The organism is Paenibacillus sp. OK003, assembly GCF_900109515.1.
GTDB lineage: Bacteria > Bacillota > Bacilli > Paenibacillales > Paenibacillaceae > Paenibacillus > Paenibacillus marchantiae.
Map to the genome: position 1 here is coordinate 173,015 of NZ_FOBD01000010.1, position 101,939 is coordinate 274,953.

Annotated in this window: 74 protein-coding genes and 1 pseudogene (2 of these 75 running past the window's edge); 53 read left to right on the top strand and 22 right to left on the bottom strand. The window is 43.7% G+C overall.

The window, feature by feature from the left end; genetic code table 11:
- Positions 1–7, bottom strand: partial view of a HAMP domain-containing sensor histidine kinase gene (locus BMW94_RS17610; protein WP_091000318.1) — the 5' end (the start) only. The gene continues 1,457 nt to the left of window position 1, outside the view; the window shows 7 of its 1,464 coding nt (coding positions 1–7); it begins with the start codon at positions 5–7; its stop codon lies beyond the left edge, outside the window.
- Positions 1–678: the 5' portion of a response regulator transcription factor gene (locus BMW94_RS17615; RefSeq protein ID WP_091000319.1), read on the bottom strand. It extends 9 nt beyond the left edge of the window; the window shows 678 of its 687 coding nt (coding positions 1–678); its start codon is at positions 676–678; its stop codon lies beyond the left edge, outside the window. Before BMW94_RS17615 ends, BMW94_RS17610 begins: the two co-directional genes overlap by 16 nt.
- A 191-nt stretch (positions 679–869) precedes the next feature.
- Between BMW94_RS17615 and BMW94_RS17620 the strand changes: the two genes are divergently transcribed.
- From BMW94_RS17620 to BMW94_RS17660, 9 genes are all read left to right on the top strand, one after another.
- Positions 870–1,589 (top strand): YceI family protein, encoded by a 720-nt coding sequence (locus tag BMW94_RS17620; RefSeq protein ID WP_091000320.1) that lies wholly within the window; start codon positions 870–872, stop codon positions 1,587–1,589.
- Positions 1,590–1,834: 245 nt separating this feature from the next.
- Positions 1,835–6,193 carry a glycosyl hydrolase 53 family protein gene (locus BMW94_RS17625; RefSeq protein WP_091000321.1) on the top strand — a complete coding sequence of 1,453 codons (4,359 nt, stop codon included), beginning with the start codon at positions 1,835–1,837 and terminating at the stop codon, positions 6,191–6,193.
- A 155-nt stretch (positions 6,194–6,348) separates the two neighbouring features.
- Positions 6,349–7,365: an iron-hydroxamate ABC transporter substrate-binding protein gene (locus BMW94_RS17630; protein WP_091000322.1), complete on the top strand. Its 1,017-nt coding sequence runs from the start codon at positions 6,349–6,351 to the stop codon at positions 7,363–7,365.
- 252 nt (positions 7,366–7,617) lie between these two features.
- Positions 7,618–8,661 (top strand): SPFH domain-containing protein, encoded by a 1,044-nt coding sequence (locus tag BMW94_RS17635; RefSeq protein WP_091000323.1) that lies wholly within the window; start codon positions 7,618–7,620, stop codon positions 8,659–8,661.
- Positions 8,658–9,761, top strand: a complete 1,104-nt coding sequence (locus BMW94_RS17640) for a diacylglycerol kinase catalytic domain-containing protein (protein WP_254790273.1) — start codon at positions 8,658–8,660, stop codon at positions 9,759–9,761. Before BMW94_RS17635 ends, BMW94_RS17640 begins: the two co-directional genes overlap by 4 nt.
- Positions 9,762–9,841: 80 nt before the next feature.
- Positions 9,842–10,555, top strand: coding sequence for a response regulator transcription factor (locus tag BMW94_RS17645; RefSeq protein ID WP_091000324.1), 714 nt, complete (start codon positions 9,842–9,844; stop codon positions 10,553–10,555).
- Entirely contained in the window at positions 10,552–11,544 is a 993-nt protein-coding gene (locus BMW94_RS17650) for a sensor histidine kinase (protein WP_091000325.1), read from the top strand. Before BMW94_RS17645 ends, BMW94_RS17650 begins: the two co-directional genes overlap by 4 nt.
- Positions 11,545–11,715: 171 nt before the next feature.
- Positions 11,716–12,486, top strand: a complete 771-nt coding sequence (locus BMW94_RS17655) for an ABC transporter ATP-binding protein (protein WP_091000326.1) — start codon at positions 11,716–11,718, stop codon at positions 12,484–12,486.
- Entirely contained in the window at positions 12,461–14,410 is a 1,950-nt protein-coding gene (locus BMW94_RS17660) for an FtsX-like permease family protein (protein WP_091000327.1), read from the top strand. Before BMW94_RS17655 ends, BMW94_RS17660 begins: the two co-directional genes overlap by 26 nt.
- Before the next feature lie 121 nt (positions 14,411–14,531).
- Here the strand turns inward: BMW94_RS17660 and BMW94_RS17665 are convergent.
- Positions 14,532–14,943 (bottom strand): annotated as a pseudogene (locus tag BMW94_RS17665) (CatA-like O-acetyltransferase).
- A 299-nt stretch (positions 14,944–15,242) separates the two neighbouring features.
- On the opposite strand from BMW94_RS17665, the gene BMW94_RS17670 reads away from it, so the two are divergent.
- The 4 genes from BMW94_RS17670 to BMW94_RS17685 all read left to right on the top strand — a co-directional run bounded on the left by BMW94_RS17670 (position 15,243) and on the right by BMW94_RS17685 (position 18,598).
- Positions 15,243–15,800: a hypothetical protein gene (locus BMW94_RS17670; RefSeq protein ID WP_091000328.1), complete on the top strand. Its 558-nt coding sequence runs from the start codon at positions 15,243–15,245 to the stop codon at positions 15,798–15,800.
- A gap of 71 nt (positions 15,801–15,871) precedes the next feature.
- Positions 15,872–16,624, top strand: a complete 753-nt coding sequence (locus BMW94_RS17675) for an SMI1/KNR4 family protein (protein ID WP_091000329.1) — start codon at positions 15,872–15,874, stop codon at positions 16,622–16,624.
- Between the two features lie 3 nt (positions 16,625–16,627).
- Positions 16,628–17,929, top strand: a complete 1,302-nt coding sequence (locus tag BMW94_RS17680; RefSeq protein ID WP_091000330.1) for a hypothetical protein — start codon at positions 16,628–16,630, stop codon at positions 17,927–17,929.
- Between the two features lie 57 nt (positions 17,930–17,986).
- Positions 17,987–18,598, top strand: coding sequence for an SMI1/KNR4 family protein (locus BMW94_RS17685; protein ID WP_091000331.1), 612 nt, complete (start codon positions 17,987–17,989; stop codon positions 18,596–18,598).
- A 108-nt stretch (positions 18,599–18,706) separates the two neighbouring features.
- Here the strand turns inward: BMW94_RS17685 and BMW94_RS17690 are convergent, their stop codons facing one another.
- Positions 18,707–19,003 carry a hypothetical protein gene (locus BMW94_RS17690; RefSeq protein WP_091000332.1) on the bottom strand — a complete coding sequence of 99 codons (297 nt, stop codon included), beginning with the start codon at positions 19,001–19,003 and terminating at the stop codon, positions 18,707–18,709.
- Positions 19,004–19,109: 106 nt separating this feature from the next.
- Here BMW94_RS17690 and BMW94_RS17695 point away from each other — a divergent pair, with 106 nt between their 5' ends.
- From BMW94_RS17695 to BMW94_RS17705, 3 genes are all read left to right on the top strand, one after another.
- Positions 19,110–20,114 (top strand): leucine-rich repeat domain-containing protein, encoded by a 1,005-nt coding sequence (locus BMW94_RS17695; protein ID WP_091000333.1) that lies wholly within the window; start codon positions 19,110–19,112, stop codon positions 20,112–20,114.
- 200 nt (positions 20,115–20,314) lie between these two features.
- Positions 20,315–21,019, top strand: coding sequence for a cupin domain-containing protein (locus BMW94_RS17700; protein WP_091000334.1), 705 nt, complete (start codon positions 20,315–20,317; stop codon positions 21,017–21,019).
- A gap of 347 nt (positions 21,020–21,366) precedes the next feature.
- Positions 21,367–23,472 carry a CBM35 domain-containing protein gene (locus BMW94_RS17705; protein WP_254790277.1) on the top strand — a complete coding sequence of 702 codons (2,106 nt, stop codon included), beginning with the start codon at positions 21,367–21,369 and terminating at the stop codon, positions 23,470–23,472.
- A 113-nt stretch (positions 23,473–23,585) separates the two neighbouring features.
- Here the strand turns inward: BMW94_RS17705 and BMW94_RS17710 are convergent, their stop codons facing one another.
- Positions 23,586–24,533 (bottom strand): AraC family transcriptional regulator, encoded by a 948-nt coding sequence (locus BMW94_RS17710; RefSeq protein ID WP_254790278.1) that lies wholly within the window; start codon positions 24,531–24,533, stop codon positions 23,586–23,588.
- 275 nt (positions 24,534–24,808) lie between these two features.
- Here BMW94_RS17710 and BMW94_RS17715 point away from each other — a divergent pair, with 275 nt between their 5' ends.
- Positions 24,809–26,197 carry a glycoside-pentoside-hexuronide (GPH):cation symporter gene (locus tag BMW94_RS17715; RefSeq protein WP_254790274.1) on the top strand — a complete coding sequence of 463 codons (1,389 nt, stop codon included), beginning with the start codon at positions 24,809–24,811 and terminating at the stop codon, positions 26,195–26,197.
- A 50-nt stretch (positions 26,198–26,247) separates the two neighbouring features.
- A complete protein-coding gene (locus BMW94_RS17720; RefSeq protein ID WP_217648189.1) occupies positions 26,248–28,224 on the top strand; it encodes a glycoside hydrolase family 127 protein in 1,977 nt (658 codons plus the stop codon).
- A gap of 242 nt (positions 28,225–28,466) precedes the next feature.
- On the opposite strand, the gene BMW94_RS31155 is transcribed toward BMW94_RS17720, so the two are convergent.
- Both BMW94_RS31155 and BMW94_RS31160 read right to left on the bottom strand, forming a co-directional pair.
- On the bottom strand, positions 28,467–29,000 hold the full coding sequence (locus BMW94_RS31155; RefSeq protein ID WP_302848004.1) for a hypothetical protein: 534 nt from the start codon (positions 28,998–29,000) through the stop codon (positions 28,467–28,469).
- Positions 29,001–29,087: 87 nt separating this feature from the next.
- A complete protein-coding gene (locus tag BMW94_RS31160) occupies positions 29,088–29,513 on the bottom strand; it encodes a Rieske 2Fe-2S domain-containing protein (RefSeq protein WP_302848005.1) in 426 nt (141 codons plus the stop codon).
- A gap of 357 nt (positions 29,514–29,870) precedes the next feature.
- On the opposite strand from BMW94_RS31160, the gene BMW94_RS17730 reads away from it, so the two are divergent.
- A complete protein-coding gene (locus BMW94_RS17730) occupies positions 29,871–30,320 on the top strand; it encodes a carboxymuconolactone decarboxylase family protein (protein ID WP_091000338.1) in 450 nt (149 codons plus the stop codon).
- 33 nt (positions 30,321–30,353) lie between these two features.
- Positions 30,354–31,280: a sigma-70 family RNA polymerase sigma factor gene (locus BMW94_RS17735; protein WP_091000339.1), complete on the top strand. Its 927-nt coding sequence runs from the start codon at positions 30,354–30,356 to the stop codon at positions 31,278–31,280.
- A 75-nt stretch (positions 31,281–31,355) separates the two neighbouring features.
- Here BMW94_RS17735 and BMW94_RS17740 read toward each other — a convergent pair whose 3' ends face one another.
- Entirely contained in the window at positions 31,356–32,321 is a 966-nt protein-coding gene (locus BMW94_RS17740) for a hypothetical protein (RefSeq protein WP_091000340.1), read from the bottom strand.
- Positions 32,322–32,600: 279 nt separating this feature from the next.
- Entirely contained in the window at positions 32,601–33,245 is a 645-nt protein-coding gene (locus tag BMW94_RS17745) for a spore coat protein (RefSeq protein ID WP_091000341.1), read from the bottom strand.
- Positions 33,246–33,359: 114 nt separating this feature from the next.
- On the opposite strand from BMW94_RS17745, the gene BMW94_RS17750 reads away from it, so the two are divergent.
- Both BMW94_RS17750 and BMW94_RS17755 read left to right on the top strand, forming a co-directional pair.
- Positions 33,360–33,893 carry a hypothetical protein gene (locus tag BMW94_RS17750; RefSeq protein WP_091000342.1) on the top strand — a complete coding sequence of 178 codons (534 nt, stop codon included), beginning with the start codon at positions 33,360–33,362 and terminating at the stop codon, positions 33,891–33,893.
- A gap of 34 nt (positions 33,894–33,927) precedes the next feature.
- Entirely contained in the window at positions 33,928–34,659 is a 732-nt protein-coding gene (locus BMW94_RS17755; RefSeq protein ID WP_091000343.1) for a DUF1361 domain-containing protein, read from the top strand.
- Positions 34,660–34,774: 115 nt separating this feature from the next.
- On the opposite strand, the gene BMW94_RS17760 is transcribed toward BMW94_RS17755, so the two are convergent.
- Positions 34,775–35,749: a serine hydrolase domain-containing protein gene (locus BMW94_RS17760; RefSeq protein WP_091000344.1), complete on the bottom strand. Its 975-nt coding sequence runs from the start codon at positions 35,747–35,749 to the stop codon at positions 34,775–34,777.
- Between the two features lie 205 nt (positions 35,750–35,954).
- Here BMW94_RS17760 and BMW94_RS31325 point away from each other — a divergent pair, with 205 nt between their 5' ends.
- Positions 35,955–36,269: a DUF6809 family protein gene (locus BMW94_RS31325; protein WP_368086918.1), complete on the top strand. Its 315-nt coding sequence runs from the start codon at positions 35,955–35,957 to the stop codon at positions 36,267–36,269.
- Between the two features lie 460 nt (positions 36,270–36,729).
- On the opposite strand, the gene BMW94_RS17775 is transcribed toward BMW94_RS31325, so the two are convergent.
- On the bottom strand, positions 36,730–36,978 hold the full coding sequence (locus BMW94_RS17775) for a hypothetical protein (RefSeq protein WP_175480747.1): 249 nt from the start codon (positions 36,976–36,978) through the stop codon (positions 36,730–36,732).
- 326 nt (positions 36,979–37,304) lie between these two features.
- On the opposite strand from BMW94_RS17775, the gene BMW94_RS17780 reads away from it, so the two are divergent.
- On the top strand, positions 37,305–37,898 hold the full coding sequence (locus tag BMW94_RS17780; RefSeq protein WP_091000346.1) for a cupin domain-containing protein: 594 nt from the start codon (positions 37,305–37,307) through the stop codon (positions 37,896–37,898).
- A 130-nt stretch (positions 37,899–38,028) separates the two neighbouring features.
- Here BMW94_RS17780 and BMW94_RS17785 read toward each other — a convergent pair whose 3' ends face one another.
- Positions 38,029–38,916, bottom strand: coding sequence for a LysR family transcriptional regulator (locus BMW94_RS17785; protein ID WP_091000347.1), 888 nt, complete (start codon positions 38,914–38,916; stop codon positions 38,029–38,031).
- A gap of 112 nt (positions 38,917–39,028) precedes the next feature.
- Between BMW94_RS17785 and zwf the strand changes: the two genes are divergently transcribed.
- The 8 genes from zwf (at position 39,029) to BMW94_RS17825 (ending at position 49,642) form a co-directional block, all read left to right on the top strand.
- Entirely contained in the window at positions 39,029–40,546 is a 1,518-nt protein-coding gene (zwf, locus tag BMW94_RS17790; RefSeq protein ID WP_091000348.1) for a glucose-6-phosphate dehydrogenase, read from the top strand.
- A 40-nt stretch (positions 40,547–40,586) separates the two neighbouring features.
- The gene (gene fsa, locus BMW94_RS17795) at positions 40,587–41,252 is read left to right on the top strand and encodes a fructose-6-phosphate aldolase (protein WP_063563123.1); all 666 of its coding nucleotides are present in this window, start codon (positions 40,587–40,589) and stop codon (positions 41,250–41,252) included.
- 60 nt (positions 41,253–41,312) lie between these two features.
- On the top strand, positions 41,313–42,731 hold the full coding sequence (gene gndA / locus BMW94_RS17800; protein WP_091000349.1) for an NADP-dependent phosphogluconate dehydrogenase: 1,419 nt from the start codon (positions 41,313–41,315) through the stop codon (positions 42,729–42,731).
- A gap of 288 nt (positions 42,732–43,019) precedes the next feature.
- Complete coding sequence (locus BMW94_RS17805) at positions 43,020–44,123, top strand: metallophosphoesterase (protein ID WP_091000350.1); 1,104 nt, start codon at positions 43,020–43,022, stop codon at positions 44,121–44,123.
- Between the two features lie 372 nt (positions 44,124–44,495).
- Entirely contained in the window at positions 44,496–45,338 is an 843-nt protein-coding gene (gene licT, locus BMW94_RS17810; RefSeq protein ID WP_091000351.1) for a BglG family transcription antiterminator LicT, read from the top strand.
- Between the two features lie 143 nt (positions 45,339–45,481).
- Positions 45,482–47,401, top strand: a complete 1,920-nt coding sequence (locus BMW94_RS17815) for a beta-glucoside-specific PTS transporter subunit IIABC (RefSeq protein WP_091000352.1) — start codon at positions 45,482–45,484, stop codon at positions 47,399–47,401.
- Positions 47,402–47,460: 59 nt separating this feature from the next.
- Positions 47,461–48,924 carry a glycoside hydrolase family 1 protein gene (locus BMW94_RS17820; RefSeq protein WP_091000353.1) on the top strand — a complete coding sequence of 488 codons (1,464 nt, stop codon included), beginning with the start codon at positions 47,461–47,463 and terminating at the stop codon, positions 48,922–48,924.
- 124 nt (positions 48,925–49,048) lie between these two features.
- Complete coding sequence (locus tag BMW94_RS17825) at positions 49,049–49,642, top strand: 5' nucleotidase, NT5C type (protein ID WP_091000354.1); 594 nt, start codon at positions 49,049–49,051, stop codon at positions 49,640–49,642.
- Positions 49,643–49,674: 32 nt separating this feature from the next.
- Here BMW94_RS17825 and BMW94_RS17830 read toward each other — a convergent pair whose 3' ends face one another.
- Positions 49,675–50,556: an AraC family transcriptional regulator gene (locus tag BMW94_RS17830; RefSeq protein WP_079693973.1), complete on the bottom strand. Its 882-nt coding sequence runs from the start codon at positions 50,554–50,556 to the stop codon at positions 49,675–49,677.
- A 137-nt stretch (positions 50,557–50,693) separates the two neighbouring features.
- Between BMW94_RS17830 and BMW94_RS17835 the strand changes: the two genes are divergently transcribed.
- From BMW94_RS17835 to BMW94_RS17880, 10 genes are all read left to right on the top strand, one after another.
- Positions 50,694–53,405 (top strand): alpha-L-rhamnosidase, encoded by a 2,712-nt coding sequence (locus tag BMW94_RS17835; protein ID WP_091000355.1) that lies wholly within the window; start codon positions 50,694–50,696, stop codon positions 53,403–53,405.
- Positions 53,406–53,547: 142 nt separating this feature from the next.
- The gene (locus BMW94_RS17840; protein WP_091000356.1) at positions 53,548–54,075 is read left to right on the top strand and encodes a GNAT family N-acetyltransferase; all 528 of its coding nucleotides are present in this window, start codon (positions 53,548–53,550) and stop codon (positions 54,073–54,075) included.
- Positions 54,076–54,226: 151 nt separating this feature from the next.
- A complete protein-coding gene (locus BMW94_RS17845; protein WP_091000357.1) occupies positions 54,227–55,315 on the top strand; it encodes an acyltransferase in 1,089 nt (362 codons plus the stop codon).
- Between the two features lie 180 nt (positions 55,316–55,495).
- A complete protein-coding gene (locus tag BMW94_RS17850) occupies positions 55,496–56,056 on the top strand; it encodes a DEAD/DEAH box helicase family protein (protein ID WP_091000358.1) in 561 nt (186 codons plus the stop codon).
- A gap of 21 nt (positions 56,057–56,077) precedes the next feature.
- Positions 56,078–56,383, top strand: coding sequence for a hypothetical protein (locus BMW94_RS17855; protein ID WP_091000359.1), 306 nt, complete (start codon positions 56,078–56,080; stop codon positions 56,381–56,383).
- A gap of 29 nt (positions 56,384–56,412) precedes the next feature.
- Complete coding sequence (locus BMW94_RS17860; protein ID WP_175480748.1) at positions 56,413–57,195, top strand: class I SAM-dependent methyltransferase; 783 nt, start codon at positions 56,413–56,415, stop codon at positions 57,193–57,195.
- A gap of 598 nt (positions 57,196–57,793) precedes the next feature.
- A complete protein-coding gene (gene licT, locus BMW94_RS17865) occupies positions 57,794–58,633 on the top strand; it encodes a BglG family transcription antiterminator LicT (RefSeq protein WP_091000387.1) in 840 nt (279 codons plus the stop codon).
- A gap of 365 nt (positions 58,634–58,998) precedes the next feature.
- The gene (locus BMW94_RS17870) at positions 58,999–60,909 is read left to right on the top strand and encodes a beta-glucoside-specific PTS transporter subunit IIABC (protein WP_091000360.1); all 1,911 of its coding nucleotides are present in this window, start codon (positions 58,999–59,001) and stop codon (positions 60,907–60,909) included.
- 30 nt (positions 60,910–60,939) lie between these two features.
- Positions 60,940–62,382: a 6-phospho-beta-glucosidase gene (locus BMW94_RS17875; RefSeq protein ID WP_091000361.1), complete on the top strand. Its 1,443-nt coding sequence runs from the start codon at positions 60,940–60,942 to the stop codon at positions 62,380–62,382.
- Between the two features lie 310 nt (positions 62,383–62,692).
- Positions 62,693–63,091 (top strand): RidA family protein, encoded by a 399-nt coding sequence (locus tag BMW94_RS17880; protein WP_091000362.1) that lies wholly within the window; start codon positions 62,693–62,695, stop codon positions 63,089–63,091.
- Between the two features lie 122 nt (positions 63,092–63,213).
- Here BMW94_RS17880 and BMW94_RS17885 read toward each other — a convergent pair whose 3' ends face one another.
- Positions 63,214–64,374 carry a S8 family peptidase gene (locus BMW94_RS17885; RefSeq protein WP_091000363.1) on the bottom strand — a complete coding sequence of 387 codons (1,161 nt, stop codon included), beginning with the start codon at positions 64,372–64,374 and terminating at the stop codon, positions 63,214–63,216.
- A gap of 218 nt (positions 64,375–64,592) precedes the next feature.
- On the opposite strand from BMW94_RS17885, the gene BMW94_RS17890 reads away from it, so the two are divergent.
- From BMW94_RS17890 to BMW94_RS17920, 7 genes are all read left to right on the top strand, one after another.
- Positions 64,593–65,114 carry a GNAT family N-acetyltransferase gene (locus tag BMW94_RS17890; protein ID WP_091000388.1) on the top strand — a complete coding sequence of 174 codons (522 nt, stop codon included), beginning with the start codon at positions 64,593–64,595 and terminating at the stop codon, positions 65,112–65,114.
- Positions 65,115–65,275: 161 nt separating this feature from the next.
- Positions 65,276–66,136, top strand: a complete 861-nt coding sequence (locus BMW94_RS17895) for a Cof-type HAD-IIB family hydrolase (RefSeq protein ID WP_091000364.1) — start codon at positions 65,276–65,278, stop codon at positions 66,134–66,136.
- Positions 66,137–66,168: 32 nt separating this feature from the next.
- Complete coding sequence (locus tag BMW94_RS17900; RefSeq protein ID WP_091000365.1) at positions 66,169–66,426, top strand: hypothetical protein; 258 nt, start codon at positions 66,169–66,171, stop codon at positions 66,424–66,426.
- Positions 66,427–66,676: 250 nt separating this feature from the next.
- A complete protein-coding gene (fabD, locus tag BMW94_RS17905) occupies positions 66,677–67,879 on the top strand; it encodes an ACP S-malonyltransferase (protein ID WP_091000366.1) in 1,203 nt (400 codons plus the stop codon).
- Between the two features lie 283 nt (positions 67,880–68,162).
- Positions 68,163–80,081 (top strand): non-ribosomal peptide synthetase, encoded by an 11,919-nt coding sequence (locus tag BMW94_RS17910; protein ID WP_091000367.1) that lies wholly within the window; start codon positions 68,163–68,165, stop codon positions 80,079–80,081.
- A gap of 36 nt (positions 80,082–80,117) precedes the next feature.
- Positions 80,118–89,939, top strand: a complete 9,822-nt coding sequence (locus BMW94_RS17915) for a non-ribosomal peptide synthetase (protein WP_091000368.1) — start codon at positions 80,118–80,120, stop codon at positions 89,937–89,939.
- A gap of 204 nt (positions 89,940–90,143) precedes the next feature.
- Positions 90,144–90,326: a YjfB family protein gene (locus BMW94_RS17920; protein ID WP_024630505.1), complete on the top strand. Its 183-nt coding sequence runs from the start codon at positions 90,144–90,146 to the stop codon at positions 90,324–90,326.
- A gap of 102 nt (positions 90,327–90,428) precedes the next feature.
- On the opposite strand, the gene BMW94_RS17925 is transcribed toward BMW94_RS17920, so the two are convergent.
- From BMW94_RS17925 to BMW94_RS17945, 5 genes are all read right to left on the bottom strand, one after another.
- Positions 90,429–91,166, bottom strand: a complete 738-nt coding sequence (locus tag BMW94_RS17925) for an HAD family hydrolase (protein ID WP_091000369.1) — start codon at positions 91,164–91,166, stop codon at positions 90,429–90,431.
- 71 nt (positions 91,167–91,237) lie between these two features.
- The gene (locus BMW94_RS17930) at positions 91,238–92,287 is read right to left on the bottom strand and encodes a zinc-dependent alcohol dehydrogenase (protein ID WP_091000370.1); all 1,050 of its coding nucleotides are present in this window, start codon (positions 92,285–92,287) and stop codon (positions 91,238–91,240) included.
- Between the two features lie 276 nt (positions 92,288–92,563).
- Positions 92,564–93,802, bottom strand: coding sequence for an aspartate aminotransferase family protein (locus tag BMW94_RS17935; RefSeq protein ID WP_091000371.1), 1,239 nt, complete (start codon positions 93,800–93,802; stop codon positions 92,564–92,566).
- A 90-nt stretch (positions 93,803–93,892) separates the two neighbouring features.
- On the bottom strand, positions 93,893–95,101 hold the full coding sequence (locus BMW94_RS17940; protein ID WP_091000372.1) for an MFS transporter: 1,209 nt from the start codon (positions 95,099–95,101) through the stop codon (positions 93,893–93,895).
- Between the two features lie 380 nt (positions 95,102–95,481).
- Complete coding sequence (locus tag BMW94_RS17945) at positions 95,482–96,366, bottom strand: hypothetical protein (RefSeq protein WP_091000373.1); 885 nt, start codon at positions 96,364–96,366, stop codon at positions 95,482–95,484.
- A 200-nt stretch (positions 96,367–96,566) separates the two neighbouring features.
- On the opposite strand from BMW94_RS17945, the gene BMW94_RS17950 reads away from it, so the two are divergent.
- Positions 96,567–97,259 carry a pseudouridine synthase gene (locus BMW94_RS17950; protein WP_091000374.1) on the top strand — a complete coding sequence of 231 codons (693 nt, stop codon included), beginning with the start codon at positions 96,567–96,569 and terminating at the stop codon, positions 97,257–97,259.
- 98 nt (positions 97,260–97,357) lie between these two features.
- On the opposite strand, the gene BMW94_RS30965 is transcribed toward BMW94_RS17950, so the two are convergent.
- From BMW94_RS30965 to BMW94_RS17960, 3 genes are all read right to left on the bottom strand, one after another.
- Positions 97,358–97,561, bottom strand: coding sequence for an EamA family transporter (locus tag BMW94_RS30965; RefSeq protein ID WP_302848006.1), 204 nt, complete (start codon positions 97,559–97,561; stop codon positions 97,358–97,360).
- A gap of 9 nt (positions 97,562–97,570) precedes the next feature.
- The gene (locus BMW94_RS17955) at positions 97,571–98,170 is read right to left on the bottom strand and encodes a DMT family transporter (RefSeq protein WP_254790275.1); all 600 of its coding nucleotides are present in this window, start codon (positions 98,168–98,170) and stop codon (positions 97,571–97,573) included.
- Positions 98,171–98,496: 326 nt separating this feature from the next.
- On the bottom strand, positions 98,497–99,750 hold the full coding sequence (locus BMW94_RS17960; RefSeq protein ID WP_091000375.1) for a cytochrome P450: 1,254 nt from the start codon (positions 99,748–99,750) through the stop codon (positions 98,497–98,499).
- 97 nt (positions 99,751–99,847) lie between these two features.
- Here BMW94_RS17960 and BMW94_RS17965 point away from each other — a divergent pair, with 97 nt between their 5' ends.
- From BMW94_RS17965 to BMW94_RS31330, 3 genes are all read left to right on the top strand, one after another.
- Positions 99,848–101,005, top strand: a complete 1,158-nt coding sequence (locus tag BMW94_RS17965) for a YhgE/Pip domain-containing protein (RefSeq protein WP_091000376.1) — start codon at positions 99,848–99,850, stop codon at positions 101,003–101,005.
- Between the two features lie 70 nt (positions 101,006–101,075).
- Entirely contained in the window at positions 101,076–101,621 is a 546-nt protein-coding gene (locus tag BMW94_RS17970; protein ID WP_175480749.1) for a PadR family transcriptional regulator, read from the top strand.
- 156 nt (positions 101,622–101,777) lie between these two features.
- On the top strand, positions 101,778–101,939 hold a 162-nt coding region (locus BMW94_RS31330), incomplete at its 3' end, for an HTH domain-containing protein (protein WP_368086919.1).

A 101,939-nucleotide genomic window follows, 5' to 3' on the forward strand; every position in this document is an offset into this window, starting at 1 on the left:
GATCCAAAATTGATACCCCATTCCCCGTAAAGTCCGGATTTCTCCCGTTTCCGGCAGCCAGTGGGATAACGCCTGACGCAGCCGTTTGATCGACAGGTCCACAGCCCGGTCACTTCCGTCATAGTCCATGCCCCATACCTGTTCAATCAGATGATCCCGGGTAAATGTGCGGTTGGGGTATTCCGATAGAAACAGGAGCAGTGACAAATCACGTGGTGTAAGTGCAACCTCAGCACCGTTCAAAAGTACCTGTTTGGCAGCCAGATCAATGACCAGATTGCCGAAATAACGTTTGCCTTCACCTTCTGCTGTCCAGTGTGGGTTGCGGCGAAGCACAGCATTAACCCTGGCGACTACTTCCTCGGGCACAAAGGGTTTGCTCATATAATCGTCCGCACCGGCATTCAGCCCATTCAGGCGGTCCTGAATATCATCCAGTGCGGTTAGCATGATGACGGGACAAGCACTTTTTTCGCGGATGATTCGCAGCAGATCCCAACCGTCCATTCCGGGCAGCATCACATCCAGCAATACCAGAGAAGGCACATCTGAATCAAATAGAGTTAGGGCAGTGGGTCCATCCGCTGCATGACGAACGTCGAATCCCGCTTTTCGAAGATAGGCAGCCAGCACACGGGCGATAGCTTGTTCATCTTCGACGATGAGTATGGATTTCAAGAAGGTGTCTCCTTTCACTTCAGAAGCTTGTGTACTGATTTTACATGAGCGGAAGCACAATGCCAATGAGGCAATTATTTTCAGAAAAAAATGCGTTGTATGTCATTTCTTGACGTCATCCTGACACATTGGGCTGTTAAGATGCTGATAAATAACCAACTTATACAGTTACCCATTGGAGGAAAATAGAGATGAATAAAAAGACAAAAACATGGATGATCTCAGGGGCGGCAGCAATTGTTATTCTTGGAGGCGGAGGGTATTATTTCGCAAACAGTTACCTGGGCAATAACGTTGAGATTGAACAGGTGCTTCCTGCCAGTACCGCCGCGTCCACAACGGAAGCCGGATCGGACAGTGGTACAAGCGTATCCAACGATGCAGCGCGAGCAGAGCAACTGAATGGAGACTGGAGCATCAGCGAAGGTTCAAAAGTATATTTCTCGGTAACGACATCACAGGAAACCGTCAATTTTGCCGACGAGCAGGTGAGTGGTAACCTGACCCTTAATGTAGACGATGCGTCCCAGATGAAGGCGAATGGACAGATCGAGATGAGTGACATTGATTCAGGCAATAGCCAGCGGGATGGACATGTGAAGGGGGCTGATTTCTTCGATGCAAGCACTTATCCACAAGCTACATTTAAGGCTACCTCATTTGAAGGTGTACCCACGGAATGGCCGGCAGGACAGACTGTAGATTTTAAAATGAACGGAACCCTAACGGTAAAAGGGATTGAAAAAGAGGTAACGTTTGACGTAAAAGCTGCTTATGAAAATGACCAGGTGTTGTTGTCCGCCACAACGATGGTTACCTTTGAAGATTTTAGTATGGAGAATCCACATTCGGTCGTCCTTTCTACTGAAAATGACATTCAGGTCCAACTGGAGCTGAAGCTCAGCAAGTAAGCATTTGGGTATGTGAGGCTAAAATCTGTTCCAATCTGCCTAATGAGGCGGAGGGACAGATTTTTTCTGTTAAGAATGGGAATCCATCCGCGGTGAGCAAGGAATTACCATTCGATGTGTTAAAATAACTGCTGTTTCCTTGGCATAATACCGTGTCCTCGATTATTGTAAAGCGCTTACAATAATAATGATTTACAACATTCATTGTTCAAGTTGAACCAAACACGATAAGGGGGAGATTAAGCGTGCACAAAAGATACATAAGCGGCTGTCTCGTATTACTGATGTTGTTCTGTGATTTGGGTCTGGTAGTTCGACCTGCAGCGGCGGCAGCAAAAGTAAACGTTGCGCTGAATAAGGCGGTTACGGTCAGCTCAGAGGATCTAAAATGGGAGGGCTATAAAGAAAAAGCGGTGGATGGTAAAGGAGATACAAAATGGAGTGCGAGCAGTCCTACTTCAGTAGATCATCCGCATTGGCTGACGGTAAACTTGGGAGCTTCATACAACCTTTCCGGTGTGGAACTAACGTGGAAGGATGCAAATGAGGTTGTGAAGTTTTTGGTTGAAGTTTCTGAGGACGGAAATACATGGACACCTGTGGCAGATCACTCTGCCAATGATAAAGCGGAATCACAGGTCAATCTGGATTTCGAAGCAGATGCGGTTCAATATGTGAAGGTCACGATTCCTTATTATGCGGGTACCGACTGGTGGCCTGGCATTTCTGAGCTTCAAATCTGGGGGGAGGAAGAGGTGCGGAACCCGGCAGACATCGAGCATTATGATCAAGTCAACGTGTCTACTGTAAGTCGTACTGCTCCTGTTCTGCCAGAAAAAGTTACGGCACATTACAAGAACGGGAAATCGGGTGTTGTCCCGGTTGAATGGGAGGAAATTAATCCTTCAAAATATGCATCAGCAGGCAGCTTTACCGTTACAGGTGATGTATATGGAGCTCCCGTTCAACCTGTAGCTACCGTTACGGTAGAAGGATATCGCAGTGATTTTGTCAGAGGGGTGGATATTTCCACGTTAACTGCCATTGAGGATAATGGAGGTTATTATCTGGACAGCAATGGTGCAAAACGCGATCTGCTCGATATTCTCAAAGACCGTGGCGTGAACTATGTGCGGCTTCGTCTGTGGAATGATCCACAGAAATCCAATGGGTACAACGACAAAGAAGATGTGATTCGTCTGGCCCAGCGGGTAAAGGCCAAGGGCATGAAGGTCCTGCTCGACTTCCATTATTCCGATGAATGGGCTCACCCGGGTCAACAGCTTCGTCCCAAGGCCTGGGAAAACCTCTCGTTCGAAGACCTTAAGAAGGCTGTCTATGATTACACGCGTGAAGTGGTAAGCGAGATGAAGGATGCGGGGGCGATGCCCGACATGGTTCAGATTGGTAATGAAATCAACAGCGGTGTATTAAACGGGTTGAAGAGTGAAGTCAATTTTGATGAGAACGTAGCATTGCTTAAGAGTGGAGTGGACGGCGTTCGCGATGTCCCTGGTGGAAAAGAAGTTCAAATCATGATCCATCTGGCTGAAGGAGGAAAAGCGGATACCTTTGACTGGTATTTCGGCGAATTGGAGGAGAAGGGTCTGAAGTATGATATTATCGGCCTGTCCTATTATCCATTTTGGCACGGAACATTCGCAGATGTGCGCAAAACGATGAATGAAGTATCTGCGAAATATGGTAAAGAAGTCATTATTGCTGAGACGTCCTATCCATTCTCGTATAAAAACGGGGACGCTCACGGCAATATTATTGGCAATCCGGAAACGCTGAATGTCGGAGGGGCGACCTTCCCGGCAACCGTACAGGGACAATATGATGCGATTGCAGGCATTATGGACATGATCTCACAAGTTCCAAATCAGAAGGGAGCGGGGTTCTTCTATTGGGAACCGGCATGGATTGCGGCCAATGTAGGCTGGATTGCTTCCGAGGGAGACGCTTGGGAGAATCACGCCATGTTCGATTATGATGAATATCCGGCGAATGGGGGTTACTCGTATGAAGGGCGTGCCCTGCCATCGCTGGATGTGTACAAACGAGGCCTGGACATTCTCCCCGCAGATCGGAAAGAGCTGTCGGCAGCGATTACACGTGCAAAGGCGCTGGAATCCAGTGATTTTACACCTGAAAGCTGGATCACACTCGCTCCAGCCATTGCAGCAGCCGAGCATACGTACAATTTGGCTTATACATCTGGTGTGACACAACAGGATACGGACGATGCGACTGCGGCTCTTCATGAGGTTATGCAGCAGCTTGATGTTATACCTGCGGAGCGGAGCACTCTGGGGGCAATCATTACCGAAGCCAAAACATACAAGCAAGCAGACTGGTCAGCTGCAACCTGGGCTGTTCTGACCAAGGCTCTTACTCGTGCAGAACAGATCATGGCAGATTCAAGAGCCACCCAGACCGAAGTGAATACGGCTGCAAAACAAGTGGAAGCAGCCATTCAGGGTCTGTCTAATGTAGACAAAACCGAGCTGACACAGTTCATCGGTGAAACCCAGCAGCTGACCGAATCGTCATATACACAGCGAAGCTGGGCAAACCTGAAAGCGGCATTGTTATCGGCAATCACGGTCAGAGACAAGCAGGATGCCATTCAATCCGAAGTGCAGGGGGCTCTGACAACACTTCAAAAAGCCAATAACAACCTTGTTTTGCTGGAGGCACTAACAACAAGTAAAACAGCTACCGCATCAAGCAGTGCCGGTACGGGTGGCGGAGAAGCCAACTCGCCTGGGGGTGCAATCGACAGCAATCCCAATACTTCATGGGGAACAGATCAAAGTGTCGGCAGCTGGTGGCAAGTGGACCTGGGAGCAACTGCTGTGATCCGCAAGTTGGAAATGTCCATGTGGAGTGGTGGCATCAAATACAAGATCGAAGTATCCAACGATAACAAGAACTTTGTCAAAGTCGTGGATACAACAAGTGATGTGGTTGTATCCACCAGTCCAAGGCATATCCTGCCCGCAGGCACGGAGGCGCGTTATATTCGTCTTACCATTACCGCTGGTTCTAAGTGGGTAGGCTTTATGGATTTTGAAGCTTATGGTATGTTCCCGGCGGACAAATCTGCGTTGGAGACTACCGTGAATTCCGCTGCGAAGCTGCATCAAAGTGATTACACGGTTGCAAGCTGGAATGGGTTTACACAGGCACTGTCATTTGCTCGTGTGCTTATGGATGATGCAGAAGCCAGTGCACAGGAAATCAGTGCTGCGGATAACGCGTTGAAAGAGGCTGTTAGTCAGCTTGTAAGGCAAGCGTCGACCCCGGGTCAGCCGTCACAGCCCGGTCAACCTGCGCAGCCTTCCACCCCTGGATCATCGCAGAATTCCGGCAATCCTCCTGTTACGCCGCCTGTTGAATCTGGTAATCCGGGAGAAAGTGGTTCCATTACATTCAAAGGGAAAAGTACCGGAGCGGGCACCTATGTGATTCAACCTGATATGAAGCAGTTGTCTCAAACGATTGATGGAATGGGAGCAGGGAGCAAAAAGTTAACCTTGATTGCAGATGTTCCTAAGGATACAAAGGCTACGACCTTTCAGCTCAATGCAAATCAACTTCAGGAATGGGCACGTACTCAGGCTTTACAGTCGCTGGAGCTGATTATAAAACAGACATCTGTCCGCATCCCGTTAAGTTTATTTAAGGGCGCTCGCAGTGAAGACGGAGATACACTGGATGTCATTCTGGCCGAAGACTCCACAGCGATTCTGTCTGAAGCGCAAAAGAAAGCCGTCCGTAACCGCAACGTGGTCAGTGTGGATCTGTTGTTGAACGGACAGCCGTTACAGTGGACTGACAGATCCATTGAAATAGCGATGTCGAATGTACAACATTCAAATGCAGAAGACGTTGTGCTGGTCATCCAATCCCTTTTGCCAAACGGTGAAATGAAACCAGTTATCTTTACTCAATATGATGAAATGACCCAAAGTCTGGCTTTCAAGCCGCTTCAATCAGGCCGTTTCGTGATTACTGAAGTGCAGGTGCCGTTGAATGACTTGCAATCCTACTCCTGGGCCATGAAAGAGGTTCAGAATCTGTATGGCAAAGGAATCATTTCAGGTATGACAGATACCCAATTCAGTCCGCAAGCAGAGCTGACACGAGCACAATTTCTGCAAATGATCATGAAGGGTATTGGCGAATCACGTTTGCCGGATACATCCACTTCAGCTTCAATGGATGTGAAGAATGATCAGTGGTATTCAGATTCCGTACGTCTAGGTCTGGAGATGGGAATCGTGCAAGGCCGAGCAGACGGATCGTTTGCAGCCAATGAACGTATTACCCGCGAGGACATGGCGGTGATGTTAAACCGTGCAATACAGATCATGAAGCAGAACACCAGTGCAGCCGTTGAATCAACAACTAACAGCACCGCATTTAATGACAACGCAGATATCGCTGAATATGCAAAACAAGCGGTTGCAGCGATGCAGGAGCAAGGCCTGCTTAAAGGAATGAACGATGGCACGTTTGCGCCAAAACAGCATGCCAACCGTGCACAGGGGGCGGTCGCTGTAGCCAGAATGATGGAGCAGATTTATAAATTCTAAGTGTATATATGATATAGGGATCGGGTCTTTCTGGCTCGATCCCTATGTTTATGGATTTTAAATGGTAGACAGGTAGTAACCAATTCTGCTATGATTCCAATGATAATGATAACCATTATCACAAAAAGTGTTGAATTATAGGGGGCATCATGTTTATGTTTAAATCCAAATCGATTCTTTCCATCTGCACGTTATTCATTGTGTTTACGCTAGTTCTTGCGGGCTGCGGAAATGCAGGAAAGACAACGGATGAAACGGGGAGCGGCTCAGGACAGACGAGTGAGAATCAGGAATCCACTGGAACCGATACAGCTCAGAATGAATCAGCGGAAAGTGAAACACGTGAATATGAGACGGATAAAGGGACGGTTACCATTCCTGCACATCCGAAACGCATCGTGACCGATTACTACGGGGGCGAAATTCTGTCTGTAGGCGGTAATCTGATTGGTGTGGAGCCAAGTGCCTTTGATAATCCGTTTATTAAGGACAAGCTGAAAGACACCACAGACGTTGGTTATCCAGTTAACGTGGAGAAGACGCTGGAATTACAGCCTGACTTAATCGTTGTAATGTATGATGATAACTACGAGGAACTTTCCAAAATTGCACCAACTGTGCATATCCCATATGGTACAGCCACAGATATCTATAAGACAGTTGAGCTGTTTGGTGATTTGATTGGTCAACCGGAGAAGGCGAAGGCGTTCATGGCCGATTACGAGAAAAAGGCGGCAGACGGACGCGAGAAGCTGAAAGGCATCGTGGACGAAAATACGACCGTTGGATTATACGAGTTAACGGACAAAGGAGATCTGTGGATTTTTGGCGACAACGCAGGCCGGGGAGGACAAGTTGTATACAATGCTTTGAAGCTGAAAATGCCGAGCAAGGTAAGCAAAGACAATCAGACTGTACAGTTATCGCTCGAAGTACTGCCTGAATACGCTACGGATTACATGTTCATGACGGTGTATGATCCTGAGAAAAAAGGCGAAGCGCTGAAGGAATTCAAACAGTCTAAAGTATGGAATGGTCTGGATGCGGTGAAGAATCACCGATTCTTCGAGAATGATTTTGACACATTCTATCGATACGATCCGATCGCCATTACAGCCCAGATTGATTTGTTTGTTGATCTGATCTTGAAGAGCGCTGAACAAAACGAATAAATGATGAACGTTGATTAACAACGAGATGACTCCTAATGTGAGATTAGCGCCTCGAATAACCAAAACCCATAATGAGTTGTCATTACTGACTATAATTATAGAAATGGACCTGCTTTAGGGCTTCAGCCTAAGGTAGGTCTTTTTTTGATGTCGAAAGCAAAAAAATGTTAATGTCATATTGACAATATCAAATTCGTTTGTTATCATTTCGATAATATCAAAACGACAATATTAAGAAATGGGGAATGAGCGATGTTTGGATTCCGATTCGTGAAGTTTCAACCCAGTGAGTATGTAATGAAAGTGAAGAATGGGCAGGTACAGCGTCAAGGTGTAGGGTTATCCTTTTATTATTATGAGCCGACGACATCGGTGGTGGTTCTGCCTGTATCTTCGGTGGATGTGCCCTTTATGTTCGAAGAAATAACAGCCGATTATCAAACCGTTACGGTTCAGGGTCAACTGAGCTATCGTATCGTTGATTATATGAAAATCACCCAAAGCTTGAACTACACGTACAATTTGCGCAAAAACAGATATATCTCCGATGATCCTGGCAAGTTGGATCAACGTGTGATTACGACCGCCAAAGTGCTGACCAAAAAACATCTGGAGCAAATGCCCCTGAAGGAAGCCATTCAATCGAGCGAACGGCTGGTCAGCAGCATTAAACGGGAAGTGGTGCAGAGTGAGGAACTGGAGAAATTGGGCGTAGAGTTGATGAGTCTGTCCATTCTGGCCATTTTGCCCAATAAAGAGACGATGCGTGCACTGGAAGCACAAGCGCGGGAAGAAATTTTACGCGAGGCCGACGAAGCGCTGTATGTACGTCGCAATGCATCCATTGAACAGGAGCGGAAAGTGAAGGAGAACGAACTGAACACGGAAATTGCCGTAGAGACGAAGAAACAGCAGATTCGAGAAACGCAATTACATGCCGAGCGTTCGGTGAAACAGAAACAAAATGAGATGGAACAGGAACAGCTCCAATTCAATACGGCGATGGAGGAACGGAAGCAACAGCTCATTGAACTGACGATTGCCAATCAGAATGCCGAAGCTGATGCCAAAGCCTATGAAATTGCTGCCGTGATGAACTCGTTACAACAGGTGGAGCCTAGCGTGCTACAGGCGATGGCGAACATGGGGATGAACTCGGATAAACTGATTGCCCTTGCATTCCAGGAGCTGGCTGAGAATGCCGGGAAAATTGGACAGCTTAACATTTCGCCGGATCTGCTGCAAGGATTGATGAATCCACCGACAAGAGAGCAGCAAGGAGGTCGGGCACGATGAGACTTGGGAAGGCAAGCCAGACTGTAGCCGCACACATTACTGGAGGAGAACCGATGACCGAATACAAGTTGATTCTGGTCAAACGCAGAACGAGGCTGGAAGAATTGGTGGTTCGCTATAATACGGTCCAACAAGCCCAGTTCTATATTGAACGGTTGGGAGCAGACTTCAGTGATTACCTGGAGGAGGACAGACGTTATCATCACTCCGTGCAGCAAGCCCAGCAGCAGCTCAGCCAACTGGGCCGGGTTCAGACCATTGATCGGGAACATGTACCCAATTTTATTTTTGGAGCACAGGACATTGTGGTAGTAATCGGACAGGACGGTCTTGTTGCCAATACGCTCAAGTATGTAACCGAGCAGCCGCTCATTGGTGTTAATCCTGACCCCATGCGTTGGGATGGGGTATTGCTGCCATTTACGGTAGAGGATCTGAGCTTCATAATTCCTGATGTTATTCGTAAACGCCGCTCCCTGAAAGAAGTGACTCTGGCCAAAGTGGAGCTGAATGATGGGCAGTATCTCTATGGCGTCAACGATCTGTTCATTGGCCGCAAGACGCATGTATCTGCTCGCTATGAAGTTCGCATGGGTTCATCGGTAGAGCAACAATCCTCCAGCGGAGTAATTGTATCCACGGGAATGGGATCGACGGGCTGGTTCAAAAGTGTGCTGGCAGGTGCTGCTGGAGTCGTGGGCTCGGAAGCGTGGCAGCATATCCAAGCGGGTGAAGCGTTCATCTCCGCTAGAGACAGCAAAAGCTCTCATTCAACCTCGAACTCTAGAGGGAAAGGTTATTCAGAAGCATATGTCGCTGCGACAGCATCTGCACAGGGGAGCATGAGCGGCATGAATCATTTCGGTTGGGATGCGCCTTATCTGTATTTTACAGTACGTGAACCCTTCCCCAGCCGGACGACTGCAGCCAATCTGGTGTTTGGACAGATTCATCCGAAACAGCCATTACAGATTGTCTCCCAGATGCCGGAGGATGGCGTTATTTTCAGTGACGGGGTAGAACAGGACTTTCTCGAATTTAATTCCGGGGTAGAAGCCACCATAGGTTTAGCGGAGAAGCGTGGACGGCTCGTAGTCTGACCTTTATTTCCAAACCGTTTCCGGCTAGAATGGTAAACTAGATGTAGAAGATATGTCAGGGAACGGAAAGAGGGTTGACGATGCAATCCATATTATTGGTTGAAGATGATGCGAAGCTCGCAGGATTGCTGGCGGCATATCTGATCCGAAATGGTTTTCAAGTGCAGATTGTAGCAGATTTCCGTCATGTACTAGATGAATTCGTGCAGATCGGCCCGGATTTAGTATTGATGGATGTGAATCTGCCTCAATTTGATGGCTACTACTGGTGTAGACAGATCCGTTCGCATTCCATATGTCCCATTCTATTTATTTCGGCTCGTGACAGTGGCATGGATCAGGTTATGGCGCTGGAACATGGGGCGGATGATTATATTACGAAGCCTTTTCAATACGAGGTTGTTCTTGCTAAAGTTCGTAGTCACCTGCGTAGAGCATACGGGATGTATGCAGCTGTACAACCAGAAATGAAAGTGGAAAATGGCCCCATGTTACTGTACCCCGAGAGATATGTACTGGAGTACGATGGTCGTTCCGTGGAGCTGACACAGAAGGAATCCGTATTGGTCGAAGCACTGATGGCCAAGGCAGGCCGGGTAGTTGGCCGGGAACGTTTGCTCGAACTGATGTGGGAAGATCAGCATTTTATTGATGATAATACATTGAATGTGTACATTACACGTGTTCGCCGCAAGCTGAAGGATCTGGGGGCTGAAGAAGTTTTGGAAACCGTTCGCGGAGCGGGCTACCGATTGCTTGATTTGGAGTCACCTGTCCAAGAGGACCGACAATGAAACTGTTCTTAAGAGATCAGCTGCCCCTCATCGGATTTTATTTGCTGCAAATGCTGCTTGTCCCATGTGTATATTGGCTCTCAGGTGAGGAACGCCCCATGAGGATTGTTCTTTATGGCATGTTTCTGAGTACAGTGGTATTGATCGTGTATCTGACCGTGCGTTATTTCCAGCTCCATCCGTATTACCGTGTACTCCAGCAGCCACAACGGCTGATACAGGAGCCTTTCCAATCGCTGGGCAGTGCCCCTTTGGCGGATTCACTACAGGAATTAATGCGTGAACTGGAGCGTAACCGTCAGGATGAGATGGGTCAATTGCGCAGTCATAATGAGCAGCAGGTTGTGCTCATGAATCGTTGGGTCCATCAGATGAAGACCCCACTGTCCATCATTCAGTTGACCCTGGAAGATGTGGATGATGATAAAACTGCAGGCAGCATACAGGATGAGCTGGATAAAATGCGCAAAGGCTTGGAAATGGTACTTCATTCTTCACGCCTGGAACAGTTCGAAGGGGATTTTCGCGTAGAGCTTCTATCTCTACCCGAGGTGGTTCGAAGCAGCGTAGCTGAGAATCGACGTTTGTTTATTCGCAGAGGAATTACGCCGGATATTCGAATGGACAACGACCTTCGAGTCTACAGTGACTCCAAATGGCTGCGGTTCATGTTTACCCAGATTTTGACGAATGCCGTTAATTACTCAGATAGCCAAGCAGGTAAAAAAGTCACCATTACCGCTTATATGAAGGAAGAACGAATCGTATTAGATATTCAGGATCAGGGTATCGGCATATCGGCTGAAGATATTCAACGTGTGTTTCATCCTTACTTCACCGGAGAGCGGGGAAGACAGTATCATGAATCTACAGGCATGGGACTATATCTGGTCCGTGAGATCAGTACACGTTTGGGTAACCAGATAGAATTGTTCTCCAAACCCGATGAAGGAACATTGGTCCAATTTAGCTGGATGAATCGAAGATAGAGGCGCTTTGCTCATGGGCAAGGTGCTTTTTTTATGGATGTAGGAGAAGGGGAACATAACCTTAAACGCTGTGTAAGGAAAGTTTAAGGTAAATCGATAGCAGGGTTGCAGGAGGTCGTTTAGGATAAGGATATGAAAACAAAGCATAGTTTAGTTGGAGGGGAAACACCTATGGAAATGTTGCAAGTTTCGGCACTAAATAAAGTGTATCAGGGCAAAGTGCAGACTCAAGCCCTTAGTGATATTCATCTGACCATCAAGCAGGGTGAATTTGTAGGGATTATGGGACCATCGGGCAGTGGGAAAACGACGTTGCTTAATATGGTCTCGACCATTGATGAGCCAAGTTCAGGCAAGGTGCTGATTAATGGCATGAATCCGTTTGATATGAAAAAGAAAGAACTCGCCATGTTCCGACGTCGGGAACTCGGATTTGTATTTCAGGATTTTAATCTGCTCGATACCTTGACCGTTGCTGAAAATATAGTACTCCCCTTGACGCTGGACAAGGTCAAGCTGAAGGAGATGGAGAGCAGACTCGATCGGATTACCACTCAGCTTGGAATTGATCACATTCTGGATAAACGCGTCTATGAAATCTCGGGCGGACAGCGGCAGCGAACAGCCATTGCAAGAGCTATGATTAATATGCCATCCATTGTACTGGCCGATGAACCGACTGGTGCGCTGGACTCCACGTCATCTCAAGCGGTAATGGAATCGCTTGAACAGATCAACCAGCAAGAGAAAACAACCATTATGCTGGTCACACATGATCCACTTGCCGCAAGTTATTGTCATCGGATTGTGTTTATCAAGGATGGCAAGCTCGCAGCCGAAGTGCAACGTGGCGATAATCGTCAGACATTCTTTCAACGGATTATTGATACATTATCCTTCTGGGGAGGGAATTCGCATGAGCTTTCCTCAGTTCGCCTTTAACAACATTCGCCGAAACGGGCGGGCGTACATCGCCTTTTTCCTAAGCAGTGCATTCATGGTCATGATATTCTTCGCGTATGCGATGTTTATCTATCATCCGTTTGTTGAGAAATTGCCGATTGGCAAAACCACGGCAGCGGGAATGCAGGTTGCCTCCGTCATCGTATATGTTTTCGCGATCTTCTTTGTTATGTATTCCATTAGTGCATTTCTGAAATCACGGAACAAGGAATTCGGTATTCTAACCATCTTGGGCGCGGAACCGGGACAGATTCGAAGACTGGTCATTCTGGAAAATATGTTTATCGGATGTCTGTCCATTGTGGCTGGAATAGGTGGAGGCATGTTATTATCCAAGCTGTTCCTGATGTTAACCACCCGATTTATCGGTATGGAAGATCTGCCTTTTTATTTCCCTGTAAAGGCCATGTTGATTACGGTGATTGCTTTTTTAGTACTATTCTTTTGCATTTCCCTGTTCACACTGGTCTTTATCGGAAATAAGCGGGCATTGGAGCTGTTAACGGGCACAAGCAAACCCAAAAAGGAACCTAAAGCTTCATGGGTATTCTCTATTCTGGGTCTTGCGTTTCTGGTTACGGGATTCATTGCGCTATATGGCAGTTTATCGAGTGAGAGCATTCTGATCGCTGCTGTGACAGGCATTGCAGGTACGTATTTTTTCTACTCGCAGCTTTCCGTGCTGGCCATTCGTCTGTTGAAGCGTAATCGCAAACGGGTATGGCACGGTACACGCTTGCTGTGGATTTCGGAGATGAGTTACAAAATAAAAGATAACGCACGTATGCTGTTTATGGTGACAGTGGTTATTGCGATTGCTTCCATGAGTGCAGTTTTCATTTTGTCGCTGGATCAACAGAATCGCCAAGTATTTAGAGACAATCCTTTCCCAATTCGTTATAACGTGTACAGTGCATCGGAAGAGCCCAACATGGCACCCGTCAATGAGGTTCTTGATGCTGCCGGTCTTCAATATCAGGAGGTTTATCTGGAATATTTTAGGACGAGTACGGATGACAGTAGCATCAGTGTGATGTCTCTAAGTGATTTTAACCAGTTCAACACAATCCAGAACAAACCGACCTATACGCTCACATCCCATACCGGTATATTCATTGATTCCCGTGATGTGGAGAACCCTCGAAATCAGGAAAGATTTCGTGCCTATGCCAAGGGGGATGAGTTAACGCTGGATATGAATTCAGGGCCGGTTACACTCAATATTAAATACACTGAAATTGAACCGGAATTCAACGGACTTATGTATACCTCAGCCCTAGTTATTGTAAGTGATGAAGAGTTTAAGGCGCTTGCCGGACAATTGGACAAAGATGCTGTTTCCGGTAAATATCTTTATCATATCCCTTCATGGGGGGGATCGGTGCCTGATCGGCAATCATCCGAAGCGATGGTTAGTGATCGGCTGGCGGGCATGGATAAGATCATTAGAAATAGCTCTAATAATAAAGACTTTTCCGGCTTTTTCACGACGCGATATGCCGACTTCGAAGATTTCAGACAGACAACGGCACTCTTTACCTTTTTGGGGGTATTCATAGGACTTATCTTCTCAATCTCCTCAGCCAGCTTTCTGTATTTCAGACTGCATACGGATCTTGAAGCGGATGGGAAAGTGGTACATTCTCTCTCGAAAATGGGGCTTAGCTTTCAAGAGATGAAGCGATCATCGACGATCCAGATTGCGATTCTCTTTTTCTTCCCGATTCTGATCTCGATCATTGAAACCCTCGTTGTGGTAAAACCGTTCCTGAAGGAATTCGGTATCACGGAATATTCGGTGCCTGTGTTAACCGTGTTTGGCGCGTTTCTGCTGGCACAGACCTTCTATTTCTTCGTTATTCGTTCAAGATATATATCTTCACTACGCAAAATGATGGTTTAGATAGAGTTAGCGGTTTTGTGGATGCAATATTGGAGAATTAAAACAGCGTCAGCCAGGGACAAGAAAGTGATGTCCTGGGCTGACGCTGTTTGATTGATCTTTTATTAACTAATGAATCGATTCACAGCCATTTCGTATACTGATCTGCGAGTGATTGTAACTCATTGTACAGCATACCAGCATGGTAGCCGTCGCAAACGGCATGGTGAAATTGGATCGATAGTGGCAGCAGTATCTTTCTGTCAGACTGAACATATTTTCCTATTGTAAAAATGGGTAGTAAATAGGTTCCTTCGTTATAGACGTTCAGATTGAAGCTGGAGAAGCTGACCCACGGAATACTAGAAATGGGGAAGGTATTTGCTGGTTCGTTTGGTTTCGCAAGCATTAATTCCCTTGTTCTTAAGTTCAGCAAGCAAGCGGGTAATCTCAATATTAGCCGTCATACTATAGGTGCATCTAAGGTTGTTAATATAATGCTCGAAATAGGGCTTTCTGCTCCAGTTCTCTACGTCAATCCGATTGAAAATCATTCATTATAACCTCCTAAAAATAATATTGAATTCTTCATTTTAGGAGGTATGTTCGACTGATTTAACCATATCCTTATCACGATCCCAGGAGTTTATTTTTACTTCTATATCGTATCACATCGAATTGCGTTCTTGTAGGTTTCTTGTGATCAGCAACAGAGTTTCATATAATTTGAGATAGTATAGCTGGGAAATGTTGATGGTTTGGATTAGGCCATACGCCATATGGGTAATGAAATGCGGTGTATTTCCAAAAGAGAAGGTACTCTCATTCGACTGAATAAAGCGGGGGCGAGATTATGAATTTATTGGGTGTACATAAAGGACCTACATATTTGGAAGGTTTGGTTCGGGAGATTTCGGATGTTCAGACTCATGAAGTCGAATGGAAAGGCAAGTTGCAGACGAGCGACGGACATGACAAGTTCCATATTTTTTATTATGGTGACTTAACCGAAGATGATCTGATAACCTGGCATGATTCGACACCGCTCATTGTATATGCAGAGCATACCGTAACTGGGGAACGTTACCTACTCATCGATTCAGCCAAATACGGTTATGATGCCATGCTGTGTGAGACATATCCGGAGGAAGATCTGAATAACAGGCCGCTACGGCCCTACCTGGACGTCGAAGGGGAAGACATATTTGAAGTACAGCTATCTGCCTTCTACAATGTGCCGTGGGATGGTGAGTTCGGGGAAGATGTGGATGAAGACGGAACCTACGAATTAATTACGGGAGAGCGCAGGGATTTTGAGCAGGTGAAACGTGACGGCTATGATGCATTTGCCATTAGCATTGTAAACCGCAAAGGCGTAATAACCGAAATTGTGCAGGAAGAACTGGCTTAGCCTAGTTGAATTGCTGACCGGTTGAATGACTGTCGGGAATGGAACGAAAAGATTGTAGGGAGATGTCGTGAATGTATATAGTAACTCGTGCGTTGAAGCCCATACCGGCTAAGGAACTGGATCATTTTGAAGAACAGCACTCCATCTCGTTACCTGCGTCATATCGCCAATGGCTGGAACAATACGGGGAAGGCACGTATACGGGCTGGATGAATGTGCAGCGGCCGGATCAGGAGGTACTGAAACCTTTTGCTGAATATGATTTTTGGATGCACACGGAGGATACACCGGTTACTCAGGATCAGCTTCAGGAATGCATCAGTATCGGCAGTTCGGTGGATGGGGATTTCCTGGCGATTCATCCCGAGGTGAAGGGATTGTTATGGTTCCCGCGTCATGATGAGCATATTATCTTGTGGACGTGCTCAGAAGTTGACTTTGGAGAGACACTGGACCGGATCTATTGCGGATATTACCATCATGATAAACCGCTGACTCCGGCGTATTATGAACCGTGGAACGAGCTGCGAAACCACACGTTCTACCATTTGGTTAACGTTGAGCGTGAAGGCTCCATGAAAGAACTGGCTGATTTGTGTAAGAGCAGATTCAAATGGGATGCAGTGATGGAAAATGAGTACACATGTAAACTTTTTATGGTCTCCATGGGTGGATATTTACGTTTTAATTATGCGAACGGCAGGGAGATTGCGCTTTTCTATGAAGAGATGCACGGGACGGAAGGTGCAAGGGATCACGATCTGGAACAATTTTTGCTGGCACATCATTGTACAGTCATTAATAGAGGCGGAGTGGAGGAATAACAGTTGAGTTGGTTGAACGAAAATATTGCAGAAACGTGGCGAAGTGAAGGCAAACGATACGCAAAAGATGTCAATGCATTTGTACGCAGAGGCATGGCAGGAGTGCAAGTGAACGAATCAGAGCTGGAGGCGGATGGCAGAGCCTCGATTAGTACTGAAGTCTGGACAATGGTGAAGCAAGCTAATCTTCAAGGGGATTTGGAACGGCTTCGACTTGAACTGCCTGCTGCAACCTGGCCAATGAACGAACGTTTTCAATCTTCCATGCAGGCCGTTCGGGTGGTAGGTTATCTGAACGCAGAAACAATTGTATTCTCAACCGGCACCTTCGCGGAGAATGGCTGTGTATATACGGCTGATCAAGATGGATGGTTGCCTTTCTCTCAATATACCTTCGCAGGTTGTTCGCCAAATGGTGGAGATTATGCGCTGGCCGGATCAGAAGGTATTCGTATCATCAGACAACCAGATCGCCGTCTGGAAGGACAAGAGCTTGCGGTGTATCGTTGGGAAGATATGCAATCCAGTATTCAGAAGGCTTTGCCACGAATCGAATCCCTTGCTGACTGTGAGCATCCGGAACGCACACTTGAAGGACTCATTCCATTCAATGATGGGAAATCCGTTCTTATTTTCTCCAACTATGGAATCTATCTGGTAGAGCAAGACCAGGTATCCTTGCTGCACCCGGATCCTGCAGAGATCGAAGAATACGAGTTGGAAGATACACAGATTGATATGGGTCATGCAGCAGTCTCACGTGACGGTCGCTGGATTGCCTACGGCAGCCAGGTGAGCAACCATATGGTCCTGGATCGCGAACAGAATAAGACGTATTCGCTCTATCCTGAATCCAGCTATCCTCATTATGCGGTATTCACCGCAGACAGCTTGAAGGTATGGTTTAATGCATGTCACTTTTATAACGGTGCTACAATACAAGTTCAGCTGGAAACGATCGATGGTAATGAGAGTAAGGAAGATTGGCCTGTAATGGATGAGAATGCCCGTGTTTACGCTGCAGTAGAATTGGATGCAGGTATGGTGCTTGGTGACGCATACGGATATTTACATTGTGTGAATGGTGATGGGCAGGAAGTGTGGAGACATTTTGTAGGCAGCACCATCTATTCCTTGGCGAGCTCGCCTGACCAGTCCAAGCTTGCAGTGGGGACGTTCGGGGGCATGCTGCATATTCTTGATCTTAACTCTGATCAGATGGATGAGTATGGTATAGGCACAGGCACCCTCCGTGAAATTGAGCGCTACGTGTTATGGCGTGGAGAAGAACCTTTACGTTGGTGACACCAATGATTGAAGATGGAGATTGAAGAGAAGATTTGAAATAAGGAGGGATGCGTCATGACATCTGAGGCTAATGCAAAATGGAATGAAGCGTTCGATGCGCTGAATGAGCTTTTGAACGAAAAAATCCATGATGATGAAATTCGACAGTTATACGACGAATACCAGCATCGTGAGGGTGCTTCTGAGCACAGTCTAACCGCATTGGAAACGGAGTATGGCGTTCGGTTGCCGGAGGATTTTCGTGCTTTCTATAAGCGTAAGGATGGCAGTGGTTATGCATTTCATATTTTGTATCCGGGTGATGCGGAGGAAGAGGAATGTAATCCGTTTTATCTGATGTCATTGAAGGAAATTCGGGAAACCAAACAATACTTCTGTGAAGTGGATGAGAAGTTGGACGAGTATTATTCTGCGGAAGAGATCAGCAAACTGGACCCGGAGATTAAACCTTACTTATTCCATAAAGCGTGGATTCCTTTTGCAACGATGGCGGGAGGCTCCCTGTATTTGATGCTTGATTTTGATCCGACAGAGAAAGGAACCTACGGGCAAGTGATTATGTATGTGCATGATCCGGACTTTGTTTATTATGTGTCTGAGACGTTTATAGACCTGCTGGAAATGTCCAACCGTAATCTGAAAATCATGGATGAGATTGAGTATTGAACAGGCAGAAAGCCGTTCTTTAGAAAAAGCCATCATTAGGTGTTTAAAAAGAAAGTTGAACAAGGACAGGAGCTGCCGGTAGCAGCTCCTGAATTGCTCTTGGTACCATTAAAATAAACGATGCCCGTGGAAACCTCCGCCAGGTCCACCAGGCCCCCCGGGTCCTCCGCCATGTGGTCCACCCGGATAGCCGCCTCCAGGGAATGGACCGTGTGGACCTCCCGGGTATCCGCCATGCCAACCTGGGCCACCGATCGGTCCGATGGGAATAGGCAGCGGGAACGGAACGATGGGTGGATAGGGGTATGGATAAGGGTAGGGGTAGGGATAGGGCGGCGGTGGATAATAAGGGTAAGGATAACCCGCAGTTGGCGGGATAGGAACTGAACCAGGTCCGTATGCCATGATGCATGCCTCCAGTGTTTAATTGATGATAGTAGCCTATGCTGGGATGCAATGGAGTGACACAGAGGGGTTAATAGAACGTGGTACGAGTGAAGGGGGATATGATGTGGTAGCTGTAGCTTTTCACACCGATCCAAGAGGCACTGCCTATGAGAAGTTAATTGACGAGTTGATTGAAAAAACAGATCGTTTTTTGTTGGTTGACAGAGGAAGATACGATGACGACCAAGTACCAGGGGTTTCAAGAGTATTGGAGAGACTGAAGCCATACCTTATTGAAAGCTGTACGATGGAAGAAATGATGATGCAAAGTGGTGCCATGTATTCAGAGGGGATTTATTACATATATCGCTGCACACCGGAATCAGGGCGGATACTTAAGGAAGAAGCAAATCGTTTTCATGACTGGTTGTATCCATCACTGCCGGATGATCTTTGTTTTTTGAACGAGGATGGAAGTGATTATTTCTTCTCCGTGGTACATGAGGATATTTACGGAATGAAGATTACGCAAGAAGAAGCAATTGAGCTGATGGAGCGGATACCTGGCTTGTTTTTTAAGCTGGAAAGGCATCGTGAATTTGAACGTTATCTGGACGATTCGATCAGACATCAGACGGATGTTCTGCAGATCAGCTCCTATCATCTGACTGAGATTCCTGAACGAATTCGGGAATTGACACATGTGAAGAAACTTGAGATTTTTGAGCAGGGTATATTCAGGCTTCCTCCGGCTTTGTTTGAACTGAAAACGCTGGAAGAACTGGAGATTATGACGGCGGATCTGGAAGGCATTCCAAAGGGGATCAGCCAACTAAAGCAGTTACAAAGGCTCACCATTTATTGTGGAAGTTCGTATCATGTGGTGCCAGGGTGGAGACCGAAGCCCAAGTCAAAGCTCTGTTTTGATTCCCTTCCTGAGGAAATCGGAGAACTGACTGAATTAGTGAGTTTAAACATTAGCTATTCTGGCATACGCGAGCTTCCTCCTGAGCTGGAGAAGCTGGAGAAGCTGCGTTATCTGGGTGTGACGAACAGCTTAATTGGAGAGACTCCTGAATTTGTGTCACGGATGACTTGGTTGCAGCATGTGGACTTGTCCTGTACATGAGTAGGCATCAGTTCGGAAGAGATTTTTGGGAAAAAAGATGATGAATAACAACAACAAACCAATCCTGACCAGGCTTCCTGTGTCAGGGTTGGTTCTGTAAGTGTATCTTCCTCAGAAATGGGCTCACGCGTAGAAGCCCAGAGCATATGCTGGCGTATAGGTTATCACCTAAACCGAGAGCGAAGGGCAGGCGTTTTATTTTGGCAACCTCTTATATGGACTTCACCTTACCTAGCACCCAATTTACAGCTGACGTGAACCAGAATTCTTTCTTCCAAAAAGACGGGAATAACTATATTAATGTTCTCTCCATTCAGCAATTAAACACATTGGGCAACGTATCCTTGCTGGACATTTTTCTTAGCACGGGCAATGTGGTTGATCCTCATATTCATCAGAATGCATCCGAGCTGGTGTATTGCATCAGTGGTTCAGCGGTCGTCTCCCTTATTAACCCGTTTACCAAAGAGTTGTTGAATTTTACGATCACACCGGGTCAAGTAGCGAATGTTCCGCAAGGCTGGTGGCACTATGAAATTGCAACAGTAGATCAGACCCATCTGCTGGCTATCTTCGATGCCCCGATTCCTGAAGCGATATTTGGATCGGACATTTTGCGTCTGACACCAGCGAGTGTTCTGGCTCATACGTATTGTCTGGATGAGAACAAGGTGAAGGAAACGCTTGCTCCCATTCAAAAAACAGTAATCGTTGGGCCGCCAGTGGACTGTGTAACTCAAGTTTCCCCGAGCACCAACATGCCTAACTCGAACAACTATTCCAACGTGCAGCCTTATGTGAATCGCCTTCCATATTGGGGAACATGGGTTGATCCCCGTATTATTCATGAACCAGGCTGTCCGTATTATACAGAACCTCCTGTGAGCACGAATAATCAAGGGTGAGTCATAATGCAAATATCGCTAATAAGGGGGGTTCCGAGTCATACACATGACTTATGGGACACCCCTTATTTTTAATAAAAAAATGTGACGGTAAATGCTTACAGAAGTTTATAGCCTTAAACTATACATAAATTACAAGCGACTTCAATAAGTCGGTAATATGCACTATTCCTACGATTTTTTAAGTTTACGGATAAATGCAAAACGAATAACCTTATAACATAAGTTATAACTTTGATTTGGATGTGTGTACGGTGGCCACCGTTTTTCTTGATAGCGCTTTCTTAATGTGTGTAGTTATCCATGCTAACCAATACAACAAGAAAAGGTGATGACGAGTGAAAAAAATGGCGGTTTTATTAAGTGCAGCCCTATTACTTACTTCTTTTCCAGCTGCATCTGCTCCTGTTTCGGCTGCAGTGCCTGCGCCATTTACAGTGGATTTGGCCACCCAATATAGACCTGTAACGCATGTTGCTTCGGGTTCATTATATGGATTAGCAGAAGAAGGCAGACCGGCAGATCATCTGATCGGTCCAACCAAGCCGAAAATGTTTACGCAAATGGCTCCCAATGGAGGGCAATTGCCGAACGGAGAAACAACACCCATTGGGGATGCACTAGAAGTAGCGCCGATAGCAGAACGTAATGGCGCAACAGTAACGATACGCATGCCAGATATTTATCCTAATTTTCCATACCAGTGGGTGAGCTGGGAGGATTGGCTTGAAAAAGTGGATCGTATTGTTGATGCAAGATTGAATTCAGGAGCCCAGAACATTTACGGTTATGAGTTATGGAATGAACCAGATGGAACATGGAACACCCAAGCGGCGGGATTATTCAATGAAGGTTGGAAAAAAACCTATTTACGGATTAAAGCAAAAGATAAACACACCAAAATAATAGGTCCCAGTATCACCCATTATAATGAAAGCTGGCTTAGAAACTTTTTGACGTATGCCAGAGATAATAATGTGTTACCTGATATTATATCTTGGCATGAATTAGGGGCACCAGAAGGTAATTATATCAATGGTCCAGCACCGCAATATATTTCTAACCATATGGAAGCTTACCGTGCTATGGAAACTGAACTGGGCATTGCTCATTTACCGATCAGTATTAATGAATATGGTGTTGTTGATGAGCAGGCCGTTCCAGGAAATATGATGCGATATATTGCTGAATTTGAGCGTTCGGATGTAGATACAGCGAATATAGCATTTTGGTTCCGTCCAGGTCGGTTAAGCAATCTGGTCACAGATACGGGATCACCTAATGGGGCATGGTGGTTGTACAAATGGTATGGTGATATGTCTGGTCAAATGGCGATGACCACACCAGCTAATGCAACTGCTTTGGATCTGGATGGTATTGCTAGTGTAGATGACTCCAAGCAAGAAGTGAATGTTGTATTTGGTGGTGGGAATGGCAATCACAATATCGTTGTCAAAGGATTTGAAGCGCTCTCCTATTTTTCCGATAATGCTTATGTAAAATTAGAAAGTACACCTTGGTATGGAGTTGATACAGCAGTAGAACAAGCAACAAGTGAATTTGAAGGCAGTTTTACAATCGCGAATGGACAAATTTCTGTACCTGTAAGCAAGCTTAGAGAATCCTACGGTTACCGACTGGTGATTACACCAGCAGAGCAGTCAACCATTAGCCGGTATGAAGCCGAACATGCGACTATTCAGTCCGCAAATCTGTTCAGTAATGTAAGCGCTTCTAATGGGGGATATGTAGGCCAAATCGATTATGACGACAGTCTTGTTCAATTTACAGTGGATGCTCCGGCTGAAGGGGATTACTATTTAACTATTGGCTATGCGAATGGGGGTACAACTTCATCTACACAGCAACTTACAGTTAACGGTCAGAATCCGACAACGATTCAATATCCAACAACGAATGGCTGGTTGTCACAAGGAAATAGTGATACCATTCAGACCAGCGTTTCTTTAAAAGCAGGTAGCAATATTTTAGCATTCAATAAAGGAACAGCAGGGTATGCCGAGTTGGATTATATTCAATTGCAGTCTGTAGGTGATTTTAAAGTTAGAGTTGAAGCAGAAGAGGCTATAATAAACAACGCCAATGTAGTGGGCAGTTCATTCGCTTCAAACCGCCTTTTTGTTGGAAATATAGACCATCCAGACAGTTCGGTCACGTTCTCCGTATATGCTCCAGAAGCAGGCTCATATAACATGGAGGTAGGCTATGGTAATGGCACAACAAGCAACTCCACTCATAATGTATTGGTAAATAATCAATCATCAACAGTTATTACGTATCCAACGACTGGGGGATGGATCGCTAATTTACCGAATACAGGTACACGCAAAATAGTAACGGTTCCTGTAACGTTGCAGGCTGGAGATAATACGATTGTGTTCAGCAAGGGTAATATGGGGTATGCAGAACTGGATTATATTGAAATAAAATAGTCCGATATAACAGATAAAAAACCTTGTTAGGATATTCGATGATGAATATTGGCTAACAAGGTTTATTATCTATTGAGGTTCTTATCTAATAAGATTGTTATCTTTTATTGTAATTACTCTTCTAGCAGATGTTTTGGAATAGGGATATCGGGGTCTACTGTAACCGTATTGATATAGGTATTGGTATACGTATCACGGAACTGAGTAGGCGTCATACCTACATAATTTTTAAATAGCTTCATCAAATATTTCTCATCCCGAAAATGTAATTGATAGGCGATTTCTTTGATCGAGGAATTCGTTGTACACAACAGCTCTTTAACTAAATTTAACTTCAGTGTATTGATATATCGAATCGTACTCATCCCTAGATTTTTCTTGAATAAGCGAGTGAGATGATCCGCGTTAAAACAAAAGGTATCAGCTACTTTTTGCACCGTAAGATCATGATAAATATTAACTCGAATCCATTCCAGGATTTGCATGAATTTGTGATTATACTCTTTATGGAGAAGTTCATTATGAATAAGAGGTTGCAAATATTTATCCGTAAGCTCAATCATCAGCTCCGTGACTAGGTAATCTACAGCATACGTGCTGTAATACGACGTGTTAGACGTATCCAGAATCTGCTTAATCAAAATAATAGATTTATCCAGATAAGGAAGTGAAAAGAAGTCGGGCAAGCATACATAATGATTAATTTCATTCTTTTGCTCTGTAATAACGTTACCAAACAAACCATTCATAAACTCGTCTCCAGATACGGTTTTGATCGTATGTCGGGGGAAAAAATGCAACCAAAAAAAACTGGCTCCAGCTTTAGAAGCAGCATATCCAAAATACTCAACATCAGGCTTAATTAACAGTACATCACCGTGCTTAATTTCATACTGGGTATCACCAACCTGAAGATATATGGATTCCTTCAAGCCAATAATCAGCTCATAATCTTTTTCAAGTTTCATATTTTTGTGTTTCCAGCCTTCATCGCTTACAAATTGTCCGCATTTAAAATAAGCAAGAGGTCGCTCAATATTTATTTTGGATATCGATTTCATCAGCACAGCTAATCACTCCTTATCGAAATGTCAGTTTTGGACATGAAAAGTCGGATTTGTACACAATAAGAAAGTGAAATATAAATATGTATTGTTAGAAAGGTAGTATAGCACAATTGTAAACGGATACAACGGATTTTGTAAACATTTTAATTAGTCGGAAAAGGACACCATTCCTACGAAATCATAAGTTTATCTTCATACCGTAAGCGCTTACTATGAGATGAGGAAAACGCAGCTGCACTCATATTTGATTTGAATCTGGAGGTTATCTTATGAAAACAATGCCCCAATCTTTGCCAGAGCCTCAGTCAACTCTTCTGTCCGATAAAGTACCTTTTCATCGCAGAATAAGTTACGCGCTCACAGATACAGGAGGAAACTTGTTATACAGCATTATAGGTGCTTATCTGCTTTATTTTTATACAGATGTATTTGGTTTGTCTGTTGGAGTAGCAGGGGCATTATTACTGATTACCAGATTAATCGATGCGGTCGATGCTCCACTCTGGGGAATTATCGTTGATCGTACTCGATCTAAATATGGCCAAAGTCGACCTTACTTTTTATGGCTGTGTTTTCCTTTTGCCGTATTTACCGTATTGACATTTACAACGCCCGATTTAGACGGAACATGGAAAATCGTATATGCCAGTGTAACTTATATTCTGGCGGGTATTGCTTATACGGGTATTTCTACACCCATTACTTCTATTTTACCGAATCTGAGCAGAGATCCTGACGAACGAGTTGTGCTTAATTCATTTCGTATGGTTGGTGGCAACATTGGTAACTTTGCAGCCGTTACGTTCACTTTACCGTTGGTCGCCTTTTTAGGTGCAGGCAATGATCAAAAAGGATTTTTTTGGACCGTTTGTTTATTCGGTATCGTTTCGATCATTATGTTTTTGATTGCTTTTGTTGATTTAAAAGAAATCAATACGGAGAAAATGAAAACCATTCCTTTAAAATCAAGCTTCAAAGCGATCAAAGGCAACTGGCCCTGGATTATTCTTGTTACATCTAATTTAATCTTCTGGATCGCATTAACGATACGTACATCCACGCTGGTTTATTATTTTGAATATAATATAGGTCAAAAAAATCTGGTGCCATTAATCAACGGGATTTCGGTTATTCAAGTGTTAGGCATGATTCTTATTCCGTTTATTGTGAAGTTCACCAATAAATATTCAACGATGATTTTAGGTTTTGTACTGGCGGCGTGTGGACAGGTCGTGCTCTTTTTTGCAGGAGATCATATTGGCATCTTGATTGTAGGCTGGATTATCGCATGTCTTGGATCAGGAATCGCTTGTTCGATGCCGTTTGCGATGTTGTCAGACACCGTTGATTACGGAGAATGGAAATCAGGTCTGCGTGGAAGTGGAATATTGACAGCAATCGGTAGTGCTTTTTGTATCAAAGCTGGCTCGGGATTAGGTGGATTCATCCCTACACAATTTATGTCGGCTTTTGGCTATGTACCTAATGTAGCACAGAGTGCGCAGTCGCTAGCAGGTATCCAGTTTGTATTTATCTGGCTGCCCGCAATTGTATTTGCGTTAGGCATTATTCCGATGTTATTTTATCGACGCTTTGAACGTAACGAAAGCTTCATTCGCAAACAATTGTTGATCAAAGAAAATCAAGCCAAAGTATAAACCATAATTGTATGTACCGTAAAAACTTTACTCACGAGAGGAGATATACGATGTCACTACAACTAAAGTCATTAAAGATTACGGATTCATTCTGGTCTCATTATCGGGAACTTGTGCGTACAGAAATGATTCCTTATCAATGGAATGTGTTGAATGATAATGCCAATATAACGATCGAAAAAGAAAGAAATGATGATACGATTCCTTCCGAAAAAAGTCATGCCATCGAAAATTTCAAAATTGCTGCCGGTTTGAAGCAGGGAAATCATTATGGCTGGGTGTTTCAGGATAGCGATGTATATAAATGGCTTGAAGCGGTTGCGTATTCCTTATCCATTCATCATGATCCCGATTTAAAAGAATTAGCAGATGGCGTGATCGACCTTATTGCTTTGGCACAGGAGGAAGATGGTTATCTCCATACGTATTTCTCTATTGAAGAACCCGAGCGCATATTCAAACAGCTTGCTGAAAGCCATGAATTGTATTGTGCAGGACACTTTATTGAAGCCGCAGTGGCGTATTATGAATCTACTCAAAATGAAAAAGCACTAACCATTGCTTGTCGATTAGCGGATTGTATTGATTTTCATTTTGGTAAAGGCGAGCACCAGATTCAGGGATACGACGGTCATGAAGAAGTTGAGCTTGCGTTAGCGAAGTTATACAGCTTAACCGGGGAGCAACGTTATCTGAATCTAAGTCGTTATTTTCTGTATGAGCGTGGAACTGACCCAACCTTTTTTGCCAGACAAAAAGCAGAAGATTCAGGAACCAAACCGGTGATAGAAGGGATGAGCCACCGCCAACTTCAATATTATCAAGCACACCAACCCGTCTTAGAGCAACAGACCGCAGAAGGTCATGCGGTTAGACTTGTCTATATGTGTGCAGCGATGGCCGATGTAGCACGCCTTGCAGGGGATGCTCCTATGTTAGAAGCATGTCGTCGTCTTTGGGCAAATATAGTCAGCAAACGTATGTACATTACCGGAGGTATTGGCTCAACAGTAGATGGAGAAGCATTTACACAGGACTACGATCTGCCAAATGATACGATGTATTGCGAAACATGTGCTTCGATCGGGCTTATCTTTTTTGCCTTTAATATGCTCAAAAATGAAGCGCGGGCTGAATATGCCGATGTATTGGAACGTGCATTGTACAATACCGCTATTAGTGGAATGGCACTGGATGGCAAGCACTTTTTTTATGTGAATCCGCTAGAAGTAAATCCCGATAACAGCCGCAATGATCCTGGCAAAAGTCATGTGAAAGTGACACGCCCTGAATGGTTTGGCTGTGCTTGTTGTCCACCTAATCTGGCTCGATTATTAACCTCACTTCATAAATATGTATATACGGTTCAGCCAGAGCAAAATACGATATATACCCATTTATTTATCACAAGTACAGCAGAACTAGAGATGGATGAGCGTAAGGTGCAGATTGAGCAAACAACCGATTTACCTTGGGATGGCCATATTTCTATGGTGACTCGTACCGAACAACCGACAGCTTTTAATTTGGCGATCCGATTACCATACTGGGCAGATCGGTATACCTTATTGTTAAATGGTAATCCGATTCAAACCAAAGTGAACAACGGATTTATTCACATTGATCGTACGTGGCAGTCTGATGACACCATAGAATTTATTTTGCCGATGGAGATCAAAGAATATGCTGCGCACCCGCTTGTACAGGATGATATCGGCAAAGTGGCTATAGGACGCGGGCCTTTCATCTATTGTGTAGAGGAAGTAGACAACGGCAACCATCTTCATTTAGTCCGCTTAAATGTAAAGCAAGAATACGAGTATACGTTCCATCCTGAGTTATTAGGTGGAATAGGTACAATCTTTGCAGAAGTTGAAAAAAGAAATATTGAACCGGAATGGGAAAACGTATTGTATGCGTCTCGAGCGCCTGAGACCTATAACACGATCCAGTTGCGTTTGATTCCTTATTATTGCTGGGCAAACCGAGATTCAGGTGAAATGCGTGTATGGCTGAACAAAGCATAATTAAACCTGAAAGGGAGAATGCAGAATGAAATCCAAAATGAAAATGGATTCGAAAAAGTTTGCTTATGCAGTCATGTCAGGTTATTCGTCAGACAAAGGCAATGCAGAAGCTATAGCTGAACTTATGGAAACAAAACTGGTTTGATCTATTAAACATGTGATTGGAAGCCAAAAAAGGAGATGTCCAAAAGTCATAAACATGGCGGAGGACATCTCCTTTTTTTGTTCAAGTGTTTTTTAATTTACGAGGTGTAATTTCGTCCCAAACCAAGCTCTGTTAATAACTGACGATAAGCAATAGAGGTACGGTCTGCTGGAATGTGCGCTTCTGCATGCAGATCCAGCGGCAAATCCTCCGGCTTTTGTGATTCCACCATTTCCCGATCTTCCTCAAATACTTGCAAGTTAAACTTGATTGTATCTTCAATTGGAGCATCCTTGTCAAAGTTACGGGTAATCGGACAGAACAACCGCGTAAAACGTGCAGAGATGGGAGAGGCACAGTTCAGAATATTCAGCTTGTCGTTCTCCGGGAAGTGAACGGTAAGTGAAGCGGAGAATGGTGGAAATACGCGGAATTCACGCAGCCACTGAAAACCCTCGGGTGCCACATTATCCTGACCTTTGCCATAATTGCTGACAGAACTCCAGTATTCGGCAAGCAGCTCATTGCCTTCGCGCTTAACTTTGTATTGGGGCACTTCGGTGTTGTTCCGGTCGCCGAACGTCTCGGTATGCACGTAGGCAAAATGGGATACATCCAGAAATCCTTCCATCTGACGTCCTGCCGAACCTGCGATATCAAAGTTCGGGGGCAGAATGTTGATATAATCCGGATCATCCCATCCGGGGAATGCAGGAATCTACTCATCGGTACCGGCGAGTGAAGTCCAGATCAAACCATAACGTTCAACCGCAGGATATATGATAAGTTTCAGTTTGGGAGAAATTTTGGAGCTGGGGTGTGCAGGTACGGCGGTACATTTACCCTCACAGTTATAACGGAAACCATGATAGGGGCAGACGATTTCGCCATTTTCTACCCAGCCTTTACTTAGCGGAGCACCACGGTGAAAACAAAGATCCTTGGCAACGACAACTTTGTCGTTGCTGCGATACAGAACTAAGCGGACATCAAGCAATTGAGCGGCCAGTGGTTTATCTGTCACTTCGCTTGCCTGGGCAATCGGATACCAATATTGAGATAATACATGCCAGTCTTCAGCGGAGAACGTGCAGCCGCGAGGCAGTTCGGATGTAAGTTGAGGATTGGAATTGGAAGTTATCATGGAAGTCACTCCTTGCTAGGATAATGAATCGTTCTTTTATATGTCAGGAAAGTTTACTTTGTAGCCGTATGTTACTACTCTTTTGTGTCGTGTATCAATATGTATAATGATTATTTGTTCAAAATCACAAACAAAACATCAAACAGCTAACATAAATACGGAAACCCCTGTTTATACATAACGCTTTACGTGAACTATATTCATGCCTGACAAGCTCCATTCAAGTTACTCATCTTAACGTTGTCGAGCTATATTCTGTGCCCGAATATGCTGAAGAAATTTTTTTATAGAAAAGTGTCACAGATGTAATCCTTGATTTGTCTTCAGGTTGTAGACCAAAATACGGAGGCGAATGCAATGAGTATAAGAGTGAATTATAGAGTGGCTAATCCGGGTGCTTTCAAAGCAATGATGGCATTGGAGCAGCACATTTCGGGTCAGTTTGAAGACAAACCGTTATATGAGCTGCTGAAAATCCGTGTATCGCAAATCAATGGCTGTGCGTTTTGTCTCGATATGCATGCCAAAGATCTGTTGAAGCTTGGAGATTATGCCGATCACATTTTGCTGCTGAGTGTGTGGCGCGAGGTGTCTTTGTTTACGGAAAAAGAACGTGTTATGCTGGAGCTGGCTGAAGCCGTAACACTTATTTCGGAACAAGGCGTACCACTTGAATTGTATGAAAAAGTTAGAGATCATTTCAGTGAGGCCGAACTGGTGGATCTGATCATGGCGATCAATACCATCAATAGCTGGAACCGGATTGCCATTACCACAGGGATGTACCCTGGCTGCTTTAATAAGTAAACATTCGACCATCTGCCAGAGGAGGCCATTCTCATGAAATTCAATTCCTTCACCAATGAGCCAGAAGTGTCTTCTCTGGAAGTTGGTGAATTGTATATTCGTTACAAAGCCTATGCCTTTTCCATTGCTTATCGCATGCTTGGCAGTGTTGTGGAGGCTGAAGATATGGTGCAGGATTGTTTTGCAGAGCTTCAGAGCAAGTCTCTTGAGGATATCCGTAATGCCAAGTCCTATATTGCTAAACTAATCGTAAACCGGAGTCTGAATCTGCTAAACTCTGCCCGCAATCAAAGGGAAAGTTATGTTGGAGAATGGCTTCCCGAGCCGATGAGTGACGGTGAGATGGTTAACATTCCGGAAGAAACGGTGCAGCAGAAGGAGATGATCTCCTACGCTTATCTGGTTATGTTGGAGCAGCTTTCCCCGATGGAGCGGGCCGTTTTTGTACTTCGTGAGGCATTCCAGTATGAATATACGGAAATAGCGGATTGGCTGGGCAAATCAGAGAGCAACTGCCGTCAGATCTTTAGCCGGGCGAGACGCAAGCTTCCCGACAGACTTCCGCCGATGGAACAAAGTTCCGCAGATTATGCTGCAAAAGAGCAATTGCTGGCTCGTTTTACAACTGCTTTTCTGAATTATGATGTTTCCGAGATGCTGGAGCTGCTTGCTGAACAACCTGTATTTACGGCAGATGGCGGTGGACGTGTGCATACGGTCATGAGAACGATGAGAGTTCGTAAGGGCGTACTCGCCTTGTTGACCTCTCGCCGTGTGCTTACGCGATTGCGAGAACGAGAGTGGATACCCACATATATCAACGGAGAGCCTCACCTTGCGTTACTGGAAAACGGTCAGTTGTCCGAAGTGCTGTGTCTGGAACTGGATTCTCTCGGAGAGCGGATTGAGGGAGTCTATCTCGTTGTGAATCCGGAGAAACTGAGGTCAGTGTTAACGTGAACGTGAACGTGAACAAAAAAAGCGGTATGTCCTCTAAAAAGGACTGCCGCTTTTTGCATAGTGACAGAAATAAATTTATTCCATGCCATATTGGTGTAATACTGGTTCAATAATTTTCTCTATTTCGGGAGAAAGTTCATCATTGTTTTGATTAAGGACAGGCAGGAGCCGTTCGATCGTATCCAGAAGCTCGCTTTTTGTATTCGGGTCCCGTTTAAGGAGTGCTTTTTCGTATGCCTTTTTGACTTCAGGATCAAGTGTACGTACCTGCTCTTCACTCTCTTCACTGTTCCACTCATAGGCAGGGGTGTTATCACTTCCGTAGAACAGGTAACGCACATAGAAGGACTGAGTAACCATTGAAGTTCGATTTGAATTCGGATACGTGTTCAGAAAAGCTTCTTTCTCCAGTATCCGCCGTATGAATTCATCCCATGGTACGACAATGGCAGCATCCGAAGTGGTGGTCTGATTGGATTCAGCAGCCATAATGTCAATATAAGCAGCAATGTCAGGTTTTACGAAGGGCTGAAACTTTTTGTAAGTCTCATAATTGATGATGGGGTAATATATGCCCTCACTGGTTTCCAGCTTATATCCGAGATCAGAAGCTTCCTGCAAAAGCTTGCGAATCGCCGGATCTTTGATTTCCCTGATTAACCTGCTATAGGTAAGCTTTTGTTCATAACCTATCTTGGAATGGGCTTGGGACAAGGCAATTTGAACAAGGTCCGTATACATTTTTTCTTCCAATTCAGCAAGTTTGATATTTTGCAAATTTTCGAGCTGCAGGGTCATCAAGGTGGCCTGCCAAGGGCTAACTTCATCGATATGATTCAGTAGATATTTCCGTGCCTGAATCAGACTGGCCGTGGACTTTGTTGCATTTTTCCAATAGATTTGAAACTGGTGATACACCGCTTTAGAAGTGGGGACAGGAGCAGACAGTGCTGTTTGAGGTGTTGTCAGTGTTGCGCCAATGGCAGTAAAGCTTAGTGTCATGGCCAGAAAGCCAAGTTTAATAGATTGATTTAACCGCATCCCTATACCTCCCTATACCTCCCTAGGTGAACAATGAGTGATCTGCATCTCTTCTTTTTTATTTTTATGATGGAAGTATTGTGTTATGTACAGCATTATACATGTGAACGAAAGGCTGATTGGGATAGGTTTTATTTGATTAAACCAGTTTCTGGTAAGCGAATCAAGTATATTTTCGTTGCAAATATGAACCCTTTGAATGGAAGAAACACCAAAGACCAGCCTTTCTAACCTGTATCGGTTGAGAAGGCTGGCTGTTTTGACCTGCTATATTTTAAATTAATGAAGAGGCGGTCTATTATTGATTGACGTCTGAGGTGCACCATTTGCCGGAACGTATGCCTGAAGCATCTGCGTGGTATCATTTGTATTCAGTTGAGGCACTTGATAATAGGCGTGTTGGTTTTGATACATAAAAATTTCGTAGGCCATTTCTATAAACTGTTGTACCTGCGAAGCGATGACTCGGCGCACGGCTCCATTTGTAATTTCAGGAGCAGACATGGCCAGCAGAGAGGCATGTGACTTAATCAATCCCAGCATATGACCGCTGATGCCTGCATCTTTCACATCTGAAAGGGATTGGTTTGGCTTTTTCGGAGCAGAAGGCTTCAGGCCATATACAGGTGGTACGATGTTCGGAATCATGTAGGTTGCAGTCTCGTGATGAGGCTTGTGCCCAGTTGAGAAACATTCTGCAGTCAGATTATATTGGGATAACATGAAGTTGTATTGACGATCAAGAATATGAAGAAGTTCAGTATCTTGTACAAACGTCCTGAAGATCATGTATTGATCCAACACATTGATGGCCCCTGATAGAATTTCATGCATATCAAACATTTCATGTCCGCCATGGTTCATCTGAGGTGTGAAGACTGGATTTGCGTTATTTGCAGATTGAATGCGGTTTGGAGGCTGCATTGAATTTGATTCTCCTTTGGGAAATGGTATGATCCTAGTATGGTCTTTAATAGTAAATTTATGTAATGTGTGTTGGTTATAAGCGAAAATAGAGACAGGTATGGTGGTGGTTGGATGGAAACCGATTGGAGCCTTCCCAAAGCGTTATTCGTTAAACATTATGGGAGCGCTGTTCAGATGCATCGTGGTGGTGTTTATGCAGAATATAAACAATGGGATGTGCCGCAAGAGCTGGAACAGACATGGATGGAAGAAAGAATAGGTCAGTTAACCTCTGAATTATCTATCATGAACTGGGACGCGGTTGATGAGCTTGCGTCGATTGCAAGATATCATGCAAATCCGCTGATTGTCACTGCAATTACAGCATTTGCATCGAGACAACTGACGAGTGCGGACAGTATGGTGCGTTTGGTGTATGCGGAACGTCTGATAGAGTTGATCAAGCGATATGAATCGATTATTCCGGTGGATAAGCTGCGTGAAGCCTATCAACTGACAATGAACTTGCTGGGGGATGTGGCAACTAAACCGTTGGTGCTTGATCCGGGACATGAACTGCAGCAATATGGCTTGAAGGATAAACGTGGACTGAATCTGCGTGTGGAAAAGAACAAGGAAGAGATTATCCGATATTTTCGGAGCTGAACGTATTTTATTGGATCAAGTGAGGTAAATATCATTGAGAAAACTGAATTATATCAAAATATTTATTTTCCTTAGTGTGGTCACGGCGGTGACTCTCGGTTTGTATTATGCGGCTGCGAATTGGCTGGATCAGCGCTATTTTCGCTTCCTCATCTGGAATCTGTTTTTGGGCTGGATTCCTTTTGTATTCTCATATGTGGCCTATGGGTTCAGTCATCTTAAATGGAAGGGTGCAGCGTGGCTTGGTGTTGTGAGCGGATTGCTCTGGCTATTGTTCTTCCCGAACTCTTCCTATATTGTAACAGATCTGGTTCACCTGACGGCACGCAGTTCCCGTTATTATGGCGGAGGCAATGGATTGGACTACAAGTACTGGTATGACTTAATTGTGGTTTTAATGTTCGTTTGGACAGGGTTATTGCTCGGATTTCTGTCGATGTATCAGCTTCAGGAAGTGATCCATTACAAAATGGGACGATGGATTTCATGGATCTTTGTACTAGGAGGATGTGCACTGGGGAGTTACGGTGTTCTGCTAGGACGTGTATATCGCCTGAACAGCTGGGATGCATTAACCAATCGAGAGACGCTGGTTGAACTTATGCATGAGAGTGTAAGTCGTCCATCGCTGGCTTTCTGTATGTTCTTTGGCACGTTTATTCTTACGATCTACGCAACGTTATACTATCTAATGAATACGAGATCTTCCCGTGATAGGAAGACGGATGTCGGAAGTTCAGAGGCTGAACTGCAAGGTTTGCGATAATCGATAGCATGACATGTCTAATTCTAATAAAGCTAAACAAATAACCCTCAACTATTCGGGAATACCCCAAACGGTTGGGGGTTATTTATTACCCATTAAATGAAAACGAAGAAAGCTACAAGCATTTTAACAGTTCAGGAGCAATCCGCTTGGGGAACACATCCAGTGGAGGTTTTTCCTTCTTTCGTTTGTCATTGGTGAGCACGGCAACGAGTTCCAGAGCCGGCACGATATATACAAATTGACCACCAAATCCACGGGCGTAATAATAGTGGAGTATGGAAGTGGGCTGTTCCGCAACCTTAGCTTCTGAAGTTTCGTTGGTATAAGCATCCACCCACCAATGCCAAGCGTAACTTCCATGATTGGGTGGAGCAACCGAAATGGCAGGTTTTGTAGAGCGGCTAACAAGATCACTCGAAATCAACGACTGCCCGTTCCACATGCCTTGTTGCAAAAACAGTTGTCCGAATTTTAGTAAATCTTGCGGCAACATTTTTAAACCGAACCCCCCGGTATGTACACCTTGTGGGTCACTTTCCCATTCATACTGTTGAATCCCCAACGGGCCAAATAAGTAACGTTCCGCGAACCCAGCTACGGACATACCTGTACTTTGCATGAGGATGGCAGACAATATCTGCGATACCCCTGAATTGTATTCCATATATGTACCTGGCACATGACTTAAGTGTTGCTCCAACGCAAACTTCACCCAGTGATCTGTACGCGTCATACGCGGAAATGAATTCTGTCCTCCGAATTCGTCCCAGTTGAATCCGGCCGTCATAGTTAGTAACTGCTCTAACGTAATCTTCGGTTTGCGGGGGTCAGGGTCTGAGATCAGCTGTGGGAAAAAGGTGGAGATCGGCGTGTCAGCCTCAGGCAGCACCCCTTGATCCATAGCAATACAGATGAGCGCGGACAGTACACTTTTGGTGCAGGAATTGATTTTGGCAATATGGGTAGCTGCTTCTTGATTACGGTAGTGTTCGTATATGATCTCATCACGTACGCTGACTAAGCAACTGCGCAGATCCAGCGGCGGGATGATTTGATGCAACATGGATGGTATGGATGAAGGGTTCATAGTGTCCTTTCTATGTGTTTTAATTTGTGAAAATTCATGTAAAAATAGTTGCTCATTATATTAGCATACGAGCTAGGCCGAACTCAAACAATGGAAACATATATGCGAATATTGCATAAATCTCTATGAAATACTGCAAATCAGTTATATTTACTGAAGGAATCAAATGAAGGAGGTAATTAATTGTGAATAGTATATTGAAGACTTGTATTACGGAAGTATCAAACCTGAAGAAAATATTCTACCGAAAGATCCGTTATATCGATCTGTTAATAAAGAAATTTCAGCTTCCATAGAAAATTTTCAGCAGAAACTCTCGCAGGACGAGTTTAAACAGTTGGAGGAACTATTCGATAAGATTGATCATGTTCACTCTATGCATTCAAGTGCGGTCTTTGCGAATGGATTTAGATTGGGGGCATTGATGATCATTGAAAGTGTGGTGTCATCCCAGATTGATAAAGGAAAATTCCTAATTTTGCTCATAATGATTCAAAAAAATATTTTATTTGAATGTTAGAAACAATAAAATATATGCTTGAGGTGTAAAATTACTATCTTCCCACACAATATATAAGTGATTTTATAAGAAGTGGGGGATACCAGGGAATTCAATATACTAGCACAATGCATGAAGATCACACCTTTGTTCAAAATCGGCGATCAAGGTACGTTTGAAACGCTGCCTGATCACGCCATGGCGCGATTTACAAGGAGGATGTTAAGGCTGTAGAAGAATTCATTAAACAGGGCATGGATCTCGAAAAAGAGAGTACGCTCAGCAAATATATAGCATTGACGCCATTGGATATTGCCCTAATCACCAATCAACTTCCAGTCATCAAGGTTTTTGGTGGAGCGCGGGGTGAACCTGAACGTGAAGGACAACCCAGCAATCCTCAAAGCGTCAGATATGGCGGGGCCAGATTCCAATGAATTCGGTTTTTCTTGTCCAATTGTTTGGAAATTACAATACAACATTAGAAATCCCTCAACTGATCAAACACCTCAAATAACGCCTCACGGTTTACTTTAATAGTACTCTCATTGCCCAGTTCCTGTTCCAGTTGATCAAGCAATGTCGCAAGAACAACATAAATTTCCTCACGTTCAATTGTTTCAATAAAGCCAGTTTTGGCATCCATTTTGTTGAAAGTTCGCGTGTAGGTTTCAACCATGGAAGATAGCTGCTTCTGGATCAGTTCGTTGCTTATCTGGCTTTGAGCCAACTGACGAATTTCCTTGAGATATTGTTTGTACAGTTGCGTTGCCTTCTTGGCTTGAGCAGGGGAGAGAGGTTAACTCGTCTAGAGAGGTGATGCAAAGTATAACGGATATCTCCCAAAGGATTTGCCGCAGGGGGAAGATACCCGGGGCTTGCTTAATATAAAGCAAGGCTATAGATAAAACACTTAACGCCCGAGACCTGTTTCCCAACAGGACAAGGGTGTTAAGTGTTTTAATTGCAATGGAAACTTGTCCTCGGTATTATCTCCGCTTATTAACGCATACAGTACTACAATGAGATGTACGCCTATAAGGAGGAAACAGCGGTATGACTAATCCGATTTTGCAAGCCCCGAATGTTCAGCTGGCGGCGGATTCGACAGCGGTGTTGAATTATCAGCGAGACTCGCGCAATTATATTACCCAGTTGTTTGGACCGCAGCTGCCTACGATCAAAAATGGATTCTTCAATGTACACATGAGCAAAGGGATTATTGTGCAGCCCCACTGGCATACCAATGTGACGGAGATGGTCGTTCTGATCAACGGTGAAATTACCACCTCTGTCTACGATCCGTTCAAGCGTGAGCGGATAAGTTATCACTTGAAGCCAGGTCAGGTTTCGATATTCCCTCAAGGATGGTTTCACTGGTTTGTGGCGGAGACCGATGAGGTGCACCTCTTGACGATATTTGATCAACCTACACCGGACATTGTGCTAGGGGCTGATTTCCTGGCTGCAACGCCGCCTGAAGTTGCCCATCGTGCATACTGCATTGATGAGGAGGCGTACGCGAAGGCAGTGGCATCCATTAAGAATGATGCTATTTTGGGGCCGCAGATTGGATGTGTGGATTCTGTTTCCGATCAGGAGATCAAAGCTTCCAAATCATCCAAATCATCCAAAAAATCCAAGGGATAAACATCATCATGTTCTCCTATCAGATGAACGAATTCAGGCCTGTGACCGGAAAATTTTCCGATTACGGGCTTATATTTTGTTCCAATACACATTCTGAATTCTCTGTTAAGGATAGGCATACCAACGAATCTTACTCCGTTTTAAAAATGAGATCCATAAATCGATTGGCTGCCAGGGAAATCGGCATATTTCGCTTTGTCATGATGCCCACATGCGAAGGGGGCAGGGCAACATCCAGCTGTATTTCGAAGAGAGAGCCTTCTTCCAGCTCTTTGGAAATAAATTCACGGGTGACATATGATATGCCCAATCCCCGCCGCGCAAATTCGATTAACAAATCTACACTGCCGACCTCAATCTCGGGTTTGAGTGTATAGCCATAGCTGTTGAACAGCTCCGTAATTGCCATCCGAACCCGGCTGTTTCTGGAGAAAAGAATCAGTTGATGCTCCAGCAGCATGTCCAGTGTCATAACTTTATCCTTCAGTTGAGCATATCGTTCACCCGCGACAAAGCAGTCTTTAAGCTGGATACTTTCCCTGACCTCAAGCTGCGGATCAACAATGGGCATCCGGACAACACCCAAATCAATTTTGCCTTCTTTCAGAAACGTAATGACTTCCGGCGTTGTACCATGACTTAGATGCAGCTTGATGTTAGGGTAGAGCACATGGAATTCTTCCAGATAGGACAGCATGTAATGCTTGAACAGCGAATCACTGCCACCAATCCTTAGTTCTCCGTTGTCTAAACTCTTCAATGCAGCCATTTTCTCCTCGGCCAGCGAGATCAAAATCTGGGATTGTTCAATATAGGAATACAGACTTACACCTTCCTGAGTTAACGCAACTCCCTTGGAATTTCGGTAAAACAACGTAAGACCAAAGCTTTCTTCCAGCTGTTTGATGGCATGGCTGACACTTGGTTGAGTAATATATAGCGCTTTGGCGGCTTGGGTCAAACTGCCTGTTTTGGCAGCCCAGTAAAATACCTTATATAATTCATAATTTGTAGTCATAGATATCGTCTATAGCTCCTGTGAAATATATTAATTACTTGTATGGCTATAAAACGTATTATAGTGTAACTACAGCAAAGAAACCAGAGTTACTTGGAAGGAGAACAGTGAGATGGAACCAACGAGCATTATTTTATTTGGTGCGACTGGCGACTTAGCCAAAAGAAAAATATATCCAGCCTTATATAATTTATACATTGAGCAGAAACTTCCGGCATCCTTCTCGCTGATTGGCTTGGGACGCAGAGAATGGTCTGATGAATTTTTTCAGGCACAAGTGGAAAAATCATTAAATGAATTCTCCAGACGCCCTGCTGATCCTGAAGTTGTGAAATCATTTGTGCAGGCTTTCCGTTACAGTGTATTGAATATAAGCCATAAGGAAGATTATATAGAGCTGTTACATTTGGTTGAACAAAGAGAGGCTGAGCTTGGCATTCCGTCCAATCGTCTGTTTTACCTTTCGGTTGGTCCAGAATTCTTCGAACCCATTGCAGAGAACATCCAGGAAAGTGGACTTGGATCAACTGAGGGCTGGAAACGCCTTGTGATCGAGAAGCCATTTGGACATGATCTGCAATCGGCTCGTGACCTCAATCTCAAATTAAGCGAAGCGTTCACAGAAGAAGAAATTTATCGAATTGACCACTATTTGGGCAAACCGATGGTACAGCGTCTTGAAACCTTGCATCAAAGCAATCCGATCATGAAGGCGTTGTGGAACAACCGTTACATCTCCAATGTGCAGATCACCGCTAATGAGACTGTTGGCGTGGAAGAACGGGCATCCTATTATGATCATGTAGGCGCCGTGCGTGACATGTTCCAGAATCATATGCTGCAATTGCTTATGATGATGGCGATCCAGCTTCCATATAACAGCACCACGGAAAAAGTCGGTTTGAAGAAAAAACACATCATGGAATCGATCCAGCCACTGCAAAAGCAAAACGTGGGTGCAAGCGTCATTCGCGGACAGTATGCTGAAGGAAACATTCAAGGCAAATCCGTTAGCGGATATGCAGCTGAACCGGGTGTTGCCGTAAATACGATGAATGATACGTTTATTGCTGCGAAATTGCAGATTGATGACTTTTTCTGGCGCGGAGTACCTTTCTATATCCGTACTGGTAAACGAATGAAGGAGAAATCCACTCGTATTGTCATTGAATTCAAGGAACCATCCGGTCAGTCTAACGTGGTTAACGGTTCCAAACCGAACCTGCTTGTAATTGAGATGAGTCCTGACCAGAGCATGACGCTGCAGCTGAATGCAAGTGACCCGCAAAACAAAGGGGAGTTCAAGCCGGTTCATATTGATCTGTCACCAGATCGTGAGGATCTGGCGGAGGCATATGAGAACTTGATTCATGACGCATTGCATGGTGATCCAACGTTCTTTGCCCATTGGGATGAAGTAGAACTGTCTTGGGCTTGGGTACAACCTATTCTGGATGCATTCCAGGAGAATTTGCTCCCACTTCATCTGTACCCGGCTGGAACTTATGGACCAGCAGAGTCGGATGCGATGCTCGCTGCAGAAGGGCACCACTGGTGGTTTGATCAACCTGCTGATCAGCAGGCTGAAGATGATATTGAAGTTCCTCTGGCTGTTAATGCAAATCTGTAACATAAAAAAACAAAAACATATCCCTTGGAGGTAATTGAACATGAAATTTTTCATCGATACAGCAAACTTGGTAGACATCAAAAAAGCATATAAAATCGGCGTCCTGTCTGGTGTAACAACGAATCCTTCTCTGGTAGCCAAAGAAGGCGTGAAATTCGAAGATCGCATTGAAGAAATTTTGCGTGAGGTACCTGAAGTTGAATCTGTATCTGCGGAAGTAACACCAGATGCGATTACAGCTGAAGAGATGATTGCTCAAGCAGACGAACTGATCAAAATCAATAACAACGACAAAAACATCACAATCAAGCTGCCAATGACACTTGCAGGACTGGAAGCTTGCCGTTACCTGACCAAAAAAGGCGTGAAAACCAACGTAACGTTGATCTTCACCGTGAACCAGGCGCTGCTGGCTGCTCGTGCCGGTGCAACATATGTATCCCCGTTCCTGGGACGTCTTGATGACATCTCCGAAGATGGTGTACAATTGGTTGCCAAAGTTGCTGAGCTGTTCCGTACACATAACCTGGATGCACAGATTATTGCGGCTTCTGTAAGACATCCGGACCACGTTACACGTGTAGCAATGGCAGGAGCACATATCGCTACTGTTCCATTCTCCGTCATTGAACAAATCTCCAAACACCCGCTGACAGATCAAGGCATGGAGAAATTCGCAGCAGACTGGAAAAAAACAGTTCAGTAATAATGGATTGTTGATCTTGAATTTTAACCTACTATATATAAAGAGTATTGGGAGGACATAATGAGTAAACAACAGATCGGTGTCATCGGACTTGCAGTAATGGGTAAAAACCTTGCCCTTAATATTGAAAGCAAAGGATTCTCGGTATCGGTATTTAACCGTTCCCCGGAGAAAACGAACGATCTTCTCAAAGAAGCCGAAGGTAAAAACCTGACAGGCGCATTTACGATTGAAGAGTTCGTAGCTTCCCTGGAATCTCCGCGCAAAATCCTGATCATGGTTCAAGCGGGTAAAGCAACGGACGCAACCATTGAACAACTGCTGCCATACTTGGACGAAGGCGACATCATCATTGATGGAGGGAACGCATACTTCCCTGACACCCAACGCCGCAGCAAAGATCTGGAAGCCAAAGGTTTCCGCTTCATCGGTGCGGGTGTATCCGGTGGGGAAGAAGGCGCGTTGAAAGGCCCGGCAATCATGCCAGGCGGACAAGAAAGTGCTTATCAGTTGGTAGAACCGATCCTTACAGCGATCTCCGCTAAAGTTGGCGATGACGCCTGCAGCACATATATCGGACCAGATGGTGCCGGACACTATGTGAAAATGGTGCATAACGGTATCGAGTACGGAGATATGCAGTTGATCGGAGAAGCGTATCATTTGCTTAAATCCGTGCTGAATGTGTCCGTTGAAGAATTGCATGCAATCTTTTCCGAATGGAATCAAGGCGAGCTGGATAGTTACCTGATTGAAATCACGGCAGACATCTTCTCCAAATACGATCCGGAAACCGGCAAACCCATGGTTGATGTCATTCTGGATGCAGCTGGACAAAAAGGAACAGGCAAATGGACAAGCCAAAGCGCGCTGGATCTCGGCGTACCATTGTCCATGATTACGGAATCTGTATTCTCCCGTTTCCTGTCTGCAATGAAAGACGAACGCGTGGCAGCGAGCAAAATCCTGAATGGACCTGCGGTTGAGGCATTCTCCGGTGACAAAAAAGCGTTCATCGAGAATGTACGCAAAGCCCTGTTTGCAAGTAAAATCGTATCCTACGCACAAGGTTTTGCCCAAATGCGTGCAGCTTCCGACGAGTACGGTTGGGATCTGAAATACGGCAACATCGCCATGATCTTCCGTGGTGGCTGCATCATCCGTTCGCAATTCCTGCAAAACATCAAAGAAGCATATGACAAGGATGCAGCATTGAAAAATCTGCTTCTGGACCCATACTTCCAAAACATTGTTGAATCCTACCAAGGTGCATGGCGTGAAGTCGTTGCAGCTGCGGTAACTCAAGGGATTCCGGTTCCTGGATTCTCCAGCGCGTTGTCTTATTATGACAGCTACCGCACTGAGCGTTTGCCTGCGAACCTGTTGCAAGCACAACGTGACTACTTTGGCGCTCACACATTCAAACGTGTGGACAAAGAAGGTTCATTCCACTTCCAATGGATGGACACTAACGAGTAATATATAATCGAGATCATTCAGCATTCCTGTGCTAGTTCATGATGTTATTCAGTCATGAGCGGACACAGGAATGTTTTTTTATTCATATGACAGACTAAGGGTTGACGTATCGGCTGATATATAATGATTGGAATTCAAGTATCCCAAATTGTAATAAAATGTACGCATCTGCGGAATGGAAACAGATGTCCTGTCCCCTTTAACTGCGTTATACTTGTTCAGATGGACTGGAATTCGATTAAGAGAAAATTCAGCAATCAACTTATTGACGTGGAGGTTAACGGAAGCATGTTCGTACTTGCAGGCATCTTGTTTTTGATTGTGTACGGTTTATTAGTGTTTTACATAGGATGGAGCGGGTGGAGCTGGATGAAGCCAGTTGTATCTCCGAGATTTCGTTGGGTCTACATCGTTGGGCTCGTATTCCTTTCAATTTCATTTATACTGGCACGGTTGTTTGGAAGTATTTCCTTCCTGAGTGTAATCGGTTCGTACTGGCTTGCGATTTTTTCTCTGCTGGTATTAATTCTGCCAGTGGTTCATCTAACGCTATGGTTACTTAGACTAACGCGTATTCCAAGACATTACGCTCATAAATGGGCAGGTGTGGCCACCCTTGTACTTTTGCTGTCTACGCTGGGTTACGGTATCTATAACGCTTATAGCCCAGTCGTAAGGCAATACAGCATTCAGATGGATAAAAAAGTGGAAGGTGTCGATAGCCTCAACATTGTTATGGCTGCGGATATGCACTTTGGTCTGTTGTCCGGCCCTGCTCACGCTACACGTATGGTGGAAGAAATTAACGCACTGAAGCCGGATCTGGTGCTCTATCCTGGTGATATTATCGATGACAACCTGGATATGTACCTCAAGAGTGGGATTGCGGATATTATCAGTAGCATTCAGGCCCCTTACGGAGTGTACGCTTCACTGGGCAATCACGACAAGTATAATGGTCCGATCGAGGATCTGATTGCTGCTCTGGAGAAGAGTAATATGCAAGTTCTGTATGATGATAAAATTACATTGGACGACAAGATTACGCTGATTGGACGGAAAGACCGGACAGAGAAGGATCGTGCAGAAGTAGCGACGTTGATGCAGGATACCGACTTGAGCAAGCCTGTACTCATGATGGATCACCAGCCGTATGATCTGGATATAGCGGAACAGAACAAGATAGATCTGGTCGTGTCTGGTCACACCCATCGTGGTCAGATCGCACCCGCTCAGTTCATCACACAGGCTATTTATGAGAATGATTGGGGTTATCTGCAAAAGGGCTCCATGCACTCCATCGTCACCTCTGGATTTGGCTTCTGGGGACCTCCCATCCGCACAAGCAGCCGATCCGAGATTGTACAGATTCATGTGACGTTCCAGCAATGATTAGATATTTAGTAAGCGTGAGTCCTTCGAAAGAAGGGCTCTTATTTGTGTTCAAGGCAGGGAATTTCCTGTGATGAAAAGAATACATTTTCATTTTTGTTAGAATAATTACCCGGTTTTTTTCTGCATCAACATGTAAATATTAAGAGGGCATACCCTCCAGTGTGGAACTGTAGGGGAATCTTTCTTGGAAGCAAGACGAAGTAAAATAGCAGTGGTAGCATTTTGGGTTGACACCGTTTTCAGGTTATGATAAATTAGATCCGAGGCTTGTTACCGGTAATGCGGGCAAAACCACTATGGAAATGATTTTATTATTTCTATTTTGGTTTTGCCCTTTTTTAATCCTCAAAAAAAACAGGTGGGTCCAACATGATTATTAAACAGATATTTAATAACAATATTGTCAGTACCGTGGATGACAAAAATCAGGAACTGCTGATCCTCGGCCGGGGTATCGGGTTTAAGTTCAAGGCAGGCGATGAGATTGATGAAGAGCGGATTGAGAAAGTATTCCGGCTTCAGGATGCATCGATCTATGAGAAGTTCAAGTCCATCGTCACGGAAGTGCCGATCGAAATCCTGCAGGCGACAGATGATATTGTGACACTGGCACGTACGCAATTGAACAAAACCATCAGTGACGGGATTTATGTTTCACTGTCGGATCACATTCATTTTGCTGTCCAGCGTCTGGAAAAGGGAATGATTACACGCAATCCGCTCTCCTGGGAAGTGCAGCATTTCTACAAGGCCGAGTTTGACGTAGCCCGGGAAGCGCTCACCTTGCTGAAGGAAAGACTGGATGTGGAGTTTCCGAAGGATGAAATATGCAACATAGCGCTGCATTTCATCAATGCGGAAGTCAATGATTCCATGAACGATGTCACTCATTTGATGCAGCTGCTTCAAGAGATCATGAACATTATCAAATATCACTTCAATGTCGAATTGGATGAAGATAGCGTCAACTATTTCCGTTTCATTACTCATTTGAAGTATTTCTGCCAACGGGTCATTACTCACTCATCACATGACGATGCGGAGGAGTATTTATACGAGGTTGTACGGAAAAACTATCCCGAAACCTTCAAATGTATCGGCAAGATTGAGACTTTTATCCATAAGAACTATCAGTATGATATGACGCATTCGGAACAGTTGTATCTGACCCTTCATCTGGAGCGGTTAATGAGACCGAAGCGTGACCAATGAAATATCAGCACATGACCAGAACTCAACTAAATATCAAATGGGCTTGTTACTGTTCAATCAGGCAAAACCCGAATGAATGACACGTAGAAGACGTGGCTATTTGTTCGGGTATTTTTTATTGGAAAAATGAGGAGGAAACGATCATGAAACATCAGGAAACGGCACAAGAAATCATCAAAGCCGTTGGGGGAACTAACAATATCAACTCGGTGTATCATTGCGTCACAAGGCTGAGATTTGATCTGAAAAATAATGATAAAGTGGATAATAACTCACTCAAAAAGCTGGATAAAGTCATGGGAACAAATATCTCAGGGGATCAATTCCAGGTGATTATCGGGAATGACGTGTCCAAAGTATTCGATGCTATGGTGAAGGAACACCCGGCAATACAGCAAAGTTCAGAAAATAAACAGGCTAAACCTGAAAAAAGTAAAAATGTAATTCTCAATATTTTTGAGACAATTGCGGGTGTCTTTGCACCAATGCTTCCAGCGATTACAGCTGCGGGTATGCTCAAGGGATTGCTTGCATTATTCGTATCCCTGGAGTGGATGTCAGCAGGCACTGACACGTACCGTATCCTTTCCGCCATTGGGGATGGCGTATTCTACTTCCTTCCGCTGCTAATCGCAGTTAGTGCCGCTCGTAAATTCGGCAGTAATCCGTTTGTAGCCATTGCGCTAAGTACTGCGCTGATGTATCCCGATATGGGCGCATTGCTATCCAGCGGTGAATCGGTTGCGTTTATTGGCATTCCGGTAACGGCTGTCAGCTATGCCTCATCGGTTATTCCAATTTTGCTTGCTGTATGGCTGATGTCTTATGTTGAGAAATGGGTTGACCGCGTTATTCCAGCAGCATTGAAGTTGCTGCTTGTGCCACTGATTACCTTGCTTGTTATGGTACCGGTAACACTGATTGCGATTGGTCCACTGGGAACATTTGTAGGTAGCGGCTTGTCCGGTGGTATTAACTGGCTGCTGAACGAAGGCGGATTAATTGCAGGGATTATTCTGGGCGGCGCGATGGCGCTCATTATTATGACAGGTATGCACTATGCGCTCGTACCGATCATCCTGAGCAATATTGCTACATTAGGCTTCGATAAATTCTTGCCACTGACGTTCATCTCCAATATGGGACAGGCCGGAGCGACGTTAGGCGTATTCTTCCGTGCAAAAGACAAAAAGCTTAAAACCGTTGCATTGTCCACCAGCTTCACAGCTCTGATGGGTGTAACCGAGCCAGCCATGTACGGCGTAAACATGAAATATAAAAAACCGTTTGCCGCTGCGATGATTGGTAGTGCAGTGGGTGGCGGATTCGCGCTTGCTTTTGGAGCCAAAGCTTATGTGCTTGCAGGTAACGGTGGTCTCCCGGGTCTGCCATCCCTGATCGGACAAACCTTCTGGTACTCCTTTGGCGGTATGATTCTTGCCTTTGTCGTGGGTGCAATTATGTCAACTGTGTTCGGGATCAAGGAAGAAGAGGGCGATGCCGAGGCATTGGCTCAATTCTCACCAGGCGCTTCTACGGCACCAGCGGCGGCACCTTCCAGCAATGCTGCAACCGTGAACGTGGACGATATGGGGGCTCCGACACCAACAAGTGATGCGGTAGCCATCGCACCGATGACGGGTAAATCGATCGCACTCAAAGAAGTTAATGATCCAACGTTTGGCGATGAATTGATGGGTAAAGGTGTGGCATTTGTTCCAACGGTGGGCGAACTGGTGTCACCAGTTACAGGTACCATCATGAATGTGTTCAAAACGAAACATGCGATCGTCGTCCGCAGTGATAACGGAATGGAGCTTCTGATCCATGTGGGAATCAACACGGTGAAACTGCGCGGACAGTATTTTGAAGCCCATGTCGCTACGGGAGCACGTGTACAGGCAGGAGACAAGTTACTCACGTTTGAACTTGATCAAATTGCCAAGGAATATGACATTACAACGGCGATGGTCGTTACGAATACAGCAGATTACAAGCAGGTTCTGCCTGTGAAATTGGGTGCAATTACAATCGGTGAAGAAGTATTGAGAGCTGAAATTTAAAGCCGAAAGACGAACTTAAGAAGAAATAGACGACATCAATAAGAAGAGGAGAGATACGCATGATCAATCGACAAGGGTTTCCGGAAGGTTTTCTGTGGGGCGGCGCAATTGCTGCCAACCAGGCTGAAGGTGGATTTGATGCAGGGGGCAAAGGCTGGTCCACAGCGGATATGGTTCCTTATTTTGAGAAAAAGGATTACACGAACCTTAGAGAACTGATGCACGTGACCAGTGCAACGGTTGAGAAAGCGATGGCTCACCACAGTGCGAAGGGATATCCGAAGCGTTACGGTATTGATTTTTATCACCGCTTCAGAGAGGACATTGCGTTATTCGCCGAGCTGGGCTTCAAGACATTCCGTCTTTCCATCAACTGGCCGCGTATTTTCCCGAACGGGTACGATGCTGAGCCGAATGAAGAAGGATTGCGTTTCTATGATGAAGTATTCGACGAATTGCGGAAGCACCATATCGAACCTCTCGTGACGCTCTCTCACTATGAAATGCCAATGTCATTGGTATTGAAGTACAACGGCTGGGCAGGTCGGGAAGTGATCGGACATTTTGTAAGATACGCCGAGACCGTAATGAATCGCTACAAAGACAAGGTGAAATACTGGCTGACGTTTAATGAGATCAACACAACCATTATTGAGCCATTCACGGGTGGAGGCATCATTGAAGATCGTGTCGATAATGTGATGCAAGCTTCCTATCAAGCACTTCATCATCAGTTTGTTGCCAGCAGTCTGGTAACGCAGAAGGCACGTCAGATTAACCCTGATTTCCAGGTTGGCTGTATGCTTGCGCGCATGATTCACTACCCGGCCACGTCGAAGCCGGAGGATGTATTGCAAGCTCAGATCGATAATCAGCTGAACCTGCTGCATACCGACGTACAGGTGCGAGGCAGTTATCCTACCTTCATGGCTCGTTATTGGGCTGAACATGGCATTTCCATTGCGATGGAAGCTGGAGACGAAGCAATTATGAAAGAGCATACGGTTGATTTCATCTCGTTTAGCTATTATACATCGCTGGTATCCGCAGTGAATCCGGAGGAATATGGAGTAACTGGAGGCAACCTCTACAGTACGATTAAGAATCCGAACCTGGAGCGTACAGAATGGGGCTGGCAGCTTGATCCGATTGGACTTCGTGTGGCGCTAAAAGAGCTGTATGATCGTTATCAACTGCCGTTGTTTGTCGTGGAGAACGGACTTGGTGCCAAGGATATAGTAGAGGCCGATGGTTCCATTCATGATGATTATCGGATTGATTATCTGAGAAAACATATTACACAAATGAAAGAAGCAGTCATGGATGGGGTAGACCTTATGGGTTATACCAACTGGGGTGCAATTGATATCATCAGTGCGTCCACTTCGGAAATGTCAAAACGTTATGGCGTAATCTACGTCGATCAGGACGACAACGGACAAGGCACATTGAATCGCTATAAGAAAAAGAGCTTTGGTTGGTATCAGAACGTCATCGCTACGAATGGCGAAGATTTGGGCTGATTTCGGGGGCAGTCCTTGCGCAGCAGTTATTGCGGCGCAGGGGCCGCTTTTTATTTTGAACTGAAAAAGGATAGCGCTGTTACATTGATGATGATATACTGTGATCCTATTGGAGGGGATAAAGATGAAGAAACCTATTATTGCTGTAGATATGGATGACACCATATGTCATCTGGTCAAGCGAGCCATCTATCATAACAATATCCATTTCCCAACCCATCCGCTGCGATATGAGGATATGAAACATTGGGATACATCCCATTTGCGCCATCCGGATTGTACACATGATGTATTTTACGGTCGACCAGGGCTGTTTGAGGAACTGGAGATTTACGATGAATATGTGGTAGAAGAGGTGGAAAAGCTCCATCAAGCCTATGATCTGCTGATCCTAACCGCGGCTGAGCCCAAAACGGTTGTAGAGAAGTGGAATTGGCTTCAGAAGCACATGCCATACATATCTCCAGAACAGTTTATAACCTGTAAACGGAAAAACTTGATTAACTTCGATCTATTAATTGATGATGGAGCACATAACCTGATACCCGCGCTGAATGACGGAAAAAAAGTCATCTGTATCCCTCATCCATGGAATATAAACGAACGGGAGCAGCATCAGTTTCCGTTGATGACCTCTTGGAAAGGTGCAAAGGCTTATGTAGATCGTCTGCTTGAAAGAGAACATGAAGAGATTAAGTTTGATCCTGTAAAGAAATGAACCCTGAGAAAGAACGGAAGGCAGGAATACACTTAATTCAATGGTTCAGTTCTGAAGTTCCTGCGATAGCTCTGCGGGGTTTCTCCCGTAATTCGTTTAAAGACAGCGTAAAATGAATCTACATCCCGGTAACCTACAAGTTCAGCAATTAAACTGACTTTATGTTGTGAATTCTTCAGCAATTCACAGCTTTTTTGTATGCGCAAATGTTGTAGATAAGCACCAAATGTCCGCCCGGTATGGGTCACGAACATGCGCCCAATATGTCTTTCGCTCCAACCAGAAATACTCACCAGTTCGCTTAGACGGATTCGTTCGTTAACATGTTGGTCCAGGTAATGAAGGATATGTTCCATATCAGTCGCATTTTCCTTCTCTTTGCAGGTAGCTTGATGGATCTGTCTGTAAGTCGTCACGACGAGTTGGCTAACAAGCGTATACAGGATCGTGGAAGAGCCGATTCCCGGAACGGCAGATTCGCGGTACAGTTTTACCATTAATTCTTCCATCCGTTGGCTGTAATCTGTGATGGATACATAAGGAACCCGATTCTTTTCCAGGTCTGTCAGATGGTTTCGAATCTCCTGCTCCTGAATAATAATGGACAGGGTGTGGATCAGTTCGGAATTGAACAGACAGTTATAGATAATGAGTGGATGCTCTGATACATTCGCAGTAGCTGGGCGGAATACATGAGGAACGCCGACTGGAATGACAAATAACATCCCTTTGTGTACCGGAATAATATCGTCACCAATGTGATGAAAGCCCTTTCCTTCTGCCACATAACTATACTCAACAAACTCGTGTGCGTGAAAGGGAACCATAAAATCCTCGGAACATCGGTTCACGAACAGCTTCAGATTATTCTGGAAAAAGGATTCACTCTTGAACAGCTGTATGGTTGGATTCACGGAATAGCCTCCTTAGTTGGAATGACCAGATTACCGGGTTAAACTGTCCTCATTACCGGGTATTTCCGATCACAGAATCGATATAATTATATCGTAACCTTGAATTGGAAACCACGATGGAAAGGGATGTTTCTCTGATGTTGACCGTAAGTCATCTGCGTTGTGAGTATAGAGTAAATCCGATTGGACTAGATATCACGTCACCCAGATTAAGCTGGCATTTGCAATCCGATCACAGAAATTGTGTACAGTCAGATTATCAAATTCAGTTGTCACGAACGGAAGATTTTGCTCAGATTGAATGGGATTCCCACAAAAAGAGCTCTGATCAGTCCATTCATGTTGAACTGGAGCACTGGGTGCCAGAAGCACGAACCCGCTACTATTATCGCATTCGTGCCTGGGATCGTGCAGGAGATGAATCGGACTGGTCGGAGTCAGCGTATTTCGAGACGGGATTCATGGGTAGTGAAGATGCCTGGCAGGCGGAGTGGATCACAGTCGATCCTTCCTCTCAGCAGGATGAGTCTTGCCCACGACTGCGTACCTCGTTTGAATTGAAAAGGCCTGTAGCTTCGGCAAGAATATATGTGACTGCACTTGGATTGTACGAACTTCATCTGAATAATCAGCGAGTGGGCGAAGCGTACTTCACCCCGGGCTGGACCAGTTATAGTAAGCGGTTGCAATATCAGGTTTATGATGTTACCGAACAGCTTCAGAATGGACAGAATATACTCGGTGCTTATCTGGGAGATGGCTGGTACAAAGGACATTTGGGATGGGAGAAAAAGCAGGAGATATACGGTACGAACGTAGGCTTGCTGCTGGAACTTCATATTCATTATACCGATGGTTCAGAAGAACATATTATTTCGAATCGAAACTGGAAGAGTTCCCCCAGCGCCATTCGCAGCTCGGACATTTATATGGGCGAAACGTATGATGCACGTATGGAATCTGATTGGCAGGATTCATCCTCAGTCCAATGGTCGCCGGTACGTGTACTGGATCACTCCAAGGAGATTATTATTGCACAAGAGAACGTACCCGTAACGCCAATAGAGCAAATTAAACCGATCACTTTGCTTACAACTCCACTGGGAGAGCGTGTGCTGGACATGGGACAGAATATGGTCGGTTGGGTGAGATTCAGCATTCAGGGTGAAGCGGGGCATACGGTTGAGTTGCTACATGCCGAGATATTGGATCATCAGGGTAATTTCTACACTGAAAACCTGCGTGGTGCAACGCAGTGCATCCGTTATACCCTAAAAGGCGCTGGAGTAGAGACGTACGAGCCACGTTTCACATTTCAGGGATTCCGTTATGTGAAGTTGATTGGATTCCCGGATGAGATTCGGCTTGAGGATTTCACCGGTGTAGTTCTGCATTCCAATATGGAGCGAACCGGTGATTTCAAAAGCTCCAGTCCACTCGTGAATCAGCTTCATCACAATATATTGTGGGGGCAAAAAGGGAATTTCGTTGACGTACCGACAGATTGTCCGCAGCGTGATGAGCGGCTGGGCTGGACGGGAGACGCGCAGATGTTTATACGCACATCCTCATATCTGATGAACACAGCGCCTTTTTTCACCAAATGGCTGAGGGATCTGCAGGCCGATCAAGGAGAGGATGGAGGCATTCCTTTCTATGTTCCTGATTTGAGGAGCTCGACGTCAGACGGATGGGGGGATACGAATCATTCTTCCGCTGCCTGGGGGGACGCCGCAGTGATCTGTCCATGGACGATCTACGAGATGTACGGGGATGTCAGGCTGTTGGCCGAGCAATATGACAGCATGAAGCGCTGGATTAATTACATTCATGCTCAAGGAGAGAATCCTTACTTGTGGAATACGGGCTTCCACTTTGGTGATTGGCTCGGGCTGGATTCCAAGCCGGACAGCTATATTGGGGCTACAGATAAGGATTTCGTAGCAACTGCATTCTATGCTTATTCGGTTTCTCTAACACGGAAGGCTGCTGAGGTGTTGGGGCATACGGAAGATGTAACTTATTATAATGAGCTGCATGACAACATTGTTGCTGCATTTCAAAATGAATTTGTGACACCAGCGGGCAAACTTGCAGTCCCCACACAGACCGCGCATGTGCTCGCTTTGCATTTTGACCTATTGGATTCTACAGCTCGGAAACGTACCATTGATCGATTGGGGAAACTGGTTGCCGATGCAGGAAACCACTTGACCACCGGTTTTGTTGGAACACCTTATCTGAATCCGGTATTGAGTGATACGGGGCATCATGATCTGGCCTATACGCTGCTCTTTCAGGAAGATTATCCATCCTGGTTATATCAAGTGACACAAGGTGCGACTACGGTTTGGGAGCATTGGGACGGAATCAGGGAGGATGGCAGTCTGTGGAGTGCAGACATGAATTCCTTCAACCATTATGCTTACGGCGCCATAGGGGAGTGGTTATATCGTTATGTTGCCGGAATTAACACAGATGAGCATGAGCCAGGATTCCGCATCGTACACATCGAGCCCAAACCAGGACCAGGACTGGATTGGGTGGAAGCGAGTTTCGAGACCATGTACGGTTCTGTCACATCCAACTGGTATCGCCGCGATAATAACGAGATCGAGGTTCGTGTGACCATACCTGCCAATACGACGGGCACGGTTCTTCTTCCTGGAGCAGATGTGCAGACGGTTCTGGAGAACGGAAAAGCTTTGGCCCAAGTAGCGGACATTCATGAAATTCAAACGCAAGCATCAGATGTACGAATTGCTCTGGGCTCAGGAAGCTACCAATTCACATACAAGGTAGTTAAAACAGAGCAGGAATTGCAGGCGCAACAGGTGGAATCAGTATAACTGGTGTGCATTAGAGGAATAAGCAAGCAGGATCATGAACTATTATAATAGCGAAAGCTGGACCGAGTAGAGGATCTGCCCACGCAGGTTCTCTTTTTTTTACTTGAATAGAGACATTATGAGTAAGGAGGACGTATGCAGAATGAGCAAAGAAAAAGTTAGAATGGTTAAACCTTCAGCTGAATATAAAGAAACGTATGTGGCATTTTATGAAGATTGGGTTGCAAGCGGAGAATCAATGGTACCGTGGGTCATTTCGAAAGAACCCTATCCTTTTGAAGAGATGTTAGCTTTTTTGGAGCGCAGCGAACAAGGCATCGATATCCCGGAAGGCTGGGTCAGGGACAGTACATACTGGCTCGTGACGGAGAGTGAGCGAGTGGTGGGAGCCGTAAATATACGACATGAATTGAATGAGAATCTGTTCCATAGCGGAGGGCATATTGGTTATGGAATTCGTCCAAGCGAGCGTCAGAATGGATACGGTGCGGAGATCCTCAAGCTTTCCTTGGAAATTACCAAAGATCTCGGAATTACCAAAGTATTAGTCGTATGTGACGCCCATAATGAGGCATCCAGAAGAGTTATTCTTCGTAACGGGGGCATTCAGGATCAAAACTATGTAGAGCCTGACGGAAATATCGTTGAGCGGTTCTGGATAGGTAAATAGCTATTGTCGAATAATGCTGAATGTTGTAGTAATTTAACAAAAATAATATAGATCATGATTGTATTACTAACGTCTGCTGATTAAAATAAAACTTAGAATCTGGATTGCGGCCGGAAACTATCATCCTATCAGGCATAAGTGAGGTTTTATTATGAATCAACCGGTTAATCGGCCCCGGCGTATTGAGTATCTGGATCTCTATCGTGCTTTTGCAATTATGGCAGTGGTCGCTATTCATGCGACTTCAACAGCAGTTACACATTATCCCAAGCACAGTTTGGATCATGACTTTTACTATTTTTGGAACAGCTTTCTGCAATTCGCAGTACCTGCATTTCTGTTTCTCTCGTCGTTGGTGTTGTTCTACAATTACAGCTCCAAGATGAAGGAAAAAGGCTGGATGCCCGCTTTTTATAAAAAGCGATTATTTTATGTTTTTGTGCCTTATCTGGCCTGGTCACTCATTTATTTTATCGTCAAACAATGGCTAGCAGGCAAAGAGCCTTTGGCACATTTGAAGCAGTTCTCGGAGCAATTGTTAACCGGTACTGCACATACGCATTTATATTTTTTTCTGATTATTTTGCAATTTTATGTGGTTTTTCCACTGCTTCTTTCGTTAACACGTTATCGTGTATTTAATCGATATTTACCTTTGTTCTTTATTGCCGCGCAGGCTGTTTTTTACGCACTGCATTTGCAGTTTCATTTCTCACGGATGGGGAGTTTGCTGCCCAGTTACCTGATTGTTATTGGATTCGGTGCATGGATCGGGTTGAACTTCGATGCGGCATTGAAGAAATTGATCTCGTACCGTTATGTGCTGATTGCTGCATTGTTGAGCGGAGGAGCAGTGTTTATTTACGGTAATACTTATATAAAAACGGCTTTCGCCGCAACTCCGGCGCTAACCTATACGTTGCTATTTCTATTCCGTAATCTGTTTACCCTCTCAGCCTGCTTACTCTTACTGATCGTATGTGAACGAATAGGTGCATGGAAACAGAATGGATCTAATCGGACAACTCGCATTCTGAACTCTTTGGGTACGGTGGCGTTTGGTGTATTTTTAATACACCCATTAGTGCTCTTGTTCTGGAGAAGAGAGCTTTCCGTGGAACTCGCTCCACACTTCAGCCTTGGCATTATGCTGTCTTATGTTGTGGCGATTTTGCTCTCATGGATGATTGCCATGGGACTTAGAAGAATGAAGTGGGGATGGGTTCTGATCGGACGTTAACGTTGGGCAGACTATGAAACGATGAATATGAAGTAAAACCGAAGAAGAGATTTCAAGCCCTGTAATTTTCAGCGGATGGCTTGAGATCTCTTCTTTATTTGCCCAAGAGGCGTTATTATGGACTAATGTCCATAAAATTCAAGTAATGGAATACATATTGTTAATGTCAGGAGTGGTGGCATGAAGTTTATCATTATTTTTGGTCCACAGGCTGTAGGGAAAATGACGGTGGGTCAGGAATTGGAGAAGATCACCGATCTGAAATTATTTCACAATCACATGACAATTGAACTGGTGTCACCTTATTTTAGCTATGGCACGCCTCAAGGGAAGAGACTGGTTAATCTGTTCCGTCAGGAGATTTTTGAAGAAGTGGCGAAGAGCGAGCTGCCCGGTTTGATTTTTACATTTGTATGGGCATTCGATATGAAAGAGGATTGGGAGTACATTCGCAAAGTCAGTGCGTTGTTCGAGTCCAGAGGTGCAGAGGTATGTTATGTTGAACTGGAGGCTGATCCGACGGAACGACTGGAGCGTAACAAGAGTCCACATCGGCTGTTGCACAAAGCAACGAAGCGTAATATCGAATGGTCTGAGCAGGATCTGCTTTCGAGCATGGAGAAATATCGATTAAACTCAGAGCCCGGAGAAATTACGCATGAGCATTATATTCGTATTAATAACACAGACAAGAGCCCGAAAGACGTGGCGCAGCTAATCCAAGAACGATTCAAACTGTAATTGAAAGTGGAGGGGAAAAGCATGTATCTCATTTTGGCTCTAGTAGTAGGATTTGTTCTGTGTCTTCTGATCCCATATGGTACGATTCTGGCAGGCGCGATTATATTTGCACTTGTTGCAGACAATTATCGTCAGACCATGAGTATGCGCGAGGATATTCGTTCCATTAAGCATCATCTGGGACTGATGCACAAGGGTGAAGCGGAAGAGTACCAGATCGATAAACAGTTAACGGATATCGAACACTTGGATTCGGACCAGTTGAAGATCATTAATCGAAGAATTGAAGCAGAGCTGGAGAAGGAAAGCAAAAAGAATAAATCATGATCAAACACTACACCTAAAGGGAGAATCGAATGACCATTGATATAGATAATGCTGAAGAATACGATAACCCCGCTTTATACGATCAGGAGAATAATGCATACCTGGAAGATGTGAAATTCCTATCCAAATGGGCTGCAAAAGCTGATGGCGTGATTATTGACATCGCTTGTGGTACAGGAAGGGCGACGATTCCATTAGCTTTGGAAGGCCATCATCTTATCGGTGTGGATCTCCATGAAGGAATGTTAGCAGAAGCAAGAAACAAAGCAGAACATCTTCAATTAGCCATTGAGTGGGTGGAACAGGATTGTTCCAAACTGCAATTAAATGTGACAAGCCCAATGATTTACTCCATCGGCAATTCGTTTCAACATTTCCTGACCAATGAAGACCAGGACGGATTATTATCCTCAGTGAACAAACATTTGGAGATGGGAGGCATTTTTATTTTTGGTACTCGCTTCCCGAGCACAGAGGAATTGTTACAACCTCCGACTGAAGAATACTGGAGAAGTTATGTCGATAGTGAAACCCATAATACTGTTGATGTATATACCATCAGCCGCTATAATTCAGTCCAGCAGATCCAGCACTATACTACAACAAGGAAGATGAAGGATGGGAATGGAAATATCATCAGCGAAACAAGTACCAACATCCGTTTGAGATATACATACCCCCAAGAGATGAAGCGTATATTAGGCGCAAATGGTTTCGAAATTTTACATTTCTATAAGGATTGGCAGGGTACGCCATTGACTGATGAGAGTTATGAGATGATATATGTCTGCAAAAAAGTGAGCAAAGCGTGACAAAAAAATGATAATTGATTTTTTTGTATGCATTTCTTCATCATTCGGACACATTAAGTCCTCCTCTTATGCGGGGCTTTTTTGTTTATTTATGATCCGGATTCGACAGGATTTTAAGCAGCATATAAGCAAAAATATAGACAATAAGTGCAAGCACTTTTACTCTGGAATGACTCGGAAGCGCTCATGAATGCATCTATTAATTTTGGTTTATATGGACGAATTGAAAAGCGAGTAGTGGGCTGTCTGATACAGATCAGAAGCATATAGGTATTGAAATTCTGGATTTGGTGCTCTCGGTGCAAGTATAATTCCCTGAATAAGGCGTCATGCTAAAGGAGTGGTTTGTATGGGAAGGTAGATCGATACAGATTCAATATGCACAAACAGAAAAAAACACAAAGCAGATAAACAGATTCATTTAGGCGTTTAAAATGTAGTTTGCTAGGGGAAAAGCATCATCGATTTTTTTGTTGCACAATGTAGAAAAATGTAATACCATGAACGCACATATAGTTAACATTGAAGTGAAATGGGCAAGGCCAGTGACCTCGTGGAAGGTACGGTTTGCCTTTTTCTGTATATTGGAGTGGATAAAGTGAAGATCGAGAAAGTGTTAAACAATAATGCTGTAGTTGCGATGAAAGACGAGCGTGAAGTCATTGTCATTGGCCGGGGAATTGCTTTTCAGAAGCGAGCTGGTGATGAGGTGTCCGAGCAGCATATTGATAAGATATTTACTTTACAGAATGAAGATATTCAGGAAAATTTCAAGGCATTAATCGCGAGCATACCACTGGAATACATGAAAGTGTCTGAGGAGATTATTGCCTACGCCAAGCTGAAACTTGGGAAAAAGCTAAACGAGAGCATCTATCTGCATCTGACGGATCATATTCATTTTGCTATCGAACGTTATCGTAACCATCTGCCCATCCGTAATGGATTGCTCTGGGAGACCAAGCAGCTCTACAAGGATGAATATGAGGTAGGGCTGGAAGCGCTAAATATGATTTGTGATCAGTTTGGTGTGCTTTTGCCGGAGGATGAGGCAGGGTTCATGGCCCTTCATTTTGTCAATGCGGCACTAAACGAAGAGATGCCTAACATCCGAAGTATGACTCAGGTTATGCAGGAGATTTTGACGATCATCAAATATCATTTCAAAATGGACTTTGACGAGAACTCACTGAATTATTATCGATTTGTGACCCATCTGAAGTTTTTCGCTCAGCGGCTGGTAAAAGGAAAGCATTATAAAAGCAACAACGACGATGAGTTATTCGAGATGATTCAGAAAAAGTATCCTGAAGCGCACAAGTGCTCGGAGAAAATTAAAAAGTTTATTGAAAATAACTACACGTATCAACTGACTGACGAAGAAATGATGTATTTAACCATTCATATCGAGCGCGTGGTGCATGCCACATCGGAGTAACAATATTACAAAATAAAGATTCTTAAAAAAACGCTTGCAAAAGTACAGAAGGTATTATATTATGAATTCATAAAGTAAGCGCATACATCAATCGGATTGTAACTGTTCAATCAGGCAATTCCGAAACTTCCGACCACTTTGGTCCGTAAAGATGGGTTGCAACTTACTTTAAGATGAAGTTGTTAGTGTAACAACTGAATATCGCTGTGTACAGCCTTACAGGGTTGCAACCGTTAAGGGCAAAACCTGAATTGCTGAATAACATGACTTATTTCCGAATTTTCGGGAACGTTATGTATGTTCAGTAGTTCAGGTTTTCTTTGTTTCACAAGCATCGGGAGTCTACTTAGAGAGGGAGAATTACTATGAACTACGATCAACTGGCCAAAGACATCTTGTCTGGTGTAGGTGGAGCTAAAAACGTAAACAGTGTATTCCATTGTGTAACCAGATTGCGTTTTAAACTCAAAGATGAAAGCGTTGCTAAAACGGAAGAACTTAAAAATCTGCCGGGTGTCATTACCGTTATGCAGAGTGGTGGACAGTATCAGGTCGTAATCGGCAATGAAGTGCCGGATGTATATAAAGCAGTCGTTAAGGCGGGGAATTTCCCAAGCGAAGGTCAGTTTGAGGAGGAAGCGGACAACTCAGGCAAAAAAGTTGGATTGTTCAGTCGGTTTATCGACATGATCTCTGGTGTCTTCACTCCGCTGCTCGGTCTGCTCGCAGCAACAGGGATGATCAAAGGTTTTACAGCCATGTTTTTATCCTTCGGATGGATAGCAGACACATCAGGTACGTACCATCTACTGAATGCAACGGGCGATTGTCTGTTCTACTTCTTCCCGGTATTCCTGGGTTATACGGCCATCAAAAAATTTGGCGGCTCACCGTTCCTCGGTATGGCGATCGGAGCTACACTCGTATATCCTACGCTGTCCGGTTTGACTGCGGGTGATCCACTGTATACGTTGTTCGCAGGTACATTATTTGAATCACCAATTCACATTACGTTCTTGGGTATTCCTGTAATCCTGATGAATTACTCATCATCAGTTATTCCGATCATTATCGCTACATTCTTTGCAGTGAAAATAGAGAAATTCTTCAAGAATGTTATTCCTAAAGTGGTTAGTACGTTCCTGGTTCCATTCTTCACACTGCTGGTTATCGTTCCTGCAACATTCCTTGTGATTGGTCCAATATCCACATGGGCAGGTCAATTGATTGGTGCAGGAGCAACAGGCATCTATGAATTAAGCCCACTCGTTACAGGTTTGGTTATTGGCGGTTTGTGGCAAGTGTTTGTATTGTTTGGTCTTCACTGGGGACTCGTACCAGTCATGCTTCTTAACCTAAGTACGTCCGGTTCTGACCCAGTGGTTGCGATGTCTTTCGCCGCTTCCTTTGCCCAAATTGGTGCAGTACTCGCCGTTATGTTGAAAACCAAGAATGCCAAATTGAAATCATTAAGTATTCCAGCCTTCATCTCGGGGATCTTCGGTGTAACTGAGCCAGCCATCTACGGTGTGACACTTCCACTGAAAAAACCATTTATCATGAGCTGTATCGCAGGTGGTATTGGAGGCGGAATTCTAGGATTATTCGGATCGAAAATGTACATGTTTGGTGGACTTGGCGTATTCGGCTATCCGACCTTCATCAACTCAAAAACAGGCGTTGATTCCGGGTTCTACATGGCTCTTGTAGCTACAGCGGTTGCGTTCATTCTTGGTTTTGTTCTTACGTATGTTGTTGGTTTCAAAGACAAAGCAGACGCGGTTCCAGCGCCAACACCTGTACTTGATCCAAACCCGAACAACAGATTTGAAATTTTCAGCCCAATGGCTGGTGAAGTGGTTGAACTGAAAGAGATCAATGACGTTACCTTTGCAGGAGAGCATATGGGTAAAGGGATTGCCATTCGTCCAACCAGCGGCAGAGTTGTATCTCCAATCACGGGTGTTGTACAAACGGTATATCGCACCAAACACGCCATTGGACTTGTCACTGATGATGGTGTAGAGATGCTGATTCATATCGGACAGGATACCGTGCAATTGAAAGGTCAGCATTTCACAGCTCATGTAAAAGATGGCGACCGCGTTAATGTGGGCGATCTGATCATGGAATTTGATCTGCAAGCGATCAAGGATGCCGGATATGAGACGGTTACACCGATTATTATTACGAACACGTCCAATTATCTGGATGTAGTGGGCACAAAGGATGCATCTGTGAAAGAGAAAGACAAATTGCTTACAGTGCTCGGGTAATCGTTGATTATGGATAGGAGGCAGACGTGCATGTATGAAAAATTAACAGCCTTCCCGGAGAATTTTCTCTGGGGAGGAGCAACGGCAGCGAACCAGCTTGAGGGAGCCTATCTTGAAGGTGGCAAAGGGTTAACTACGGTTGACCTGATCCCCACAGGGGCTAATCGCTTCCCTATTGCTTTGGGAAATGTCGATTCATATGAGCCCAAAGATGGAGAGTTTTATCCTTCGCATGAAGCGATTGATTTCTATCATCGATACAAAGAAGATATCGCACTATTTGCGGAAATGGGATTCAAATGCTTCAGGCTATCTGTAGCCTGGGCACGGATTTTCCCTAATGGCGATGACGCTGAGCCGAACGAGGCGGGATTGCAGTTTTACGATGATGTATTCGATGAGTTGTTGAAATACAATATTGAGCCTGTGGTCACAATCTGTCACTTTGATGTGCCTGTGCATCTGGTCGAAACGTACGGTGGGTGGAAGAACCGTAAGATGATTGGTTTCTTTGAGACTTATGCAAAGACATTGTTCAATCGGTACAAGGATAAGGTCAAATACTGGATGACGTTTAATGAAATCAATATGCTGCTGCATCTTCCGTACATTGGAGCGGGTATTGTTCTTCAGGAAGGTGAGAACAAGGAGCAGGTTCTCTATCAGGCAGCGCATCATGAATTGGTTGCTAGTGCTCTGGCTGTGAAAGCCTGTCACGAGATCATTCCAGGTGCACAGATTGGTTGCATGTTAGCAGCAGGCATGGTCTATCCGTACTCTTCGAATCCAGACGATGTATGGAAAGCCATGGAGCAGGATCGGGAGTCGTTTTTCTTTATCGATGTTCAGTCTAAAGGAGCTTATCCTGGGTATACGAAGCGTTTCTTCAGGGAGCACGAGATCGTCATTGATATGCAGCCGGAAGATGCAGATATTCTCAGGCAGAATACAGTTGACTATATTGGATTCAGTTATTACGCCAGCCGCTGTACAAGTACTGATCCGGAGATTTTGAAGGATTCGACCGAAGGCAATGTGTTTGGTTCAGTGAAGAACCCGTATCTTCAGGCTTCCGAATGGGGCTGGACGATTGATCCGAAAGGTCTTCGAATTACCTGTAACCAGCTGTATGACCGCTATGGCAAACCATTGTTTATTGTGGAAAATGGACTTGGCGCAACGGATGTGTTGCTGGACAGTGACACCGTTGAAGACGATTACCTCATTGATTATCTGAATCGTCATTTTGCCGAGATGGCTGAAGCTATACAGGACGGGGTTGAGCTTCTGGGTTACACGAGCTGGGGACCGATTGATCTGGTCAGCGCGGGTACCGGGGAGATGAAAAAGCGATACGGTTACATTTATGTAGACCGGAACAACGATGGAAGCGGCACACTTCGCAGAGTGAAAAAGAAAAGTTTCCATTGGTACAAAGAGGTTATTGCCAATAATGGAGCGCAATATTTTTAACTCCAGGTGTAGTCCCTTACGTATATACAAAGAGCAGTCTCGTTGACACGGGATTGCTCTTTGCTTATGAGGGATGAATTTGATTCATGATTTGTTTCATATATAATGAAGAGATCAAGAGAATCTTGTCACTTAAGAAGGGAGGAGCATCCAATCATGAAGAAAAAATCACTTGCATTTATATCTCCGGGATATGGATACTCCACTGCTGTCTTTTTCTAGAATCTATTCCAAGGGTGAAGTGTGCCCAAATGAGGAAGAAAACTAGGGAATATCGCAGAAAAATCTTAAGAATGACGAGGTAATCAACATGAAAACTGACAAAATTACTAGAAAAAATCCAGCTAATATGCCAGCTCCTGTAGGACAGTACACGCATATTACAAGAATTCCGAGGAATGCAGAGTGGTTCGTGACGTCGGGTCAAATTGGGGCAGATCATAGCGGACACTTTCCAGACAGTCTGAATGAGCAAGTCACGAATACATTCATTAATATTAAAACAGTACTCGAATCTCAGCATTTAGATGCCGAACATATTATCAAAGTTAACATATGGGCAACGGAGAAAATCGATTGGGATTTCTTATACGCTGAGTGGGGACAATTATTCAGTCAGGATTATCCTGCGATGACAATTGGATACATTACGGAGTTAGGTTTACCCGAAATTAAAATTGAAATCGAAATTTGGGCAGCAAAAGTGTAGAGCCAAATAAACTTATTTAAACCATGGAGCTTCGATAGAAGCACCATGGTTTTTTTGGTTTCTTTATTCGTGAGAAATGGAAATGGCGATGATCCATGCCATTATGGATGAGTGTAATTGTGTTATGGCACTTGCAGACTCTGATGGGCATTCAGTCGCCCATACGTCCAGTAGACACCAGAGCCGGATACGGGATCAGATGCGAAGCATAGGGCATCGCGAATCTGTTCATTGGTTTTCCCTTGGTTAGCTAGTAATGCAGCCACTCCCGCTACATGGGGAGCCGCCATGGATGTTCCGCTTAGATAGGCATAGGAGCCCCGCAGGTATGTGGACAGAATGGCATCACCCGGTGCAGCCATATCTACCCACGGTCCATAGTTCGAGAAATTCGATTTGAGGTCGGAAGGATTGGTTGAAGCTACCGCAATGACGTTGGGATAAGATGCAGGTACAATCGGATATGAAGTATTATCATTACCTGCAGCTGCGATGATGACTGCGCCCCGATCCCATGCATATTGCACGGCAGCCTGAAGAAAAGCTTCTCCCATTGGTCCACCTAGACTCAGGTTAACGACTTGAATACCGTTGTTGGCCGCGTAAACAAGTCCATTTCCGACGTTGCCCGTTGTACCTTGTCCGTTGTTGTCCAGTACACGTAGCGGTACGATTGATGCAAGCGGTGCAGCGCCGGCAATGCCGGCTCCGTTGTTGGTAATGGATGCCGCAATTCCAGCTACATGGGTACCGTGTCCGTTACCGTCTTCGGGAATATTATCATAATCAACGTAATCATATCCGGGAAGGAGCTTGCCAGCGAGCTCTGGGTGGTTTAACTGCACGCCAGTGTCAATGATTGCGATTTTCACCGAGCTGTTACTCTGGGAAATATCCCAGGCAGCAGGCGCATTGATTTTTTGCAGGTTATATTGGTAAGGGAAAAAAGGGTCATTTGGTGTAAACGATGCTTGAAGGTAGTAGTTCGGTTCAGCGTGTTCGATGATTGCATGGTCCTTGTAGTGCTTTAACATACGGTGCATTTTTTTTCTTGATTCCATGCGATACCAGCCGAGATCTTCGTACGTTTCGGCTACGCTGCATTTTGCTTTTTTATGCAGAGTGTACATCTCGTCGGCTGTCGTACCCTCCTTGAACTTGATTAACAGCTGCTTGGGTGCATGGGGATAAAACTTTTTGGCTGCAAGTTTATCTTCCACATAACGATAGACGAACCCCAATGCCAACAGGACTGTGGCAGAGATTCCTAGCCATAACCACATATGTTCTTCCCCCTCGAATTTGATTGATGACACGCCTTATCGTATGCAATCTCTATCAAATCGCGCGGGCTTTCTTTTATTTTGGTTAGTCGTTTAGATAGATTGATAGGAAGAGTTTATTTCGGTAGAATTGTAAACAGAGAGCGAACTTGGTTTAGCTGGGTTCGTATACGGAGCTGAGAACGGGCTCGAATCTAAGGATAAGGAAAGTGGATTTTGTGACACAACTTCAGGCCACACCAAGAGTGATAGCTATTCAGGAGCACCAAATGAATGATGCAATTGATTTTGCCATGCGTGTCCGCAAAGAAGTATTTCCAATGCTGAATCATGAGGAATTACCTGTAGACCTGGAGCAATTCAGAGAACATTATCTGGATTCAGCCGATGCTGTCTTTCTGGTTGCGGTCACGGAAGACAATCAGATTGTGGGTTCCATTGGCATTTTGCAATACGATGGGCGTATCGAGGCTGTGAATGGACGATATCCTGAGCAGTCTGCAGCCGAAATTGTGAAATGTTATGTGGATTCCAAATATCGCAGATACGGCATCGGTTCACTCCTCGTGAGAGAGCTGGAGAACGTGGTGGCAGAACTGCACTATACAACGTTGTATTTGCATACACATCGCTTTTTGCCTGGAGCCGTGGATTTCTGGAAACGTCAGGGATATGTGGTTGTAGTGGAGCAGGACGATGATTGGCAGACGGTGCATATGGACAAGTTGTTAAATAAGTGATCAGTAGAATTATTGGGTTAAGGATGGTGAATACGGCTATCATGTAGATGTTTTTTGGTGCTACTGCACAATGAGACTGGGAAGTTATAAAGGAATGGAATAGCTGAATTACAATTGGTTTGAACTAACATAAGCAAGCTACACGATGGGGGCAAAAGCAGATGAGTAAAACGAATCGAAAGATTGTTTTTATAGATATTGATGGCACATTGGTAGATGATGACGGCAACATTCCGGTTTCCGCACAACAGGCATGCAAACAGGCACGTGAAAATGGACATCTGCTTTATTTATGTACAGGACGATCGAAGGCGGAAATCTACGAATCTATATGGGACGTAGGATTTGACGGTCTGATCGGTGCCGGTGGTGGATATGTTGAATTCGGTGAGGACGTGTTATATCACAAAAGGGTAACGGGAGAAGATGTACGGCATATGGTCGATTTCTTCAATGAACACCAGATCGACTTCTATCTGGAGTCCAATTCGGCCTTGTACGCCAGCGCCAATCTTCAACCTCATCTGGAACGCCGTATCTATGGTGATGTGGAGAATGATCCCAATGCCAGAGCAAAAAAAGAACAAAAGCCACATCCGTTTATTGCCGGTTTGACGTATGGTGAAGCCAATTTATACAAGGACGACGTGAACAAAGTTTGTTTTCTGGAAAGCTCTACGATTCCATTCGATCGTATCAAGCAGGAGTTCGAAGGCAAATTTGAAGTCATTCAATGCACCGTGCCTATCTTTGGTGAAGGCAGTGGTGAACTGATGATCCCGGGCATTCATAAAGCCATCGCTATTGCAGATTTATTGGAGCATCTGGGTATGTCACGTGAAGATACACTCGCCATCGGGGACGGCATGAATGATGCCGAGATGTTGGAGTATTGTGCTGTAGGGATTGCGATGGGAAATGCCAAGCCAGGTCTCAAAGCCATTGCAGATGATATAACTGGAACTATTGAAGAAGATGGTTTGTACCACAGTTTTGTGAAATATGGATTGATTGAGTCCTAATCAGTCTCAAACGAGTGGAAGAGGTGAAACCAATGTCGGAAGGAATAAAAGTTGAACTGGAAATTAGTGCATTCGGTCAGGAAACCGTACCATCGTACGATGATTCTTTTCGTAAACATGAGATCTTAAGAACTCGTATTTTACCTAAAGAAACAACATTAGCGCAACTGGAAGAGATGGTAAAAGAATTGATGGCAGAGATCAAAGAGGATTTTCAGCAGCCGGAACAGTTATTAGCCAAAGTAACCCTAAGAGCCAAAGAAACGGATGGGGTATTGAAATATTTATGATAATGAGGATCGTGGGCTTTGAATGATTAGATAAAAACGAAACAGGCATCTCCGCGTTGGAGGTGCCTGTTTGCATGAGTACTCAGACCACAGCCAGCCAAGACCCAGTTAAATCAAAGAATCCTTATGATTTTATTATTGCATAACTTACAATAGGGGTTTATTATAAATTTGAAAAGAAGGGATTTATTGTATTTAAAATCAGCTTGAAAACATGAAATGTAAAAGTTGAATAAATGGGGGATGCCGGATGAGTCATATAGCTTTGCTGTTTCCTGGACAAGGTTCTCAGGTGGTTGGGATGGGCAAGGAGTTTTGGAATGAATTTGACGTGGCTAAGCAACTGTTCGAAGAAGCCAGTGAAGCTATTTCTTGCAATCTAAAAAAGTTATGTTTTGAAGGAAGCATGAATGATTTGACACTGACTATGAATGCTCAGCCTGCCCTCCTAACCGTTAGTGTTATTGCTTTTCAAGTATATATGCAAGAAATAGGTGTGAAACCCATTTATATGGCAGGGCATAGTCTGGGAGAATATTCTGCTCTTGTATGCGCTGGTGTTCTACCTTTTCGTGATGCCATTAAACTTGTGAGACAAAGAGGCATTATTATGAACAACGCAGACCCACATCAGCAAGGTACCATGGTTGCCATGTCGCACATTAAATTAGAAGCGCTTCAAAAAATATGTGAAGAAATATCAACGAAAGAACGCCCTGCATGTGTGGCTTGTATGAACGCTGACCAGCAGTTTGTAATTTCGGGACATCGTCAAACTATACAAGAAATGATAAACAGGACAGAATCTTTAGGAACAAAACATTCCTATTTAAATGTCAGTGGTCCTTATCATTCTCCCATGATGAATATGGCAGGAAAACGATTCAAAGTAGAGTTGGATCAGACTAAATATAGTCAGGCTAAATACCCTGTTATATCTAATGTTACAGCAACACCCTATCATCCAGATCATTCCGTCGTTGATTACTTAAACATGCAAATGACTATGCCTGTAAGATGGTTAGAATCTATGCACTATTTGATTGAACAGGGAGTAACTGAAGTTATAGAATTGGGGTCTAAAAATGTATTAGTAAGCCTAATGAATAAAATAACGAAGCGTATTGTACCCTATTCCTTAAATCAGCCTTCTGATTTACTTATTCTTACGAATACACATGAACGAAAAAATAAGTTGTTAACTATTCGAAAAAATATGTTATCTAACCTGATGGTAACCGCACTCATTTCACGGAACTATAACCAAGATTCAATATCATATGCCAAAAGGGTTGAACCATTGTTTCTTAAATTGCAACGGCTAAAAGAACAAGTAGACAATAATGGATATGAACTTAGTGAAGAAGATTTAAATCATTCTATACAGCTGTGTCATTCAATTCTTTCAGCAAAACAGATTCCAAATGGAACCACGTTGATTGATGTAATCTAGTCCAATTTGGTTTTCTTAAAAACTTATAAAACACTCCAGGTTGTCACTTTAAGATGGCAGCCTGTTTGTTGTTTAAACGGATTGGTTTACGTAAGGAATGTATTGGACATTCAGATATTTCGTCAAATATATGTAAAAAATTTAATAAACAATTGCTAATCATCACCATTTATTTACAAAATAATGATTGAAATTACATAAATTTCTATGGTAAAATTTTCTTGAAAATAGATGTGACTAAATAAGGCAGGCATGATTGAGATGAAAGATTTGGAGGAGAGGTATGTATACTAATCAATTTAAAACGTTAGTAGATGTTATACATGACAGAAGTAAAATAGGCGACCGTGGTATTCGTTTTATTGATGCTGATAAAATAGAAACTTATATTTCATACAGTCAATTATTTAATGAAGCGCAAGGGTATTTGGGGTATTTACAGGAAATCGGAATTAAGCCAAAGCAAGAGATTATTTTTCAGATCCAAGAAAACAAAAGGTTTTTAGTCGCATTCTGGGCTTGTTTACTAGGTGGAATGATCCCTGTACCTGTGAGTATTGGTGAAGATAAAGAACAAAACTTGAAAGTATGCCGTATTTGGGAGTTGCTGAATAACCCCTTCATGATTGCATCTGAAAAGGTGCTGGATAAAATGAAAAAATTCGCTTTAGAACATGAATTACTGGATTTTCATCGTCAACTAGAGACGAGAGCGGAAATGATACAAGACAAAATATATGATTATAAATCGGTAAAATATGATGAGCCTAAACCGGATGACTTGGCATTTATTCAATTTTCTTCTGGATCAACAGGTGACCCCAAAGGTGTTATGCTCACACACCGAAACTTAATTTATAATACTTGTGGTGCTATCAATGGTACAAAAGTCAGTCCAAACGATAGTTTCCTCTCCTGGATGCCACTTACCCATGATATGGGTTTAATTGGATTTCACCTTATACCCCTCGTGGCAGGTATTCATCAGTACTTGATTCCAACCGAATTATTTATTCGAAAACCGGTTCTATGGATGAAAAAAGTAAATGAACACAGAGCAACCGTACTATCCTCTCCTAACTTTGGTTATAAGTACTTCTTGAATTTTTTTCGCGAAGACAAAGCTGAGGGATGGGATCTGTCATGTGTCAGAGTCATCTATAATGGTGCCGAACCTATATTACCCGAAGTGTGTGATGAGTTCTTAAATGTATTGTCTGCATATCACTTAAAGAAAACAGTCATGTTTACCGTATATGGATTAGCCGAGGCCTCTGTTGCCGTTTCCTTTCCCAAGGTAGAAGAAGAATTTACTGCGGTATACGTTCACCGGGATCATCTGAACTTAGGGGAGCATGTCATCGAAGTAGAGAAGCATGCTAAACATGTAGCATCATTTGTTGCAGTTGGTAAAGCCGTTGATTATTGCAATATTAGAATCTGCGATGAGGAAATGAACAATGTTCCTGATTTTGTTATTGGTAAAATTCAAATCAAGGGAGATAACGTTACCCAAGGTTACTACAATAATTCATTAGCAACGGAGAAGTTGTTAACCTACGACGGATGGGTGAATACAGGAGATCTAGGTTTCATCATGAGCGGCACACTTGTTGTAACAGGACGGGAGAAAGACATTATTTTTATCAATGGTAAAAATGTATATCCCCATGACATTGAACGGGTAGCCATACAATTAGATGATATTGAGCTCGGAAGAATTGCTGCTTGTGGTGTGTATGATTCGAATAGTGAAAGCGAAGAAATAATTGTATTTATCGTTTACAAAAAAAAGATAGAACACTTTCTACCTCTTGTTAAAGAAATTAAAAAACACCTGTATATCCATGGAGGATGGAGTGTCAAAGAAGTACTCCCCATTAAAAAATTACCCAAAACAACGAGTGGGAAAATACAGCGATATCGACTAGCCAAGCAGTATGAAGCGGGTGAATTCTCCGCAGAGTCCGCGTTCATCCATGAATCGATCATGAATGACAATGACAAGCCGAAAGAAAAGGCTTCGGTTTCTGTTCGAGTGATGGAACGCGAATTAATTTCACTGTTTTCTGAAGTGCTGGAAGGGAAGAAGATTGGACTTGAGGATAGCTATTTTGATATGGGTGCAACTTCATTACAACTGGCTCAAATCGCTGAACGTATAGAACAAAAATATGGAGAAGAGCTTGCTATTACGGATCTCTTTACATACCCCTCTATAACTGAATTAGCAGGATATCTTGCTGGAAGTTACAGCGAAACCGTGCAGGTCAACAAAACTCGGGAGGATCATGCATCATCAAAAGATATAGCTATTATCGGTATGTCTTTGAATGCCCCCGGAGCTGCGAATACGAGTGAGTTTTGGAGAGTCTTGGAAAATGGGATCCATAGCATTCATGATTATCCTGAGAGTCGGGCAGCAGACGCAGCGGATTATTTACAATCCATTCGAAGTGAAATGAATGAAAGTCAATTTATTAAGGGTGGTTATTTAGACCAAATTGATCAATTCGATTATTCCTTCTTTGGTCTAACACCCAAGACAGCACAATTCATGGACCCGAATCAAAGGATGTTCCTGCAAACCGCTTGGCATACGATTGAAGACGCAGGATATGCAGGCGAACAGATCAATGGGAGAAATGTGGGCGTGTACGTGGGGTATTCCAAAGTTGGATATGACTATGAGCGGCTTGTGACGGCTAGTTACCCTGCAGAACTGAAAAATTATATCATTGGAAATTTACCCTCTGTACTGGCAAGTAGAATTGCTTATTTTCTCAACCTTAAAGGTCCAGCGCTAACGATTGATACGGCTTGTTCATCTTCTCTGGTTGCTGTTCACATGGCCTGTAAGGGATTACTCGCTGGAGATTGTGAAATGGCGATAGCAGGAGGCATTCGAACAGCATTATTACCGATAAGTATCGGACTGGATATGGAATCTCCAGATGGCTTGACGAGAACGTTTAGCGAAGATGCCGACGGCACGGGATTTGGTGAAGGTGTTGGAGCTGTAATGTTGAAGCCATTGCAGCAAGCCGTTAACGATGGGGATTATATCTATGGTGTGATTAAAGGAAGTGCAATTAATCAGGATGGCAGGACGGTGGGAATCACTGCACCTAATCCAGAGTCGCAGACGAATGTGATCGAACAGGCATGGAAAGAAGCTGGCATTACTCCTGATACGCTTAACTTTATTGAAGCACATGGAACAGGGACAAAATTGGGTGATCCCGTTGAGTTTAACGCTTTGCGTAAAGCTTTTGAAAAATATACGGATCAGAAACAATTTTGTGCGATTGGATCTGTCAAAGCAAACATTGGACATAGCTTTGAAGCGGCGGGCATAGCTGGATTAATAAAATCACTTCTCATGTTTCAAAATAAAAAAATTCCACCATTGGTTCACTTTGATAAGCCTAATCCAATGGTTAAATTTGAAGCTTCACCTTTTTATGTGAATCAGGAATTGATGGCTTTTGGTGAAGAAGAAAAGCCTTTACGCTGCGGGGTTAGTTCTTTTGGCTTCAGTGGTACAAATGCGCATGTGGTACTCGAAGAATATGTTCCATTCAAAACAGTTCACAAAACTACGGATCAAGAGCCTAATCTATTTGTGCTGTCTGCTGCGAATGAACGGGCGCTGAATGATTTGGTTAAAGCTTATCTTCTATATATAACAGAGTACACTGACGTTTCCATTCAACAAATCTGTTATACAGCCGGTACGGGAAGGGCTAATCTGGATTATCGGCTCGCTATCGTTGTAACCAGTACGCAAGAACTACATGAACAATTGAAACAAATGGCAAGAGGAGAGGGCAAGCTGCCGAATGTTTATTTTGGCTATTCAAAAAAAGACAAGACGCTTATTTCCGATCATCTATACGTTCGGGGAAAGGTAGAAGCTTTAACTGAACTGGGTCAGTTATTTACACAGGGTGCAGTGATTGATTGGGAGAAATTGTATGATCATGAAGTCATTCCGAAAATTCCATTACCTTTATACCCATTTGAACAGAAGCGGTGTTGGATTGATGTCAAACATCCGGTACCAGTGGAATACATGTCAGAGAGGAAAGAGGTTCAAATGGATATGAATACAAACGATGTTGAATTAAAGATTAAGACAAGCATCAGTCGTGCCTCTGGATTGAAGTTGGAAGAGTTAGATGATCATGCTCATTTTCTCCAGATGGGACTGGATTCCATCATTCTTGTGCAAATCCAAAAAGAAATATCAGAGCTGTTCCGTTTGCATATTCCGATGGAAATGTTTTTTGAAACCCTTACGAATATAAAGTCTTTAGTTAAATATGTGTCAGAGAATATAAAGCAACATGATGTATCTGTATCTGAGAATATAAAAAATAAAACGGATCAAGAGCAGGCTGAAAAGCGAAATCTTGCATCTGTGAACCATACGAACATGGCAAAATCTTCAGGGAATGTTTCAGAGCAAGTGGTGATGTCTGCTATTCAGCTGATGGAATCACAATTAAAAAGTCTGAATATCCTGTTAGGCGACCAGATGAGTACAGTCCAATCGCCTCATTTGGAAATAAAACATAATGAAATCAAAGAAACTAATGAAACCAATGAAACTAATGAAACCAAAGAGATCAGGCTAAATGCGGACACAAAGGAAGCTAAACCCTTTATACCGTATCAATCGTTGAAAATTCATGAAGAGAGTGGATTTTCACAGCTTCAGAACCAGTATATTGAACAATTTATAACAAAGTACACTGCAAAAACCAAAGGCTCCAAGTTAAAAACAGGCCAAACTCGTCTAGTCCATGCGAATAATCGCAATGTATCTGGATTTCGTTCGTATTGGAAGGAAATGGTGTATCCCATTATTTCAACGCGTGCTGAGGGCTCTAAAATATGGGATTTGGATGGAAACGAGTATTTGGATCTGACGATGGGATTTGGTGTGAATCTATTTGGCCATAATCCATCGTTTATCCAACATGTAATGGCAGCCAGCATTCAGGAACAGATGCCTCCATTGGGTCCTATGTCAGACTTGGCAGGAGATGTCGCAGCCAAAATTTCTGAGTTGACGGGTGTAGAGCGTGTCGCATTTTATAATTCAGGAACAGAGGCTGTCATGGTTTCGTTACGTTTAGCGAGGGCTGCAACGGGGCGTTCAAAAGTGGTGTTGTTTTCTGGGTCATATCACGGTACACACGACGGAGTGTTGGGTGTGGCGAATCCTGGGGATGCTTTTTCTTCTGCACTTCCTATGGCTCCTGGTATTGTAAAAAGCGCCATGGATGATCTGATTATTCTTAATTATAACCATCCGCAATCTCTGGATATGATTCGAAGCCTTGGTGATGAATTGGCTGCTGTGCTTGTAGAGCCGGTCCAAAGTCGAAGACCTGATGTGCAACCAAAGCCATTTTTGCAGGAACTTAGAGAGATTACCAAACGATCTGGCACTGCACTTATTTTCGATGAAGTCATCACTGGATTTAGAATTGGATTGGGTGGTGCGCAGGATTGGTTTGGAGTTCAAGCAGATTTGGTGACGTATGGGAAAGTGGTCGGTGGCGGTCTGCCTATTGGCATTGTTGCAGGTAAGGCCGAATATATGAATGCAGTAGATGGAGGAACCTGGAATTTTGGGGATAATTCTTACCCTTCCGATGCAGATAAGAAAACGTTTGTCGGAGGAACCTTCTGTACACACCCTCTTACGATGAGAGTGACGTTAACGGTACTAGAGTATCTTCAATCCGAAGCAGGAACTTTATATAAGGACTTAAATGATAAAACAGATTATCTTGTAAATGAACTAAATTCTTTTTTCAAAACATCCAATGTACCCATGCAAATGGTGAACTATGGGTCTTTATTTAGATTTATTTCATTTGGCGATTTGGAATTATTCTTCTACCATTTAATTTATAAAGGTTTATATATTTGGGAAGGTCGTAACTGTTTTATATCCACCGCGCATTCCATGGATGACATGGATACGATTATTAAGCTCGTGAAAGAGACAATTTACGAACTCCGCGAGTTGGGATTTATCCCTGGTGACTCGCCTGTTGCGGAATATCCACTCTCTTTAGAGCAAAAGCATATTTTATTAACATCACTGCATGGGAAAGATGCGAATGCTGCATTAAATCAGAGTGTAATGTTGAAAATGACAGGCAACGTAGACCGCTCAAAGCTTGATGAAGCTGTGAATCGGATTATACAGCGTCATGATGCTTTGAGAACAGTGATTCATGCAGATGGTGAAACACAACAAATTCAGCCTGTAATGGAATTCCAGTGTACATGGCTGGATTTCTCATCGTATGTCGGAGAGAATCAAGAACAGGAAATTTCCGATTGGTTATCTAGTGATGCGAGTGAAGCGTTTGATCTACAGTCAGGGGAACCACTATTTAGAATCACTTTGCTTAAACAGGCAGCAAATCAGTCTCTTATGGTGCTGACATTTCATCATATTATTGCTGATGGATGGTCGATTGCCGTATTCATTCAAGAGCTGGAACATACTTATTCTGCTCTTGTCCGAGGGGTTGCGGTTCAATTGCCTGAAGCCACTCCGTTCCGTGAGTTTTTAACCTGGCAGCGACTTGAACACGAAAAAGGGTCATATACCCAAGGGGTTCAGTTCTGGAAAGAGCAATTTTCCTTATCATATCCCAACGTATCTCTTCCAACGGTGAAATCCGATGATGTTCAAAACGGATATTCAGGTGAAAGATATTCCATCAAGCTGGATCATCGATTAACCGAATCCTTGCGAACGTTAAGTATAAATAATAAGAGCAGCTTGTTTGTCACGATGTTTGCAGCGTTTCATTTGTATTTGCATCAACTAACAGGGCAGTCTCAGCTTGTGATTGGTGTACCTACGGCGGGGCAGTCTCATATGAGGAAAAATGCGTTGATTGGCAACTGTGTCAATATTGTACCTGTTCATCATACTGTTTTCACGGAGCAGGCCATTGTAGACCATATTACTCAGCTCAAGGAGACACTAGCTCTTGTCATGAAACATCAGCATATTCCATTGACCATCGTATCCGAGCAGTTTGCTCACATGACCGCACCGGATACCCAAGTTTTGTTTAATATGGACAGAACCATTCATCATCTTCAATTCGAACATATTGAGACTGAATTCATGTCGTATCCGATCAAACATATTTCATATGATTTATTCCTTAATATTACGGACATTAGCCATGAATTGTACCTGGATTTTGATTATAATACCGATCTCATTGGACCTAAGATGATGAAGTTGTGGTCCGAAGGATTTAAGAGTCTGCTGAAACATATGGCAAATCATCCTGAGTCTGAAATTTCGTCTTTGACGATATTTTCATCTGAACAACAAGATCAATTAAATAAAATGTACAATCGTTTTGTTGACGAGCGTGTTCTTAACGTTAATCATACAGCCGTGTTCGAGCATCCAGCCAATGACATGGAGAAAAAGCTGGCACTGATCTGGGAGGAAGTATTATCTGTGAAGCAAGTGGGGAGGCAGGATCACTTCTTTGATCTCGGAGGGAACTCGCTCAAGGCGACGATCATGCTTTCAAAGGTACATGAGCAGTTTCAACACAAAATTTCAATTGTTCAATTTTTCAATAATCAACATTTGAAGGAGCTTGCGAGCCTGATTACAGGCGAGAAAGAGGAAAGCTTCATTCCGATTCAGGCATTGGACGTAAAGGAGTTCTATGAGACAACCTCTGCACAACAACGAATCTATTTTTTGGATCAATTTGAGCCCAATAGCGTTTCTCAAAACATGTGTGGCCATATCACGGTCACAGGAAATATGGATGAAGCTCAATTACTATCATCATTGGAAAAGATCGTGCACCGTCACGAAGCATTCCGTACAAGTTTCCATCTAATCAAAGGTGAAATTTACCAAAAGATTGCTCCGACGATTGATTTTGAAGTGACAAGATCTCAACAGAGCCCTCATCAATTTGAACAACATGTAAGGACGTTTGCAAAACCATTCGATGTTTCAAAGGCTCCATTAATACGTGCCGAATTCATTCGTGTAAACGATGATCATGTAGAGATCCTCATCGAGATGCATCATATTATATCGGACGGCTATTCCGTTGGCATTCTTGCTAATGAACTTATTGATACGTATGACGGAAGAAGCATATCGGAAATTGAGGTTGAGTACAAAGACTTTGCCGCCTGGCAGAAAGAATTTCTGGTGGGTGAGACCTACAAACAGCAAGAAAAATATTGGTTGGATCAATTCAAAGGGGAGATACCGAACCTGAATCTGCCTGCTGATTTTGCTCGAACACCTCATTTGACTTCGGCAGGGTCAAGACTGTCGTTCGTTTTGGAACAAGATTTGAAGGAGTCGTTGGACAAGCTTGCTAAACAAACGGGAACCACGTTGTTTATGGTGTTATTGGCGGCGTATAATGTGCTGCTTCATCATTACTCGTCTCAAGAGGACATTATTGTAGGTACGCCAACATCAGGAAGAAACCATCCTGACGTCGAGCATATGATAGGTGTCTTTATTCAGACGGTAGCGATTCGATCACAGCCAGCAGGGAATAAGTCGTTTCGATCCTATCTCGAAGAAATTAAAAGACAATCCCTAGATGCATTGGATAACCAAGACTATCTTTTTGACAACCTTGTAGAGAAATTAAACACACATCGTGATACAACCGGGACAGCGCTGTTCAATACGATGTATATCTTTTTGAATACAGCGTTGAATCAAAGGCAAGAAAAGGATTGCAGATTTAAAGTTAGAGAATTAAATGTCGGTGTATCGTTGTATGATCTGATGTTCATCGTGGAAGATGATAACGAGTGGCTGGAAATGCACTTCAATTACAAGACAGAATTGTTTGAACGGGACACGATCGACAGGATGAAAACACATCTGTTCAACATCCTCAGACACATTGTGATCGAACCGGATGTTGTCTTGTCACATATTCAAATACTGTCTGAACCTGAGCAGAACGTTCTTTTACACGAGTTTAACGACGCCAAAATAGACTATTCCCGGGATAAGACAATCCATGAATTATTTGAAGCACAGGCTGAACGGACACCTGATCAATTAGCCGTGAGTTGTGGAGATGAGCAATTGACGTATCGCCAACTGAATGAACGTGCCAATCAGTTGGCACGTACGCTAAGAGCTCAGGGCGTGAATGCGGATCAATCCGTAGGGATCATGACAGATCGTTCTATTGAGATGATCGTTGGTATTTTTGGGATTTTAAAAGCAGGTGGGTCGTATGTACCGATCGATCCGGATTCTCCTGGAGAGCGTATCAGGTATATCTTGCTTGATTCCGAAGCAACGTTGTTAGTCACGCAAAGGCATCTTAAACATATTGTATCTTTCAATGGCCTAACGATTGATTTGAACGATGAGAAAACCTATGCAGCTAATCTATTGAATCTGGAACCGGTAGGAGATTCCGAACAGTTGGCTTATATAATCTATACTTCGGGTACAACAGGCATGCCAAAAGGCGTGATGATCGAACACCGTCAGGTTCATCACTTGGTTAAAGCGTTGTATAGCCAGGTTATTGATGTTCAGCATAGAAGTTTACATGTCGCGTTACTTGCACCCTATTATTTCGATGCATCTGTCAAACAGATTTTTGGCGCCCTGTTATCAGGTCACGCTTTGTTTATGGTAGACAAGGAAACGATATTGGATGGACAAGATTTATTGAATTATTATCAGCACCATCAAATTGATGTGACAGACGGTACGCCTGCGCACCTTAAATTGCTTTTGAAGGCAAAAAATATTCAAGGGATATCTTTAAAATATATGCTGATCGGCGGGGAGGCTCTTGCTCGGCAAAGTGTAGCTGAATTAAAATCATTATTTTCCCTTCACCACATAACGCCACCAACCATAATAAATGTATATGGTCCAACAGAATGTTGCGTGGATGTTGCTACGTACAGTGTCATTCCAGAGCAACTTGATACCGAACATAGACGAGCTCACATACCAATTGGTCGAACATTAGGAAATAACCGACTGTATGTATTGAACAAACATGAAAAAGTTCAGCCTGTGGGCGTCGCGGGAGAATTATGTATTTCTGGTGATGGGGTAGGCAGAGGGTATGTGAATTTACCAGAGTTGACAGCGGAGAAATTCGTGCGAGATCCGTTTGTCCAGGGGGCGAAAATGTACAAAACCGGAGATTTGGTGAAATGGCTTCCAGATGGCAATATCGAGTATTTGGGGAGAATGGATCAACAGATCAAAATTCGTGGATATCGGATCGAAATAGGGGAAGTCGAAGCAGCACTTTTAAATATAGCGCGTGTAAAAGAGGTTATCGTCATTGCACAAGAGGATGATCACGGGGATAAATCGTTATGTGCATACTTTACAGCGGATGATACGCTGACCGTTAGAGAATTGAAACAAAACCTCTCTCATGTGTTGCCAAATTACATGGTTCCAGCCTACTTTATACAATTGCCTCACATGCCGCTGACATCGAACGGGAAAATCAATCGCAGATTACTTCCTATTCCAGAAGAAAACATACAAACGGGAAGTGAATATATAGAACCTCGAACAGCGTTGGAGAAACAGCTGCTGTCCATTTGGAAAGATGTGCTTGGCGTAAATAAAATCAGTGTAAAAGACAGCTTTTTTGATGTAGGAGGAAACTCTTTACGTGCGACAAAGCTGGCATCCAAAATCAATCAAAACCTGAGTGTCCGTATCTCGGTAAGAAATGTCTTCCAATGGCAGACGATTGAACAGATGGCACAGTTCATTGAACATATGGAGCAAGATGTTATCGTGTCCATTCCTCAAGCTGAGGAAAAAGAATATTATCCTATTTCTTCGGCGCAAATGAGAATGTACATTATGAGCATCAAAGCTGGCGAGGAACTCATTTACAACATGTCAGGCATGTTTATATTGGAGGGATCGCTTGATCGGATCAGATTGAAAGAAGCATTTCAACAATTAATTGATCGTCATGAATCTCTTCGGACCGCATTCAGAGTCACCCAAGGAGAACCCAGACAGATCCTATATCCTGAAGTGAATTTTGCAATGGAATTGATCAAGTCAACGGAAGAAGAGATCGAAGACCAAGTTCAACAGTTTGTTCGCGTATTTGATCTCGGTCAAGCGCCCCTTATGAGAGTGGGACTGATTGAACTTCAGCAGGAGCGTCATGTGTTGCTGGTAGACCTGCACCATATCATTGCAGACGGGCTATCCGTGCATATTCTGATGACTGAACTTAGCCAGTTATATCAGGGATACAAGCTGCCTCCCCTTCGTATTCAATACAAGGACTATGCTGAATGGCAGCAAATCCAACTTCAAAGTAACTGGATGAAACAACAGGAGAAGTATTGGCTGGGTGTCTTTAGTGAAAAGATCCCGCTGTTGGATATGCCAACAGACTATGAGAGACCTGACACCCTAAGCTATGAGGGAGATGTATTGGAAATTGATTTGGAGGAAGATATCCTTGCAGACTTGAGAAAAGTGGAGGCTCTGACAGGAACAACGCTATACATGATTCTGTTGGCCGCCTATACCATTCTATTGTCTAAATACAGTGGACAAGAAGATATCATCGTGGGAACGCCGATTGCAGGAAGAACGCATGCTGAACTGGAGCCGGTTATGGGGATGTTTGTAAATACACTTGCTGTTCGAAATTATCCTGTGAATGAAAAAACATTCACGGAGTACCTGCTGGAAGTCAAAAAAAATATGTTGAATGCTTATGAAAATCAAGATTATCCGTTTGAGGAACTGATCGAGAGAGTCAATATAACCAAAGATGCCCGGAGGAATCCATTGTTTGACACCATGTTTGTGTTGCAAAATACAGATGCCTCTGAGATTCAAATGGATGGTGTGACATGTAAGCCTTATATTCCAAATAACAACGTATCCAAGTTCGATTTAACGCTGTATGTCACCGAATTGGAACACAAATTAGAAGCCGCTTTTGAATACAGCACAATTTTATTTGAAAAAACAACGATTGAAGCGATGTCCCAAAATTTATTGGCCATATTAACAACCATTGCCCAAAACCCTCATATCCAAATCAACAACATCAAATTAGTTGAAGAATTAATAAATGGGGATACGCTGGCTAATCTAATTGAAGTGGATTTCTTCTAAATCAACCTAAAAATAAAAATGTGATCGGGGTGCCGTATGTCTATTTTTAAGAAACAGGAATCGTATTGGGCAAGCCGATTTGAAGATGATGATGTTCTTGTTCATTTGCCTTATTGCAAGACAACCTCCAAACACTCAGACGATACGCAGCACCAGAATTATATATATAAGCCTTTGTCAGCCGATGTTTCACATAAAATCAAGTCCATGTCGCGAAACGCTCCCATGGCCATTTACACGATATTATTAACAGGAGTTCAGTGTCTATTATATAAATACACAAATGAAAACAAATTGCTTATTGGCATGAGAGCGATGGAAGAAAAGAACAATGATCTGTCGCTTTCAAATAAAGTACTCATCTTAAAAAGCAGTATCGATCATACGACGTCATTTAAATCTTTATTTAATCAATTGAAGGCCAGTTTAAGTGAAGCCATCCAGCATCAACGAATTCCTTTCAGAAAAATGGTCGAACATTTACATGTTCAGTATGATTCGAACCATGTACCAATGATTCATACCTTGGTTTCGTTGAATGAAATTCATCCTGTCCTTAATGAAAATAGCGTAAAAGCAGCCACTATTTTTCACTTTGATCTGGACAACGATTTCGTTCATTTGAAATTAGTTTATGATGAAGAGCGTTATGATCGAGATTATATGGTCCAAGTTGTAGAACATCTTGACCAATTGTTTTCCGTTGTTTTGAACCAACCGGATCTGGAGTTAAGTCAAGTCGAAATGTTATCAGAGTTTCATCGAAACAAGCTGTTATTTGACTTTAACGATACAAGGGTGGGCTATCCACAGAACAAGACGATGCATCAATTATTTGAAGAACAGGTGGAACGAACACCGGACCATCCAGCAGTAGTGTTTGAGAATAGACAACTAACGTACAGCGAGTTAAATCAACAATCCAACCAATTAGCCTGGACACTCCAATCCAAGGGGGTACAGGCTGGTCAGTTTGTTGGCATTATGGCAGAACGCTCACTTGAGATGATCGTAGGTTTATTCGGTATTCTAAAAGCCGGGGGCGCTTATGTTCCCATCGATCCGGAATACCCGGCAGAGCGCATTCGCTTTATACTGGAGGATTCAAAAGTGGCTTGGTTGCTTCATCAAAGTCATTTACAGCAACCTGAACATTTTGCAGGGACATGTGTAGTTCTGGGTTCTGGGAAAAATCACAATAGCCACAATTTGAATTTGAAACACACAGCCAGTGCAAGTGATTTGGCATATATGATTTACACGTCAGGAACAACAGGCAATCCAAAAGGTGTGATGATTGAACATGCCAGTATTGCAAATTCCCTGCAATGGAAATCGGATTTTTATCAATTTACCGGAGAAGATCGGGTATTAATGCTGAATCCATTCGTATTTGATTCATTTATTACTCATTTCTTTGGTCCGATGATATCTGGATCGACGGTGTATTTGTTAAACCAGCAGCAGTGTAAAGATGCTGTAGCCATAAATACCATAATAAAAAAACAGGAAATCACACACATCCAAAGTCCTCCCAGTTTCTTGATGACCCTATTGGAACAAGTGAACGCAGAAGATTGGGCATCCATGAAAAATGTGGTTGCTGCGGGAGAGAAGATTGTTCCTTCCTTAATACACCTATTGAATCGCATAAATCCACAAATCGAAGTTTGTAACGAGTACGGGCCAACCGAAAACAGTGTCGTATCCACGGTTCTTTCGATTAACTCCACCGAGCAATATATCTCGATCGGGAAGCCTATTGCGAATAACAGAGTATACATCTTAGGGGAACAGGATGGATTGCAGCCTGTTGGAGTACAAGGAGAATTATGTGTAGCGGGAGCAGGGCTCTCCAGAGGTTACTTGAACCGTCCAGATCTGACGGCGGAAAAGTTCGTCGATGATCCATTTGTTTCGGGAGCGAAGATGTACAAGACGGGTGACTTTGCAAGATGGCTGCCCGATGGGAACATTGAATATATGGGAAGGATGGATCATCAAGAGAAAATCCGTGGATACCGGATTGAACTTGGTGAAGTAGAGACGGCCCTTTTAAACAATACCAAAATACAAGAGGCCATCGTCATAGCCTGGGAAGATGAAATGGGAACAAAGCAATTATGTGCATATCTGGTAGGGACTCATGCAATAGTAATCGGGGAGCTGCGGGAAGAACTGTCCAAACTGCTGCCACACTACATGATTCCGTCCTATTTTGTACAGATGCATCAGATGCCACTCACGTCCAACGGAAAAATCGATCGCAAAGCGCTGCCCGCTCCCAAAGAAAATATGTTGAAGGGCATCGAGTACGAAGCACCACGCACGATGGTGGAACAACAACTCGCATCCGTCTGGGAAGATGTACTGGGTGTACAGAACATTGGGATTTCTGATAATTTCTTTGAGCTAGGTGGAGATTCGATTAAATCCATTCAAGTTTCTTCGAGATTATATCAAGCAGGCTACCAGGTACAGATGGATCATCTATTTAAAAATCCAACCATTGCAAGCTTGATTGCCTATGTTCAACCCATTAGTACGATGTCAGAACAGGGAAGCATCACTGGAGAAGTGATGCTGACTCCAATCCAGCATTGGTTTTTTGAGCAATACCAGGTGGACGCCCATCATTATAATCAGTCCGTTATGTTGTATCGAAAAGAAGGCTATCATGAAGCCTCACTTCTCCGTGTATTCGACAAAATAAGTGAGCATCACGATGCACTTCGTATGGTATATCGCCAAACGGAACATGGTTATGAAGCGTGGAATGAAGGGCAGGAAAAAGAATCATTGTATACCCTTGAAGTGATGGACTTCAAGTCATCAACGGATCCATCTCAACAGATCGAGAAGAAAGCAAATGAAATTCAAAGCAGTTTCAACTTGCGTCGTGGCCCTTTGATGAAGGTTGGCTTATTCCAATGTGCAGATGGGGATCATCTATTAATCGTTATTCACCATTTGGTCATCGACGGAGTTTCATGGCGAATTTTGATCGAAGACATATCGAGGGGGTATGAACAATTATGTCAACAAGAACCGATTCAACTACCTCAAAAGACAGCTTCCTTCCAGTTATGGACAGAACAACTCAAGTTGTATGCGGACAGTGAAGCCATAACACAAGAGCTTGTTTACTGGAATGGAATAGAACAGGAGTCCTATAAGCTGTTACCTACAGATTTCAAAACGAATGATGCACTGGAAAAAGACAGTGAAGAAATAACATTGGAATGGACAGCCGCGGAAACGGAGCAGTTATTGAAACATGCGAATCGTGCTTATCAAACGGAAATTAACGATTTGCTGCTCAATGCATTAGGCATGTCTATTCATCAATGGACGGGCATGGACAAGGTGCTGGTCAATCTGGAGGGACATGGAAGAGAACAAATTTTACCGGATCTCGATATTACACGAACGGTCGGATGGTTTACGAGCCAATACCCGGTTGTGCTTGATATGAGAGCAAGTTCAAATATGTCCCTCCTCATCAAAACAAACAAAGAAATGATTCGTCAAATCCCTAAAAGAGGGATTGGTTATGGTATTTTAAGATATTTAAGTGCACATCAGCAGGAGGCTCCGTTTACCTTGAATCCTGAAATTAGTTTTAACTATTTGGGACAATTCGATCAGGATCTTCAGAATAGTGGGATGCAAATTTCCCCGTATCCAGGCGGAGCAACAGCAAGCGAGAATCACAGAAGAAACGTTCTTATTGACATGAATGCCTTAATTATGGAAGGCAAATTGTCGTTGTCCATTAAGTATAATCGAACACAATATCGAAAAGACACGATGGAGCGAGTGGCGAAATATTTTCGGGATCATCTGCAAGAAATAATAAAGCACTGTGTGACCAAAGAGAAGCCGGAATTAACGCCAAGTGATCTAACGTTAAAGGGAATCAGCATTGAAGAATTAGAAGGATTTGTACATGAATCGGAACACATCGGTGAAATCGAAGATATATATGCCTTGTCTCCGATGCAGAATGGGATGTTTTTCCATCATTTGCTTCAATCAGGCTCTGAAGCTTATTTCCTTCAAACGACGCTGGATCTTCATGGTTCGTTAGACGTGGAAGCTTTTACGAAGAGTTTGGATCAGTTGATGCAACGAAATTCGATTCTCAGAACGAATTTCCACAGCAAATGGAAAAATGGACCCTTGCAAGTGGTATACCGTCATAAACAAAATGGGTTTATATACGAAGATCTACGTGAGATGAATGAAGAAGAACGTGAAGCCCATGTGGCAGCCTATACGAGAGCAGATAAATTAAAGGGTTTCGATCTGTCTCAGGATGTGTTAATGCGTATCTCGATCTTGCACACTCATGATCAAACCTATCGTTTCATTTGGAATTATCATCATATTTTGATGGATGGCTGGTGCCTGTCTCTTGTCATTCAGGAGCTGTTCGACGGATACTTTGCTATTCAGGAACAACGGAAACTGGAGGAAAAGGTTACGATTCCATACAAACACTATATCGAATGGCTGGAAAACCAAGATCATGAAGCATCCCTCAAATACTGGTGTGACTTATTGCAAGGATATGATGAGCACACCACTTTGCCGAAAGAACATACCATTACGAAGAGTGATGAATATCATTCAGAGAATATGATTTATACACTAAGTCAGGAATTAACCGGTCAAATCGCACAAGTGGCAAGTCAGAATCAGGTGACGCTGAATACGTTCATGCAGACAGCATGGGGAATGTTGCTACAGATATATAACGGCAGTGAGGATGTCGTATTCGGAAGCGTGGTTTCGGGCAGACCTGCGGCGATTGTTGGAGTTGAACGTATCATTGGCCTGTTCATCAATACGATCCCTGTACGTATTCAGATTGAAGGGAAAGAGACATTTGCAGCGATCATGAAACGGAATCAGGAACAAGCTGTCGCTTCACATCCGTATGAGACGTATCCGTTATATGAGATTCAAGCGGAAACACCGCAAAAACAAAATTTGATTGATCATATTTTAATATTTGAAAATTATCCGGTACAAGGCATTATGGAACAGTTTGGGGATCAGGAGGAAACAGCTCTTCGGATTACCAATGTAGAAGCAGATGAACAAACGAATTATGATTTTAACCTGATTATCAAACCAGGCGAATCCATGAAATGGATGTTCTATTACAATGCAAACGTCTATGATCGGGCAAGCGTAGAACGCATTCAAGGTCACTTGATTCAGATGTTGGAGCAAGTGGTCAACAATCCTCATATCCCGATCCAGGAAATAGATTTGACCACAACTCAGGAAAAATCACAAATTTTGGAACGTTTTAATGATTCCATGGCTGATTATCCAAAGGACAAGACGATTCATGGGCTGTTTGAGGAGCAGGTGGAAAGGATTCCTGAACACGTCGCGGTTGTAATTGAGGATCAACGCTTGACCTATCAAGAACTGAACGGGAAAGCCAATCAATTGGCAAGAACGCTGCAAGCCAAAGGGATTCAGAGGGATCAGTTAATCGGGATTATCGCTGACCGATCGCTAGACATGGTTATAGGAATCCTTGCGATTTTGAAAGCGGGTGGCGCATATGTGCCCATTGATCCCGATTATCCAGAGGAACGTGTGAACTACATGCTTGCGGATTCGGGCGTACATATGTTGTTGCTGCAAAGTCATTTGCAAGAACGCATATCTTTTGCAGGAGAGGTTGTCTGTCTGGACCAACCTGAGTTTTATCATGAAGACCGTTCCAACTTGGGAATAACTGCTGCGCCAACGAGCTTGGCATACGTGATATACACTTCTGGAACGACAGGTAAACCGAAAGGGACGTGTATTGAACATAAAAATGTTGTTCGTTTGTTGTTCAATAGTAAAACTTTGTTTGATTTTAATGGATCGGATATCTGGACGTTGTTTCATTCCTTTTGTTTTGATTTTTCGGTGTGGGAAATGTATGGGGCGTTGCTCTATGGCGGAAAACTGGTTATCGTACCCCAAATGACGGCAAAAAGTCCGGAAAAATTTTTACGATTGTTAAAAGATGAGCATGTGACGATTCTGAATCAAACGCCTACGTACTTCTATCATCTTCTTCAGGAAGAACTGTCAGGTCATGCAGGTGATCTGAAATTAAGAAAAGTGATTTTTGGAGGAGAGGCTCTTAATCCAGCGTTATTAAAAAACTGGAAGGAGAAATACCCATTTATCCAGTTAATTAATATGTATGGGATAACCGAAACAACAGTTCATGTGACTTATAAGGAAATAACCGACATTGAAATACAGGCAGGAAAGAGCAATATTGGAAAACCGATCCCTACGTTGCAAACCTATATTTTGGATAAACAACAACGAATTCAACCTATTGGTGTTCAGGGAGAGCTATATGTAGCAGGTGAGGGGCTTGCCAGAGGTTATCTGAACCGGCCTGATTTAACAGCAGAGAAATTCGTAGATAATCCATGGGTTATACAAGGGAAAATGTACCGAACTGGAGATGCGGCGAGATGGCTGCCGGATGGAAATATTGAATATCTGGGACGAATCGACCAGCAAGTGAAAATTCGCGGTTACCGAATTGAGCTTGGCGAAGTGGAAACCGCGCTTTTGAAAATAGACTCCATTCAGGAAGCGGTCGTTATTGCCCGTGAGAATGAGGATGGATCGAAGCAATTGTGCGCATATTGGAAAGGCAACAGCTCACTGACAGCCAAGAAAATACGAACGGCGTTAGCTGATGATATTCCTGATTATATGATCCCTTCTTATTTTGTTCAATTAGAGCAAATACCGTTAACATCCAATGGGAAGATTGACCGAAAGGCATTGCCATCTCCACAAGAATATATGCAAAAAGGAACCGAATATATGGCACCCCAAAACCCTGTAGAACAAACGATAATCTCTGCCTGGGAAGCTGTGCTTGGCGTCCAAAGGATCAGCATATCAGATAATTTCTTTGAACTTGGTGGGGATTCGATTAAATGTATTCAAGTGTCCTCGAGGCTGCTTCAAGCAGGCTATAAAGTGGAGATGAAACATTTCTTCACCTACCCGACAGTAGCGGAGTTAAGTGAACATGTTACATCCGTAAGCACCATTTTGGACCAAGGGGAAGTTACGGGACAAGTGATGTTGACACCCATTCAGCGCTGGTTCTTTGATCAAAATATGGTGGATGCACATCATTACAATCAGGAAATGATGTTCTTTCGAGAAAAAGGGTTGGATGTTCGCTTCATTCACAGCATCATGAACAAGATCGTTAAGCAACATGATGCTCTTCGTATCGTTTATCGTCAGGCGCCTGAAGGCGGATACGAAGCTTGGAACCGGGGGGCAGTGGACGAAGAATTATTCAGTCTTGAAGTCTTTGATCTCAAGAGAGAAGTGGATCCTGCACCAATCATTGAAAATAAAGCGAAAGAAATTCAAAGCGGTATAGATCTGTCTCACGGGCCCTTGATCAAACTTGGCTTGTTCCAATGTGCTGAAGGCGATCATTTGCTTATTGTTATTCATCATTTGTTGGTAGACGGGGTGTCATGGCGTATTTTATATGAGGATATTCAAGCAGGACTTGATCAATTCTTACAAGGTCAAGAAATCCAGCTTCCTCAGAAAACGACTTCTTTTAAACAATGGGCTGAGCAATTGTCTATGTTTGCAGACAACGCGGCGATGGAGCAAGAGGAACAGTATTGGAGTCGTATGGGACAAGTTGAGATAAGCCCGCTGCCTAAAGATTTTGATTGTGATGAGACGATCGGGAAAGATAGTGAAACGATAACCATTCAGTGGACAGCAGCGGAAACCGAGCAATTATTAAAGCAGACACATCGTACGTATAATGCGGAAATTAATGATATATTGCTAACGGCATTGGGAATGGCTGTTCATGATTGGACAGGCATGGAAGAAATCGTTGTGAATCTGGAAGGGCATGGTAGAGAAGCCATCATTCCGGATTTGGATATCACGCGTACAGTGGGATGGTTTACGAGTATGTACCCTGTCATTCTTACGATGGAAGATGGGGCTGAGATATCAAGGCGGATTAAGTCCGTCAAGGAAGGACTGCGTCAGATCCCAAACAAAGGCATTGGTTATGGGATTTCAAGGTATTTGTCACACGGGCGTGAAACATACATTTTAGAGAAAAATCCTGAAATTAGCTTCAATTATATGGGACAGGTGAATCAAGATTCGGACCAAGACGGCATTCGATTCTCAGCTTATTCCAGCGGACCATCCGTAAGTGAGAATAACAAGAGACCTTTTGTTCTTAATATCAATGGCATCGTTATAGAGGGAAGGTTGTCGCTGACCCTTAACTATAGTGGAAAGCAATATCGACGGGAAACGATGGAGCAACTGGCTAGTTTGTATAAGGGAAGTCTCAATAGAGTAATTGAACATTGTGTAACGAAAGAACAAACCGAACTTACACCCAGTGATATTTCATGCAAGTCATTATCCATTGATCAATTGGATCAGATCGTGGAACAAACTCGGAACATCGGTCGAATCGAAAATGTATATCCGCTAACAGCTTTACAGAAAGAAATGCTGTACGAAAGTGAGCGAAATCCAATTTCGGGGGCTTATTTTGTACAAATCATGTTTGACATGCGTGGAAATTTGGATGTTGCCTCTTTTGCACAGAGCCTGGATCAATTAATGCAAAGGCATGCGATATTAAGAACTAATTTTTACAGTGATTTTATGGACATGCCTCTTCAAATCGTTTATCAAGAGAAGAAATTTGAATTTAACTATGAAGATGTAATGAACACAAGTGAGCTGCAACGCAAGGCTTATGTTGAGGAGTATATAGAGCAGGATAAAGCAAGAGGATTTGACTTGCAACAAGATTGTTTAATCCGCATGTCTATTTTACGAACAAAGCATGAGGAATACCGCGTCATATGGAGTTTCCACCATATTTTGATGGATGGATGGTGTATGTCTCTTGTAAGTAAGGAGATTTTTGAGAATTACTTTGCGATTCGGGAGAATAGAAAACCTGAAATGACTCTATTAACACCGTATAGTCAATTCATTGAATGGTTGGAGCAGCAAGACAATGAAGGCGCAATAACCTATTGGAATCATTACCTGAAAGGTTATGAAGGGCAAACGAAATTACCTGGAGAAAAAGCCAAACCGAAGCATGAAAGACAGAATTCCAGGACGCTTAACTGTTATTTGGATGAAGCACTGGTTCAGCAAATGAAACAGATTGCGGAACAACAGCAGGTTACCCTTCATACGTTAGTGCAAACCGCTTGGGGTATATTGCTACAACAATACAATGAAAGCGATGATGTTGTATTTGGCAGTGTTGTATCGGGTAGACCGCCTGTCATCCCTGGGATTGAGAGCATGATCGGATTATTCATTAATGCAATTCCTGTTCGGATTCACACTAAGGATAAAGAATCATTTACATCCTTATTGAAAAGGAATCAAGCGCAAGCTGTTGATTCACATGCCTATGATACGTATTCGTTATATGATATTCAAAATCTAACCAAGCAAAAACAATCCCTGATTAACCATGTTGTTGTCTATCAGAATTTTCCGGTAGATCATCGAATGGAGAATTTGGGCCAAAAAGGAGAAACACCGCTTGAGATTATGAATGTTGGGGGCACAGAACACAATAGTTTTGATTTTACTTTGATCGTAAAGCCTCATGAGAACATGAAGATTATATTGATGTATAATGCCAATGTTTATGATGTATCCACCATAGAACAGATTCAAAAACATTTTATCTCCATGATTAAACAAGTAGTAACGAACCCGGAAGCTAAAATAAACGAACTTGCCTTGATTACATCGAACAGTTATTAGAGCACTGGTAAACCCAAACGGCTCCGATTCTAAAGAATTGAAGCCGTTTAGGTTTTTTGGCAACAAAATGTTGAGATGAAACAATTAAGGGTATGAGTGAATCGATGCCCTTGCAAATTCTGATCATCCTTTTAACAATTGATCCATTCTGTCCGATATATAATAAGTACGCTCAATTGACCAGAAACGAAAGGAGTGCAGAACATGGATATTGCAGCATTATCAATGGCTATGAGTCAAGTCTCAGTGGCGCAGTCGGCGAGCTTGCAAGTTATGTCCATGTCGAAAGACATGGCAGAGCAGCAAGGTCAACAACTAACAGAAATGTTAAAGTCGGTTCCGGCTCCTCATCCTAATTTGGGTGGAAGTCTGGATATTTCGGTCTAGATGATATTTGAGTTTGCGTTCTCGCGTTAAATTTGCAGCAAGCAAAACCCAAATGGCTCCAATTCAAATGAATTGAAGCCATTTGGTTTGTTTATTTTCGTCTTAGTTTATTTCCGACAAGCTTGGCGATCTGCCTTTCAACGGAAGTGTCTCTTTCAGCGTCCATAACTCATCGTAACTGGAAATTTGAAGATCGGCTTTGGATAAGTCCTGGTCACCTGATCCCGGATTACGGTATCCGATGCAGCGCATGCCAGCACTTTTGGCGGCCTGAACACCATTGCGCGAATCCTCAATGACAAGGCAGTTCGTAGGGGATGCTCCAATCATTTCAGCTGTAGTCAGGAAAATATCCGGAGCCGGTTTGCCGTTTGTAACTTCCTCACCTGTCATTCGGACCTCAAAGTATTTTCCAAGTCCGGTCTTGTCCATGATCAGATCAATCAGTGCACGTGGAGATGAAGAAGCAACGGCTATCGGAATGTGCTGCTCATGCAGCCAGCTTAACCAGCGTTCCACGGAAGGCATGGCCGTCAGCTTCGGGTGAGCCAGCATCGTCTGCATTACATTATGTTGATGGTAGGCGAGGGCTTCTTCCACGGTAGCCGTCAACTGGTGCTTGTCCAACACCTGCCGCCACATCGATTCCAGCGTAACTCCAACATAGGTGTGATGTTCGGCCTCCGTCATTTTTGCTCCAAAATGGGCAAAAGAACTGCGCTCAATCTCGAAATAAATCGGTTCGCTGTCAATCAGTACGCCATCCATGTCAAAAATGACTGCCTGAATGCTGCCATCCTTCGACTCTCCCAGCCCGTCAAACTCCTTGTTTGCTGCCATGTTGTATTCCTCCTCCAGGATTCTGTAAGCAATTATCTCTAATTTATCTCAATCGTAGTTAACTTGCTACTTTAGATACTGGAGCCGCTGGATTGCAGCACCACTTTGATGGCATGTGAAGAGGCTTGAAGTGTGCGTCCCTGAATATCGCAGCCGAGTGTGCGGAATGCCTCTTCATAATCCTCCAACGGGAAAGAGTGGGTAATAATTTTTTTTGCCGGGATAATCTGCTGCTCAATCATGTAATGTGCTGTTGCGAATGTGCCCAGGGAGTCGATGGAGCCTATAATTTTCAGACTGCGGTCCACAACTTCCTTGGGATTAAACGATGTATTACCATCTCTCAGACCAACCAGCATGAGATAACCGCCACTGGCGAGCTGCGAAAGCACTTGTGTGCCCACGACGCCTGTTGTATCCACAATCATATCAACCTGATTGGTTGTGGGTGCCAGTGACTCTATCGCATTTTCAAAGGATGAATGAACCTCCCAGCGGTCCGGTGCAATCGAACCTGCAATAGCCAGACGTTCTTCAGAGATGTCGACGAGACAGCCAGTGACGCCTTTGGAAGCGAGTGCGTAGCTGTAAAGAATGCCGATCGGGCCTGCGCCGAGGATAATCGTTCTGAAATTTGGCAGCAAATGGATCTGATTAATGCCAGTAAGCATGCAGCTCAGCGGTTCAGTCAGGGTCGCTTCCTCATAGCTCACATGGTCCTTTAATTTATACAAAAAGCGATCCTCGGTTACATAATAATCCGTAAATGTACCGTCAGCGCTCACACCGGTCTCTGTAACCGATTTATGTGTGCAGTGATTTTGTCTGCCTGTTCTGCACATGTCGCATTGCCCGCAATAATAGGTAGGGTCGATGACAACCCGGTCGCCCGGTTGCAGTGTCGTTACAGCAGAGCCCACGGCAATGACTTCCCCGGCAGACTCATGACCAAGAATGACGGAAGGAACCGCATGATATTTACCACTGACAATACCGAGGTCGGTACCGCACACACCCGTTGCCCGGATTCGAACCAACACCTGATTGTCTCTTGTGATTTCCGGAACAGGCCGTTCCTCAAGCGCTACATCCCAAGCCGATTTGTATACCAATGCTAACATGTTAAAACCTCCTTATAATAATATGAAATGTAACTATAGCGATTCATTTTAAAAACAATTTCTGACAAGATACGAACGTAGTGAAGGGGACGAAATCGATTCTGGAGAAGCGGAGCGTTCGCCTTAAAGCTTTCTGAAAGAAAGCTGCTTCGGAAGCATACGCTATCAACGGATTTTTCCCTTGGAAAAGGAAATCAAAAAAATCGGAGGATAACAGCGATCAGAAGAACGATTCGTAACCGAAACGACCACTACGAGCAATGGCATTGAAATGTTTTAATGGACGCTGGCAAGCACCGAATCGAGTCGCTCTACAATTTCAACCAGCTCATCTTCTGTTGTGGTAAGTGATGGTCTGACCTTAACGACGTTCCCGAAGCCGTAACGTGATCCTCTTAAAATCAGATGCTCATCCGTGAAGGCACGGTCAATAATGGCGTTGGTTTTATCCGTATCCGGTTCATTATTGTCACCCACCATTTCCAATCCCCACATCAGCCCGACTCCGCGAGCTTCACCGATGCTTGGATATTTCATGGCCAAATCTTGCAGTAATCCACCTAAAATTTCACCTTTGCGTTTCACGTCATCGAGGAATCCGGGTTCGGATACAACCTCCAGGGTAGATTTGGCAGCGGTTACGGAGATCAGATTGCTTCCTGAGGTGAAGGAATGTTCATGCTTTTCCAGTACGTTCAATCGGGACTGCATCAATACCGCAGCAACAGGCACACCGATACCACCGAGCCCTTTGGCAAGGGTAATCATGTCAGGCTGGATATCGAACAGTTCGCTGGCGAACATATACCCGGTACGTCCGATTCCGGTCTGCACTTCGTCGGCAATAAGAATGATGTTGTACTCATCACATAGCTTACGCAGGCGCTTGAAATAACCTGCAGGAGGAATGATATTGCCGCCATTGCCGAGGATTGGTTCAATGATCATGCAGGCGACTGAGCCGGAGCTCGCATATTCTATAGCATCGGAGATAGCTTCAACGCATTGATATCCGCAGTCTCCGCTTGAAGATTTGAATGGGCAACGATAGCAGTATGGTGCAGGCACATGAACGGAGTTGGCAACAGCCGAGTTGGGGAACCGTTTACGCCGGAAGGCATTTCCTGAAATCCCGGTTGCAAACTGGGTCTGCCCATGATGGGACAGGTACAGGCTGATAATGTCTGTGGATTGCGTGTATTTCTGAGCAATTTTGGTGGCACATTCATTGGCGGTTGAGCCCGTAATATCCCGCATCCATCCGGCATTAATGTCGTTTGGAGCATATTCAATCAGATGATCGAGCACTTCATCCACGTAAGGTTCTGTGAAGGAGGAAGACATATGCGTCAGATTGCCGACTTGTTCCTGAATTTTGCTCACGACATGCGGGTGATTGTAGCCCAGTGACAGATTGAACGTACCGGATACGCCATCCAGATACTCAACGCCTGCATCGTCAATCAACTTAATCCCTTTTCCGGTTCTGAAACGGTTTTTGGTTAAAGTTTGCATACGATTCCCTCCATAAATGTAATGTACTAGCCTGAACGATGATCAATAATTCCGGATTACGCAGGCATCACCCCTCTCAAGATGCAACGTTTAAATCTCTTTACTCTGATGTGCGAGAGTTCCACTTACGCTGCTGTTCCGTACATTCCAGAGATGAGAGAGTACGAGAGTGAGGAGCAGAATCAGACAAAATCCGGCCAAAATCCAGATCGTGTTCACTACAGGCCACGCACTCATGCTCCAGCCGGTGACATACTGCAGGATGGCGCCACCAATACCGCCTGATGCAATCAGGATACTGGTTGTGCGTTCAGTCATGCCTGGAATTAGAATGTTGGCATAGACCAGTGCAATACAGAACAGTCCTGACATGAACAATCCAGTGCCGAAGATTAGCAGATATGTTGCCCATTGGCCTGTAACGAACACCATGGCAACGGCGAACAGAAGTGTTCCTACCGTACTCCAGATCAGGAAAGGCATGTAGTTGACGGCTTCAGCAATTTTTCCGGAAAAAAGACGGCCGATAATCATGGCAATCCATAGAATGGATACGCTGAGTGAAGCGACTGACTCCTGCAACTGCAAACGTTCGACCAGGATGGAAGGCAGGAAGTTCATCAGGCCTAACTCGAGACCCATGTAAACGAAGAAAAAGATGACGAAGATGGTGAGCAGCCCCAGATGTTTTCTGGAATACTGGGCTCTACCCGTTGCATGTCCAACGGTATTTTCACCAGCTTGTTTCAGATATGAAGCGGCGGAGGTGGGCATGGTCACCCATAACAACATGAGAACAAGGGACAATGCGGAAACGGTATAAAACGTAAGATGCCAAAGATCCAGCCAAATGTATAAGGCAGCGACTGCCGGAATGAGAAGTGCTCCAAGGGCAAAGAACACATCAAGCTTGGACATGGCGACTGCTTTCTGATTTTCCGTGAATTCTATCGTAAAAGCACCAACAGAGGGCTCAATGATACCTGACCCAAACCCAACAAACATGGTTAGAAGAAGAACAACTGTCCAAGATGGCAAGAATCCGAGAACGGCATAGGCGGCCACAATACAGATCAATGCAATGGTTAACATGGATTTTCTGCCGATGCGGGCAGTCATGGAAGGAGCAACGAGCACCCCGACAAGAAAACCGAGAAACTGCAAAAACAACAAAAACCCGCCATCACTATAACCGCGCTCATAATGTGTCAATAAAACGGGTAGAAGTGCACCGAGTACAACGCTGGTTATGCCGATTAACAGATAAAAACCGCAGCTTAAAGCGAAAATTCTTCTCATAAGTTGCCCTCCTAAGATGGATATAAATTTTATATTATGTAAATATTGTTTCTTTCGTATATAACTTATACCATTATTATGCAATTGTACATGCTTTTTATTGTAAAATAATGTTAACTTTTGACGAATGGATAATCTTTCTCACACAATGTTCATCCTAAAACGATTTCGTGTCGAAATAAAAAAGTTTCCTAGTCTGAAATAGACAGGAAACTTCTTGACTTTATGGAACATTAATTCAAATATGAGTTAACTTATTCTGGTTCGGATGATCAGGGTCCATTAAAAGTTGGGTAACTGTGTGCATGGGAAACTCCTTTTTCATCTGGATTAAGCTGTTTATACAAAACAATAATCATTAATATGAAAGGCTGGTGCGTTTAATCTTTGACTTGAATCGCTTCTCCAAACAGCTTGCGTGCTTTGTCCCAATCGACGCCTAGTTTACCTTGCCAGCCCGCCCAAGGCATCTGCATATCAGAGCGGCCTTTGGTATTGTTAAGCAGCAACTCACCGTTCAGGATATGCTCGTTGTTAGTCCAATGGTCTGTACTGAGGGAGAGAACCTGATTGGGCAGTACACCTACTCTGGACAGCGCTTGAAGAATACTTCGACGAATCCCGGCGTGTCCTTTGATCAATTTCTCTGCAGTGAGTCGTTTCTCAAATTTTCCCGGAGACTCTTCGTCCTCAGCCTGATCCAGCATGTAAAGCAGTTGATTGAATGTGCTGATATCCTCGGTAGTCGGTTTAATAGGTCCTTGCTCAAGTAAGGTGACAAACTCTGTCAGATCGGCGTATGCACCTACACTTGTCCCACTGTAATCATAACCCTGATGGAGAGCGTATCGAATAGTGGAGAGATTCTTCCAGCCCTCGTCGCTATGACTGAAACCGCAAACTCTGCAAGCAAGAAATTGCTCGGTCTCTTCGTAAGCATGCGCCTGCGAGTGAATCATCATATGGTAGCTTGCGAGCGTAGATATGCCTCGTGGATAACTGCCCCCGACCCCTGCAATAAATGCTTGGGTAATTGTGGACCAGGAAAGACGTTCATTCTGCTGGAAAGTGATTAGTTGCTGAATGAGTTCATCATGATGGATCATTTCCAGATCGTTAGCCACCCAGCCTTGTGTAGACAGTAGCTCCTGTTCGGCTCCAGTTAATGTATTCGTTTGATAGATCATTACTTCTCGTACTCTGTCATAATCACCATTGGTGTGTAGATATAACTTTTTTAGGACTCTCATGCACGTTTTGTCCATGCTTAACTCCTTTCCTTAGTTTAATTTGGATTTACTATATACCTCCGTATAACAATTCATTTGCTTCGTTTCATTATAAGTGAGATGATGTGGGATGAAAATCAGTACAAGGTACTAACCTATTGAACGAAGCAGATAAACTGACAACATGAACTCGCTAATGGACCAGCGGCAATATTACAGATGAGAAGTGGTGGAGCATGCGAATTAACAAATACATAAGTGAAACGGGATTTTGCTCCCGCAGGGAAACGAACCGATTAATTGCAGCCGGGCGGATTACGATTAATGGCAAGGTATGTGAAAAAGGTGCGGACGTCGAGCCCGAGGATATCGTGCTCATTGATGGTAAAGAGATTCCTTACAATGATCACGAGCCGGTTTACCTTGCTCTGAATAAACCGATCGGCATTGTCTGCACCGCAGCGGAACAGGTGGAGGGAAACATCATTCAGTATGTGAATTATCCCTCGCGTATCTTTGCTATTGGCAGGCTGGATAAGGCGTCCGAGGGTTTGATTTTTCTGACGAATGACGGGGACATTGTGAACAAGATGATGCGTTCGGAGCATAACCATGACAAGGAATACGTAGTAACCGTAGACAAACCAGTGACAGACGAATTCGTACGGGCGATGTCGCAAGGGGTTGAGATTATGAATGTGGTGACGAAGCCGTGTGAGGTATATAAGCAACGTGAGAACGTATTTCGTATCATTTTGACTCAGGGGCTTAATCTGCAAATCCGCAGAATGTGCAAGGCCCTAGGTTACAGAGTGCTCAAGTTGGAGCGCATCCGAATTATGAATGTTACGCTCGATGGACTGGAACGTGGGCAATGGAGACATCTGGAGAAGCAGGAGTTGGAGAACCTTCTATCCATGTTGAATTAGAGAAGGGTGTCGAAGCCATGTCCTGGCAAAATGAAGAGAGGCACTAATCCGTCAGGATTAATGCCTCTTTTTTGAGTTATAGACGATAAAGTCATATATTATTGAAGTTTCGGTAACGTATTAGGAATTCTTTTTCTTTGTACTTTCTTCTCTGAAATGAATGATCCGAGCAACGTTAACAGAGCTCCGAGCAGCGTTATCCAGGTAATCCGTTCATGTAGAATTAGTGCAGAAGCGACGACAGTAATGACAGGCACCAAATAAATGTAGACACTTGTTTTGACGGCTCCCAGAAGACTCACTGCCCGGTTTCAAGTTACAAAACATAAGGCGGAGGCACCCAGCCCGAGGAAGAGAAGGTTCGAGAGGTTGGCCATGTTGGCGAAGCGCCCAAGATCGAAGTGGAATTCGAACAGGAATAAAGCCGGCAGCATGAATAATAGTCCATAAAAGAATACTTTGCGTGTAGCACCGATGGTGTGATAGGGAAGTTCACCTATTTTGCGCATGATAACAGAGTAGATCGCCCATACAGCAGGTGCCACGAAAGCGAGCAGATCCCCCAGCGGATTCAGTTGCAGAATGAAACTGCCGTTGAATCCAATAAGGATAATGCCAATCAAGGCAAGGGCGAAGCCTACAATAAACCGCTTGTGCAATCTCTCTCCATCCAGGAAGAAGTGTGCAAGGACTGCCGTAAAGAATGGTGCAATTGAAACAATAACACCTACATTGGAAGCGAGTGTGTACACCAGTGCAATATTTTCAATGAGAAAATATAACGTAACCCCGCATAATCCAGCACCGATAAAGAGCATTTCTTCTCGAAGTGAGGTAATTCGCATCAACCTCGGATAGATCAGGAATAGCACCACATAGCCAATCACAAATCGGAAAAATAGAATCTCCACCGGTGTGAAATCGAATGCCTTCGAATTGATAGGCTCCTAGTTGTAGATCGGTATCGAACACGACGGTTCGCACTTCACGAGTCACCTGCTGCACCTTCTTTCTGGTAAGTTAAATGTCATTATAATATAAAAAGAAGGAGCTTTCTTGGACGATATTGCTCGTCTGTTTTGTTCAAACATGTAAAAAAACCAAAATACCGACTGCCCCTCAAGAAGGGGATGAAGAGTATTTTGGTTCAATTATAGCCTATTCTGGCCGAATGAAAACATTCATTTGGATTCAATCATTCTTTGCTTCTAAGGGCAACTAGATACGTGAAATGAACTTACGTATACAGCTTCAGCGGAAGGCTTGTTAAAGATTGTCCGGCCGCAGAAGCGGTCAGATTCTCCTCCAGATTGAATTCTTCCACAGGTTCAATGCTGGTGAACGTTTTTAGAAATGTGGTCAGTACAATTTTGGCCTCCAGACGCGCCAGTGGTGCCCCCAGACAGAAGTGAGTACCGAAACCAAATGCAAGCTGTTTATTATTGTTCGATCGATGAATATTCAAGGTGAACGGATCATCGAACATGTTCTCATCCATATTAGCCGCACTCATCCACGCAACGATAGCGTCTCCCTTTTTTAGTTTAACACCAAGCAGATCGTTATCCTCTTTGACCATCCGGTCCATTTTGCTGATGTGAAAGCGATATCTTAGCATTTCCTCTACCGCGCCTGGAACTAGCTCAAGGTTATCCCTGAGTTCGGCATATAATTCCGGTTGGTCATACAGAAGGGCATAGAACGAGTTGGCCAGCAGGTTGCTTGTTGTTTCTATGCCAGCGCCCAGAATAAACATGGTGGTTCGCACGATCTCTTCATCCGTAAAGTGCTCGCCATCCACTTCCACCTGGATCAGGTCGGATATGATATCTTCTCCCAGATTGGATCTTTTGGACACAACGAAGGGATGCAAGTATTTAAAATATTCTTCACCGGCAATCTTTTTCATTGCGTTAATTTGATCAAAGGTGGCTTTGGTCGTGGGCATAAACATGGTGTCCACCCAATCCTTGAACAAATGGCGATCTTTGGAGGGGACGCCAAGCAGATCAGACATGATAATGACAGGAAACATGCTTGTATAAGCTTCCACAATGTCCACTTCTGATTGATCTTTAAATTCTCTAATTAACTCTTCGGCCACAGCCTCTATTCTCGGTTCCCAAAGCTTGAGACTTCTCGGTGTAAACGCACTTGCCAGCAATGATCTCCGCTTGCGATGTTCCGGCGGATCTACGTTGTGAATATCCAGCTTGTCCGGCATATGATACTCGCTGTCCGCGCCTTCTTCTTCACTTGAATATCCCACGTTAATAATTGATCTTTTTCTCACACTGGAGAAGTGCTCATGATCATTAAGCACGGTTTTGACAAGATCATACCTGAATACATGCCAGGAATCGGTCTCTTCATTGTAGATGACAGGTTCCTGATTCAACATGCTGCGATACCAACGGTAGGGACTGAATTCTTCTTCTTTCGATTGGAAATTCGTGATTTCTGACAGAGAAATAATAGAGTTCTTCGTCATTCGTTTCGCCTCCTTGGTTGGTCTCATTGACAAATATAACAAATAAGAGTACTTTAATTCAAGTAGTTTAAATTAAAACAACAAGGTGGAGTAGAGAGTGAAGAACATACTGAAGCACGGCGGAGTCAAGGCAGGCATATTCATGATCGTTTTTTATCAGATTGTAATGTTGACCGTTTTCATGTCAGGGTATAGCGCAATTCCCAAAAATGTAACCAATCTTACGGTGGCCATTGTCAACGAGGACCAGCAATCCGGTACTGAATTTGTACAAAAATTGCAAGAACAATTGCCATTTAAGGTAGTGACTAACGAATCATTGGAACAGGCAAAGACAGGGCTTGAAGACCGGGATATTCATATGATCATACGTATACCGGGTGATTTTACGGAGAAACTGTCTGAACAGGGCGGCAAAGCTCAACTCCAATACCTGATTAATGAATCAAACCCAACAACAATCACAAGCTCTATGAAAAATGTAGCTGCTGAAATCACGGCGCAGATGGGCGCACAGGTTCAGGCACAGAGCTTTGAGGGTGTGCTGAGCAGTATGCAGGTTCCTGCGGAGCAATCGAAGCAGATTGTGGAATCCACTATGGGCAAAGTGTCATCCGACATCGTTCTCAGCAATCCGCAGCCAGCAGGCATGCAGAATCAGATGGCACCGATGTTCATCACCATGGCGCTCTATGTTGGAGCCATGATCTATGCGATGCAAAGCATTGGCGGAATGAAACAACTGCAAGGGCAAATGGGTAAATGGAAAGCATTCTTTGCAATGCGAGGAGTCAACCTGCTTGTTTCCATCCTTGCTCCGCTTGTAGGGATCGGCATTTATTTTATGGTGCAGGGGTATGGGGTGGAAGTGTTTTTGAAAATGTGGATGGTACACAGCTTGCAGCTGTTTGTGTCAATTGAATTCACAAGCATCTTTATCATGCTTCTAGGTCAAGGTGGAATGCTGATCAACATGATATTTGTACTCAGCCAATCCATTGCAAACGGGACGTCCATGTCACCGGAGATGATGCCAGGATATTTCAAATTCGTGAGTCAAATCACACCGATGTTCTATTCAACGCATCTGGATTATAATATTCTCTTTGGCGGAGGAAATACGGTAAAATATGCGGTTGGACTGGCATTGGTGGGCATGGGAGCCTTTGTGATCAATACGGTCATTCATCATTTCAAAAAAGCCAAACAGACTGATACAACACAGGAGTCTGTACAACAGCCCGTTATGATATAAAATAGAAGTGATGAGGGTAGGCGGTGAGAAGGAAGCTGTACCCTTGGAAGAGAGAATGGGGGCAGTCACAATGTCGATTCAAATATTTATACTCGGTGCACTAAGTGAGGGGAATTATTATCCCTATGATATTAAGAAACGAATTGGGAAACATTTGGATCAAACGGATGCCAAGATTACGGAAGGCACCATTTATTATAATTTTGAAGTGTTGCTGAAGAAGGGCCTGATCGAGAAGGTTGAAACGATTCAGACTGAAAATCGACCGGATAAAACGACATATGGAATCACCGATAAAGGACGTCAGTCCCTTGAACAGAGCATATATAAGGTGTTCCAGAAGTTTACGAATGTACAGTCCTTATATGCTGCCTTGGTCCATTTGGATAAGGTGGATAATCAGAAGATCGCGTATTTGATTGAGGATATTATTGAGAAGATGAATAAGAGGCTGGAATATATTGATTCTCATACACCTCAGGAGATTGATGTGCAGGAGGATCTGAAAGATGCACTGTTGTTGATGCGAGATCACGCGTACCACTCCATTCAGAGTGATATGATCTGGCTTCAGAAGCTGCTGCATCATGTTCAGAGCAGAGTATTAAAAAGCTAAATCATATTTGATTCTTCATATTGTCCATAATATATTATTCATAAGAAGTCGCCATGGCGGTGGCTTTCATATGATCAGGTTAGCCGGAATTTTAAAATGTACCCTATAAGATAGACACTTTAAAAAAGGTCATCTTGTAGGGTCTTTTTGTGTACAATGAATAAAAAACGAGCGGTGGTCAAGCAGATGTCAAAAAAATACTTTACAACTCAAGAGCAAGATCAGTTAAGAAGAAATCCCTATGTGAAAAATGTCAGCGCTAAAGCTATTACGTACACGGATGCGTTCAAAGAACGATTTATTCAAGAATACAGTCAG

Coding starts and splice junctions, on each gene's coding strand:
- BMW94_RS17915 (WP_091000368.1), top strand. CDS start 80,118: ATGTCTATTTTTAAGAAACAGGAATCGTATTGGGCAAGCCGATTTGAA.
- BMW94_RS17850 (WP_091000358.1), top strand. CDS start 55,496: ATGAAGTTTATCATTATTTTTGGTCCACAGGCTGTAGGGAAAATGACG.
- BMW94_RS17735 (WP_091000339.1), top strand. CDS start 30,354: ATGAAATTCAATTCCTTCACCAATGAGCCAGAAGTGTCTTCTCTGGAA.
- BMW94_RS17690 (WP_091000332.1), bottom strand. CDS start 19,003: ATGGCATACGGACCTGGTTCAGTTCCTATCCCGCCAACTGCGGGTTAT.
- BMW94_RS17640 (WP_254790273.1), top strand. CDS start 8,658: ATGAGACTTGGGAAGGCAAGCCAGACTGTAGCCGCACACATTACTGGA.
- BMW94_RS17655 (WP_091000326.1), top strand. CDS start 11,716: ATGGAAATGTTGCAAGTTTCGGCACTAAATAAAGTGTATCAGGGCAAA.
- BMW94_RS17870 (WP_091000360.1), top strand. CDS start 58,999: ATGAACTACGATCAACTGGCCAAAGACATCTTGTCTGGTGTAGGTGGA.
- BMW94_RS17780 (WP_091000346.1), top strand. CDS start 37,305: ATGACTAATCCGATTTTGCAAGCCCCGAATGTTCAGCTGGCGGCGGAT.
- BMW94_RS17740 (WP_091000340.1), bottom strand. CDS start 32,321: ATGCGGTTAAATCAATCTATTAAACTTGGCTTTCTGGCCATGACACTA.
- BMW94_RS17675 (WP_091000329.1), top strand. CDS start 15,872: ATGTATATAGTAACTCGTGCGTTGAAGCCCATACCGGCTAAGGAACTG.
- BMW94_RS17825 (WP_091000354.1), top strand. CDS start 49,049: ATGAAGAAACCTATTATTGCTGTAGATATGGATGACACCATATGTCAT.
- fabD (WP_091000366.1), top strand. CDS start 66,677: ATGAGTCATATAGCTTTGCTGTTTCCTGGACAAGGTTCTCAGGTGGTT.
- BMW94_RS17880 (WP_091000362.1), top strand. CDS start 62,693: ATGAAAACTGACAAAATTACTAGAAAAAATCCAGCTAATATGCCAGCT.
- BMW94_RS17875 (WP_091000361.1), top strand. CDS start 60,940: ATGTATGAAAAATTAACAGCCTTCCCGGAGAATTTTCTCTGGGGAGGA.
- BMW94_RS17730 (WP_091000338.1), top strand. CDS start 29,871: ATGAGTATAAGAGTGAATTATAGAGTGGCTAATCCGGGTGCTTTCAAA.
- BMW94_RS17715 (WP_254790274.1), top strand. CDS start 24,809: ATGAAAACAATGCCCCAATCTTTGCCAGAGCCTCAGTCAACTCTTCTG.
- BMW94_RS17930 (WP_091000370.1), bottom strand. CDS start 92,287: ATGTTAGCATTGGTATACAAATCGGCTTGGGATGTAGCGCTTGAGGAA.
- BMW94_RS17645 (WP_091000324.1), top strand. CDS start 9,842: ATGCAATCCATATTATTGGTTGAAGATGATGCGAAGCTCGCAGGATTG.
- BMW94_RS17745 (WP_091000341.1), bottom strand. CDS start 33,245: ATGCAGCCTCCAAACCGCATTCAATCTGCAAATAACGCAAATCCAGTC.
- BMW94_RS17840 (WP_091000356.1), top strand. CDS start 53,548: ATGAGCAAAGAAAAAGTTAGAATGGTTAAACCTTCAGCTGAATATAAA.
- BMW94_RS17750 (WP_091000342.1), top strand. CDS start 33,360: ATGGAAACCGATTGGAGCCTTCCCAAAGCGTTATTCGTTAAACATTAT.
- BMW94_RS17970 (WP_175480749.1), top strand. CDS start 101,076: ATGTCGATTCAAATATTTATACTCGGTGCACTAAGTGAGGGGAATTAT.
- gndA (WP_091000349.1), top strand. CDS start 41,313: ATGAGTAAACAACAGATCGGTGTCATCGGACTTGCAGTAATGGGTAAA.
- BMW94_RS17710 (WP_254790278.1), bottom strand. CDS start 24,533: ATGAAATCGATATCCAAAATAAATATTGAGCGACCTCTTGCTTATTTT.
- BMW94_RS17670 (WP_091000328.1), top strand. CDS start 15,243: ATGAATTTATTGGGTGTACATAAAGGACCTACATATTTGGAAGGTTTG.
- BMW94_RS17835 (WP_091000355.1), top strand. CDS start 50,694: ATGTTGACCGTAAGTCATCTGCGTTGTGAGTATAGAGTAAATCCGATT.
- zwf (WP_091000348.1), top strand. CDS start 39,029: ATGGAACCAACGAGCATTATTTTATTTGGTGCGACTGGCGACTTAGCC.
- BMW94_RS17885 (WP_091000363.1), bottom strand. CDS start 64,374: ATGTGGTTATGGCTAGGAATCTCTGCCACAGTCCTGTTGGCATTGGGG.
- BMW94_RS17815 (WP_091000352.1), top strand. CDS start 45,482: ATGAAACATCAGGAAACGGCACAAGAAATCATCAAAGCCGTTGGGGGA.
- BMW94_RS17650 (WP_091000325.1), top strand. CDS start 10,552: ATGAAACTGTTCTTAAGAGATCAGCTGCCCCTCATCGGATTTTATTTG.
- BMW94_RS17960 (WP_091000375.1), bottom strand. CDS start 99,750: ATGACGAAGAACTCTATTATTTCTCTGTCAGAAATCACGAATTTCCAA.
- BMW94_RS17895 (WP_091000364.1), top strand. CDS start 65,276: ATGAGTAAAACGAATCGAAAGATTGTTTTTATAGATATTGATGGCACA.
- BMW94_RS17685 (WP_091000331.1), top strand. CDS start 17,987: ATGACATCTGAGGCTAATGCAAAATGGAATGAAGCGTTCGATGCGCTG.
- BMW94_RS17805 (WP_091000350.1), top strand. CDS start 43,020: ATGTTCGTACTTGCAGGCATCTTGTTTTTGATTGTGTACGGTTTATTA.
- BMW94_RS17950 (WP_091000374.1), top strand. CDS start 96,567: ATGCGAATTAACAAATACATAAGTGAAACGGGATTTTGCTCCCGCAGG.
- BMW94_RS17900 (WP_091000365.1), top strand. CDS start 66,169: ATGTCGGAAGGAATAAAAGTTGAACTGGAAATTAGTGCATTCGGTCAG.
- BMW94_RS17860 (WP_175480748.1), top strand. CDS start 56,413: ATGACCATTGATATAGATAATGCTGAAGAATACGATAACCCCGCTTTA.
- BMW94_RS17660 (WP_091000327.1), top strand. CDS start 12,461: ATGAGCTTTCCTCAGTTCGCCTTTAACAACATTCGCCGAAACGGGCGG.
- BMW94_RS17630 (WP_091000322.1), top strand. CDS start 6,349: ATGTTTAAATCCAAATCGATTCTTTCCATCTGCACGTTATTCATTGTG.
- BMW94_RS17620 (WP_091000320.1), top strand. CDS start 870: ATGAATAAAAAGACAAAAACATGGATGATCTCAGGGGCGGCAGCAATT.
- BMW94_RS31160 (WP_302848005.1), bottom strand. CDS start 29,513: ATGATAACTTCCAATTCCAATCCTCAACTTACATCCGAACTGCCTCGC.
- BMW94_RS17785 (WP_091000347.1), bottom strand. CDS start 38,916: ATGACTACAAATTATGAATTATATAAGGTATTTTACTGGGCTGCCAAA.
- BMW94_RS17820 (WP_091000353.1), top strand. CDS start 47,461: ATGATCAATCGACAAGGGTTTCCGGAAGGTTTTCTGTGGGGCGGCGCA.
- BMW94_RS17760 (WP_091000344.1), bottom strand. CDS start 35,749: ATGAACCCTTCATCCATACCATCCATGTTGCATCAAATCATCCCGCCG.
- BMW94_RS17855 (WP_091000359.1), top strand. CDS start 56,078: ATGTATCTCATTTTGGCTCTAGTAGTAGGATTTGTTCTGTGTCTTCTG.
- BMW94_RS17945 (WP_091000373.1), bottom strand. CDS start 96,366: ATGGACAAAACGTGCATGAGAGTCCTAAAAAAGTTATATCTACACACC.
- BMW94_RS17635 (WP_091000323.1), top strand. CDS start 7,618: ATGTTTGGATTCCGATTCGTGAAGTTTCAACCCAGTGAGTATGTAATG.
- BMW94_RS17845 (WP_091000357.1), top strand. CDS start 54,227: ATGAATCAACCGGTTAATCGGCCCCGGCGTATTGAGTATCTGGATCTC.
- fsa (WP_063563123.1), top strand. CDS start 40,587: ATGAAATTTTTCATCGATACAGCAAACTTGGTAGACATCAAAAAAGCA.
- licT (WP_091000351.1), top strand. CDS start 44,496: ATGATTATTAAACAGATATTTAATAACAATATTGTCAGTACCGTGGAT.
- BMW94_RS17705 (WP_254790277.1), top strand. CDS start 21,367: ATGGCGGTTTTATTAAGTGCAGCCCTATTACTTACTTCTTTTCCAGCT.
- BMW94_RS17920 (WP_024630505.1), top strand. CDS start 90,144: ATGGATATTGCAGCATTATCAATGGCTATGAGTCAAGTCTCAGTGGCG.
- BMW94_RS17720 (WP_217648189.1), top strand. CDS start 26,248: ATGTCACTACAACTAAAGTCATTAAAGATTACGGATTCATTCTGGTCT.
- BMW94_RS17925 (WP_091000369.1), bottom strand. CDS start 91,166: ATGGCAGCAAACAAGGAGTTTGACGGGCTGGGAGAGTCGAAGGATGGC.
- BMW94_RS31155 (WP_302848004.1), bottom strand. CDS start 29,000: ATGGAAGGATTTCTGGATGTATCCCATTTTGCCTACGTGCATACCGAG.
- BMW94_RS17910 (WP_091000367.1), top strand. CDS start 68,163: ATGTATACTAATCAATTTAAAACGTTAGTAGATGTTATACATGACAGA.
- BMW94_RS17935 (WP_091000371.1), bottom strand. CDS start 93,802: ATGCAAACTTTAACCAAAAACCGTTTCAGAACCGGAAAAGGGATTAAG.
- BMW94_RS17940 (WP_091000372.1), bottom strand. CDS start 95,101: ATGAGAAGAATTTTCGCTTTAAGCTGCGGTTTTTATCTGTTAATCGGC.